General features: G+C 65.2%; 74 protein-coding genes (1 of these 74 running past the window's edge). 41 read left to right on the top strand and 33 right to left on the bottom strand.

Annotation, left to right across the window (positions count from 1 at the left end):
* Positions 1 to 378 (top strand): RcnB family protein (locus SCA01S_RS22755; protein ID WP_245652401.1); only part of this gene is annotated, 378 nt, incomplete at its 5' end.
* A 79-nt stretch (positions 379 to 457) separates the two neighbouring features.
* Here SCA01S_RS22755 and SCA01S_RS01020 read toward each other — a convergent pair.
* Positions 458 to 892 (bottom strand): MarR family transcriptional regulator, encoded by a 435-nt coding sequence (locus SCA01S_RS01020; RefSeq protein WP_245652400.1) that lies wholly within the window; start codon positions 890 to 892, stop codon positions 458 to 460.
* Between the two features lie 240 nt (positions 893 to 1,132).
* On the opposite strand from SCA01S_RS01020, the gene SCA01S_RS01015 reads away from it, so the two are divergent.
* Both SCA01S_RS01015 and SCA01S_RS01010 read left to right on the top strand, forming a co-directional pair.
* A complete protein-coding gene (locus tag SCA01S_RS01015) occupies positions 1,133 to 1,798 on the top strand; it encodes a prolyl hydroxylase family protein (RefSeq protein WP_107715755.1) in 666 nt (221 codons plus the stop codon).
* 17 nt (positions 1,799 to 1,815) lie between these two features.
* Positions 1,816 to 3,651 (top strand): DUF885 domain-containing protein, encoded by a 1,836-nt coding sequence (locus SCA01S_RS01010; RefSeq protein WP_062781966.1) that lies wholly within the window; start codon positions 1,816 to 1,818, stop codon positions 3,649 to 3,651.
* An 815-nt stretch (positions 3,652 to 4,466) separates the two neighbouring features.
* Here SCA01S_RS01010 and SCA01S_RS01005 read toward each other — a convergent pair.
* Together SCA01S_RS01005 and SCA01S_RS01000 are read right to left on the bottom strand one after the other, a co-directional pair.
* Positions 4,467 to 5,012: a SixA phosphatase family protein gene (locus SCA01S_RS01005; protein WP_062781963.1), complete on the bottom strand. Its 546-nt coding sequence runs from the start codon at positions 5,010 to 5,012 to the stop codon at positions 4,467 to 4,469.
* On the bottom strand, positions 5,009 to 7,789 hold the full coding sequence (locus SCA01S_RS01000) for an ATP-dependent DNA helicase (RefSeq protein WP_062781960.1): 2,781 nt from the start codon (positions 7,787 to 7,789) through the stop codon (positions 5,009 to 5,011). Before SCA01S_RS01000 ends, SCA01S_RS01005 begins: the two co-directional genes overlap by 4 nt.
* Before the next feature lie 152 nt (positions 7,790 to 7,941).
* Between SCA01S_RS01000 and SCA01S_RS00995 the strand changes: the two genes are divergently transcribed.
* Together SCA01S_RS00995 and SCA01S_RS00990 are read left to right on the top strand one after the other, a co-directional pair.
* Positions 7,942 to 8,823, top strand: a complete 882-nt coding sequence (locus tag SCA01S_RS00995; protein ID WP_054131988.1) for a flagellin N-terminal helical domain-containing protein — start codon at positions 7,942 to 7,944, stop codon at positions 8,821 to 8,823.
* A gap of 148 nt (positions 8,824 to 8,971) precedes the next feature.
* Positions 8,972 to 10,585: a lysine--tRNA ligase gene (locus SCA01S_RS00990; RefSeq protein ID WP_062781957.1), complete on the top strand. Its 1,614-nt coding sequence runs from the start codon at positions 8,972 to 8,974 to the stop codon at positions 10,583 to 10,585.
* Positions 10,586 to 10,694: 109 nt separating this feature from the next.
* Here the strand turns inward: SCA01S_RS00990 and SCA01S_RS00985 are convergent, their stop codons facing one another.
* The 6 genes from SCA01S_RS00985 to rpmF form a co-directional block, all read right to left on the bottom strand.
* Positions 10,695 to 11,252: a fasciclin domain-containing protein gene (locus tag SCA01S_RS00985; protein ID WP_022676836.1), complete on the bottom strand. Its 558-nt coding sequence runs from the start codon at positions 11,250 to 11,252 to the stop codon at positions 10,695 to 10,697.
* 193 nt (positions 11,253 to 11,445) lie between these two features.
* Entirely contained in the window at positions 11,446 to 11,928 is a 483-nt protein-coding gene (locus SCA01S_RS21605) for a MerR family transcriptional regulator (protein WP_082350127.1), read from the bottom strand.
* 12 nt (positions 11,929 to 11,940) lie between these two features.
* Positions 11,941 to 12,240: an integration host factor subunit alpha gene (locus SCA01S_RS00975; RefSeq protein WP_022676834.1), complete on the bottom strand. Its 300-nt coding sequence runs from the start codon at positions 12,238 to 12,240 to the stop codon at positions 11,941 to 11,943.
* 208 nt (positions 12,241 to 12,448) lie between these two features.
* A complete protein-coding gene (locus SCA01S_RS00970; protein WP_062781954.1) occupies positions 12,449 to 13,426 on the bottom strand; it encodes a beta-ketoacyl-ACP synthase III in 978 nt (325 codons plus the stop codon).
* The gene (gene plsX, locus SCA01S_RS00965; RefSeq protein WP_054131985.1) at positions 13,423 to 14,505 is read right to left on the bottom strand and encodes a phosphate acyltransferase PlsX; all 1,083 of its coding nucleotides are present in this window, start codon (positions 14,503 to 14,505) and stop codon (positions 13,423 to 13,425) included. The genes SCA01S_RS00970 and plsX overlap by 4 nt, the downstream gene beginning before the upstream one ends.
* 28 nt (positions 14,506 to 14,533) lie before the next feature.
* Positions 14,534 to 14,713 carry a 50S ribosomal protein L32 gene (gene rpmF / locus SCA01S_RS00960; protein ID WP_022676831.1) on the bottom strand — a complete coding sequence of 60 codons (180 nt, stop codon included), beginning with the start codon at positions 14,711 to 14,713 and terminating at the stop codon, positions 14,534 to 14,536.
* 269 nt (positions 14,714 to 14,982) lie between these two features.
* Here rpmF and SCA01S_RS00955 point away from each other — a divergent pair, with 269 nt between their 5' ends.
* The gene (locus SCA01S_RS00955; protein WP_054131984.1) at positions 14,983 to 15,378 is read left to right on the top strand and encodes an MAPEG family protein; all 396 of its coding nucleotides are present in this window, start codon (positions 14,983 to 14,985) and stop codon (positions 15,376 to 15,378) included.
* Positions 15,379 to 15,422: 44 nt separating this feature from the next.
* On the opposite strand, the gene SCA01S_RS00950 is transcribed toward SCA01S_RS00955, so the two are convergent.
* Complete coding sequence (locus tag SCA01S_RS00950) at positions 15,423 to 16,097, bottom strand: MBL fold metallo-hydrolase (protein ID WP_062781951.1); 675 nt, start codon at positions 16,095 to 16,097, stop codon at positions 15,423 to 15,425.
* Between the two features lie 55 nt (positions 16,098 to 16,152).
* Positions 16,153 to 16,890 (bottom strand): S24 family peptidase, encoded by a 738-nt coding sequence (locus SCA01S_RS00945; protein ID WP_062781948.1) that lies wholly within the window; start codon positions 16,888 to 16,890, stop codon positions 16,153 to 16,155.
* Positions 16,891 to 17,122: 232 nt separating this feature from the next.
* Here SCA01S_RS00945 and SCA01S_RS00940 point away from each other — a divergent pair, with 232 nt between their 5' ends.
* Positions 17,123 to 17,494 carry a hypothetical protein gene (locus SCA01S_RS00940; RefSeq protein WP_084390701.1) on the top strand — a complete coding sequence of 124 codons (372 nt, stop codon included), beginning with the start codon at positions 17,123 to 17,125 and terminating at the stop codon, positions 17,492 to 17,494.
* A 162-nt stretch (positions 17,495 to 17,656) separates the two neighbouring features.
* Here the strand turns inward: SCA01S_RS00940 and cysS are convergent, their stop codons facing one another.
* The 3 genes from cysS to fsa all read right to left on the bottom strand — a co-directional run bounded on the left by cysS (position 17,657) and on the right by fsa (position 21,878).
* On the bottom strand, positions 17,657 to 19,129 hold the full coding sequence (cysS, locus tag SCA01S_RS00935; RefSeq protein WP_062781945.1) for a cysteine--tRNA ligase: 1,473 nt from the start codon (positions 19,127 to 19,129) through the stop codon (positions 17,657 to 17,659).
* A 215-nt stretch (positions 19,130 to 19,344) separates the two neighbouring features.
* Entirely contained in the window at positions 19,345 to 21,165 is a 1,821-nt protein-coding gene (cobT, locus tag SCA01S_RS00930) for a cobaltochelatase subunit CobT (protein ID WP_062781942.1), read from the bottom strand.
* Between the two features lie 59 nt (positions 21,166 to 21,224).
* On the bottom strand, positions 21,225 to 21,878 hold the full coding sequence (gene fsa / locus SCA01S_RS00925) for a fructose-6-phosphate aldolase (protein WP_022676824.1): 654 nt from the start codon (positions 21,876 to 21,878) through the stop codon (positions 21,225 to 21,227).
* Between the two features lie 457 nt (positions 21,879 to 22,335).
* Here fsa and SCA01S_RS00920 point away from each other — a divergent pair, with 457 nt between their 5' ends.
* The 3 genes from SCA01S_RS00920 to SCA01S_RS00910 all read left to right on the top strand — a co-directional run bounded on the left by SCA01S_RS00920 (position 22,336) and on the right by SCA01S_RS00910 (position 27,171).
* Complete coding sequence (locus tag SCA01S_RS00920) at positions 22,336 to 24,528, top strand: primosomal protein N' (RefSeq protein WP_062781939.1); 2,193 nt, start codon at positions 22,336 to 22,338, stop codon at positions 24,526 to 24,528.
* A gap of 6 nt (positions 24,529 to 24,534) precedes the next feature.
* A complete protein-coding gene (locus SCA01S_RS00915; RefSeq protein ID WP_062781936.1) occupies positions 24,535 to 26,094 on the top strand; it encodes a cryptochrome/photolyase family protein in 1,560 nt (519 codons plus the stop codon).
* 105 nt (positions 26,095 to 26,199) lie between these two features.
* A complete protein-coding gene (locus SCA01S_RS00910; RefSeq protein ID WP_062781933.1) occupies positions 26,200 to 27,171 on the top strand; it encodes a cupin domain-containing protein in 972 nt (323 codons plus the stop codon).
* Here the strand turns inward: SCA01S_RS00910 and SCA01S_RS00905 are convergent.
* Entirely contained in the window at positions 27,168 to 28,199 is a 1,032-nt protein-coding gene (locus tag SCA01S_RS00905) for a bifunctional transcriptional activator/DNA repair enzyme AdaA (RefSeq protein WP_062782025.1), read from the bottom strand. The genes SCA01S_RS00910 and SCA01S_RS00905 overlap by 4 nt on opposite strands.
* A gap of 101 nt (positions 28,200 to 28,300) precedes the next feature.
* Here SCA01S_RS00905 and SCA01S_RS00900 point away from each other — a divergent pair, with 101 nt between their 5' ends.
* The 6 genes from SCA01S_RS00900 to SCA01S_RS00875 all read left to right on the top strand — a co-directional run bounded on the left by SCA01S_RS00900 (position 28,301) and on the right by SCA01S_RS00875 (position 35,183).
* Entirely contained in the window at positions 28,301 to 29,857 is a 1,557-nt protein-coding gene (locus SCA01S_RS00900) for a S1C family serine protease (RefSeq protein ID WP_245652399.1), read from the top strand.
* Positions 29,858 to 30,252: 395 nt separating this feature from the next.
* Positions 30,253 to 30,807: a F0F1 ATP synthase subunit delta gene (locus tag SCA01S_RS00895; RefSeq protein WP_022676819.1), complete on the top strand. Its 555-nt coding sequence runs from the start codon at positions 30,253 to 30,255 to the stop codon at positions 30,805 to 30,807.
* A 30-nt stretch (positions 30,808 to 30,837) separates the two neighbouring features.
* A complete protein-coding gene (gene atpA, locus SCA01S_RS00890) occupies positions 30,838 to 32,367 on the top strand; it encodes a F0F1 ATP synthase subunit alpha (RefSeq protein WP_062781927.1) in 1,530 nt (509 codons plus the stop codon).
* Between the two features lie 68 nt (positions 32,368 to 32,435).
* A complete protein-coding gene (locus SCA01S_RS00885) occupies positions 32,436 to 33,314 on the top strand; it encodes a F0F1 ATP synthase subunit gamma (protein ID WP_062781924.1) in 879 nt (292 codons plus the stop codon).
* 30 nt (positions 33,315 to 33,344) lie between these two features.
* Complete coding sequence (atpD, locus tag SCA01S_RS00880) at positions 33,345 to 34,796, top strand: F0F1 ATP synthase subunit beta (protein WP_062781921.1); 1,452 nt, start codon at positions 33,345 to 33,347, stop codon at positions 34,794 to 34,796.
* Positions 34,797 to 34,928: 132 nt separating this feature from the next.
* Positions 34,929 to 35,183 (top strand): ATP synthase F1 subunit epsilon, encoded by a 255-nt coding sequence (locus SCA01S_RS00875; RefSeq protein ID WP_022676815.1) that lies wholly within the window; start codon positions 34,929 to 34,931, stop codon positions 35,181 to 35,183.
* Positions 35,184 to 35,246: 63 nt separating this feature from the next.
* Here SCA01S_RS00875 and SCA01S_RS00870 read toward each other — a convergent pair whose 3' ends face one another.
* Positions 35,247 to 36,257, bottom strand: a complete 1,011-nt coding sequence (locus SCA01S_RS00870) for a nucleoside hydrolase (protein WP_218016378.1) — start codon at positions 36,255 to 36,257, stop codon at positions 35,247 to 35,249.
* A gap of 162 nt (positions 36,258 to 36,419) precedes the next feature.
* Here SCA01S_RS00870 and desA point away from each other — a divergent pair, with 162 nt between their 5' ends.
* The gene (gene desA, locus SCA01S_RS00865; protein WP_062781918.1) at positions 36,420 to 37,808 is read left to right on the top strand and encodes a syringate O-demethylase; all 1,389 of its coding nucleotides are present in this window, start codon (positions 36,420 to 36,422) and stop codon (positions 37,806 to 37,808) included.
* A 136-nt stretch (positions 37,809 to 37,944) separates the two neighbouring features.
* A complete protein-coding gene (locus SCA01S_RS00860; protein ID WP_062781915.1) occupies positions 37,945 to 38,790 on the top strand; it encodes a beta-etherase in 846 nt (281 codons plus the stop codon).
* Here SCA01S_RS00860 and SCA01S_RS00855 read toward each other — a convergent pair.
* Entirely contained in the window at positions 38,787 to 39,062 is a 276-nt protein-coding gene (locus tag SCA01S_RS00855; protein ID WP_062782019.1) for a UvrB/UvrC motif-containing protein, read from the bottom strand. The two genes, SCA01S_RS00860 and SCA01S_RS00855, sit on opposite strands and share 4 nt — an antisense overlap.
* A 240-nt stretch (positions 39,063 to 39,302) precedes the next feature.
* Between SCA01S_RS00855 and SCA01S_RS00850 the strand changes: the two genes are divergently transcribed.
* Together SCA01S_RS00850 and SCA01S_RS00845 are read left to right on the top strand one after the other, a co-directional pair.
* A complete protein-coding gene (locus tag SCA01S_RS00850; RefSeq protein WP_084390700.1) occupies positions 39,303 to 40,847 on the top strand; it encodes an amidase in 1,545 nt (514 codons plus the stop codon).
* A 50-nt stretch (positions 40,848 to 40,897) separates the two neighbouring features.
* Positions 40,898 to 41,746: a transporter gene (locus SCA01S_RS00845; RefSeq protein WP_062781909.1), complete on the top strand. Its 849-nt coding sequence runs from the start codon at positions 40,898 to 40,900 to the stop codon at positions 41,744 to 41,746.
* 526 nt (positions 41,747 to 42,272) lie between these two features.
* Here SCA01S_RS00845 and SCA01S_RS22030 read toward each other — a convergent pair.
* From SCA01S_RS22030 to SCA01S_RS00825, 5 genes are all read right to left on the bottom strand, one after another.
* Positions 42,273 to 43,010: a hypothetical protein gene (locus SCA01S_RS22030; RefSeq protein ID WP_157088812.1), complete on the bottom strand. Its 738-nt coding sequence runs from the start codon at positions 43,008 to 43,010 to the stop codon at positions 42,273 to 42,275.
* 480 nt (positions 43,011 to 43,490) lie between these two features.
* Positions 43,491 to 44,252: an IclR family transcriptional regulator gene (locus tag SCA01S_RS00840; RefSeq protein ID WP_062781906.1), complete on the bottom strand. Its 762-nt coding sequence runs from the start codon at positions 44,250 to 44,252 to the stop codon at positions 43,491 to 43,493.
* 102 nt (positions 44,253 to 44,354) lie between these two features.
* Positions 44,355 to 44,762, bottom strand: coding sequence for a nuclear transport factor 2 family protein (locus SCA01S_RS00835; RefSeq protein WP_062781903.1), 408 nt, complete (start codon positions 44,760 to 44,762; stop codon positions 44,355 to 44,357).
* Positions 44,759 to 45,892 carry a cobalamin-independent methionine synthase II family protein gene (locus SCA01S_RS00830; protein WP_062781900.1) on the bottom strand — a complete coding sequence of 378 codons (1,134 nt, stop codon included), beginning with the start codon at positions 45,890 to 45,892 and terminating at the stop codon, positions 44,759 to 44,761. The genes SCA01S_RS00835 and SCA01S_RS00830 overlap by 4 nt, the downstream gene beginning before the upstream one ends.
* Positions 45,893 to 45,931: 39 nt before the next feature.
* Positions 45,932 to 46,825, bottom strand: coding sequence for a helix-turn-helix domain-containing protein (locus SCA01S_RS00825; RefSeq protein ID WP_062781897.1), 894 nt, complete (start codon positions 46,823 to 46,825; stop codon positions 45,932 to 45,934).
* A gap of 121 nt (positions 46,826 to 46,946) precedes the next feature.
* On the opposite strand from SCA01S_RS00825, the gene pobA reads away from it, so the two are divergent.
* On the top strand, positions 46,947 to 48,116 hold the full coding sequence (gene pobA / locus SCA01S_RS00820) for a 4-hydroxybenzoate 3-monooxygenase (RefSeq protein ID WP_062781894.1): 1,170 nt from the start codon (positions 46,947 to 46,949) through the stop codon (positions 48,114 to 48,116).
* A 172-nt stretch (positions 48,117 to 48,288) separates the two neighbouring features.
* Positions 48,289 to 48,960 (top strand): response regulator transcription factor, encoded by a 672-nt coding sequence (locus tag SCA01S_RS00815; RefSeq protein WP_062781891.1) that lies wholly within the window; start codon positions 48,289 to 48,291, stop codon positions 48,958 to 48,960.
* Between the two features lie 160 nt (positions 48,961 to 49,120).
* Here SCA01S_RS00815 and SCA01S_RS00810 read toward each other — a convergent pair whose 3' ends face one another.
* Both SCA01S_RS00810 and SCA01S_RS00805 read right to left on the bottom strand, forming a co-directional pair.
* Entirely contained in the window at positions 49,121 to 51,628 is a 2,508-nt protein-coding gene (locus SCA01S_RS00810) for a TonB-dependent receptor (RefSeq protein ID WP_245652398.1), read from the bottom strand.
* Between the two features lie 167 nt (positions 51,629 to 51,795).
* Entirely contained in the window at positions 51,796 to 53,397 is a 1,602-nt protein-coding gene (locus SCA01S_RS00805) for a tetratricopeptide repeat-containing sulfotransferase family protein (RefSeq protein ID WP_062781886.1), read from the bottom strand.
* Positions 53,398 to 53,478: 81 nt separating this feature from the next.
* Here SCA01S_RS00805 and SCA01S_RS00800 point away from each other — a divergent pair, with 81 nt between their 5' ends.
* A complete protein-coding gene (locus SCA01S_RS00800) occupies positions 53,479 to 54,780 on the top strand; it encodes an APC family permease (RefSeq protein WP_245652397.1) in 1,302 nt (433 codons plus the stop codon).
* A 91-nt stretch (positions 54,781 to 54,871) separates the two neighbouring features.
* Here SCA01S_RS00800 and SCA01S_RS00795 read toward each other — a convergent pair whose 3' ends face one another.
* Positions 54,872 to 56,482 carry a phytoene desaturase family protein gene (locus tag SCA01S_RS00795; RefSeq protein WP_022677385.1) on the bottom strand — a complete coding sequence of 537 codons (1,611 nt, stop codon included), beginning with the start codon at positions 56,480 to 56,482 and terminating at the stop codon, positions 54,872 to 54,874.
* Positions 56,483 to 56,628: 146 nt separating this feature from the next.
* Entirely contained in the window at positions 56,629 to 57,813 is a 1,185-nt protein-coding gene (locus SCA01S_RS00790; RefSeq protein ID WP_062782016.1) for an aromatic ring-hydroxylating oxygenase subunit alpha, read from the bottom strand.
* A 100-nt stretch (positions 57,814 to 57,913) separates the two neighbouring features.
* Between SCA01S_RS00790 and betI the strand changes: the two genes are divergently transcribed.
* Positions 57,914 to 58,585 (top strand): transcriptional regulator BetI, encoded by a 672-nt coding sequence (betI, locus tag SCA01S_RS00785; protein WP_084390697.1) that lies wholly within the window; start codon positions 57,914 to 57,916, stop codon positions 58,583 to 58,585.
* 218 nt (positions 58,586 to 58,803) lie between these two features.
* On the opposite strand, the gene SCA01S_RS00780 is transcribed toward betI, so the two are convergent.
* The 3 genes from SCA01S_RS00780 to SCA01S_RS00770 all read right to left on the bottom strand — a co-directional run bounded on the left by SCA01S_RS00780 (position 58,804) and on the right by SCA01S_RS00770 (position 62,762).
* On the bottom strand, positions 58,804 to 60,222 hold the full coding sequence (locus tag SCA01S_RS00780) for a M20/M25/M40 family metallo-hydrolase (RefSeq protein WP_062781880.1): 1,419 nt from the start codon (positions 60,220 to 60,222) through the stop codon (positions 58,804 to 58,806).
* 135 nt (positions 60,223 to 60,357) lie between these two features.
* A complete protein-coding gene (locus tag SCA01S_RS00775; protein WP_054131968.1) occupies positions 60,358 to 61,209 on the bottom strand; it encodes a p-hydroxycinnamoyl CoA hydratase/lyase in 852 nt (283 codons plus the stop codon).
* 152 nt (positions 61,210 to 61,361) lie between these two features.
* On the bottom strand, positions 61,362 to 62,762 hold the full coding sequence (locus tag SCA01S_RS00770) for an aldehyde dehydrogenase (RefSeq protein ID WP_054131967.1): 1,401 nt from the start codon (positions 62,760 to 62,762) through the stop codon (positions 61,362 to 61,364).
* Positions 62,763 to 63,421: 659 nt separating this feature from the next.
* On the opposite strand from SCA01S_RS00770, the gene SCA01S_RS00765 reads away from it, so the two are divergent.
* The 7 genes from SCA01S_RS00765 to glgX all read left to right on the top strand — a co-directional run bounded on the left by SCA01S_RS00765 (position 63,422) and on the right by glgX (position 76,975).
* Entirely contained in the window at positions 63,422 to 65,500 is a 2,079-nt protein-coding gene (locus tag SCA01S_RS00765) for a TonB-dependent receptor plug domain-containing protein (protein WP_245652396.1), read from the top strand.
* Positions 65,501 to 66,064: 564 nt separating this feature from the next.
* Positions 66,065 to 68,476, top strand: a complete 2,412-nt coding sequence (locus tag SCA01S_RS00760; protein WP_022677378.1) for a glycogen/starch/alpha-glucan phosphorylase — start codon at positions 66,065 to 66,067, stop codon at positions 68,474 to 68,476.
* Between the two features lie 10 nt (positions 68,477 to 68,486).
* Positions 68,487 to 70,667: a 1,4-alpha-glucan branching protein GlgB gene (gene glgB, locus SCA01S_RS00755; RefSeq protein WP_062782010.1), complete on the top strand. Its 2,181-nt coding sequence runs from the start codon at positions 68,487 to 68,489 to the stop codon at positions 70,665 to 70,667.
* Between the two features lie 17 nt (positions 70,668 to 70,684).
* Positions 70,685 to 71,944 (top strand): glucose-1-phosphate adenylyltransferase, encoded by a 1,260-nt coding sequence (glgC, locus tag SCA01S_RS00750; protein ID WP_084390706.1) that lies wholly within the window; start codon positions 70,685 to 70,687, stop codon positions 71,942 to 71,944.
* A 170-nt stretch (positions 71,945 to 72,114) separates the two neighbouring features.
* Positions 72,115 to 73,563 (top strand): glycogen synthase GlgA, encoded by a 1,449-nt coding sequence (gene glgA / locus SCA01S_RS00745; RefSeq protein WP_062781874.1) that lies wholly within the window; start codon positions 72,115 to 72,117, stop codon positions 73,561 to 73,563.
* The gene (locus tag SCA01S_RS00740) at positions 73,560 to 75,191 is read left to right on the top strand and encodes an alpha-D-glucose phosphate-specific phosphoglucomutase (RefSeq protein ID WP_062781871.1); all 1,632 of its coding nucleotides are present in this window, start codon (positions 73,560 to 73,562) and stop codon (positions 75,189 to 75,191) included. Before glgA ends, SCA01S_RS00740 begins: the two co-directional genes overlap by 4 nt.
* Complete coding sequence (gene glgX / locus SCA01S_RS00735; protein ID WP_062781867.1) at positions 75,191 to 76,975, top strand: glycogen debranching protein GlgX; 1,785 nt, start codon at positions 75,191 to 75,193, stop codon at positions 76,973 to 76,975. The genes SCA01S_RS00740 and glgX overlap by 1 nt, the downstream gene beginning before the upstream one ends.
* A gap of 155 nt (positions 76,976 to 77,130) precedes the next feature.
* On the opposite strand, the gene SCA01S_RS00730 is transcribed toward glgX, so the two are convergent.
* Positions 77,131 to 77,811, bottom strand: coding sequence for an RBBP9/YdeN family alpha/beta hydrolase (locus tag SCA01S_RS00730; RefSeq protein WP_062781864.1), 681 nt, complete (start codon positions 77,809 to 77,811; stop codon positions 77,131 to 77,133).
* A gap of 234 nt (positions 77,812 to 78,045) precedes the next feature.
* Here SCA01S_RS00730 and SCA01S_RS00725 point away from each other — a divergent pair, with 234 nt between their 5' ends.
* The 5 genes from SCA01S_RS00725 to SCA01S_RS00705 all read left to right on the top strand — a co-directional run bounded on the left by SCA01S_RS00725 (position 78,046) and on the right by SCA01S_RS00705 (position 82,686).
* Complete coding sequence (locus tag SCA01S_RS00725) at positions 78,046 to 78,825, top strand: DUF2334 domain-containing protein (RefSeq protein ID WP_062781862.1); 780 nt, start codon at positions 78,046 to 78,048, stop codon at positions 78,823 to 78,825.
* A gap of 20 nt (positions 78,826 to 78,845) precedes the next feature.
* Complete coding sequence (locus SCA01S_RS00720) at positions 78,846 to 79,958, top strand: glycosyltransferase (RefSeq protein ID WP_167542853.1); 1,113 nt, start codon at positions 78,846 to 78,848, stop codon at positions 79,956 to 79,958.
* A gap of 111 nt (positions 79,959 to 80,069) precedes the next feature.
* Positions 80,070 to 80,969 carry a hypothetical protein gene (locus tag SCA01S_RS00715; RefSeq protein WP_062781859.1) on the top strand — a complete coding sequence of 300 codons (900 nt, stop codon included), beginning with the start codon at positions 80,070 to 80,072 and terminating at the stop codon, positions 80,967 to 80,969.
* Positions 80,966 to 81,514 (top strand): DUF2141 domain-containing protein, encoded by a 549-nt coding sequence (locus tag SCA01S_RS00710; RefSeq protein ID WP_022677370.1) that lies wholly within the window; start codon positions 80,966 to 80,968, stop codon positions 81,512 to 81,514. The genes SCA01S_RS00715 and SCA01S_RS00710 overlap by 4 nt, the downstream gene beginning before the upstream one ends.
* Positions 81,514 to 82,686 (top strand): glycosyltransferase, encoded by a 1,173-nt coding sequence (locus SCA01S_RS00705; RefSeq protein WP_022677369.1) that lies wholly within the window; start codon positions 81,514 to 81,516, stop codon positions 82,684 to 82,686. The genes SCA01S_RS00710 and SCA01S_RS00705 overlap by 1 nt, the downstream gene beginning before the upstream one ends.
* A gap of 202 nt (positions 82,687 to 82,888) precedes the next feature.
* Here the strand turns inward: SCA01S_RS00705 and SCA01S_RS00700 are convergent, their stop codons facing one another.
* The 3 genes from SCA01S_RS00700 to SCA01S_RS00690 form a co-directional block, all read right to left on the bottom strand.
* Positions 82,889 to 85,297 carry a TonB-dependent receptor gene (locus tag SCA01S_RS00700; RefSeq protein ID WP_062781856.1) on the bottom strand — a complete coding sequence of 803 codons (2,409 nt, stop codon included), beginning with the start codon at positions 85,295 to 85,297 and terminating at the stop codon, positions 82,889 to 82,891.
* Positions 85,298 to 85,566: 269 nt separating this feature from the next.
* Positions 85,567 to 87,870 carry a TonB-dependent receptor gene (locus tag SCA01S_RS00695; RefSeq protein ID WP_022677367.1) on the bottom strand — a complete coding sequence of 768 codons (2,304 nt, stop codon included), beginning with the start codon at positions 87,868 to 87,870 and terminating at the stop codon, positions 85,567 to 85,569.
* 109 nt (positions 87,871 to 87,979) lie between these two features.
* On the bottom strand, positions 87,980 to 88,924 hold the full coding sequence (locus SCA01S_RS00690) for a LysR family transcriptional regulator (protein ID WP_084390694.1): 945 nt from the start codon (positions 88,922 to 88,924) through the stop codon (positions 87,980 to 87,982).
* Between the two features lie 130 nt (positions 88,925 to 89,054).
* Here SCA01S_RS00690 and SCA01S_RS00685 point away from each other — a divergent pair, with 130 nt between their 5' ends.
* The 5 genes from SCA01S_RS00685 to SCA01S_RS00665 form a co-directional block, all read left to right on the top strand.
* Complete coding sequence (locus tag SCA01S_RS00685; RefSeq protein ID WP_062781851.1) at positions 89,055 to 89,648, top strand: nitroreductase family protein; 594 nt, start codon at positions 89,055 to 89,057, stop codon at positions 89,646 to 89,648.
* A 158-nt stretch (positions 89,649 to 89,806) separates the two neighbouring features.
* Positions 89,807 to 90,484, top strand: coding sequence for a murein L,D-transpeptidase catalytic domain-containing protein (locus tag SCA01S_RS00680; protein ID WP_022677364.1), 678 nt, complete (start codon positions 89,807 to 89,809; stop codon positions 90,482 to 90,484).
* 280 nt (positions 90,485 to 90,764) lie between these two features.
* Positions 90,765 to 92,012 carry an efflux RND transporter periplasmic adaptor subunit gene (locus SCA01S_RS00675; protein ID WP_062781848.1) on the top strand — a complete coding sequence of 416 codons (1,248 nt, stop codon included), beginning with the start codon at positions 90,765 to 90,767 and terminating at the stop codon, positions 92,010 to 92,012.
* 6 nt (positions 92,013 to 92,018) lie between these two features.
* Positions 92,019 to 95,174: an efflux RND transporter permease subunit gene (locus SCA01S_RS00670; RefSeq protein ID WP_062781845.1), complete on the top strand. Its 3,156-nt coding sequence runs from the start codon at positions 92,019 to 92,021 to the stop codon at positions 95,172 to 95,174.
* A protein-coding gene (locus tag SCA01S_RS00665; protein WP_062781843.1) for an efflux transporter outer membrane subunit crosses the window boundary here: on the top strand, positions 95,171 to 96,350 show its 5' portion. Its footprint extends 224 nt past the window's final position; only the first 1,180 of its 1,404 coding nucleotides appear in the window; it begins with the start codon at positions 95,171 to 95,173; its stop codon lies off the right edge, out of view. Before SCA01S_RS00670 ends, SCA01S_RS00665 begins: the two co-directional genes overlap by 4 nt.

The following is a 96,350-nucleotide window of genomic DNA, read 5'->3' as shown; positions in this document are numbered from 1 at the left end:
AACTATGGCCGTCCCGGCTGGAACAACGATCGTGGCCCCGGCCGTCCTGGTTGGGGTGACAACCGTGGCCCCTGGCGCAACGATTGGCGGCAGGATCGCCGCTATGACTGGCAGGGCTGGCGCAGCGACCATCGCGATCTGTTCCGCGGGCCGCGCTATTTCGCGCCGATGCCCAACTATCGCTACAGCCGCCTGAACATCGGCATCTATCTGGGCGCACCATTCTTTGCCCAGCAATACTGGATCGCCGATCCGTGGGCCTATCGCCTGCCGCCGGCCTATCCGCCCTATCGCTGGGTGCGCTATTATGACGATGTCGTGCTGATCGACACCTACACCGGCCAGGTGGTGGACGTGATCTACGACTTCTTCTGGTAAGAACGATGACACGGGAAGGCCGGCCTTGCGCCGGCCTTCTTGTATGCGATGAACATCCCCGCGGCGCGGAACGCCCCGTTCAGATCGTGCCGATCGCCCCCAGAATGTTGCGCATCATCGCCAGCCCATCGTCGGTCAGGCGCACATAGCGCCGGCGCAGATCGCCCGTGTCGGCCTGGCGGTAAAGCAGCCCTTCGCGTTCAAGCCGCGCGATCCAGCGCAAAATCGTGGTGGAAGGCACGCCGGCTTCCAGGCACACGCTCGACACCTGCAATTCGGTGCCGCGCTTGTGAGCGATATAGAGATCCAGCAGGATGTCCCACGCCGGTTCGCCAAACAGGCCCTTCACCGGTGTCACCCCGTCGCGACGCCGGCGTAATGCATACAAGGCCTTGGCAATGCGGAAGGATTCCGCTTCGGCATCGACTAGGGCATCCAACGGAACGCGACCTCCCACAACTGGAGCAGTTTTGCTGCCTAAGGGAACTGCAGGCGCGAATGGCTTGGTCGTCACAGTGGTTCCCGTTACTTTCGCGAGGCCTTCGGTCGGACACAATGCCCAAACCGCTGGACAGCTTCAGGTTAACCGCACCTTGCAATAGCCCCATATCGACAATATTTCGCGAGAATTATCAACGATTTCGGTCCACATCGGACCAAAACCTACCAGAATTTACATTTGCGCCCGCTTTCCCAAGGGTTCCTGCCGAGCCGGCTTGCAGCCAGCGACACGTTCTTGCATGACGTCCCTATCATGGTTTTGTTCCGTTCCGAGCCCCATCCCGACAGTGCCGATCTCAAGCGCATCGGTAACCAGGTGCGCACGCGCCTCGATGCCGATCCGGCCGCCTATCGCATCCCGGTCGAGGATTTCGAGATCTATGCCGTGGGCGAATTCTTCACCCGGCCCGAGTGCGAGCGGCTGATCGGCGTGGTCGATGCCGTGGCCCGCCCATCAGACACCTACAGCACCGATGGCGGACGCACGAGCTATAGCGGCGACGTCAATCCCCACGATCCGTTCATCCGCATGCTGCAGCGGCGGATCGACGATCTCATGGGGCTGGACCCTGCCTTTGGCGAAACCATCCAGGGCCAGCGCTATCAACCCGGCCAGGAATTCAAGGCGCATTTCGATCATTTCCGCCCGTCAGACCCGATGTGGACCGAAGAAATGCGCAACGGCGGCCAGCGCAGCTGGACCGCTATGGCCTATCTCAACACCGTGGAAGAAGGCGGCTCGACCGACTTTCCCAAGGTCAACCTGTCGGTTCCGCCCCAGCCCGGCGCGCTGCTGATCTGGAACAACATGAACCGCGACGGGCGGCCCAATCCCAAGAGCATGCATGCCGGGCGGCCGGTGATCCGCGGCGTCAAATACGTGCTGACCAAGTGGTATCGGTCCCGCCCGTGGAATTGAGGCCTGGCACCAGGCTGGTGCGCGCCTTCCTCCTTTCCCTGCTAGCGGCATCGGCCCTGACCACCCACCCGGCCGGCGCGCAGGCCCTGCCCGCCACCGCCACAACAACCATACCCGATCAACGCCAGCGGAGCGATGCGGCACTGGCCGTGTTCCTGGCGCAGGATGACGCCGCCCGCCGCGCGCTCGATCCGCTCGACACCCTGGAACGGGGCGAGCCACTGACGGCCGAGCAGTTCCGCCTGATCTTCGATCCGGCGCTGACCACGATGCAGCGCGCGCGCAATGCCGCCGCGCGCGATGCCCTGGCGCGGATCAACCCCGACACGCTCGATCCGGCGCAGCGCATTTCGGCCAAGGCCTATGCCGCCGTGCTTGATGACGAGCAGGTGATGCTCAGCCCCCCGGTAGCCGACATGCTGGCGATGATGCCGCTCAATCCTGTCGGCGGATTGCAGGTGGAATATCCCGGCCTCGCCTCAGCCGGCGGGCCGATGGAGCTTGCTACCGGCGCAGACCATGCCGCCAACCTGGCGCGCGATCGTGCCCTGCCGGCGGTATTCGATGCGGCCATCGCCCGCTATCGCGAAGGGCTGGCGCGCGGCGTGACCAGCCCGCGCCCGGTGGTGGAAACCCTGATCGGGCAGATCGACGCGCTGCTGGCACGCCCGCCCGAGCATTCCCTGTTCATGACCCCGGCGCAGCAGGCACAAGGCCTGAACGGCAAGTCTGCCATGGTTGCGCGCCGCCGCCTGCTGGCGGAATATCGCGCCGCCACGGTCGAGGCAGTCTATCCCGCCTATCGCACCCTGCGCGCGTTCCTTGCCAACGAATATCTGCCCGCCACGCGCGAGAGCGTCGGCCTCGATGCCCTGCCCGGCGGCGCGGCGCTCTATCGCGCGCTCTTGCACCACCACACCACGCTCGATCTCGATCCCGCGCAGGTCCACACCCTGGGCCTCGCCGAAGTGGCGCGCATCCAGGCCGAGATGGACGTGGTCAAGACCCAGCTTGGCTTTACCGGCTCGCTCCATGCGTTCTTCGACGAAATCCGCGTCGATCCGCGCTATCACCCGCGCAAGACCGAGGATCTGGCCGCCGGCTATCGCCGCGTGGCGCAAGTCGTGGCAGCGCAGGCCCCCCGCTTCTTCATCACCATGCCGCGCACTCCGCTGCTGATCATGCCCCACCCGGCCTATCGCGCGCGGTTCGAGGCGGGCGGCAGCTATAGCCCCGGCACTGCCGATGGCAGCCGGCCGGGCGTGTTCTATTTCAATACCTTCGATCTCAAGAGCCGGTTCATGACCGGGATCGCCACGCTCTATCTGCACGAAGGCGCGCCGGGCCACCATTTCCAGATCAGCCTGGCCCAGGAAAACCCGCGCCTCCCCGATTTCCAGCGCTATGGCGGCAACACCGCCTATGTCGAAGGCTGGGCGCTCTACGCCGAAACCCTGGGTTATGCGATGGGGCTGTACGATGATCCCATGCAGCACTGGGGCACGCTGGACGACGAGATGCTGCGCGCCATGCGGCTGGTCGTCGACACCGGGCTGCACAGCCAGGGCTGGAGCCGCGCCCAGGCGCTGGACTACATGCTCGCCAATTCAGGGATGGGCCGCAGCGATGCGCAGGCCGAAGTCGATCGCTATATCGCCGATCCCGGCCAGGCCGTGGCCTACAAGATCGGCGCCCTGACGATCCAGCGCCTGCGCAGCGAAGCCGAACGCCGCCTGGGCCCACGCTTCGACTTGCGCGCCTTTCATGCCCAAGTGCTGGGCAGCGGCGCGCTGCCGCTGCCGGTGCTGGAAGACAAAATCCACGATTGGATCGAGGAACAGGCGGCGCGGTAGTTGGCCAAGAAGAAGCTGGACCCCGGATCAAGTCCGGGGTGACGAAGAATATGAGGTATTTTAAACACCTCAAATCAAATACCTAACGTCACCCCGGACTTGATCCGGGGTCCAGCTTTATCCCTCAATACCCCGCCCAAACCAGGCGCGCGTGATTCTCAAAATGATTCCACACTAAGCCACGAAGCCACGAAGACGCCCCTTCTCTTCGTGTCTTCGTGGCTTAGTGTGGAAATTTGAAAAAAGAGCGACGCAGTGTGAGTGGATTTCACCACCATTGCCGGGATTGCCCATATTCATCGCCAAGTGCCGTTGCTTCCACGCAGACGGGAATCCAGCCAAGAGATCAACTCAACAACCAGACGCCTGCCCTTTTTGCACCCTAGTCAATGGATTCCCGCCTGCGCGGGAATGACGAAGGAATAGCAGTGCAAATCGCCGAAAGCTCACACCCCTTATTCATCCCACTCTGGCGAGCGGAAGCGGAAGGAGCATTTCGTGCACATTTCAGGCTGATGCCAGACTTGTTTCGAAAAAAGCGGAGCCAGCATCTGATCTTTGGCGTGCTTAGTGGCTGTTCCATAGCGTCTATAAACGAGCCAGCCACAAGACGGGCATCTTAAGTTGAATATCCAAGCCCCGGGCATGAAAATGACCCCGCCGGCGAGCGCGAGTAAAAAGCAATCGGTGATCCCGGCTAAAATTATGAGGCCCATGCCGCAAAAACACAGCCAGCGGCATGCTGTCTCGTGTTTTTTAGCAAATCGAAGCCGCCGAACGGTTGCAGCGTCCAACATCGACAACGCCCCCAGCCCTCACGCGTGCGGCTGCGGCCCCAGTGCCGGATCGAGATCGCGTGGTCGCGTCAGGTCAACCAACCGCGCGCAACCCGCGTCCACATCCGCCCAGCGCGCCGCGTCCAGTTCCAGCACGGCGAAAGTGGCGGTAGGGAACTTGGCCTCCACCACATCGCGCAAGGGGCTTGATCCATCATCGGGCACCAGATCGAAGATCAGGTCTTCCAGGCCCGGATTGTGGCCGATCATCAGCACGCTGCCGGGATCGCCGGGCAATTCGCGCAGCAAGTCCATCAGCGTGGCCGAGCTGGCGAGGTAGATGCGGCGGTCCCATTCCACCGGAAACACGCGGTTCCACGCCTTGCTGGCCCATTCGATGGTCTCGGCCACGCGCACCGCCGGCGAGGCGATCACGCGGTCAAAGCGGCGGCCGCTGTCGCGCACATGCTCGCCCATGGCGAGCGCGCCGCGCTGGCCGCGTTCGTTGAGCGGACGGTCGAAATCGCGGGCGCGGGCATCGCTCCAGTCAGACTTGGCATGGCGGAACAGGGCGAGCGTCTTCACGGCGAACTTTCGACTTTCGATGCCAACACCGCCTCATCAACACGGCCGGCGATGGATTGTAAAGCCTGCTCCAGGCTGACCCGGCGCACTGGCGTGCCTTCGGGGAAGGCAGACAGCAGGCGCGATGGGAAGGCAGAGGAGAGGACCACGAAATGCCCCTTATCCTCGGCCGAGCGGATCAGCCGTCCGAAAGCCTGCGCCAGGCGCGCGCGAATGATGCGGTCATCATGCCCCTGTGCGCCGCCCTCTTCGCGCGGGGCGGCCATGCGCCGGGCGCGATGCAGGATCGATGGCTTGGGCCAGGGCACCTGCTCCATCACCACCAGGCGCAGCGACTGCCCCGGCACATCGACCCCGTCGCGCAGCGCGTCCGTGCCCAGCAGCGAGGCACGCGGATCATCGCGGAAGATATCCACCAGCGTGCCGGTATCGATGGGGTCGACATGCTGGGCATAGAGCGGCAGCCCGGCGCGCGCCAGGCGATCGGCAATGCGCCCGTGCACCGCCCGCAAACGGCGGATCGCGGTGAACAGGCCCAGCACGCCGCCGCCGCTCGTCTCGATCAGGCGGGCATAGGCGCCCGCCAGCGCGGCAATATCGCCACGTGGTACATCGGTGACGATCAGAACCTGCGCCTGGTTGGGATAGTCGAACGGGCTTTTGGCGGCAAACAGCTCGGGCTGCACCTCCAGCCGCGCGGCACCGCTGCGGGTGATCGCCCCGCTCCAGTCGCCGCCATCGGTGAGCGTGGCCGAGGTCATCAGCACGCCATGGGCCGGGGCCAGTACGACTTCGGCAAAGGGCTTCATCGGATCGAGATGGTGGCGGTGCAGCCCCATGTCCCATTCCCGGCCATCAGACCGATCCAGCGCCAGCCAATCGACGTAATCGGGATCGGCCGGCCCGCCCAGCCGCCCGAGCAGCGCGATCCAACCCGCAAGCAGGTCGGTGCGCCACTGGATGGCGCTGCGTGCGCCCTCAATCCGCGCGCGGGCCTGGCCGTCGAGCCAGTCGGGCCCTTCCTCCACGATCGCTTCCAGGCGCAGGGTCAGGCGCAGCAGCGGCTGGCGCAGGTCTTCCAGCGCTTCGAGCGCGCCCGCGGCAGCTTCCAGCATCGGGCCATCGAGCTGTGCCGCTTCGGTTTCCAGGCCATAGCCGGCCTCGGTGCCGCCGCTTTCATCGCGGGCCAGCACGGTGGCGCGTACCGCCGCCAGCAGGCGCTCCACCGGGCCATCGGGCGTGCCCTCGCCGATCCGCGCCAGCCAGCCGTCACCGGGCAAAAGCTCGGCGGCCTCGCGCGCCTGGGTGATCGCCGTGGCGCCACCTTCGTCATAGCTGGCGACATCGGCCAGCCGCGCCGAAAGCCCGCGCCGCCGCCCACGTGACTTGCCTTCGGGGCCGATCACCCAGCGGCGCAGCTCGATCGCTTCGGCCCCGGTCAGCGCGGCGCCAAACGTACTGTCGGCCGCATCGAACACGTGGTGTCCTTCGTCGAACACGATGCGCGTGGGGCGCTGCGCGACATCGCGGCCGCGCGCGGCGTTGACCATGACCAGCGCGTGGTTGGCCACCACCAGCTCTGCCTCGGCACTGGCGCGCGCGGCGCGTTCGATGAAGCATTTGCGATAATGCGGGCAGCCGGCATAGACGCATTCGCCGCGCTGGTCGGTCAGGGCGGCGATGCCCCGCTTACGAAACAGCGTGCCCAGCCAGCCGGGCAAATCGCCGCCGATCATGTCGCCATCCTGGCTATAGGCCGCCCAGCGCGCCACGAGATGCGCGAGGATCGCCGGCCGCCCGGTAAAGCCGCCCTGCAAGGCGTCTTCCAGGTTGAGCAGGCACAGATAGTTTTCGCGCCCCTTGCGCACCACCACCGGCGGCGGCGCCTTGCTGCCCGGCGGCGGCATGGCAAAGGCGCGCGCACTTTCGCGACGCAGCTGCCGTTGCAGCGCCTTGGTATAGGTGGAAACCCAGACCGTGCCGCCCGATTGCTGGGTCCACAGCGATGCCGGCGCCAGATAGCCCAGCGTCTTGCCGGTGCCGGTGCCGGCCTGGGCCAGCACCACGTGCGGCTGCCGCGCACCCCGGCGCGGCGCGAACATCTGCGCCGCCTCGCGCGCAAAGGCGCGCTGGCCTGGCCGGTCTTCCGCCCCGGCGCCGGTCAGCGTGGCGAGCCGCGTCTCCACCGCTTGCGGATCGAGCACGACTTGCGCCGGCTGTGGCCGCTCGCCCGCCTCGTCCCATTCGGGCAGGCGCGAAAACAGCCAGCGCTCGGCGCGTTCGGGCCGGGCGATCTGCCCGGTGAGCAACGTGGCCCAGGGCCAGCGCAGCTTGATCATGGATTGCAGCGCGCTCCACGCCCCTTCCCGCTCTGGCCAATCGGGCGCAGCAGTGGTGGCCAGCAAGGCCTGCGCCGCCTGCTGCAACAGCAGCGGCACGTCCGCGTCTCCGGCCGGTTGCGGCAGGCCCAGCGCATTGGCCAGCCCCTTGGGCGTGGGCACCACGAAACGCGCAGGATGGACGAAGGCGTAGAGCTCGAGCAGATCGAGGCCCGACAGATCGGGATAGCCCAGCCGGCTTGCCACCAGCGGCGCATTGAGCATCAGCAGTGGCGTATCGGCCGCCGCCACGATCGCCTCACCCTTGCCAACCGTGCGGGTGGAGGGGAACAGATCAACCCCGCGCAGCCAGCAGCCGCTGTGGCTGGCATGGACTGCGGGCAGATCGAGCGCCGGCGGGGCGGGATTGCCCGGGTCTGAATCAGCGGGGACAGCCATGCCCGAACCTGTGAACGAAAATGGAACGAGGGGCAAGCATACACCCGTGCCCCGCCCCCTCCACTTAAACAATCCGCGCCGGCGCCGTTTTTGCTGGCGAACCGGATGGGAACCGCCGGATCGTCACTCAACCCATAGTGGAGAATGGGAAAATGGCAGTCATCAACACCAATATCGCGGCGCTTCGTGCCGCCAACGCCTCTATCACCGCGTCGCAACAGACCGGCGTTGCGATGCAGCGCCTCTCGACCGGCAAGCGCATCAACAGCGCCAAGGACGATGCCGCGGGCCTGGCCATCACCACCACCATGACCGCGCAGATCCAGGGCATGCAGCAGGGCGTACGCAACGCCAACGACGGCATCTCGATGGCGCAGACCGCCGATGGCGCACTCAACGAAGTGACGGCGATGCTCCAGCGCATCCGCGAACTGGCGGTCCAGTCCAAGTCGGCCACCTACCAGGATTCCGATCGCACCGCGATGCAGTCGGAAGTGGGCAACCTTACCGCCCAGATTTCAGACGTGCTCAACAACACCCTGTTCAACGGCAACAACGTGTTCAAGGTGATGACCAGCACGCCCGCCACCGATGGCAGCGACGATCTCACGCTCGATATCCAGGCCGGCGCCAACACCACCAACGTGGTCACGCTGCGCTCCAAGGCGTTCGACGGCCAGATCCTGTTCGGCTCGGGCGCCTCGACCTATGATGCTACGTCCACCACCCAGGCGCTGGACGTGAGCGATTCCGCCAAGGCTTCGACCACGATGGACAACATCGACTCCGCCCTGGCGCAGGTGACGGCCGTGCGTGCCGAATTCGGTGCCGGCCAGAACCGCCTGCAATCGGTGGTCAACAACCTGACCGACAACGTCACCAACCTTTCCGATGCGCGCAGCCGCATTCTGGATACTGATTATTCTGCTGAAACCACCGCCATGGCCAAGGCGCAGATCCTCGCCCAGGCATCGACCGCGATGATCTCGCAGGCCAACCAGAACCAGCAGAATGTCCTGACGCTCCTGAAGTAAGTCCCCCATCCACACCCGCTTCGGGAGCCTCCACGGAAATGCGGTACAGCCCACCCCCGGGCTGTGCCGCATTTTCGCATGGAACCGCCGCATCAACCGCCCCAAATGCCTTGCCTTCGCGCGCGGCAGGCGCGAAAGGGCGGGAACCATGACCCAAACCGAACTCACCACCGCCGCCCAAGTGTCGAAGTCCTGGCCGTTCGAGGAAGCGCGCAAGCTGGTCAAGCGCTATCCCGGCGGGAAACGCGACGGCGCGGGTGAGCTGGTGCCGGTGCTGTTCGAAACCGGCTATGGCCCCTCGGGCCTGCCGCATATCGGCACGTTCCAGGAAGTGTTGCGCACCACGCTGGTGCGGCGCGCCTATGAAGTGCTGACCGGCGGCCACCCCACGCGCCTGGTTGCGTTTTCCGACGACATGGACGGGCTGCGCAAGGTGCCCGACAACGTGCCCAACAAGGACCTGCTCACTGCGCACCTGCAGGAGCCGTTGAGCCGCATCCCCGATCCGTTCGGTAAGTACGAAAGCTTTGCCCACCACAACAACGCGATGCTGCGCGAATTCCTCGATCGCTTCAGCTTCGACTATGAATTCGTCTCGGGCGCCGAACGCTACAATTCGGGCGCTTTCGACGAAGCGCTCAAGAACGTGCTGCGCCATTTCGACGCGATCATGGGCATCATGTTGCCCACCCTGCGCGAGGAACGCCGCAAGACCTATTCGCCGGTGCTGCCGATCTCGCCCAGCAATGGCCAGGTGCTCCAGGTGCCGGTGGAAGTGGTCGACGCGGAAAGCGGCATGATCCGCTTTACCGACGTGACCGGCGAGGTGGTCGAGCAATCGATCCTGGGCGGCAAGTCCAAGCTGCAGTGGAAGGTCGATTGGGCGATGCGCTGGGTGGCGCTGGGCGTCGATTACGAGATGTGCGGCAAGGACCTGACCGACAGCGTGACGCAATCGGGCCGTATCGCCCAGGTGCTCGGCGGCCGCCGCCCCGAAGGCCTGATCTACGAACTGTTCCTGGACGAGAAGGGCGAAAAGATCTCGAAGTCCAAGGGCAACGGCCTGACCATCGAGCAATGGCTCGATTACGGCAGCGAGGAAAGCCTCGGCTTCTACCTGTTCCGCGAACCCAAGAGCGCCAAGTCGCTGCACGTGGGCATCATCCCCCGCGCCGTCGATGAATACTGGCAGTTCCGTGAAAAGCTGGCCAGCCAGCCGGTGGAGCAGCAACTGGGCAACCCGGTGTGGCACCTGCTGCGCACCAATGGCGAACAGCCTGGCGCGGGCGACAAGCTGCCGGTCACCTATGGGCTGCTGCTCAACCTCGTCGGCGTGCTGGGCGCCCATGCCACGCGCGAACAGGTGTGGTCATACCTTGCCAACTATGTCGACAATGCCGATCCGGCCGCCCATCCCGCGCTCGATGCACTGGTGACACGGGCGCTGGCCTACAACCGGGATTTCATCGCGCCCACGCTGGTGCGGCGCAAGCCCGAGGCTGGCGAGGCAGCGGCGCTGGCCGCCCTCGACGAAGAACTCGCTGCGACCAGCGACGATGCCACGGCCGAGGAATTGCAGAACATCGTCTATGAAATCGGCAAGGACCCACACTACGGCTTCGAAACCCTGCGTGACTGGTTCAAGGCGCTGTATGAGACGCTGCTGGGCTCTGCCCAGGGCCCGCGCATGGGCAGCTTTATCGCGCTGTATGGCGTAGGCAATACGCGCAAGTTGATTGCTGAGGCGCTGGCAGAGGGCTGACACCCCCTCCCCCAGCCCCTCCCGCAAGCGGGAGGGGAGATAGCTGTTTCCCCCTCCCGCTTGCGGGAGGGGGCCAGGGGGAGGGAATGTTATCCCGCCCCCAACAGCATTACGGCATCAGCACGGCATTGATCACGTGCACCACGCCGTTGGACTGCGGCACGTCGGCGATCGTCACCGTGGCCTTGCCGCCCTTGGCATCGGTCAGCACGACATTGCTGCCATCGAGCATGGCGGTCAGTGGTTCGCCTTCCACCGTGGTCAGCGTGGCAGTGCCGCCGCCGGCCTTGATCTTGGCGATCAGGTCAGCCGCCGTCACCTTCCCGGCCACCACGTGGTAGGTGAGGATCTGGGTCAGCTGCGCCTTGTTTTCAGGCTTGAGCAGCGTGTCCACCGTGCCTGCCGGCAGCGCGGCAAAGGCTTCGTTGGTCGGCGCGAACACGGTGAACGGGCCCTTGCCGTTCAGCGTGTCGACCAGGCCAGCGGCCTTGACGGCGGCGACCAGCGTGGTGTGATCGGACGACTTCGACGCGTTTTCGACGATCGTCTTGGTGCCAACCATCGCGGCGCCACCGACCATCTTCGACGCGGCGGCCTGGGCGGCGGGGGTGAGCGCAAGCGCCAGGCCGGCAGCGGCCAGCGACGCATAGAACTTGCCTTTCAGCATGGGAAACTCTCCACTCGGCATCATTGCCGCCGTTCGAACCAGATCAAACAGGCAGAGTTCCAGCACATGCCCCTGCCCACAAGGGCAACGCGGCGCAAACAAATGAAACGAAGCGGATTTTTAGGGAAAGGCCGCCTTTCCCTTTTGGGCGAAGCACGGCAGGCGGCACGGACGCAGCAGCTGCCCGGCCGGGTCAATCGTCTTCGAGCGCCGCCGCCAGACCGCTGCGAATCTGTTCCAGATGCACGCGCAGCCGCGCCACCGCGGCAACCAGCTCGGTTTCCAACGCGGGGCTGGCCTTGCCCATGGGCGCGGTTTCCCGATCCGCTGCCAGCGGTGCAGAGACCGGGCCCTGGTCGGCCTTGTCCAACGCCACAGGCGCGTTGACGCGCAGGTCACCGTCCAGTGCCTGGCGCGCGCCGCGAATGGTATAGCCTTCGTGATTGAGCAGGCGGTCGATCGTGGCCACGAGCGCCACGTCTTCGGCCCGGTAATAGCGCCGGTTACCGGCGCGCGTCAGCGGGCGCAGCATCGGAAACTGCTCTTCCCAATAGCGCAGGACATGCGGCTTCACGCCCAGGAGCCGGGCCACCTCTCCGATCGTGCGCAAGGCATCGGGCGCCTTGCCATCATCAATCACACTTTCGGGAGAAACGAGATGGCCCTTATCCGTCATGTATCCATTCTATCAGGAACCGTCGCTGATGCGATCCTTCAGCATCTGGCTGGCGCGGAAGGTGAGCACGCGCCGTGGCGTGATCGGCACTTCCACCCCGGTCTTGGGGTTACGCCCGATGCGTTCGGCCTTGTCCCGCAACAGGAACGTACCGAAACCGGAAATCTTAACATTCTCGCCTTCGGACAGTGCACCACTCATGTGCTGCAATATGGCCTCGACCATTTCGAGCGAATCCGCCCGCGAAAGACCGACCCGACGATTGATGCTCTCGGCCAGATCGGCCCGTGTCAGCGTACCAACAGAACGCATGGTTGTTTTACCCCCCGGTAAAAAAATCCCTTCCCGTCCCATACAATAGCGCGTTTTGCAGGACAGGCAATGCACTCCATTCCGTCAAAGCCCTGATGGATTTTCTGCGCAGCAAAAATCCAGCGATGATCGGACTGTTTCAGATCGTTTCAGGCATCCCCATGCTCCAAAACGGTCGTGAAATCGCTTGGCGCCACGATGGCGCGAATCACATGCGTGCGATGCACGCCCCCCAAGTGAAGCCGCCGCCCATCGCTTCGAACACCACCAGGTGCCCCTTGGTGATGCGCCCGTCGCGCACGGCGGTGTCAAACGCCAGCGGCACCGAAGCGGCGCTGGTATTGGCGTGCTGGTCCACCGTCACCACCACCTTTTCCGCCGGCAACCCCAGCTTGCGCGCGGTGGCATCGAGAATGCGGTAATTGGCCTGATGCGGCACCACCCAATCGATATCGGCAGAAACATGGCCGGTGTCGGCCAGCACTTCCTGCAGTACCGAGGCGAGATTGGTGACGGCGTGGCGGAACACCTCGCGCCCCTTCATCCGCAGCTTGCCCACCGTGCCCGTGGTAGAGGCGCCACCATCGACATAGAGCAGCTGGTTATGCGCGCCATCGGCATGAAGGCGGGTGGCCAGAACGCCCGGCGCCGCCGCGTCAGCCGGATCGACTTCGCGGGCTTCAAGCACCATCGCCCCCGCGCCATCACCAAACAGCACGCAAGTGGTGCGGTCTTCCCAATCGAGAATGCGGCTAAACGTTTCCGCGCCGATCACCAGGGCGCGGCGCGCCATGCCGGTGCGCAGCATGGCATCGGCCGTACCCATCGCATAGAGAAAGCCCGAGCAGACCGCCGCGACATCGAAAGCCATGCCGCCATTGCAGCCCAGCGCCTGCTGCACGATCGTCGCCGTGGCGGGAAAGGTCTGATCCGGCGTTGCCGTGGCCAGCACGATCAGGTCGATGCTGGCAGGTTCGATCCCCGCTGCCTCGATCGCGCGGCGGGCGGCGAGGATGGCGAGCGAGGACGTGGTTTCGCCCTCCCCCGCGATATAGCGATTGCGAATGCCCGTGCGCTCCACGATCCATTCGTCGGTGGTATCCACCATCTGCGCCATTTCAGCATTGGAAACGGCACGTTGCGGCAGAGCGGAACCGCTGCCGGTAATAACCGAGCGCAGAGTCACAGCGCGGTTTCACCTTCCGTGTTGGCCGCGCGGCGTCGGGCCGGCTGGCGAATCGTATCGGGGTCCACCGCAGCCACGTCGGCCGCGATGCGCTCGATGAGGTTTTCCTCCAGGAGGCGCGCGGTCACGGCGACGGCATTGGCCACCCCCATGGCCGATGCGCTGCCATGGCTTTTCACCACCACGCCATTAAGGCCGAGGAACACCGCCCCATTGTGGTTGTTGGGATCGAGATGATGCTTGAGCGTTTCGGTCGCCGGGCGCGAGATCAGGAAGCCTAGCTTGGACCGCAGCGACGAGGCGAAGCTGCGACGCAGCAGATCGCCCACGAAGCGGGCGGCGCCTTCCATCGCTTTCAACGCGATATTGCCGGAGAACCCATCGGTGACGACCACGTCGAAATCGCCGCGCGAGACCTTGTCCGCCTCGGCAAAGCCATCGAACGTCAGCGCGAGCGAGGCAGCGGCCTGCTTGAGCAGGGCGGCGGCATCGCGCAGGTTTTCGGTGCCCTTGGTTTCTTCGGTGCCGATGTTGAGCAGGCGCACGCGCGGACTGTCGAGCCCGTGGACGATGCGCGCATAGGCTGCGCCCATGATGGCGAACTGGAACAGATTGCGGGCATCGCAATCGGTGTTCGCGCCCAGGTCGAGCATGATGACATCGTGCGTGCCCAGCGTGGGCAGGAGGGCAGCCAGTGCCGGGCGATCGATGCCAGGCATGGTGCGCAGCGCCAGCTTGGCCATGGCCATAAGCGCGCCGGTATTGCCGCTGCTCACCGCAGCGCCAGCCTCGCCACGCTTCACCGCATCGATGGCCAATCCCATCGACGTGGTGCGTGCGCGGCGCAGGGCTTGGGTGGGCCGTTCATCGCCGGCCACCGCTTCGGGCGCGTGGAGGATTTCCGACGCGCTGCGAAGGTTGGGATGATGGTCAAGGGCTTGAGCGATCTTCGCCTCGTCCCCGACCAGCAGGAACTTGAAGCGATCGTGACGCCGACGCGCAAGCGCGGCGCCTTCGATCATCACGCGCACGCCTTCGTCGCCGCCCATCGCATCGACGGCGATTCTGGGCAGGCTCATGATCCGATCATCCCTCCGTCAGATCGGCTCAGGCGCCGACGGCGATGATTTCGCGACCGTTGTAGTGACCGCAAGCGTTGCACAGCATGTGCGGGCGCTTGAGTTCACCGCAGTTCGAGCATTCGTGGAATGCTTCTGCCTTCAGCGCATCGTGGCTGCGGCGCATGCCCCGGCGGGACGGGGAGGTCTTTCTTTTTGGGACGGCCATTTCGGCACCTGTTCCTGAAAATTACAACGATTGCGGGCGCGATAGGGAAAACCGTGCCACCGCACAACCCCGCATCTCACGACGAAGGGTTCATACGGCTTCCGTTCTGGATTAGAGCGGGTGGACCGGCATCGCCTATCACGGGCGAAGGCCGCGCCTATACGGATTTTCTGGTGCTTTGCAAGCATGGCCTCGTCGCAAAGGCGGCATTTGGCCCATGCACCGGCGCAGAAAACCTGGGCAGAACATGCGAGAGGGGAAAATACGCGATGCCGATCATCCTGCCCATCACCCTGGTTTCCGCCGGGGCGGCGGCGATTCTCAATTTCTGGCTGATGGTGCGCATCGGCATGGTGCGGCGCGAAGCCAAGATCGCGCTGGGCGATGGCGGCCATCCGCCGCTGGTCGCGCGCATGCGCGCCCAGGCCAACTTCATCGAAAGCGCCCCGATCGTGCTGGTCCTGTCGGGCCTGGTGGAACTGGCGCGACCGGGCAGCCCATGGCTGCTGGGCGTCATGGGTATCTATATGCTGGGCCGCGTTGCCCATGGCGTGGGCATGGATGGCAAGCAGCCCTCGCGCCTGCGCATGATCGGCGCGCTGACCACGATTCTCGCGCTGCTTGGCCTGGCCGTCTGGGCGATTTCCATCGCGGCCGACGCCTGAGAAAACACGCGGGCCTGATTCGCTACGAATCAGGCCCGCTTCGTTCAGGCGAGCGCAGCATCCCCCACCCAGGGATTGGTCGCGCGTTCATGGCCAAACGTGCTGCGCGGGCCGTGCCCTGGATTGAACATCACGTCTTCGCCCAGCGGCCACAGGCGCCCGGTGATCGAGGCGACCAGATCGTCAAAGTTGCCGAGCGGGAAATCCCAGCGGCCAATGCCGCCCTGGAACAGCACGTCGCCCACCACGGCAAAGCGCGAGGGCTGGTGGAAAAACACCACGTGGCCAGGCGTGTGCCCCGGGCAATGCAGCACATCGAGCGTCAGATTGCCCACCGTGACCGTATCGCCCTGGTCGAGCCAGCGCGTCGGCGTGAAGATTTCCGCCGGCACGCCCCAGCGGCCGCTATCCTCGGCCAGCTTGGCAATCCAGAACAGGTCCGCCTCGTGCGGCCCTTCGATCGGCACGCCGAGGTCACGCGCCAGCTGCGCCGCGCCGCCGCAGTGATCGAGGTGGCCATGGGTGATCAGCAGCTTCTCCACCGTCACGCCGGCCTTGGCCACCAGGGCCTTGATCCGGTCGAGATCGCCACCCGGATCGATCACCGCCGCCTTCATCGTGGCCGTGCACCACAGCAGCGTGCAGTTCTGCTGCAACGGCGTAACAGGCAGGATCGCCACTTGCATGGGCGGCAGGGTGCTGGATGGGGTCTGGTTCATGCCCCTGAAATGGCCAGCGCGCCGGCAAATGGCAAGCCATTGGCGCGCCGCACCTTCAGATCTTGCCGCCCTTCCACACCACGCGGCCGACCACGTCCACATCGGCCATGGGTCGTTCCATACGAGGATAGGCGGGGTTGTCGCTGATCACGCGGATCATGCCCGCCGCGCCCGCTTCCAATCGCTTGACCAGCAGCACATCGTCCACGCGGATCACGTGGATGCCGGCCCGCAACGGGCGCGGGGTGCGGTCGACCAGGATTTCGTCGCTGTCGCGCAGCGTCGGCTCCATCGAATCGCCTTCCACCTCAATCACGCTGAGCATGGCCGGATCGAGGCCCTGCGCCTTGAGCCAGCGGCTGGAAAAGCGCAGTCGGCCGACCGGCACTTCATCGGCCGTCAGCGCGCCCGGCCCGGCCGAAGCGCCCAGCGCCAGGCGGGGAATGTCGGCCCATTCGGCCTGGGTTCGCGGCGTGGAAAGACCGCCGCCATCCTGGCGCAGCGCCACAGGCACATGCACCGCCGGATCGGGCGCGCCCAATTCCGCCTCGTCCACGCCGAAGAACCGCGCCAGGGTGCCGCGATCGATCTCTTCCAGCTTGCGCGGCGAACCCTTGCGCACGAATTGCTGGAGATAGCTGGCATTGCGCCCGATCAGCCCGGACAGCGCCGAGAGCGAAACCCCCCGCGCGGCAGCCAGTTCGACCAGCCGCGCCCGCGCCGGATCGAGCGGTTCGCCGCCACCTTTGCCTATCGCGCCAGCGCTTTCGACAGATTCCAGAGACTTCGCCATGGTGCGTCCAAACTCGAAGGATTTTTCCTAGACACTAGGCCTATCCAGCAGTTTATAGGATTTTTATCGGGATTTGTCCACAGGACTGCACCGGAATCCGAGGAAATTTCATGTCGCGATTCAACCCATGTCCTTAACCATCCAGACCAGCCGGCATGGCCGCCACAGCGATCAAAACGCCAAAGAACATTTCATGAACATACCGCATTTTCAACACAAAGGATTGCTTCCCATGCTGCGCAATCACGATGCTTTCAGCCCCAGCAATGCCCCTCACCCGCGCCGAGTCGCGCCAGGGCTGGCGCCCCGCGTGGTGCGCAGCGTGCTGGCGCTGGCCGGGCGCAGCGCGCAACTGATCGACCACCGCGAACGCCCCTGGACCAGCGTCACGTTCTCGGGCGCGCGCCACACCGTGATCCTGCGCTACACCGGCTGGGAAGCGTGCGACGATGGCGAGGCGCTGATCGCTGCCCTGCCCGACCACGAATTCACCGTGCCCGGCGCCGTGGTGGCCGATGTGACCGTGGTGCGCACCGACGAGGCCGTGCTGCCGCAGCGCACGCTGGAGGTGGAGCTGGAACTGCTGCTGCTCGATCAGGGGTGATTGGTGTGGCGCGCGCGGGCTTCGACAGGCTCAGCCCGAACGGGGTGGAAACACGGGATTTTCTCCCCTCCTCTTCAGAGGAGGGGTTGGGGGTGGTGCGAAGCCTTGCGCTGGGCATCCACCACCCCCCAACCCCCTCCTCTAAAGAGGAGGGGAGAAAAATCAGCCCAGGCGCCAGTCCCAGCCGAGTGGGTCGCCATCCATCGCGTCCACGCCTTGGGCGGCGAGTTCGTCGCGCAGCGTGTCGCTGCGGGCAAAGTCCTTGGCGGCGCGGGCTTCGTGGCGGGCAGCGATGCGCTGGGCGATCTCGTCCTCGGTGATCGTGGCCGCCTTGGGCCGCAGGCGCAGGGCGGTGCGATCGAGCGTGAGCAGGTTGAGGCCCAACACGCTGTCGAACGCCGCAATCGCCGCCAGCTTGAGCGCCGGATCAATCTTCTTGAGTGCCACCGCCTCGTCCAGCACGGTAAGCGCCACGGCGGTGTTGAGATCGTCGCTAATCGCGGCGTCGAAACGCTCCACCAGCGGCGCGAGCTTGGCATGGCTGCGCCAGGCGCTGGTATCGATACCTTGCTCCGCGCGCTCTTTGAGCTGGACCACGGCCATGACCATGCGCTTCAACCGGGTGAGCGCCGCGCCCAGCCCTTCCCAGGAAAACTCCAGCTCGCTGCGATAGTGCGCCGACAGGCACATCAGGCGATAGGCGAGCGGGTGATAGCCCTTGTCGATCAAGAGTTGCAGGCGCAGGAACTCGCCCGAAGACTTGCTCATCTTGCCCGAGCGTTCGACCAGGAAATTGTTGTGCATCCACATGCGCGCGCCCGAATTGGCCGGGTCAGCCAGGCTGCCGGCGCAGCAGAACGCCTGGTTTTGCGCGATTTCGTTGGGATGGTGGATCTCGCGGTGGTCGATCCCGCCGGTGTGGATGTCGAACGGAAAGCCCAGCAGCTTGCCCGACATGACCGAGCATTCCAGGTGCCAGCCCGGCGCACCGCGGCCCCAGGGGCTGTCCCACTCCATCTGGCGCGTCTCGCCCGGCGGGGTCTTGCGCCAGATCGCGAAGTCGGCCTGGTGGCGCTTGCCCTCCACCTGCTCGATCCGCCCTTCGCCCTCGTCGGTCGCGGCGCGGGCGAGCTTGCCATAGTCGGCCACGGTGGAGACATCAAAATAGAGGCCGCCGGGCAACTCGTAGCAGTGCTTGTCGGCAATGCTCTGGGCGAACTCGATCATCGCCGGCACATAATCGGTGGCGATCGACCAGTGCGCCGGCTGGCGAATGCCCAGCGCGTCGATATCCGCCCAATAGGCCTGGGTATAGTGGCGCGCGATGTCCCAGATCGATTGCGCATTGGCCCGCGCGGCCTTTTCCAGCTTGTCTTCGCCGGCGTCGGCATCGTCGGTCAGGTGGCCCACGTCGGTGATGTTGATGACGTGGGTGAGCGCATAGCCCTTCCACGACAGCGTGCGGCCCAGCACATCGGCAAAGACATAGGCGCGCATGTTGCCGATGTGGGGATAGTTATAGACCGTCGGCCCGCAGGAATAGACCCGCGCTTCGCCAGGATGGACCGGCACGAACGGTTCGAGCGCGCGGGTAAGGCTGTTGAACAGCATGAGCGGGGCGGATTGGTCGGTCATGCCGCGCGCTTTGCCCCGCGTGGGGGTGTGCGGTCAAGGTTGGGGGTGGGCCATTCCTCTCCCCATCCTCTTCAGAGGAGGGGAGCGGGGGGTGGTGGATGCCCGGCGCCAGGGTTCGCACCACCCCCAACCCCCTCCTCTAAAGAGGATGGGGCTTTACACCCTGCTAAACCCGTTCGGGCTGAGCCTGTCGAAGCCCCGTTCCTACCGAACGCTCAATCCACCTCGAACAGGTCGGCCAGCTGTTCCACGATCGTGCCGCCCAGTTGCTCCACGTCCATGATCGTCACGGCGCGGCGGTAATAGCGGGTCACGTCATGGCCGATGCCGATGGCGACCAGTTGTACCGGGCTCTGCTTTTCGATCCAGTCGATCACCCGGCGCAGGTGCTGTTCCAGATAGCCGGCGTGGTTGACCGACAGCGTGCTGTCATCCACCGGCGCGCCATCGGAAATCACCATCAGGATGCGGCGATCCTCCTGCCGGGCGAGCATGCGGGTGTGCGCCCAGAGCAGCGCCTCGCCGTCGATGTTTTCCTTGAGCAGGCCTTCGCGCATCATCAGGCCCAGGTTCTTGCGCGCGCGGCGCCAGGGCTCGTCAGCCTTCTTGTAAACAATGTGGCGCAAGTCGTTGAGACGACCAGGATGCGCCGGCTTGCCACCAGCCAGCCATGCCTCGCGCGATTGGCCGCCCTTCCACGCGCGGGTGGTAAAGCCGAGCACTTCGGTCTTGACCCCGCAGCGTTCCAGCGTGCGCGCCAGGATATCGGCGCTGATCGCCGCGATGGAGATCGGCCGCCCGCGCATCGAACCCGAATTGTCGATCAGCAAGGTCACGACGGTGTCCTTGAACTCGACTTCGCGCTCGATCTTGTACGACAGCGAATGGCCCGGCGCGATCACCACGCGGGCCAGCCGCGCGGCATCGAGCAGGCCTTCCTCCTGGTCGAAATCCCAGCTGCGGTTCTGCGCGGCCATCAGGCGCCGTTGCAGGCGGTTGGCCAGCCGCGTCACCACGCTTTGCAGCCCCTTCATCTGGTTGTCGAGATAGGCGCGCAGGCGCGTCAGCTCTTCCTCGTCGCACAGGTCGGTGGCCGCGATCACCTCGTCGAAACGGGTGGTATAGGTCTTGTAGTCGAAATCCTCGGGCAGGTCGGTCCACGGACGGTTGGGCCGGGTGGGCAGCATGCCCTCCTCGCCCTCGTCGGCCATGTCGGCATCGGCGGCATCATCGGGGCGATCGGCCTCTTCCTGCTGATCGCCATCGCCCTCCCCGTCAGAGGTATCGCCGGCCTGCTCAACCGGTTGCTGGTCATCCGCGCTGGACTCGGACTCTTCGGGCTTTTCGGTGCCGTCGTCCTGTTCGTCCTCGCTGTCTTCGTCGTCGTTCTCGTTCTGCTCGGGCGCAGAGGCCTGGGTGAGATCGAGATGGCCGAGCATCGAGAGCGCCAGCTTCTGGAACGCCTTCTGGTCTTCCAGGCTGCCGGCAAGGCCTGCCATGTCGTCGCCGGCCTTGGCCTCGATCCAGCTGCGCACCATGTCGGTGCCAAGCTTGGCCAGCGCCGGGATCGGCGCGCCGGTGAGCTTTTCGCGCAGCAGCAGCGAAAGGGCGGTGGGCAGCGGCACTTCTTCGGGCTTGGTCGCGCGGCTGATCGGATCGGCGCTGACCCGCTGCGCGGTCACGGCATCGAGATTGCCGCGCATGCCCTGATATCCGTCAGAGCCGAGCACTTCGTAGCGCACCCGCTCCACCGCGTCATAACAGGCGCGGGCGAGCATTTCCGCCGGCGCGCCGGCATTGTGCAGCGCATCGTTGTGATAGCGCAGGCGCAGCGCCATGGAATCGGCGGCGCCACGCGCCTGGGCCACCTGCTCTGCCGGCAAGGCGCGGCCGGGCATGGGCACGCGCATCAGCTTGCCGGTCTGGCTGGCCTGGTCCGATGTCCATGCCACTTCCACTTCGGGCTGTTCCGCCAAGGCGCGGGACGTGCCGGTGAGAACGGAGCGGAAGGTATCGAGCGGGGATTCGGCAGCCAAGAATCAATCCAGTTTTGCAAATCGCGCCCCGGCCACAGAAACCGGGGCGCGTGTGTTCATCAACCGATAGATTGGCCGGTCTTGGCCCAATCCGCAAGGAACCCTTCGATGCCCTTTTCGGTCAGGACATGCTTGAACAGGCCCTTGATCACCGCCGGCGGTGCGGTGATCACGTCGGCGCCGATGCGCGCGCTTTCCAGAATGTGGATGCCATGGCGGATCGAGGCGACGAGGATTTCGGTCTCGTAGGCATAGTTGTCATAGATCAGGCGGATGTCGCGGATCAGGTCCATGCCGTCAAAGCCGTTGTCATCGTGGCGGCCGACGAAGGGCGAGACGAACGTGGCGCCGGCCTTGGCCGCCAGCAGCGCCTGGTTGGCCGAGAAGCACAGCGTGACGTTGACCATGGTGCCATCGGCGGTCAGCTTCTTGCAGGTCTTGAGGCCGTCGATCGTCAGCGGCACCTTGATGCACACGTTGTCGGCGATCTTGCGCAGGATTTCGGCCTCGCGCATCATCCCGGCGTGATCGAGCGCGACCACTTCGGCCGAAACCGGCCCGTGCGTGAGGTGGCAGATTTCCTTGGTCACCTCGATGAAGTCGCGGCCCGACTTGGCGATCAGGCTGGGGTTGGTGGTCACGCCATCGAGAAGCCCGGTGGCGGCCAGATCGGCGATTTCGGCGGTATCGGCCGTGTCGACAAAGAACTTCATGAGGGATTGTCCTGCGCAAGGGTTATGATTTGATAATGGCGTTAACACCATAACGGCGAATCTGGCGCGGGCTATAGGGCAGCCCCATCGCGCTGTCAGGCCTGCTTGTGCGCCATCCCCCGATCAACGTTGGCGCAAAGGCCGCGTTCCCCATTTGCCCCATGCGTTAGGCGGCGTGGACAAATTCCACAACGCCACGGTTGCCCTATAAAAGGCCCTGGCGAGGCGTGAGGACGAAGCCAGAGTGGGCCTCTTGCAAGGCCGAGCAACGCTGCCAGGGCCTTTTATAGGGCAACCCCTGCGGGGCTGGACCAAAAACCGCCATTTCCGCGTCGGCTCGTCGCGCAATATTCCCGATATTACGCTTCCTCGCCTCCTCGAACTGGCGGTTTTTGCCTCCAGCCGTGGCGATGTGGAATTTGTCCACGCCGCCTAAGCTGCCTATATGCACGGGGTGATGAGCCAGCCCCCGCCGCGCAGCCAATCCCGCCGCATCCGATGCGTGGTGTTCAACGCCGCGCTGGGGCCGCTCGACTACAAGGTGCCCGCGCATCTCGATGTGGTGCCGGGCCAGGTGGTGGTCTGCCCGCTGGGGCCGCGTCAGATCCTGGGCGTGGTGTGGGAGGAAGAGCGCCTGCCCAGCGCCGACGTGCCGGAACACAAGCTGCGCCCGATCCTGGGCGTGGTGCCGGTGCCGCCGCTCGGCGCGCCCCTGCGCCGCCTGATCGAATGGTGCGCCGATTACTACATGGCCCCGCTTTCCGCCGTGGCGCGCATGGCGCTGTCGAGCACGGCGGCGCTGCAAGGCGGCAGCACGGTGACCGAATACCGCCTGTCCGGGCGCGAGCCGGGCCGGCTGACACCGCAGCGCGCGCAGGCGATGGACCTGCTGATCGACCAGCAGGCGACGATCCGCGAACTGGCCGAAATTGCCGAGGTTTCCGACGGGGTGCTGCGCGGCATGGTCAATGCCGGCTTGCTCGAACCCGTCACGGTCGATGCCGACCGGCCCTACCCCGCCGCCGATCCGCGACATGCCGTGCCGGAATTGACCCCCACCCAAGCGCAGGTCGCCGGGCGGCTGGTAGAGGCCGTGTCGGCGCGGCGCTTTGTCACGTTCCTGCTCGACGGGGTGACCGGATCGGGCAAGACCGAGACTTATGCCGAGGCAATTGCCGCCGCGCTGGAACAGGGGCGCCAGGTGCTGGTGCTGCTGCCCGAAATCGCCCTGACGCAAAGTTTCCTGGCCCGGTTCGAGGCGCGTTTCGGCGTGGAGCCGGTCACCTGGCATTCCTCGCTCAAATCGTCGGAACGGCGCCGCGCCTGGCGCGCGGTGGCGCAGGGCCACGCCCAGGTGGTGGTGGGCGCGCGCTCGGCGCTGTTCTTGCCCTTTGCCGCGCTGGGCCTGATCGTGGTGGACGAAGCCCACGAGGTTTCGTTCAAGCAGGACGATGGCGTGCGTTACAACGCGCGTGACGTGGCGGTGATGCGCGGACATTTCGAAAGCATCCCGGTGGTGCTGGCCAGCGCCACCCCCGCGCTGGAAAGCCTGCATATGGCCGCGAGCGGGCGTTATGAACGGCTGGTGCTGCCCAGCCGGTTCGGCGGCGCCGGCCTGCCCGATATCCGCATTCTCGACTTGCGCGAACAAGCGCCGGAACGCGGCCACTGGCTCGCCCCACCGCTGGTGGAGGGCCTGCGCGAGCGCCTGGCCAAAGGCGAGCAGAGCCTGCTGTTTCTCAACCGGCGCGGCTATGCCCCGCTGACGCTGTGCCGCACCTGCGGCTATCGCTTCCAGTGCCCCAATTGCTCGGCCTGGCTGGTCGAACACCGCCTGTCGCAGCGCCTCGCCTGCCATCACTGTGGGCACGAGGTGCCAACGCCCCGCGCCTGCCCCGAATGTGGCGAGCCCGATTGCCTGGTCGCCTGCGGCCCGGGGGTGGAGCGCATTGCCGATGAAGTGGCGACGATCCTGCCCGAGGCACGCGTGGCGCTTGTCACTTCGGACACGTTGACGAGTGCGGCCAAGGCGGCCGAATTCGTGGCCCAGGCAGAGAACAAGGCCATCGACGTGATCGTGGGAACGCAACTGGTAACAAAGGGCTATCACTTCCCCGACCTGACCCTGGTGGGCGTGGTCGATGCCGACATGGGCCTGGAAGGGGGCGACTTGCGCGCCGCCGAGCGCACCTATCAACAGGTGGCGCAGGTTGCCGGGCGCGCCGGACGCGGGGAAAAGCCTGGCGAAGTGCTGATCCAGACGCGCCATCCCGATGCCCCGGTGATCGCCGCGCTGGCCAGTGGCGATCGCGACGCGTTCTATGCCGCCGAAACCGAGGCCAGGCGCGAGGCCCATGCCCCGCCGTTCGGCCGCTGGGCTGCGATCATCGTGTCGAGCGAGGACGAGGCCGAAGCGCGCGACGCGGCCCGCGCCATCGGTGGCACCGCGCCGCGCCTCGACGATGTGATGATCCTAGGGCCCGCGCCCGCCCCGCTATCGCTGCTGCGTGGGCGCTATCGCTATCGCCTGCTGGTCAATGCTCGCCGGTCGAGCGAGGTGCAAAAGGTGATCCGCCAGTGGCTGGAGCCATTCCGCTTTCCCCAAGGGGTAAGGGTGGCGGTGGATATCGATCCCTACAGCTTCGTTTGAGCGGTCATGAGCAACGGCCCCGTCCTTGTCCCCGTGCTGGGGGACCAGCTTTCCCATGGCCTGTCGAGCCTGGCGGATCGCACGCCCCAAGACACCGTGGTGCTGATGATGGAGGTGTGGGACGAGACGCAATATGTGCGCCACCACAAGGCCAAGATCGCGATGATCTTTTCGGCGATGCGCCATTTCGCCCAGGAACTGCGCGATAACGGCTTCACCGTCGATTACGTGAAACTGGATGATCCGGGCAACAGCGGCAGCTTCACCGCCGAGGTGCTGCGCGCGATCCGGCGCCATGCCCCGCGCGGCGTGCAGATCACCGAGCCGGGCGAATGGCGCGTGCGCGAGATGATCACCGCCTGGCGCGATACGCTGGGCGTGCGGCTGCGCGTGCTGCCCGATACCCGCTTTGTCTGCCCGCTACCTGATTTCTTCCAGTGGGCCGCCGGGCGCAAGCAATGGCGCATGGAGTATTTCTATCGCGAGATGCGCCGCAAAACCGGCCTGTTGATGGACGGCGACAAGCCGGTGGGCGGCAAATGGAACTTCGACGCGGAAAACCGCGGCGGCCCCGACGCGGAGTGCCGCCCGCCGGCCGTCTCGCACTTTGCCCCCGATGCTATCACGCAAGAGGTGATCGCCCTGATCGAGGCGCGCTTTGCCGGGCATTTCGGCAGCCTCGATCACTTTGCCTGGCCGGTTACGGCGGCGCAGGCCGCCCATGCCTTTGATCGCTTCCTGAAAACGCGGCTGCCGCTGTTCGGCCGCTATCAGGATGCGATGGTAGCCGGCACCGACACGATGTATCACGCGGTGATCAGCCCGGCGCTCAACATCGGGCTGATCGATCCGGTGGAGATGTGCCGCCGGGCCGAGGCCGAATGGCGCGAAGGCCGCGCCCCGATCGAGGCGGTGGAAGGCTTCATCCGCCAGGTCATCGGCTGGCGCGAATATGTGCGCGGCATCTATTGGCTGACCATGCCCGATCTGAGCAAAGCCAACCAGCTGGGCGCCACGCGGCCCCTGCCCGAATTCTGGTGGACCGGCGAAACCGACATGGCCTGCGTGGCCGATTGCGTGCGCGCCACGCACAAGAATGCCTATGCCCACCATATCCAGCGGCTGATGGTCATGGGCAATTTCGCACTGCTTGCCGGGCTGTCTCCGCAAGACGTGGCCGACTGGTTCCTGGTGGTTTACGCCGATGCCTTTGAATGGGTGGAACTGCCCAACGTGGCCGGCATGGCGCTGTTTGCCGATGGCGGCAAGCTGGCGTCGAAACCCTATGCCGCCAGCGGCGCCTATATCGACCGGATGAGCAACTATTGTGGCGATTGCCGCTATGACGTGAAGCGCAAGGTGGGCGAAGGCGCCTGCCCGTTCAACGCGCTCTACTGGGATTTCCTCGCCCGCAACGAGGAACGCCTGGCCGGCAACCCGCGCCTCGCCAACCCCTACGCCACCTGGCGACGCATGAGCGCCGACAAGCAGGCCGAATACCGCGACAGCGCCGCTGCCTTCCTCGAAACGCTGGAACCGGCAAAGAAAGGCTGGGCACGCGCGTAAGGCGCAGCGCCGAACAATTCCTGCGCGACGTGCCCGGTTGTCATGCCTAAGATCGCGCTGCTGCGCTGGCATGGGGGCCAGGTTGCCGCGTGAGGGAGTACAGGCATGACAAAAGCGCTGTTGCTGGGCGGTGCGCTACTGCTGCTGGGATGTGGCAGCACGGGGGTTATGGCGCGCCCGGCAAATGCCGATGGTGTTCCACCCGGCGCGCAGGCGCTGATCCGCCATTTCCACATGGAAAACATCCCGCACGAAGGGCCCTGGTTCATCCAGACCTTCAAAAGCAAGGATGAAGTCGGCGGCGCCCTGGCGGCTCGCTATCCCAGCACGCGCTGGGCCTATACCGCAACCTACCTGATCCTCACCCAGCGCGACTTTTCCGCCATGCACCGGCTCGCCACCGACGAGATGTGGCACTTCTACGGCGGCAATCCGGCCCAATTGCTGCTGCTCTACCCCGATGGCCATGGCGAGGTCAAAATCTGGGGCAGCAACGTTCTGGCGGGCGAGGAGCCACAGATCCTGGTGCCGCGCGGCACCTGGATGGGGGCGATCCCGATCGGCGCGCCCCGCAGCGCCTACAGTTTTGGCGCCAACACCCTGGCGCCCGGCTTTGAATATGCCGATTATGAGGCCGGAAAGCGGGCCGATCTCTTGGTGCGATACCCGGCATTTGCCAAACAGATCAGAAAACTGACGCGCGACGATGCCCCTGGCAAAAGCGCAGCCGAAGCGCCGGCGCCCGCCACCCCCGCCGCAAATCCGGTATCGTTGCAGGAACTGGTCGGCCGCACCGCGCCGCAGCACGCAGACCAGATCAGCGCGGCCCGCTTTGTCATAGCCGCTGGACGCGCCATGCCCAGCATGATGACCAAGGAAGGGCACGAAGTGATGTTCGTCACCAGTGGCGAAGGCAGCGTCCAGATCGGCAGTGCCGTGCAACCTCTCAAAACCGGCTCGGTGGTCTATCTACCGCCACAGGTGCCGCACCGCATTACGGCCACCTCGCGCCTCACGTTCTATGTGGCGGCCACGCCGGCCTGGCGCCCCGCCGATACGGTGATCCTCGCCCCTTAAGACCGCTCCCGCTCCAGCAGCTGGCGCTTGATCTCCAGGCCATAGGCATAGCCGCCGAGGGTGCCGTCCGATCGCACCACGCGGTGGCAGGGGATCAGCACGGCCACGTTGTTGGCGCCGTTGGCACTGCCCGTGGCGCGCACCGCGCCGGGCTTGCCCACGGCGGCGGCGATCTGGGCATAGCTGCGGGTTTCGCCCGGCGGGATCGCCTGCAACTGCCGCCACACCGCCTCTTGAAAGGCGGTGCCAGCCACGTCGAGCGGGATGTGGTCGGCCCGCCCCGGCACTTCCACGGCATCGACCACGGCATCGAGCAGCGCGGCAAAATCCGCCCCGCCCGCGATCAGCGTCGCCTTGGGAAAGCGCGCGCGCAGGGCTTCCTCCTCTTCGCCAAACGACAGCCGGCACACGCCCTTGTCGGTGGCGGCCACCAGCATCGGCCCAAGCGAGGTGCTCACTTGCGCCCACCGGATCGTCACACCCGCCCCGCCATTGCGCCAGGCCGATGGCGCCATGCCCAGGCGATCGCTTTCAGCGTAAAAGCGCGAGGGCGCGCCATAGCCGGCCTCGTGGATCGCCTCGGTCACGCTATCGGCACCGGCCAAGACATCGCCCATGCGCCGCTGGCGCAGCGCGCGGGCATAGGCGGCCGGGGAAAGCCCGGTGTGGCGGGTGAACAGCTTCTGGAAATGGGCGGGGGAATAGCCGGCCTGCGCCGCCAGGGCAGCGAGCGTGGGCGCGGCCTCGGTCGCCTTGATCGCGGCGATCGCCCCGGCCACGGCAGCCGCATCGCGCGCCAGGTCATCAGGCCGGCAGCGCAGGCAGGCGCGCAGGCCCGCCGCGCGTGCTTGGGCGCCATCGACAAAGAAGCGCACATTGCCCCGCGCCGGATGGCGCGCCGCACACGATGGCCGGCAATAGATCCCGGTGGTCAGCACGCCGGTGACAAACACCCCGTCCCACGCCCGGTCGCGCGCCAGCACGGCCTGCCAGCAGGCCTGGGGATCGAGTGTCTGGGTGGTGGTCATGGCCAATCCTGTGATTTTTCCTGTGCCCTTCATGCCATCCTTGCCGCCCGCGCGCATCCCGCGCCTTGCGATCAAAGCAAATCCCGGCAATGACCTGCGCCATGTTGCGCCGCCTCATCGCCTCGCTCATCGTTGCCCTCGTCCTGGTGCCGGCCCTGCCGGCGCTGGCCGATCCGGCCGACATCGCCGCCGCCAGCCGTGGCGTCGTCCGCGTCGTGATCGTCCAGACCGAAGGGCGCAGTTCCACCATGATTGGCCATGGCAGCGGTTTTGCCGTCACGCCCGAATATGTCGTCACCAATGCCCACGTGGTAGAGGCGCTGCGCCAGGACGACACCCTGATCGCCGGCATCGTGCCGCCACAGGGCCGCGGCGGCTATGAAGCGCGCGTGGTCGCCTATTCCCCGCGTAATGACCTGGCCTTGCTCAAGATCCAGGGCGGCGGCCGGCTCGCGCCGCTTTCGCTCTATGCCGGGCAAGTGAGCGATGGCGCCGATGTCAGCGCGGTGGGCTATCCCGGCAACGTCGATCTGGCGCAGGGCCTGTCGCTGTCGGATCTGGTCAGCCCCCAGGCGGCGGTAAAGACGCGCGGATATGTCTCGGCGGGGCGCAGTTCCAAGGAATTCGACACGATCCTGCACACCGCGCCGATCGGTGCGGGCAATTCGGGCGGCCCGCTCCTCGATGCCTGCGGCCGCGTCGTCGGGGTCAACTCGTTCGGCACGGTCAGCGACAACAGCACCGATTCGGCGTTCTACTTCGCCATCTCGATGCGCGAGCTGTCGCGCTTTTTGCAGCAGAACAATGTCCAGGCCCACGCCAGCGACCTGCCCTGCACCTCCATCGCCGATCTCGATCGGGCCGATAGCGAACGCGCCGCCAGCGACCAGGCGCGCCAGGCCGCGCAGAACGAAGCGCGCCAGAATGCCCACGCCCGCGCCCTGGAAACCGCGCGCCGCCAGGCCGAGATCGAGATCTTGACCCAGCGCGACAACGGCATGGCGATTGCCGTGCTGCTGCTGGTGGCAACGCTGGGCGCAGGCGGCGCGGCGTTCATCTATGCCCAGCGCGACAACGCCAATGCCACGCGCATCGCCGGCGGCAGCGCCCTGGTGCTGCTGCTGGGCACCGTGGCGGCCTGGGCACTGCGGCCCAGCCTGCTGTCGATCGACAACCGCGCGCAGGATATCGTGGCCGCCGCCAGCGGCACGCCCGATGCCCTGGCGAGCACGGCGGCCGGCGGCAAAGCCGCTACCGGCAAGTTCATCTGCGTGCTCGATCCCCAGCGCAGCCGCGTGACCGTGTCAGACATCACCGATGTGCCGATCACCTGGAGCCAGGACGGCTGCATGAACCAGCGCAGCCAATATGGCCTGGCCGCCGATGGCTGGTCGCGCGTGCTGGTGCCCAATGGCGAAGATACCATCGCCGTCACCCACTTCGATCCCGACAGCCGCAGCTATACCGTCGAACGCTTCCTGATGGGCCTCGATGCCATGAACCAGGCGCGCGATGCCCGGCAAAAGGTGGTGGCCCCGGCCTGCGGCGCCGGAGAGGCCGAAGCCCGCCGCTTTGGCGACGCCCAACAGGCGATCCGCGCGCTGCTGCCCGCAGAACCCAACGAACGCATGCGCTACAACTGCCAGCCGGTGCCCTGATCGTTGGGCATCTCTCCCCCTCCTCTTCAGAGGAGGGGGTCGGGGGGTGGTGGAAAGGTAGTGCATGGCTCCGCACCACCCCCAGCTCCTCCTCTGAAGAGGAGGGGAGCCATTCTCGTTGGCCCAACCTCGGCTCAATCGTCAAAACTTTCCCGCGAAGGCCGAATCACCCTCCCCGGCTCAGCCCGCCTTTCCCCGCATCGCCGTCCCACGCTTGAGACGTTTCGACACGCTGATACGCATACGTTTGCGCCTCCATTAACAGAGGCTGCCAACTGGTGACTTGTCATATGGCGGTGACGTTGCTAGGCGCGCCGGGACTGCGGGCCGTCACGTGCATTTTTTGCGCGTCATGCGCCTTGCTTGAAATCCTTGGACGAAGGGGACTGAGGCGCGTGGAGATTTCCAGCGGCATCACGGCCAGCCTGGCGGGGCGTTATGCTTCCGCACTTTATGAGCTGGCAAATGAACAGGGCCTGGTTGCGGCCGTGGAAGGCGATCTTGAGCGCCTGGCTGACGCCCTGCGCGAATCGGCTGATTTCGCCGCGCTGATCCGCAATCCGCAGGTCGCCCGCGAAGACGCCGCCCGTGCGATCGCCGCCGTTGGCCAGGTGCTGGGCGTTTCGCCCCTCACCGCCAACTTCCTGGGCGTGATCGCTGGCAACCGCCGCCTGTCCGCCCTGCCCGATGTGGCGCGCGCCTATGCCGCGATTGCTGCAGCTGCCCGCAACGAAGTGACTGCCCATGTCACCAGCGCGCATCCGCTCGACGACGGCCAGATCGCTGCGCTGTCGGAAAAGCTCGCTGCCCGCGCCGGCAAGTCGATCAAGCTCAAGACTGCGGTCGATCCCGAGATTCTCGGCGGGCTGGTCGTCAAGATCGGCAGCCAGATGATCGACAGCTCGATCCGCACCCGTCTCAATTCGCTCGCCCAGGCCATGAAGGGCTGAAGCCAAAAAGTTTGCACGAAAGGCTGAACGATGGAAATCCGCGCCGCTGAAATCTCTAAGGTCATCAAGGACCAGATCGCCAGCTTCGGCACCGAGGCCCAGGTCTCGGAAGTCGGCTCCGTGCTGTCGGTCGGCGACGGCATCGCCCGCATCCACGGGCTGGATCAGGTCCAGGCCGGCGAAATGGTCGAATTCGCCAACGGCATCAAGGGCATGGCCCTCAACCTCGAAGCCGACAACGTCGGCGTCGTGATCTTCGGCTCTGACGCCGAGATCAAGGAAGGTGACACCGCCAAGCGCACCGGCACGATCGTGGACGTTCCGATAGGCAAGGGCCTGCTGGGCCGCGTGGTCGACGCGCTGGGCAATCCGATCGATGGCAAGGGCCCGATCGAATACACCGAGCGCCGCCGCGTCGAAGTCAAGGCTCCCGGCATCATCCCGCGCAAGTCGGTGCACGAACCCGTGCAGACCGGCCTCAAGGCGATCGACGCCCTGGTGCCCGTGGGCCGTGGCCAGCGCGAGCTGATCATCGGTGACCGCCAGACCGGCAAGACCGCCGTCGCGATCGACACCTTCATCAACCAGAAGGCCGTCAACGCCGGTTCGGACGAAGGCAAGAAGCTCTACTGCATCTACGTCGCGATCGGTCAGAAGCGCTCGACCGTGGCCCAGATCGTGCGCCAGCTCGAAGAAAACGGCGCGATGGAATACACCATCGTCGTGGCCGCCACCGCTTCGGAACCGGCCCCGCTGCAGTACCTGGCGCCCTACACCGGCTGCACCATGGGTGAATTCTTCCGCGACAACGGCATGCACGCCGTGATCGTGTACGATGACCTTTCCAAGCAGGCCGTGGCCTATCGCCAGATGTCGCTGCTGCTGCGTCGCCCGCCGGGCCGCGAAGCCTATCCGGGTGACGTGTTCTACCTGCACAGCCGCCTGCTCGAACGCGCCGCCAAGATGAACGACGACAACGGCGCCGGTTCGCTGACCGCCCTGCCGATCATCGAAACCCAGGCCGGTGACGTGTCTGCCTACATCCCGACCAACGTGATCTCGATCACCGACGGCCAGATCTTCCTGGAAACCGGGCTGTTCTACCAGGGCATCCGTCCGGCCATCAACGTCGGCCTCTCGGTGTCGCGCGTGGGCTCCTCGGCCCAGACCAAGGCGATGAAGAAGGTGGCCGGCTCGATCAAGCTGGAGCTGGCGCAGTATCGCGAAATGGCGGCTTTCGCCCAGTTCGGGTCTGACCTCGATGCCTCGACGCAGAAGCTGCTCAACCGCGGTGCGCGCCTGACCGAGCTGCTCAAGCAGCCGCAGTTCTCGCCGCAGGGCTTTGAAGAGCAGACCTGCGTGATCTTTGCCGGTACCCAGGGCTACCTCGACGCCGTGCCGGTCGACCAGGTCACCGAATACGAAGCCGAACTCTTGAGCTTCCTGCGCACGCAGAAGGCCGACCTGCTCGCCGAAATCCGCGACACCAAGGATCTGGGCGACGGCGCCAAGGCCAAGCTCAAGGAAGCGCTCGACGCTTTCGCCAAGCAGTTCGCCTGATAACGCATGATTCATCCCCCCGGTGGGCCAGCACGGCCAGCCGGGGGAGATGAAGTGGAGATAGACGAGTGGCCTCGCTCAAGGAACTCAAGCTGCGGATCAACTCGGTCAAGTCGACCCAGAAGATCACCAAGGCCAAGCAGATGGTCGCCGCGGCCAAGCTGCGCAAGGCGCAGGCCGCTGCCGAGGCCGCGCGCCCCTATGCCGGCCGCCTCGCCGGTGTCATGGCCAGCCTCGCCAGCAAGGTGCAGGTTGGTGAAGGCAGCCCCAAGCTGCTGGCCGGCAATGGCAAGGACCAGGTTCACCTGCTGGTCGTCGCCAATTCCGATCGCGGCCTGTGCGGCGCGTTCAACGCCAACATCGTCAAGGCCGCCAAGGCCAAGGCGCAGGAACTGCTTGCCCAGGGCAAGACGGTGAAGTTCTACCTCGTCGGCCGCAAGGGCCGCGCCCCGATCCGGCGCGATTATCCCAGCGCGATTGCCGGTGGGTTCGACACCACCGTGGTGCGCGAGGCCGGCTTTGCCGAAGCGGAAAAGATCGCCAACGAACTGCTGGCCATGTACGAAGCCGGCCAGTTCGACGTGGCGCACCTGATCTATTCCAAGTTCCGCAGCGCGCTGGTGCAGATCCCCACCACCCAGCAGATCATCCCCGTGCCGGCCCCGACCGTGCCCGTTGCCAACGATGGCGGCGCCGTGGTCGATTATGAACCCGACGAGGAAGCGATCCTCGCTGACCTGCTGCCGCGCTATCTGCGTGTCCAGCTGTTCGGGGCGCTGATCGAGAACATGGCCAGCGAACAGGGCGCCTCGATGACCGCGATGGACAATGCCACGCGCAACGCCGGCGAGCTGATCAAGAAGCTGACCATCCAATACAACCGCAGCCGCCAGGCCGCGATCACCACCGAACTCATCGAAATCATCGCCGGCGCCGAAGCGCTTTGACGACGACCCAGCAGGCAAGGAAAGACTAGAATGGCAACCGCACCTGTCATCACATCGACCGGCAAGATCAGCCAGGTCATCGGCGCCGTCGTCGACGTTCAATTCGACGGCGAACTGCCGGCCATCCTCTCGGCTCTCGAAACCAGCAACAACGGCAACCGCCTGGTGCTGGAAGTGGCGCAGCACCTGGGTGAAAACACCGTGCGCACCATCGCCATGGACTCGACCGAAGGCCTCACCCGTGGCCAGGCCGTGACCAGCACCGGCGCGCAGATCTCGGTGCCGGTTGGCCCCAAGACGCTGGGCCGCATTCTCAACGTGGTGGGCGATCCCATCGACGAACGTGGCCCGGTTGGCGCCACCCAGTTCGCCCCGATCCACGCCAAGGCTCCCGAATTCGTCGACCAGTCGACCGAAGCGGCGATCCTGGTCACCGGCATCAAGGTGATCGACCTGCTCGCGCCTTATGCCAAGGGCGGCAAGATCGGCCTGTTCGGCGGCGCCGGCGTGGGCAAGACCGTGCTGATCCAGGAACTGATCAACAACATCGCCAAGGGCCACGGCGGCGTGTCGGTCTTTGCCGGCGTGGGTGAACGCACCCGCGAAGGCAACGACCTCTATCACGAATTCCTCGACGCCGGCGTTATCGCCAAGGACGCCGATGGCAACGCCACCTCGGAAGGCTCCAAGGTTGCGCTCGTCTACGGCCAGATGAACGAACCGCCGGGCGCCCGCGCTCGCGTCGCGCTCTCGGGCCTGACCATGGCCGAATACTTCCGCGACCAGGAAGGCCAGGACGTGCTGTTCTTCGTGGACAACATCTTCCGCTTCACCCAGGCCGGTTCGGAAGTGTCGGCGCTGCTTGGCCGCATTCCCTCGGCCGTGGGTTATCAGCCCACCCTGTCGACCGACATGGGCCAGTTGCAGGAACGCATTACCTCGACCAACAAGGGTTCGATCACCTCGGTCCAGGCGATCTACGTGCCGGCCGACGACTTGACCGACCCCGCGCCGGCCACCTCGTTCGCCCACTTGGACGCCACCACCACGCTCAACCGCGCGATCTCGGAACTCGGCATCTATCCGGCGGTGGACCCGCTCGACTCGACCAGCCGCGTGCTCGAACCGCGCATCGTTGGTGCCGAGCACTACGAAACCGCACGCCGCGTCCAGGAAACCCTGCAGAAGTACAAGTCGCTGCAGGACATCATCGCCATCCTGGGCATGGACGAACTGTCGGAAGAAGATAAGCTGACCGTGGCCCGCGCCCGCAAGATCCAGCGCTTCCTTTCGCAGCCGTTCCACGTGGCCGAAGTGTTCACCGGCATCCCGGGCAAGTTCGTCCAGCTCGAAGACACCGTCCGCTCGTTCAAGGCGGTGGTTGACGGCGAATACGATCACCTGCCCGAAGCCGCGTTCTACATGGTCGGCGGCATCGACGAAGCCGTTGAAAAGGCCAAGAAGCTGGCTGCCGAAGCCTGATCTTGACCATCCTCCCCTCCCGCACACGGGAGGGGTCGGAGGAGGGCCTGTAGGGGCGCCCTCCTTCGGAACCGGCAAACAGCCCCTCCCCCAGCCCCTCCCGCCCGCGGTAGGGGCGTGTAGAGACGGCCCATGCTCCACTTTGAACTCGTCACCCCGGCTCGCCTCGTCCGCTCGGAAGCGGTGTGGCAGGTTGTCGTTCCCGGCACCGAAGGCGAATTCGGCGTTCTCGAAGGCCACGCGCCGTTCATGTCCACGGTCAAGGACGGCACGATCAAGGTCTATCGCACGCAGGGCGGCCAGCCGGAAGAAATCCGCGTGCAAGGCGGCTTTGCCGAAGTGAACGCCAAGGGCCTCACGGTTCTGGCCGAACACGTCGAAGGCTGACGCACGCATCCCACGGATGTGCAAACGGGCCGGTGCCTTTGGGGCGCCGGCCCGTTTTGCGTTTCAGGCGTGCAGCTTGGCAAACATGTCGGCAAAGGTCAGCCGGGTGTCGATCCAGTCATAGACGCGCATGGGCCGCCCATCCGGCCGGGGCAGGTAGGCACCCTGGCCATCCAGCCGCGGCGTGGGCGCCAGGTGATAGCGGCACGATGCACTGTCGGGCTCGAACGCGCTTTGCAGGGCTGTCAGCGTCACCAGCGGGCTATCGCCCAGGGCATAGGTCTCGCCAAGATTGAGCCCCATTGGCACGACGGCCCGGCGCGTCCGCGCCAGCTGTGCCACCAGCCACGCGCCGACCGGGCCGCTTTGCCCCAGCAGGCGCAGTTCGGCCAGACTGACCAGCATCTGGCGATAGGCATTGCGCGGCACCTGCCAGATGGGAATGGCGCTTTCGCCAAACACGTACTGCGCCGCTGCCGGATCGATGGTGAAGTTGTATTCCGCCTGCGCTCCGCCCGGCGGCGGCGCGACGCCTGCGTGCTCGCTGCCCCCGATCCAGACCAGCGTCATACGCGGCGCAATGCGCGGCTCAGCCCGCAACGCGGCGGTCAGATCGGTCAGCCCGGCGCCGGCCGTGTAGAACAACGGAGTCTTGGTATCGCTGCGCATTGCTTCCGCCACGATGGCGGCAACCGCCTGCGCCGAATCACGCCGATCGGCCCGTCCCAGAGCCCCTTCGGCACCGCGCACTACGGGCACGCGCCCGGTGATGCCCATCACGTCGAGCAGTTCACGCGCCTTGGCCGCAGCCTTGTCGGCCTGATGCCCATCGTCGGGCTCGGCGTCCCGGGGCGAATGCAGGTGCGACCCGACGATGAGGCGCACGTCGGCCGAAGGGCTGCGCAGCGCATGGGCCAGCGCGAACAGGCCGTCGGGATCGCCCGCGAGGTCGTTGTCCACAATCACCCGCATGCGCGGCGGCGAATCGGGCAAGATTTCCTCGGCGCGAGCCACAAGCGGGAACATCGGTAGGGCGGAGAGGCCCAACAGGGCGGCGCGGCGTGACAGGTCCATCGAACAATCACAGCACTTTGGGCAGCCCTGTCAACCGAGCGCGGCACAGGCTTTTTTGATAGGCACGCGAACTTTTTTGCAAATTCACGTTTGTGAACTTTTCAACAGAGTGAATTTAAGGCATGGAATGTGCCGACAAAGCCCGAGGGAGAGATACCTGTCATGACCCAAAACCTGGCCAACGTGATTGGCGCGCAAGCCAACCTGGTCGATTTCCTGCGTAACCAGCAGGTCGGCCCCAACGTCTATCCCGGCGTGCCTGCCGAATATTCCAACTGGCGGGCGGAGCAGTGGGCATGGGGCCACACCGCTGTGCTGTATAACCAGTCGTACCACATGGTGGACCTGGCCGTGCGCGGGCCCGACGCGTTCAAGATGCTGGAATACCTGGGCATCAACACTTTCAAGAACTTCCAGCCCGATCGCGCCAAGCAGTTCGTGCCGGTCACCCCCGATGGCTATGTCATCGGCGACGTGATCCTGTTCTACCTGGACGAGAACGAGTTCAACCTGGTTGGCCGCGCCCCCACGATCGAGTGGGTGGAATACCATGCCGCCACCGGCAACTGGAACGTGACGGTGGAGCGCGACGAGCGCTGGGCGATGCGCAACGATGGCAAGCGCAACAGCTATCGCTTCCAGATCCAGGGCCCCAACGCGATGAAGATCATCGAGAAGGCCACGGGCAAGACCCCGCCCGAACTCAAGTTCTTCCACATGACGCGCATGACCATCGGCGGCAAGGACGTGCGCGCGCTGCGCCATGGCATGGCCGGCCAGCCGGGATTTGAACTGTTCGGCCCCTGGGAAGACTATGGCGCGGTGCACGCTGCGCTGGTCGAAGCCGGCAAGGAATTCGGCATGGCCCTGGTCGGCGGCCGCGCCTATTCGTCCAACACGCTGGAATCGGGCTGGATCCCCTCCCCGCTGCCGGCGATCTACACCGGCGAGGCGCTGGCGCCCTATCGCGAGTGGCTCTCGGCCAATTCCTATGAAGCCAAGTGCTCGGTCGGCGGCAGCTATGTGCCTGAAACGGTTGAAGGCTATTACACCACGCCGTGGGACCTGGGCTATGGTCCGTTCGTCAAGTTCGACCACGATTTCATCGGCCGCGCCGCGCTGGAAAAGATGCACGCTGCCGGCAACCATCGCACCAAGGTGACCCTGGCGCTCGACAACGAAGACGTGATGCGCGTGCAGTCTTCGGCGCTGAGCAAGGGCGATCGCGCCAAGTTCATGGAATATCCCAGCGCGGTCTATGCCATGCATCCGTTCGACCAGGTGCTCAAGGACGGGCAGCGGGTCGGCCTGTCGACCTGGATCGGCTATTCGGCCAACGAGGGCAAGTTCCTGACGCTGGCGATGATGGACAAGGGCCACGAAACCATCGGCGGCGAAGTCAGCCTGCTGTGGGGCGAGCCCCATGGCGGCACCACCAAGCCCACCGTAGAGCCGCACGTGCAGACCGAAATCAAGGCCGTGGTCAGCCCCGTGCCCTATTCCGAAGTGGCGCGCGACGCCTATGCCGAGGGCTGGCGCACGCAAAAGTAAGCGCGAGGGAGCGATCCCTGGTGCGGGCGCCGGCCTCCTCCCGACGGAGGCCGGCGCTTTCTTTTTGGGCGGATATTTTGTTTGCCTTGCTAACAATTCATGGCATGATCGTGGCAACCAAGGAGAGGATGCCGCCATGGCACAAGACAACAAGATCACGTTCTACGACCTGGCCATATCCACCGGCGCCACGATCAGTCCGTTCGTCTGGGCCACCAAATATGCCCTGAAACACAAGGGCTTTGATCTTGATGTCGTGCCCGGCGGGTTCACTGGCATCCTCGAGCGCACCGGCGGCAAGACCGAGCGCCTGCCCGCGATCGTCGACGATGGCACCTGGGTGCTCGATAGCTGGGGCATCGTCGAATACCTCGATGCGACTTATCCCGATCGGCCGCTGCTGATCCCGCATGAAAGCGTGGCGGCCACGCTCAAGGCGCTGGACCACTGGTTCTGGGGTGCTGCCGTCGGCCCGTGGATGCGCTGCTTCTGCGCCGACTACCGCGACCTGTCGCTGCCGCAGGATCACGAATACATCACCCATTCGCGCGAAAAGATGCTGGGCCGCAAGCTGGAAGAAATCCAGGCCGGCCGGGAAGACCGCCTGGCCGGCATTTCCGCCGCGCTGGAGCCGCTGCGCTCTGCCCTCGGCCAGCACGCCTGGCTGGGCGGGAGCAGCCCCAACTATGCCGATTACCGCATCCTGGGCGGCTTCCTGTTCACCGCTTCGGTGTGCAAGACGCCGGTGCTGGCCAGCGATGATCCGCTGCGCGACTGGCTCGATCGCTGCCTCGATCTCTATGGTGGCCTGGGCCGCCACCCCGGCCTGTTCCCGCTGTTCGGCCTGGTGGAGCGCGAGGGCGATGTGCCGGCGTTCACCCGCCAGGGCGGGCTTGGCGGCATCTACAAGCGCAACACCGGCCCTGCTTCCACCCAGGCCGAAACGCAGAAGATCACGCAAGGGATGAAGCAGCCGGCCTAACGCCTGCGCTTCGTCCCCCGGGTCATCAGGTCTGGCTTGGGGGGCGGGCGCCAGCCGGGCGGCGGGGTCATGGCTTGCTGGCTGGTGCCCAGCCCCATCGCGCCGGGCGCCTGGCGGTTGATCCCGGTGGTGTCAGACCGGGCCGCTTCATCGGCACTGGCACCGCCCCGCATCAGAATGATGATATCGCGCAGCCGCCGCGCTTCCTCGAAATCGAGCGCGGCCACGGCGGCCTCCATCTGCGCGGTCAGGGTCTGAATCGTTTCGGCCATGATGCGATAATGCGCGAGCGGCGCGGAAAGTGCCATCCCGGCTGTGCGCACCGGCCAAAGGGCAACTGGCCGGGGTTGGTGGGGTGTGCCAGTGTGGGTTGTGTTAGGTTTCGCACCACCCCCAACCCCCTCCTCTGAAGAGGAGGGGGCTTTGACGGGCTTCTCCCCCCTCATCTTGAGAGGAGGGGGTCGGGGGGTGGTGCTGGGCCTGACACAACGCCCCAAGGGAAACCGCCCGCCATGCGCCTGCCATTGCTCCTCGCCACTGCCATGCTCTTCGCCACCCCGGCCCATGCCTATGACGTGGCGGAAAAATCGCTCGACGTGCTGCGGGCCGATCTCGATGCCGGGCGCGTCACCTCGGCCGAACTGGTCACGGCCTATGAGGCGCGCATTGCCCGGTTCGATCCCACGCTGCATGCGGTGATCGCGCTCAATCCCCAGGCGCTGGAGCAGGCGCGCCAGGCCGATGCCGCGCGGCGGGCGCATGCCACGCATCTGCCGCTCGAAGGCATTCCCATCCTGATCAAGGACAATATCGAAAGCGCCGATCCCGTGGCGACCACGGCGGGCAGCCTGGCGCTGGCCGGCAATGTGACCGACCGCGATGCGCCGCTGGTGGCGCGGCTGCGCGCGGCGGGCGCGATCATCCTGGGCAAGACCAACCTTTCCGAATGGGCCAATATCCGCTCCAACCATTCGATCAGCGGCTGGAGCGCCACGGGCGGCCAGGCGCGCAATCCCTACGATCCGCGCCGCAGCACCTGCGGATCGAGCGCCGGTTCGGGCGCGGCGGCAGCGGCCAGCTTTGCCGCGGCGACGGTGGGCACCGAAACCGATGGCTCGATCACCTGCCCTTCGGCGATCAATGGCCTGGTTGGATTCAAGCCCACGGTGGGCCTGGTCTCGCGCACGCATGTCGTGCCGATCAGCCACAGCCAGGATACCCCCGGCCCGATGGCGCGCAGCGTGCGCGACGCGGCGCTGCTGCTGGGCGGCATGGCCGGCAGCGACCCGGCCGATCCCGCCACGGCGCGGGCCGACAGCCTGGGCCACGATTTCACCCGTGGCCTCACGCCCGATGGCCTGAAAGGCGCGCGCATCGGCGTGATGCGCTTTGCCGCCGGGTTCCATCCCGAAACCGATGCCCTGTTCGAACGCGCGCTGGCCACGCTGCGCGCCGCTGGCGCCACGCTGGTGGAGATCAAGGCGCCGCCGCCCGCCACCGATGGCGTGGGGGAGCGCGAACAGCTGGTGCTGTCCACCGAACTCAAGGCCGACATGGCCACCTACCTCGCCTCCACCGATCCGGCCAAGGTGCCCAGCCGCACCCTGGCTGATCTGATCGCGTTCAACACCGCCCACTCCGCGCAGGAACTGGCGCTGTTCGGCCAGGACTATTTCGAAGAGGCGGACAAGACCAAGGGCCTGGCCGATCCCGCCTATATCAAGGCGGCGGCCGAGGCGAAGGCCAAGGCCGGCCCCGAAGGGATCGACCGCATGCTGGCCGACAACCACGTGACCGCGCTGGTCGCCCCCACCCTCGGCCCAGCCTGGCTGATCGACCCGGTGCTGAAAGACAATTTCGTCGGTGGCGGCGCGGGCGGGCTGGCGGCGGTGGCCGGCTATCCCCACCTGACCGTGCCGATGGGCGCAGTGTCCGGGCTGCCCGTGGGCCTCTCGTTCGTGGGCACGGCGTGGGACGATGCGCGGCTGCTCGCCTATGGCTATGCCTTTGAACAGGCAGCCCATGCCCGCCAGGCGCCGGTGCTGCCGCCGCGCTGAGGAACGGCGCCGACCCAGGCACGTTGCCCCCGTAACAACAGGGGCACAGCATGAGAGCATGGATCATTGCCGCCGTGGCGCTCGCCGCCACGCCGGCCGCCGCACAGGATACCGGCACGCCCGATGAAGTGGCGCAGGACAGCACGCACCACCCCACCCTGCGCGATCTGTGCAGCGATCGGCCAGGCCTCAACACCCCGGCCTGCACGGTCGATCCCGGCCGGCTGCAGGTGGAAGTGGGCCTGGGCGACTGGACGCTGGACCGTCAGGCCGACCAGCGCAGCGACACGATCACCAGCGGCGACGTGCTGCTGCGCTATGGGGTAACCCCCACCACCGAACTGCGGCTGGGCTGGACCGCCTTCGGCCACGTGCGCACCCGCGACATCCCCACCGGCAGCATCGACACCGCGCAGGGCGTGGGCGACGTGACGCTGGGCGTGAAGCAGAACCTGCGCCACCCCGCCGAAGGCAAGACCGGCCTCGCCATCGCGGCGCTGCCGTTCGTCACGCTCCCCACCGGCCATGCCGAAGTGGGCGCTGGCGACTGGAGCGCCGGGCTGATCGTGCCGACCAGCTACAAGATCAACGACACCGTCTCGCTGGAACTCTCCCCCGAAGTGGACGCGGCGGTGAACGAAAGCGGCCAGGGCCGCCACCTCGCCTATGGCACGGCGATGGGCGTGCAGGTGCACCTGTCCAAGACCATGCGCCTGACCCCGGAACTGCAATTCCTGCGAGACCAGGACCCGGAACACCACGCGACGATGAGCCGCGCGGCGCTGTCGTTCGACGTCCAGCCGGCGAAGATGCTGCAACTGGACGTGCAGGCAGTGGCGGGGTTGAACAGGGATACGCCGGATGTGGAACTGGCGTTTGGGGTTACGCGGAAGTTTTGAGGGGGTGACCAATTTACCCATGCTTAGGCCCGTGGCCGAGTGGGTGGTTTCGTTATTATTCACCGCATGCGTTGAGCAATACTTTAGACAATAACCACGTATTTTTATTACTTTCCGAAAACGCACCTATAAAGCTACAAATACATTAATTTCTTCATCGATATTGCGAGCCAAATTCGAGAATAAAAGTCGAGGAAAAAACTATTTTATCCCAATTCTAAATGAGATGCGGTTTCCAGTGCGCCGACACACCTATAGGCCCCGACAAACTCTAAGTGATAGCTCGGCAACCTCGAAGCTCACTAGCCGACGACAGTGCTCGGTGTACATCTTGCCCACAAAAGATCATTATTTCCAAATCAACATGGGGCGTCTCACTTCCATACACATACTATCAGAAACAAGAAATTCACCTTCCTAACGCTTTACTGAATCGTATATATAGTTTCCTAAAATTCCCAGCAATATTGATAAAATAACTGATATAAAAGTAAATTTTATAACTCCAATTTTGAAATTATAAGATTTAACTCGGTCCCCCCCAATAGAACGTATAAGTTGGAAACCATCGCAAAATTGGATTGAATATGTATTCCGACAAAAGTGACATTATAAAAATTGGCGTCATCAATAACGGTACAAATGCAAAATTATTATCTAACGATTTCATAGTGTCTACACGATACATATATTCCCACATATCCCTCGATGTATCCCGAATTTGTTTTATTTTATCAATTTTATCATCTCCAATTCTAGCAACACCAAATATAACGTATGCCATAACACCCATAGCTATGATCATTGGCGCTGTATGATACAACTTCGGATTAGCGAAAAATCGGGCGATTTTGCTTGTCCGTATTTTGTTGACTCGCTCCTCCAGCGTAGATGCTGTCACAAAGGTCCAGTCCTGATCATCAGATACGACGGAATACGAAATCGGCGCGCTATCTGAGTTTTCTTCATGAGAGTGATCACTGAGACGCAGCTCAACGGAAGCACGCGGAGCAGCCACTGAGGAGGCTCTAATCACCAGCCTGATCACTCGTTTTGATCCATCGTTTTCCTCCGAAATAATGTCTCCTATTGACAAGAAATCTGTAATTCCACCATTTATATATTTAACCTCAAATTTAAAATCTGCATCAGCACCACCATTTATTTTGCGAAACTGGTCATTGACTGAATCTTTTATTCTAGCCAACTCCGTCTCATTGACAAAAAAACCGGAATTTATCTTTGGCGTAATCTCAGTTTTCATTATACCCCCAATTTTTATGTTGCCCTTTAAGACAGTAAATACGCCCCAGAGAGATTAATAAACGCCAAAGCGCTCAGTGCCTACCAAACCTATAATTCTCTAACGCACATTTTCAGAAAAAAATAATACGGATAATTTTAATTATTAAATTTAGCGCTTAGCCTTTTCATTTTCAAATATAATCGTCGCTACTATTTGCATCGAGCTTATGATCACATTTCAAAGCTCCACCAAGCTGCCAATTCCACTGTGCTAAATCCAGTCATAACCCTTGCCTAACTCGCCTAGCTTATTCGCAGTGCAGACTTTGTGATTTTCTTGAGCACGTCCTCCTACCAGCACTATGGCGCTCACTGCCTAGGAAGCCATAAGTGCCGCCGACGGCCGTTCCGAACAAGGGCATTTACTCCCGCTCGCCGATCGGAACGGCGGATTTTGGTCGGAAGCTGCCGATTTTGATTTCTCTGCACTCCTCACACCTCACCCAACCGCCCCCGCCGCCCGCCTAAGCGCACTCCGCACCCGCGCCGCCAGTGCTTCATCAAACCGCACTTCCGGCACGGCCACGCTCAGCACACCGACCATCTGGCCGTTGCTCAGCACCGGCACGGCGGTGCCGCAGATGCCCAGGGTGGCTTCGTGGCAGGCGGTGCTGATGCCCTCCTCGCGGATGCGGGCGAGGTCGGCGCGCAGGTCTTCGTCGCGGACGCGGGTGTGTTCGGTCATGGCCAGGCGCGTGCTTTCGGCGAAGTAGCGGTGCAGGTCTGCGTCTGACAGCCAGGCGAGGATCACTTTGCCCGCCGCCAGGCAGTGCAGCGGGCGGCGCGCACCCGGTTCGATGGCATAGCGCAGGGTCTGGTCGCTCGCTTCGGTGACCACGGCTTCCACTTCCCAGCCAACGCGGACCATGAAGCTGGCGGTTTCGTTGAGTTCCACCTTGAGCGCGCGGACCAGCGGGGCCATGCGGTCGGCCAGGGGCAGCGCCGCCGGGGCGACGCGCAGCCGCTCCAGCCCGGGGCCGGGCAGATAGCGCCGCCCTTCCCGCGCCAGGTATTGCCGCTCCACCAGCGTGGCGAGCAGGTAGGACAGGCTCGACACCGGAATGCCCAGCGCCAGGGCCACATCCTGCGCCACCACGCCGCCGGCATGGGCCACGACGAATTCGATCACGTCGAGCGTGCGCAGCGCCGATTTGACCGGGCCCATCTTGGCCGAAGTGGGGGTGGACGGGGCAGAGGCCATGGGTGGGGTGGTCCTTTTTTCGGGGCGGAGTTGGCGTTTGCGCTTGGCTTCGCACCACCCCCAACCCCCTCCTCTGAAGAGGAGGGGGCTTTTTGTTTGTGGTTAGGGTTGGAAGAGGAGGGTGCCGCGTCTTTCGGAAAAGCGCCAGCCTTCGGGCGTGCGCACGAAGCGATCGTGGAACGAGCCGACCAGCGGCGCCGGCGCGCCGGTGAACAGCAGCATGGCACTGGTGCCGCGCGCGCTGTCGGCGCTTTCCACGTCAATCACCACGTTGCTGCACACGTGCCGGGTGGTGCGCGGCGGGCGGGCGCGGAAGGCGGCGAGGATCGCGTCTTGCCCCACAATCGGCGCATCGGGCGCGGTCGGCCGCGTCATCAGGCCATCGGAGGCATAGAGCGCGGCCGCTTCCTCCCAGCGCGCTTCGTCGTTGAGATTGGCGTAGAGCGCGATGAGGCGGGCGCAATCGGCCTCGATCGCGCGGCGCTCGTCCTCGGTCACTGGGCCACTCACAGGCGGGCTCCGGCGATATCGGCGCCCTCGCGCAGGGACTTGAGCTTGCGCCAGGTGACGATCGGATCGATCTTGCCATAGCCGGCAAAGGTGCCGAAGCCGCAATCGGTGCTGGCCACCACGCGATCGGGGCCGACGATGGCGGCAAAGCGCTCAATGCGCTGGGCCACCAGTTCGGGATGCTCGATATAGTTGGAGCAGGTGTCGATCAGGCCGGGCGCCAGCACCTTGGTATCGGGCACCTTGGCATCGGCCCAGACTTTCCATTCATGCTCGTGGCGGGGATTGGCCGCCTCGAACAGCACGGTGGAGGGCCGCGCCTTGAGGACGATATCGATCACCCGTTCAAGCGGGATATCGTGATCGTGCGGGCCTTCGTAATTGCCCCAGCACACGTGCATGCGCATCTTTTCGGGCGGGATATTGGCGGTGGCGGCGTTGAGCGCCTCGACATTGGCGGCCGCGACTTTCAGGAAGTCCGCCTCGCTCATGTCCTGATAGCCGGTGTGGCGCGACATGGCGAGATCGGGACAGTCGAGTTGCAGGAAGAAGCCGGCGTTGACGATCGTCTCGTATTCCTCGCGCATGGCATCGGCGAGGTCGGCCAGATAGGCTTCGTGGCTGGGATAGTGGCGGTTGACCTGGAACGCGGTGATCAGGCCCGGCGAGGCCGCGTTCATGAAGCCCTGCGTATCGGGCGCACCATGGGCGTCGAGCGCTGCGCGGAAGCGGCGGATATCGTCGTGCAGCGGTTCGAGCGTGACCAGCTTGACCGGCCCGATGCACGAGGCGCGGACGAACTCCTGGGAACCCATGATGGCCGAAAGCTTCTTGGCCAGGCCCGGCACTTCGGCAAGGTCCGCCGCCGGCTTGCGATCGATATGCCCGCCAAAGCCCGACAGCCGCTCGATCATGTAGGTGGAATAGCCCACCTTGCCCAGTTCGCCATCGCTGACGATCGACACGCCCGCGTCCACCTGGTGGCGCACGGCATCCTTCACCGCCGCGCCGACCTTGGTATCGAAATCGGCGGCGTCATAAGGCTTGCCGGCATCGCGGGCGAGCAGCAGCGGCGTGAGTTCCTCGCCCCGCGGCAGGCTGCCGACATGGGTGGTCTTGATATGGGCCACGGGGCCTCTCCCTTGCGCTATTTCACGGTTGTGAAGATTTCATAGCGGCTCACCCACGCCTTGCAAGGCCGATTGCGTGGCGCCGGCGCGATCCTGCGCCGGGCGGCGGCCGGTGAGGCGCAAGTAGAAGCGCGAGAAATAGGATGGATCTTCAAAGCCTAGCTCGGCGGCCACCTGGGCGGCGGTGGCGTTGGTATAGCGCAGCAGGCGATGCGCCTCGCGCGCCAGGCGGCGGTGGACCACGTCCATCGGCGAACAGCCCAGCCGCGCGGCGGTGAGGCGCGAGAGCGTGCGCGGCGTGGTGCCGAGCGCGCTGGCATAGAACGCCAGATCGCGATGGCTGCGAAAGTGCACCTCTACCAGTTGGGCAAAGCGATCGAGCCGCGTGTCGGGCGCCGGGCCGGCATCGGGCGCGCCTTGCGCCACGCAGCGCGCCAGGGTTTCGGCCATGGCCAAAAGCAGCGGATCGCCGGTGGTGTGATCGGCTTGAAGGGCGAGCATTTCGGCCGCGAGCCAGGCCGCGCGGCGCGCCGGCGCCCCCTCGAGCGGGGCGGCCTGCCCCTGGGTCAGCGCGCGGCGCAGCGGATCGGCCGGCGCCGGCGCGCGGGCGAGAAAATCGGCACCGAGCGTGACGACATGGCCCACCACATCGGCGGCAAAGCCGAAGCCGTGCACCACGCCGGCCGGCACGATTACCGCCAGGGGACCGGCCAGCGCCTGTTCCACCCCATCAAACGTGATCCGCGCCTGTCCGCTGTGCACCAGCAGCACTTGCACGAAATCGGCATGGCGATGGGGCCTGATTTCCCAATCGTGCAAGGAAGAGCGCGCGGCAATGGTTTCGATATGGGCAAATCCGGCGGCGATCCCACCCTGCTGCCCGCCATGCTGCTCACCGTAGAGGGCATAGCTGGGAATGCGCAGGCTGATCATCGCTTGTCCTGAAAGTGCCATCTTATGTCAGCCCCATGCATTCCCGCATGGCCCTGCCGATGTCAAGAAAGCAGGGCATGGCAGCCCCGCCCGATGGGCCGCCACGGGAGAGACACGCGCGATGAAAACCCAAGTTGCGATCATTGGTGCCGGCCCCGCCGGGCTGTTGCTGGGCCACCTGCTGCGTGCCGAAGGCATCGAATGCGTGGTGGTGGAACGCCAGACCGGTGACTATGTGCTGGGCCGCATTCGCGCCGGCGTGCTGGAAGCAATCACCGTCAACCTGATGGAGCGGCTGGGCCTGGATGCCCGGCTCAAGGCCGAGGGCCTGGTGGAAGAAGGCTTCAACCTGGCCGATGGTGAGCGCCTGATCCGCATCGACGTGGCCAACCTCACGGGCCAGACCGTGACCGTCTATGGCCAGACCGAAGTGACGCGCGACCTGATGGATGCCGCGCCCGAACGCGGGTTGCCGGTGCTCTATGGCGCCAGCGACGTGGCGCTGCACGCGATCGAGAGCGACGCGCCCTACCTCACCTTCACCCACGACGGCCGCGAACAGCGCCTGGACGCACGCTTCATCGTTGGCTGCGATGGTTTCCATGGCCCCTCGCGCAAGGCCATTCCCGCCAGCGTGGCGCGCGAATACGAGCGGGTCTATCCGTTCGGCTGGCTGGGCATCCTGGCCGACGTGCCGCCGTGCAACCACGAGCTGATCTATGCCAACCACGAGCGCGGCTTTGCCCTGGCCTCGATGCGCAGCCACACCCGCAGCCGCTATTACGTGGACGTGCCGCTGACCGAAAAGATCGAGGACTGGAGCGACGCGCGCATCTGGGACGAACTCGCCATTCGCCTGGGCCCCGATGCCGCCGCGCAGATGACGCGCGGCCCTTCGATCGAAAAGTCGATCGCGCCGCTGCGCTCCTATGTGTTCGAACCCATGCGCCATGGCAACCTGCTGTTGTGCGGCGATGCCGCGCACATCGTGCCACCCACCGGCGCCAAGGGCCTGAACCTGGCGGCGAGCGACGTGCACTATGCCGCCCAGGCCCTGAGCGGCTTTTTCAAGCACAACGATGCCGATGCGATCGCCGGCTATTCGGCCAAGGCGCTGGCGCGGGTGTGGAAATCGGAACGCTTCAGCTGGTCTTTGACCAAGCTGATGCACCGCTTCCCCGAAGACGGCCCGTTCGAGCGGGCGATGCAGGTGGCCGAGCTGGACTATATCTCCACCAGCCGCGCCGCGCAGACCAGCATTGCCGAAAACTATGTAGGCCTGCCGGTCTGACCGAGGTTCCGACGCGGGGTGGCTGGCCTCTCTCCGCCACCCCGCGCCGGACAAACATGACCATCGCGACACGAATTTTCCCCGGAATGTGACAGATCGCCGCCTATCGTCACAAGGCCGTCACATACCATAGACACAAGGCCACTGTTGTTTCCCCCCAACAGGCAGGCCCATGCGCCAGATCGACATTCTGCTGACCAACCCGCTGGACGGCGGCCTTGACCCCTTTGCACACGGCGATCTCAAGGTGGTGTTTCACCCCTGGCATGGCTCGGGGCCCCTGCCCCTGCTCGACGGGCGGCCCTGGGCGTTCGTCGACTGGCTGCTGCCCGAGCTTTCCGGCCTGGAACTGTGCCGCCGCTTGCGCGCCGACATGCAGACCGAAGCGGCGCATGTGACCATGGTGTTGGAAGATGATGACGCCGAGGCCAAGCGCCGCGCGCTACGTGCCGGGGCGGATGACTATATCCTCGGCCCGATCGACCGCGGCACCGTGCTGGATCGCGTGCTGTCGGTGCAGTTGCCCGAACGCGAGGCCGTGGCCCGCACGCTGCGCCTGGGCGAGCTGAGCCTGGACCTGACAGCCCTGCAGGCGCGGTGGAAGGACAAGGCGATTGCCCTGATGCCCAATGAACTGCGCCTGTTGCGCTATCTGATGGAGCAGCCGGGCCAGGTGTTTTCGCGCCAGCAGCTGATCGCCGCGCTGGGCAAGCAGGGCCAACCGATCGACGAGCGCACCGTGGATGCCTGGGTCAGCCGCCTGCGCCGGGCGCTGCGCGATGCCGGCGCGGGCTATCCGCTGCGCACCGTGCGCGCATTGGGATATGTGCTGGACAAGCCGTGATGGTCGGGGGCTTTGCCGCCGGTGAGCGGGGGCGGATTATCTGATCACGCTTCCGTTCGGGCTGAGCTTGTCGAAGCCGCCCGGCACCGCTGTGCAAGGCTTCGCACCACCCCCAAACCCCCTCCTTGCGAAGAGGAGGGGGCTTTTTGCGGGGCTTGGCTTAGAACTTCGCGCCGGCGCGGATGCCGATCGTGCGCGGCTGGTTCGGCACGATGTAGACGCGGTTGTAGCACGAACCGCAGGCGACATAGCGTGACAGCTGGCCGCGTTCGTCGAACACGTTGGTCGCGAACAGTTCGAGCGAGTACTTGTCCCACTCGCTGCCGATGGCCAGGTTGAACTGCGTGAACGCATCGAGGCGGCCAAGCAGCTGCGCAGGATTGATGGTTTTGCCTGTGCCAGCCTGGATCACCGCCGTGCGCAGATCGGACGCGGCCGAGCTTTGATAGGTGGCGTTGATCTGGCCATAGACCTTGGCTGCACCGACCGGAACGCTGTAGCGCGCCGTGCTGGCCAGCTTCCACTGCGGGGTGATCGGCAGGCGCGTGCCAGCCGGGGCAGCAATCATGTTGCCATCGCCGGTGCAGGTGTAGGTGGGGTCATCGATCGCGCACAGGTTCTTGCGCATCTTGGCGTCGGTGTAAGCACCGCCGAAGTTGAACGAGAAGCCGCCCTTGACCACGTTAGCATCGAATTCCACGCCGCGAATGCGGGCATCGGGGCCGTTGTGGATTTCAGTGAAGCTGTTGGCGCCAAGGTACGAGAACTGGAAGTTCTTCCAGTTCTGCTGATAGACCGCCACGTTGAAGCGCAGCAGGCCATCGAACAGCGTGGTCTTGAGGCCCAGCTCGAAGTTGGTCAGGTAATCGGGCTTGTAGGCTGCCACGTCGGCGCGGCGGTTGATGCCGCCCGGGCGGAACCCGCGCGAAACCGTGGCATAGGCGGTGATGTCGCGATTGGGCTTCCACGTCAGGTTAAAGCGGTAGGTGCCGCCATCGCCCTTGGCGCGCTTGGGCACGACCGAGCCGTTCACGTAATCACCCAGGTTGGTGCACGGGCTGTCACCCACGGCGGGCGGCAGCAGGGTGATGTTGGTTTCGCCCGCCAGCTGCGCATTGCGCAGGGTGAGACCATCGGACGTGTAGCAGCCCGCCACGCCAGTGCGGGTGGAGCCGGCAGCGTTGGGCGGCGGATTGCCGTCAGCACCCTGGTAGAACGCCGGATTGCGGCCGAAACCGAAGAAGCCGATCAGCGAGTTGTCATACTTGAAATAACGGCCGCCGGCCGTTGCCGTCAGGTTGGGCAGAATGTCGTAGCTGACTTCCCCGAACGCGGCATAGTCCTTGTCCACGCGATGCTGCTGCGTCAGCCACAGCGTGCCGGGCTTGCCATTGACCGAGAGCAGGTCTGCCAGACCGGCGACCTGGTAATCCTGGTGGATCAGGTTCGACTGGCGCTGATAGAACAGGCCGCCCACGAACCGCAGCGGCTCGCTGCTGGGCGAGGCAATGCGCAGTTCCTGGCTCATCTTCTTGAAGTGATCCTGGCCAATCACCTGCTGGATCGGCTTGATCTGGTTGCCGGCATTGTCCTTGTAATAGAAATAGCCGGCTAGGCCGCCGACGCCGGAATAGAGCGAGTCATAGGCTTCGGCGTAGTCGGTGTAGTCGCTGGACGAGAAGGTCTTGCGATCGAGATAGGCACCGGCATAGGTAAGATCCCAGCTGCCGATCTTGCCTTCGATGGTAAGCGAGGCCTGGGCAAAGATATCGCGGCGGTATTCGGGCAGGAAATGCTGCACCTGAAGATCGCCCAGCGAGGTATCATAGCCATAGGAACCATGGCTGCGCGTGTCCTGGTACATGATCCCGGGCGTCACGGTCCAGTTGTCGTCAAGATCGACCTTGAGCAGGGCGCGGCCGCCCGAAATCTCGGTGTCGTTGTAGTTCTTCTTGACGAACTGGTTGTTGTTGATGGTGATGCCGCCGGGCTGCGGCAGGAAGCTGCGCGTGCCGGGCACGTTGTCGATATAGCCGGCATCCTTTTCGTAGAAGCCGACGATGCGCAGCGCCGCCTTCTGCGACAGCGGGATGTTGACCATCCCTTCCACCTTGCCGCCGGTGCCGCCCTTGTGGACCTTGTTCAGTTCCACATCCATGCGGCCGTAATAGCCCGAGGTATCGGGCTTGTTGGTGATGATGCGGATCGTGCCGGCTTCCGACGAAGCGCCATAGAGCGTGCCCTGCGGGCCGGCGAGGCTTTCGATGCGGGCGATATCGTAGACATGCACGTCAAGGTTGCCGCCGATCGTGGTGACCGGCTGCTCATCGAGATAGACGCCGACCGAGGGCAGCGAGCCCGAGTGGTTGCCATCCCCGCCCGAGGCAACGCCGCGCATGTAGATGATGTTGGTGCCCGGTGTGCCCGAGCTTTGCGCGACGACAGTCGGCAGCTGCTGGGTATAGCCGTTGAAGTTCGAGACGTTGAGCTGGTCAAGCTTTTGCGTGCCGAGCGCCTGGATCGAAATCGGCACGTTCTGCAGGTTTTCCGAACGCTTTTGCGCGGTCACGATGATGACGTTGCCACCGCCTTGATCGGCCGATGCCTGGGGCGCGGCATCCTGCGCCATCGCGATGCTGGCCGGAGCCAGGAGCGCGGTGCTGGTCATCAGCAGAAAACGCGGGAGACCCGCCGTGGCAATACGCATGCTTAACCCACCCTGTTGCAATTCTTGTGCGTTGGGTGTGCGCTGCGACACGATCGTGCGTCAAGCGGTTACAAACTCCACCAATCGATCACAGATGACCGTGGCAGTTTTGCAACGCATTGCCGGTTTCAGACATAAGTTTGCGGTGCGTCAGGATAGGCATCGAGCACCGGTCCCAGCGCCGCTTTCAGCGGATCGAGCCACGGCTCGAACGGCTGCCAGGCCTGGGTGCCTTCGCGGAAAATCGGCTGTCGCACCTGTTCGGAACTGGCGGTGCGCACGGCGCGCTCGGTCTGGTAGAAGGCCAGGCACGCCGGCTCGAACGGCAGGTCGCAGGCATCGAGCAGCGCGCGCACCTGCGCCTCGGTATCATCGACCATGCGTTCATAGATCACGCGGTGCACCGCGCCGGGCTGCACCGCATCGACATGGGCCATGAGCCGCACGTAATCGGCGTAATAGCGGCCCATGTCCGCCAGATCGTACGAGAAGCCCTGCCCCCGCGCGAAATGCTGCTTGAAGTTGGAAAAGCAGCAACCGAGCGGATGGCGGCGCGCATCGATGATCCGCGCGCGCGGCAGGATCAGGCGGATCAACGGCACATGCACCCAGTTGTTGGGCATCTTGTCGATGAACAGGGGCCGGTCGGTGTGGCGCTGGATGCGCGTGGTGTGCAGATAGCTTTCGCCCATCGCGCGCAGCTCTTCGGGCGCCAGCGCGGCAAGCCCGGCAGGATAATCGGGCACCTTGCGCGCCAGCTGCGCGATATCGGGCAATTCGCTGGTGCCCTCGACCTGGCTGTGGCTGGCCAGGATCTGTTCGACCAGGGTAGAGCCGGCGCGCGGCATGCCCAGGATGAAGATCGGATCGGGCGCATCGCACCCGGCCCCGGCGCGCGCGGCAAACAGGTCTGGCGTGGCCGTGGCGATCATCGCATCGACGGTCGCGGTGGTTTCATCGGCCTTGTAGGGAATGCGGCGGCGGCGCAGCGCATTGCCCGCAGCATAGTGGGCAAAGGCATCGGCCGCCTGCTTGCGATCTTCGAACGCCTTGCCCAGCGCGAAATCGAGGTGCCAGCGATCTTCGGCATCGAGCGCGGGATCGGCGAGCGCCTGCTGCATCGCGGCAATATCAGCGTCATCAAACCGCACGGTCTTGAGATTGGCCAAGCTCCACCACGCCTCCCCCAGCCCCGGCATCAGCGCCAGGGCACGGCGATAGGCGGCGATGCCATCGGCCTGGCGGCCAACGGTCTTGAGCATGTGGCCATAGCTCATCCACACGCGCGGCTGGTCGGGCGCTTCGGCCAGCACGCGTTCGTAGAGCGCGAGCGCGGCATCGAACGCGCCGATGCGGCCATTGGCGGCGGCAGCGAGATTGGCATGGCCGAGGTTTTCCGGATCTTCCTGCGTCACTTGCGCCAGCTGATCCAGCGCCTCTGCCGCGCGGTTGGTGCGATAGAGCACCAGCGCCAGGTTGGCGCGCGCCGGGGTGAACGCCGGGTCCAGCTCGATCGCGCGGCGCAGCAGATTTTCCGCATCGGCATAGCGGCCGATGCGACCAGCCAGTTCGGCAAACAGCCGGATTGCGCGCACATCGAATGGATCATCCTTGAGCAGCGCGCGCAGCAGCGGTTCTGCCCGGGGCAGGTCATTGGCGTTCATCGCTGCGGCGGCAGCGACAAGGCGCGGATCATAGGCGGGGCGCGGGGCCAGGGTCACGGTGCTCATCAGACCGCACAACAAACATGGTGACGCCGCGCGATCAAGCGTTAGTCTCTGTTGCTACCAGACCCCGGAGGATTTTACGGCGTGAACGAGAAAGCAAAACGTGGTCTTGGTTTCTGGATGACGCTGGCCCTGGTGGTGGGCAACCTGATTGGTTCGGGGATTTACCTGCTGCCGGCAACGCTGGCCCCGCTGGGCGCCAACCAGCTGGCTGGATGGATGGTGACGATCGGCGGATCGCTGTGCATGGCCACGGTCTTTGCCCGCCTTTCTGCACGCCAGCCGCTGCCGGGCGGCCCGTTTGCCTATGTCATGCAGCAATTCGGGCCGGGCGCGGGTTTTGCCGCAGCCTGGGCCTATTGGACGATGCTGTGGGCGGGCAATGGCGCGGTGGCCGTGGCCGTTGTGTCGAACCTCAGCCTGCTGGTGCCGTGGTTGAGCCACACCCCCGGCGCGCCGGCGGCCGTCGCAGTGGGCGCGGTATGGCTGCTGACGGCGGTCAATATTCGCGGCGTGCGCGGCGCTGGCGATGTGCAGGTGATCACCACGGTGCTCAAGCTCGTGCCGCTGGTCGGGCTGATCGGCCTGGCGCTATGGTTGTTCGCCACCGGCACGCCGCATGTGGCGCAGCCGCCCGTGCCGCTATCCCCCACGCTTATCGCCAGTGCGGCGGGCCTCACCTTCTGGGGATTTCTCGGGCTGGAATCGGCCACCGTGCCATCGGACAAGGTGGAGAACGCCGGCAGCGTGGTGCCGCGCGCCACCTTGTGGGGCGTGGCGCTGGCCGGCGCGGTGTACCTGGGCATCGCACTGGCATTCCAGGCCTATATGCCACAGGGCGCGGCGGCTGCCTCCCCTTCGCCGGTGGCAGAATTCCTGGGCCAGCGGCTGGGCGGCGATATTTCGGGCGTGGTGGCGATCTTTGCCGCGATCAGCGCGTTCGGCACGCTCAACGGCTTTATCCTGGTCCAGGGCGAAGTGCCCTGGGCGATGGCGCGCGACGGGCTGTTTCCCGCCTGGTTCGGCAAGGAAACCAAGGCCGGGACGCCGATCAACGCGCATCTGGTGTCGTCGGGCCTGCTGACGGTGATCACGCTGCTCAACTATGGCCGTGACATGGGCAACCTGTTCACCTTCATCGCCTCGATCAGCCTGGCGGCGGGCATGCTGACCTATATCGCCACAATGGCCTCGGCGATGCGCCTGCTGCGCGATGAACCCTGGGTGGTAGTGCTGGCCGTGCTGGCCGCAGCGTTCAACGTCTGGGCGCTGTGGGGCCTGGGGCTGGAAGCGATTGCCTATGGCCTGGTGCTGGTTGCGCTGGGGCTGCCGGTCTACCTGGCGGTGCGGTGGCGGAAGGGTAAGATGGCGTCAGCCGGGGCTTGATGAGGGGTCCTACTTTTCAATGATTTGCGCGAGACATCTCACCACCCCCAACCCCCTCCTCTGAAGAGGAGGGGGCCTTTTTGTTGCGCGCTTACCGGTGCAGCATTTTCCACAGCAGCGAGCGGTCGCGGATGATTTCGGCCGCAGCATTGTGGCCCGGTGCGCCGGTCACGCCGCCGCCCGGGTGCGTGCCCGATCCGCACATGTAGAGGCCCTTGATCGGGGCGCGATAATCGCCGTGGCCCAGCACCGGGCGCGCGGCCCACAGCTGTTCCAGGCTCATGCGGCCGTGGAAGATATCGCCGCCGATCAGGCCGAACTTGCGTTCCAGGTCGAGCGGCGAGTGAATCTGGCGGGCGATCACCGCGTTCTTGAAGTTGGGCGCGTGTTCGGTGATCGTGTTGATCACGTGGTCGGCCACATCCTCGCGCACATCGTCCCAGCTGCGGCCATCGGGCAGCTGCGGGCTGAACTGCTGGCAGAACAGGCTGGCGACATGGGCCCCTTCGGGCGCCAAGGTCTTGTCCACCGTGCTGGGGATCTTGATTTCGACGATCGGCTTTTTCGACCAGCCATGCACGCGCGCATCGTCATAGGCCTGGTCCATATAGTCCATGCCCGGCGCGATGATGATGCCGGCGGTGTGGTGTTCGGCCTGCTGCTTGCCCGGCAGCACGGTGAAATCGGGCAGTTCCGACAGCGCCACGTTCATGCGGAACGTGCCCGAGCCGGTCTTGTACCCGTCCATGGCGCGGGCAAAATCGGGCGCCAGGTCGCTGCGATCGACCAACTGGCGATAGAGCAGCGCGGGGCCGACGTTGGCGGCCACGATCGGGGCATAAAGCTCCTCGCCGCCCGCCAGCTTGACCCCGGCGGCCTTGCCGTTGTTGATCAGAACCTTGTCGACCGGGCTTTCCAGGCTGATTTCCACCCCGGCGAGCGCGCAGGCCTTGGCCATGGCCTGGGTAATCGCGCCCATGCCGCCGACCGCGTGGCCCCAGGCGCCCAGCTTGCCGTTAACCTCGCCAAACACGTGGTGGAGCAGGACATAGGCCGAGCCGGGCGTGGACACGCCGGCAAAATTGCCGACCACGGCATCGAATCCGAAGGCGGACTTGACGTGGTCATCCTCAAACCAGCTATCGAGGAAATCGCGCGCGGAACGGGTGAAGATGTTGAGCAGGTCGCGCTGCGCCACCACGTCCATCTTGGCCAGCGGCCAGCCCTGCTTGGCAGCGGCGGCCAAGGCATGCAGCCCGCCACCCACGTTGGGAGGGCATTGCAGCGAGAGATCGCGCAGCACCTGTGCGACCTTTTCCAGCGCGGCGTCATAGTGCGGGTAGGCCGCCGCATCCTTTTGCGAAAAGCGCGCAAATTCGGCCTGCGTACGCTCCGCGCCGCCACCCAGCTTGAGATAGGTATCGGCAAACGGGAAGAAGTTGCTGATCTGGCGTTCGAGCACGCGATAGCCATGATCGGCCAGCTTCATGTCGGCAATCACCTGCGGGCGCAGCAGGCTGACGGTGTAGCTGGCGGTGGAATTGCGGAAGCCGGGATGAAATTCCTCGGTCACGCAGGCGCCGCCAACGATGTCGCGGCGTTCCAGCACGCGCACTTTCATGCCGGCCTTGGCGAGGTAGAATGCACAGACCAGGCCGTTGTGGCCGCCGCCGATGATCAGGGCGTCGTAGCGGTTGCTCATCGTGTGGGTTCCTTCGTGGGATCAAAAGATACTGTTGTTGATGGCATCGTCACCCCGGACTTGATCCGGGGTCCAGCTGGAATGCTGGCACAGCGCCGGAAAAGAAGCGGGACCCCGGATCAAGTCCGGGGTGACGACGAAAAGATTTAGCGCCTGCTCCACCCTTCGGCAGGCTGATGATGCAGCCGTGCCTCGGGAATCAAGGTGCGGATCTTGCGGGCAAAGCTGCGCAGACACACTTCGCTGCGGCCGATCGGACCGGCGCCATAGCGGGCCGATTGCATGCCCTGCTGCACGTTGGTGATCAGCCAGGTATCCTCGGCATTGACGACGCGGTTGATCCGCCAGTTGGCATAGCGCACCAGCTTCATCGTGCGCCGCTGTTCGGGCGGGGTTTCGCTGTCGGGCAAGGCAAAGACCATTTCGCGCAAGGTGCAGGTGGTCGGCGATGTGGGCAGCCACTGCATGAAATCGATCTGATCGGCATAGATGTCGAACGCCATGTTGGGCCACAGCTTGTAATAGAGCCAGCGCCGCTGCGCCACATCGGGCAGATGCGGCACGCGCGGCAGGTGCGTCTGGTAGAACCGCTCCCAGAAATGCGGACTCGGCGCATCGACCAGATCGCCCTTCATGCGATCGACCCAGGGCTCTGCCGAAATCTCGTAGGACTTGCCAAAGATGCGCGAGAGACCGTCGTGCGCCACGGGAATGTGCAGGTTGTCGGAATAGTTATCGCCCACGTTCTTCCAGTTCACCGCGCGGCTGCGTTCGCGCACATCGCCCATGCGGCGCATGTCGGCCAGGCGATAGGGTGCCACTTCGGCTTCATAGGGCGCCATCATCTCGGCCACCGTGGGAAAGCCGTGATCCTCAAGCCGCACGAAGACAAAGCCGTGCCACACTTCCAGATCGACCGGCACCAGCCCGTTCTGCGCCAGATCGAGCGCGGGATAATCGCGCTTCATCGGCACGCCGGTCAGCCGCCCATCGGTTTCATAGGTCCAGGCGTGATAGGGGCACACCAGCTTGCGCGCGCAACCCGCCACGCCATCGACCAGGCGCATGGCGCGGTGGCGGCACAGGTTGTGGAACGCGCGGATGGCACCGTCCTCGCCGCGCACGACGATGACGTTCTCGCCGCAATAGGCCAGGCTGCGCCAGGCGCCGGGCTGGTCCAGATCGCTGGCGTGGCACACGATCTGCCACGAGGGGCGGATGATCCGTTCCATCTCCAGCGCGGCAAATTCGGGATCGCGATAGATCCAGCCCGGCAGGCTCCAATCGGCATCGGGATCGGGCGCGGCGCCGTCACCGGCGCGTTGCGCCATGGTCAAATGGCGGTGTTCATCAAGGGCAAGATCGGCCATGGGTGACTCCCCGCGTGATTTCTTATTGAACGATCGTACAACAACCATCGGGAAGTGCAAGATGCAAGGTGTCGATCCCCGGCCTGGGCGCGTTCCGCGTGCCGCCACCCCCGCCCGTGCCGCCGCCACAGATCGCGCGCTGCCACGCCGGGCCGAACCCGATGCGCGCCGCCACAGCCTGATAGAGGCGGCGATGCGCGTGCTGGCCCGCGCCGGTGCCAATGGCGCCAGCGTGCGCGCGATTGCCCAGGAGGCCGGCGTATCGCCTGGCCTGGTCGGCCACTATTTCAGCGGGATCGATGCGCTGATCGCCGAAACCTATACCCACGTCGATGCCATGGTGACGCAGGCACTCAATGCGGCGGTGGCAGCCGCGCCCAGCGAACCGCGCGCGCAGCTTGAGGCATTCGTCACCGCCAGCTTTACCGCACCGATTGCCCAGCCGGCCTTGCTGGCCACGTGGATCGCGTTCTGGAGCCTGGTGACCAGCCAGCCGCAGATCGCCCGCCAGCACGACGAGCAATATGCCGGCTATCGCGCCCGGCTGGAGCAGTTGCTGCGCGAGGCCGGCGTGGCCGAGGGTGACTTGCGCCACGCCGCCATTGCGGTGACGGCGTTGGTGGACGGGTTGTGGCTGGAACTGTGCCTGTCGCCGCAGTGCTTTTCCAGCGAGGAAGCCGGGGCGATTGCGCGGCGGTTTCTGGGGACGGTGTGTGGGCCGGTGAAGGAATAATTTCACACGAAGGCACGAAGTCACGAAGATACGTGACGCTTCGTGGCTTCGTGGCTTCGTGGCTTCGTGTGGGAATTTTTGAATAACAACGGCCGGGATTTACAAACATTCCCGTCACCCCGGACTTGATCCGGGGTCCAGCTTTATGGCTACGCAGCGCTCCGCTTCCACCACCCCCAACCCCCTCCTCTGAAGAGGAGGGGGCTTTTGCTTCAGCTTTACTTCGATAGGTCGGTGAACAGGCTGGTGAAGTAGACGATGCCCGGCGCGACGTTGGACAGGGGCACGCGCTCATTCAGGCCGTGGGCGAATTCTTCGCTGTCCTTGATCAGCACGGGGCTGGCGCCATAGGCATCGATACCGTTGACGCGATACCACATCGAGTCCGAGGCGCCCGAGGCCTGGGCCGGGATCACGGCAATGCCGGGATAGGCAAGGTGAATGGCCTTGTTCGCCGCATTGACGAAATCGGGGCGCATCGGGCTGGCCGGTGACGGGGTGGAGCCTTCGGTCACGTCGCTGAACTTGACCACGGGCATGTTCGCCACCTTGGCCAGTTCGGCCATGATGTCTTCGCGCTTGTGGCCGGGGAAGATGCGGCAGTTGATGTTGGCCGTGGCGCGCTGCGGCAGCGCGTTCAAGGCGTGGCCGCCGTTGACCATGGTGGGCACGCAGGTGGTTTCGATGCGGCCAATGAATTCGGGCAAGGACCGCAGCGTGGCGATGGCATCGGCATCGGTGGGGTCGGCCGCGAACGAACGCATCGCGCCGGCAACCTTGGGATCAGGCGTGATCTTGGCGGCGCTTTCGAAGAACGCCTTGGTCAGCGGGCTCTGTTCCGGGGTGAAGTGATAGGCGCCGATATTGACCAGCGCCTGGCTGAGCTGGACAATCGCATTGTCCTTGCGCGGGGCGGAACTGTGGCCGCCGGGGTTGGTCACTTCCAGCTGGAAATCGGCATAGTTCTTTTCCGCGCCGTCCCAGGTCCAGGCCAGCGGCTTGCCGGTATCTTCGGCCAGCATGCCGCCACCACCATCGACGTTGATGACCAGGCCCGCCTGGCCCTTGAGCCGTTCGGCAATCAGGCGGCTGGTCTTCATCGTGGTTTCTTCATCGCCAGAAAAGGCGATGATGATCGTGCGCTTGGGCTTGTAGCCCTTGTGGCGCATCTCGATGAGCGTGGAGACCGCGAGCGCGGCGTTGAACTTCATGTCGAGCGCGCCGCGCCCGAACAGATAGCCGTGTTCGACCACCGGCACGAAGGGATCGCGCTGCCAATCGGCGCGCTTGGCCTCGACCACGTCCATGTGGCCCGACAGCACCAGCGGCTTGAGGCTGGGATCGCTGCCCTTCCAGGTGGCGATCAGATAGGCGGTATCGTCAACGGGCACGATGTCGATGTCGGACGCCGCCCAGCCGGCCTTGACCAGCGCGTCGCGATAGAGTGCCGCCACCTTGGGCGTTTCGTTGCCCGGCCCCTGGACCGAGCGCATGGCGATGCTCTGCTTGGACAGCTCGAGAGTCTGGGCTTCGGCCTCGGCATGGGAATTGCCGGCGGCAAGCGCGGGCGTGCTGGCAAGCGCCACGGCGGCAACGCTCAGAATGGCAGGCGAAACCAGGTGCAACGTCAGTTTCATGTGGGGGGCACTCCTTCTGGGCGCGGAACCTGATACCGATCGGTTTCGCACACAACCTTTTTTGCGATGCCAGATGTGCAAAACCCCGGCGCCCATGGGGCACCGGGGCTTGCGCCTGCCGCAGCAGAGTGTGGATCAGCCCTTGACCTTGGACGTATCGAACGTGCCGAGACCGGGCTTGAAGCTCTTTTCATCGAGGAACTGGCGCGTGGCTTCCTTGCGGGCGGCCACGCCACCATAGCTGTGCAGCGCTTCCTGGGCGCGGATCAGATAGTCTTCGGCGTTTTCATAGGTCATGTCGATCATGCGACGCACGGCCCACTTGGTGGCGCGCAGGGCATGGCCGTCCTTCTTGAGCAGCGCCTCGGCAATCTCGGTCACGCGGGCCTTGAGCTGGGCGTGGGGCACGGATTCGGTAACCAGCCCTTGCGCCGCCGCCTGCGGACCGGTGAGGTTTTCACCCATCATGGCGTGATAGATCGCCTTGCGCAGCGGCATGAGATCGGCCGCCACCTTGGACGCGCCGCCGCCCGGCAGGATGCCCCAGTTGATTTCCGACAGGCCGAACTGCGCATCGTCGGAAGCGACGGCGATATCGCACGCATAGAGCGGGCCATAGCCGCCGCCAAAGCACCAGCCGTTGACCATGGCGATCGTTGGCTTTTCATACCAGCGCAGGCGGTTCCACCAGCGATAGGCTTCGCGCTGCGACTTGCGGATCGCCCACAGGCCCTGCGCTTCGGTTTCGCGGAAGTATTCCTTGAGATCCATGCCGGCCGACCAGGCATCGCCCTCGCCCGACAGCACCAGCACGCCCACGTCATCGCGGAATTCGAGTTCCTCGATCACCTTGAGCATCTGGCGGTTGAGCTTGGGGCTCATGCAGTTGCGCTTTTCCGGGCGATTGAAACGCACCCAGGCGATGCGGTTCTCGATCGTGACGGCAACGGTATCCTCTTCCGCGCGAACGGCCTGTTCGTCTGCCATGCTCTTGTCCTTTCTGGTTATGTTTCGGAAATATGGGAAATTTGAATTTCTCACTTCGTCACCCCGGACTTGATCCGGGGTCCCACTTTGGTGGTCGCAAAGAAAGAAGCGGGATCCCGGGTCAAGCCCGGGATGACGAGGGGATGGAACTGTTAAATCGGGAAGTGACCGGGCTGGGTTTCCATGGTGATCCAGCGCAGTTCGGTGAAGCTGTCGATGCCGGCCTTGCCGCCAAAGCGGCCGTAGCCCGAGGCGCCGACGCCGCCGAAGGGCATCTGTGCTTCATCGTGCACGGTGGGGCCGTTGACGTGGCAGATGCCCGAATGGATCTGGCGCGCCACGCGCAGGCCGCGCGCGGTATCGCGGGTAAAGACCGCGGCCGAGAGGCCATATTCGCTGTCGTTGGCCAGTTCGATGGCATGCGCTTCATCGCGGGCATGGATCACGCCAACCACCGGGCCAAAGCTTTCATCGCGGAACAGCTTCATGTCCTGCGTCACGCCATCGACGACATGGGCGGGCATCAGCACGTTGTGCGTGGTGTCGCCACCGGCCAGCAGCGTGGCGCCATGGTCGAGCGCATCCTGCACCAGGCTTTGGCAGTGGGCCACGGTCTTGGCATCGACCACCGCGCCCAGCGGGGTCTTGCCCTCGCGCGGGTCACCCACGGCCAGGGTTTCGACCTTGGCCTTGAACCGCTTGGCAAATTCGGCGGCGACGGCCTCGACCACGATGATCCGCTCGGTGCTCATGCAGATCTGGCCCTGGTTCATGAAGGCGCCGAACGCAGCGGCCTTGACCGCTTCATCCAGATCAGCATCTTCCAGCACGATCAGGGGCGCCTTGCCGCCCAGTTCGAGCAGGCAGGGCTTGAGATGGCCGGCCGCGCGCGTGGCGATGATCTTGCCCACGGCGGTGGAGCCGGTGAAGTTGATACGCTTGACCTGCGGCGCATCGATCAGCGCGCCAACCACGGCGCCGGCATCGGCCGGGGCATTGGTGACGACCTGCACCACGCCTTCGGGGAAGCCGGCCTCGGCAAAGGCCTCGATGATCAGGGCGTGGGTGCGCGGGCACTGTTCCGATGCCTTGAGGATCACGGCGTTGCCACAGGCCAGCGGCACGGCGATGGCGCGCACGCCCAGGATGATCGGCGCGTTCCACGGGGCGATGCCCAGGATCGTGCCGACCGGTTCGCGCAGCGCCATGGCCAGGCAGCCGGGCTTGTCGGACGGGATCACTTCGCCAGCGATCTGCGTGGTAAGGGCCGCCGCTTCGCGCACCATGCTGGCCGCCAGGCCCAGGTTGAACAGCGCCCAGCCCTTGGTCGCGCCGATTTCGCCCATCATCGCCTCGACAAAGGCATCGGCGCGCGCTTCGAGCGCGCTGGCCGCCTTCATCAGCACGGCGCGGCGGGCATTGGGGCCCAGCGCAGCCCACGCGGGAAAGGCAGCGGCCGCCTTCGCCGTGATCGCGGGAATGTCGGCCGCCTGCATGGCCTGCGCCGAGGAGGCCACCGTACCATCAAGGGGATTGCGCCGTTCGAACTGCATCGTGAGTCTCCCAATTATGTTATGGTTTATAGCAATCATCCCGGGAGCCTGCAACACGGGACTGTCAGCAGTGGCCAAGTCGTGCCCGAAAGGGTAAGCCCCCACCCTGTCATTTCGCCTAGGCGAACGGGCTTAGCAGTTTGCAAATTGCGCATCGCCGCCAACCGGTTGCGGATGTTTCAATCGGCTTTTTCTGTTTATTTCCATAATTTTAACCCTAATCCATGGTTCCATGGGGGAAACAGCGTTTCCTGCAAGCGTGTTAACAATTGCATTCTATGCAACTGTATACCAAATTTTCGCACTTGCGCTTTTGCGCTGCGGCAGACAAAAGGGACGGGCCTTTCAGGCATCCTCTCCCAAACTATCCAAGGGCCGCCCATCTGGTGCGGCCTTTTTTTTCGTCTGGTTTTGCCGAGCAAGGAGCCGCGTATTGTTCCTAGGATCAATGGCGCGCGGGCGGGCAAACGACCATCGTGGCGAGGCCGAGCCGGGGGGCATGTGGCAGCAAAGCCGCATGGTTCAGACCCAAGCCGAAAAAGATAACGAACGCGGATGACGGCGCCATACGGCCCGATCATAAGGGCGACCGGCCCTGGACCGTCACGAGAGGATAAAGCCAAGTGCACGTGAGAGTTGCAAAATCCCGTTCCGTTCTGTTGGCGTCGCTTGCGCCTGCCGCGCTGGTTTCGGCCGCACTCGTGCAGGCCCTGCCGAGTGCAGCCTGGGCGGCCGAGGCACCTGATGCGGGTGATGGCGGCGCGACCATCGTGGTGACGGGTGAAGGCCTGGGGCAAAGCCCGGCGGCTCCGGCCTATGACACCCAGACGATTTCCGCCGCGCAGCTTCAGGCTACGGCATCGGGGCGAATCGATGATGCGCTGCTCTCGGCCGCCGGCGTGCAACAGTTTCGCCGGTCAGACAGCCGCGCGTCCAACCCTTCGGCGCAGGGCATCACGCTGCGCGCGCTGGGTGGCAATGCCACCAGCCGCACGCTGGTGCTGCTCGATGGCGTACCGATGGCCGACCCGTTCTTTGGCTATATCCCGATGACCGCGATCGATCCCGAACGGTTGGCCAGCGTGCGCGTGCAGCGCGGCGGCGGCTCGGGCGCGTTCGGCGCCGGCGCGGTGGCCGGTACCGTGGACATGACCAGTGCGGGGGCGCAGAGCCTGGGCCTGCTCAATGCGCAGGGCATGGTCGATGATCGGGGTGAGACGTCGCTTTCGGCAGCGCTTGCCCCCACGCTCGGCCAGGGCTTTGCCGTCGTCACCGGCCGGTGGGACCGGGGCCAGGGGTTCTGGACCACGCCGGAAAGCCAGCGCGTGCCGGCCAGCGTGCGGGCGCGCTATGACAGTTGGTCAACCGGCGTGCGCGCCGTGGCGCCCTTGACGCCGGACGTCGAATTGCAGGCCCGCGTCGCTGCATTCGAGGACAACCGCACGCTGCGCTTTGCCGGCGCCGACAATGGTATCAGCGGGCAGGACGCCAGCCTGCGCCTGGTGGGCCGTGGGGCGTGGCAGTTCGATGCGCTGGCCTATGTCCAGACGCGCGGTTTCCACGCCGTGACGGTCAGCTCCACCAGCTTCAAGAAGACGCTGGACCAATATGCCACGCCATCCACTGGCCTGGGCGGCAAGCTCGAACTGCGGCCGCCGGTCGGTGGTGGCCACGTGCTCAAGCTCGGCACCGACTGGCGCCGGGCCGAGGGCGAGACCAAGGAAAATGCGCTGTCGGCGGCAACCGGCCTGGTCACCGCGCGGCGCCGCGCCGGCGGGCACACCGACGACGTGGGCTTTTTCATCGAGGACGACTGGACGCTGGGGCCGCTGGTGCTGACCGCCGGCGGGCGCGCCGATCGCTGGGCGATCACCCAGGGCCATTACGAAGAACGCAACGCTGCCGGCACGGTGACCAGCACATCGGCAGCCGATCCGGCCGTTGCCGCGCGCAGCGGCTGGCAGGGCAGCTGGCGCGCTGGCGCGGTGCTCAATGCTGCATCATGGGCGGCGCTGCGCGGCGCGGCCTATACCGGGCTGCGCCTGCCCACGCTCAACGAACTGTATCGTTCGTTCACGCTGGCCGCCCCCAATGGCAATGGCGGCGTGTCGCTGACCACCACCCAGCGCAATCCGACGCTCAGGAACGAGCGCCTGCTGGGCTTTGAAGCAGGCATCGACCTGACCCCGGCCAAGGGCGTGATGCTGTCGGTCACCGCGTTCGACAACAAGGTGAAGGATGCGATCGCCAACGTGACGCTGTCGTCCACCGGCAATACCACGGTGCGCCAGCGCCAGAACGTGGCGGCCGTGCATGCGCGCGGCGTGGAACTGGGCGCCGAGGTGACTGCAGGCACGGTGTCATTCAACGGCAGCCTGGCATGGACCGACGCCAAGGTTGAGGCGCCGGGCACCGCGCTCGATGGCATGCGCCCGGCGCAGACGCCGCGCATTGCCGCCAGCGGCACGCTCGCCTGGCACCCCGCCCCGCACTGGACCGGGGCGCTGACCCTGCGGCACGTGGGCCTGGCCTATGAAGACGATCTGCAAACCGCGCCGCTGCGCGCGGCCACCACGCTCGATGCCTTTGCCCAGGTCCCGCTGACCGGCTGGGCCAGCCTGGTGCTGCGCGGCGAAAACCTGTTCGATACCACGATCGTCACGCGCAATTCGGGCGGCACGATCGATATCGGCACGCCGCGCACGCTGTGGGCCGGCCTGCGAATTGGGATGCGGTAAGCGCGCCGGGCCAGCGCTTTCACGAAAGGCCCTTCGACAGGCTCGGGGCGAACGGGGTTCTGGACTATCAGACCGTTCAGGCTGAGCCTGTCGCAGCCCGGCTGCTGCACATCCAGCCTGCAATCGTATTCTATCCTGCGACGGGCAGACACATGCAGGATTTGCGCCTAGCGTTCCAGCCGTGGGCAGACGCGCAAGGGCAGCGCGCACGGCCTTGGGGGATGGGCTTTTGCACCGGGCGATCATACGCAAGACCAGGGCCGCAGGCGGCCATGACGAAGGCCAGCGGGCCGGCGCGATTTCCACCAATCTGGTGATGGGCAAAACTCTGCGCTTGTCGGCGGGGGCAAGGCTGGCTTACCCCTGGCAACGGGAGGTCGCAGCCGGTGCATGCCAGGCTGCGGCAACAAGCCGCTGGCCGGGGGCCGCGTGTCGCAAGGGGGCGACACCCGATCCACGCGATACGGGGGCAGGAGCCACAGGAAGGCCGGGATAACCGGCCCGGTTGATGGTGCGCCCGCAAGGGCGCAGCATGACAAGGCCCAAGCAGGTGGAGCTATAGCCATGAGCCTCGAAATCACGTCCAAGGTTGCCGAGATCGACGCCCACATCATCGATGTGCTGCGGCACCGCGTGGGCAAGGATGAACGGGCCGCCAAGCCCCACGACTGGTACACCGCCACCTGCCTGGCGCTGCGCGACGTGATCATCGATCGCTGGATGGAATCCACCCGCAAGACCTATGACCAGGGCGGCAAGCGGGTTTACTATCTCAGCCTGGAATTCCTCATCGGCCGGCTGCTGCGCGACGCGCTGTCGAACCTGGGCCTGACGCGCGAGATGGAAAAGGCGCTGGCCAGCCATGGCTTCGACCTGGCCGCGCTGGAAGAGCTGGAGCCCGATGCGGCGCTGGGCAACGGCGGCCTTGGCCGCCTGGCGGCCTGCTTCATGGAAAGCCTGGCGAGCCTGGACATTGCCGCCTACGGCTATGGCATCCGCTATGTGAACGGCATGTTCCGCCAGCGCATCGACGATGGCTGGCAGGTGGAACTGCCTGAAACCTGGCTGAGCCACGGCAACCCGTGGGAGTTCGATCGCCGCGAAAGCGCCTATATGATCGGCTTTGGCGGCGAGGTCATCGACAACGGCGATGGCGTGGAATGGCGCCCGCATGAAAAGGTCGAGGCAAGCGCCGTCGATACGCCGGTGGTGGGCTACAAGGGCAAGCGGGTGAACACCCTGCGCCTGTGGACGGCCAACCCGCTCGATCCCATCCGCCTGGATGCGTTCAACGCCGGTGACCACGCCGGCGCGCTGGCCGAGCAGGTGCGCGCCGATGCCCTGGTGCGCGTGCTCTATCCGGCCGACAGCACGCCGGCGGGCCAGGAACTGCGCCTGCGCCAGGAATACTTCTTCACCTCCGCCTCCATCCAGGACATCGTGCGCCGCCACGCGCAATACCATGGCGACGTGCGCACCCTGCCCGACAAGGCCGCGATCCAGCTCAACGACACGCACCCCAGCGTGGCCGTGGCTGAACTGATGCGCATCCTGGTCGATATGTACGGGCTTGAGTTCAACGAGGCCTGGGACGTGACCAAGCGCACGGTGGGCTATACCAACCACACCCTGCTGCCCGAAGCGCTGGAAAGCTGGCCGCTGCCGCTGTTCGAACGCCTGCTGCCGCGCCACATGCAGATCATCTATGCGATCAACAGCCGCGTGCTGCGCGAGGCGCGCAAGGCCGGACTGGACGACCGCGCGATCGCCGCGATCAGCCTGATCGACGAGGGCGGCGAGCGGCGCGTGCGCATGGCCAACCTGGCCTTCGTGGGCGCGCATTCGATCAACGGCGTGGCCGCGCTGCATACCGAGCTGATGAAGACCACGGTGTTTGCCGATCTTCACGCCCTTTATCCCACGCGCATCAACAACAAGACCAACGGCGTCACCCCGCGCCGCTGGTTGCAGCAGTGCAACCCGCGGCTGGTGGGCGTGATCAAGGACGCAATCGGCGATGCGTTCCTCGACGATGCCGAAAAGCTGTCCGATCTCAACGCGATGGCCGATGACGCGCAGCTTGGCGAACGCATTGCCGAGGTAAAGCGCGCCAACAAGGTGGCGCTGGCCGGGCATATCAAGCAGCTGACCGGCGTTCGGCTCGATCCAGATGCGCTGTTCGACGTGCAGATCAAGCGCATCCACGAATACAAGCGCCAGCTGCTCAACCTGATCGAGACGGTGGCGCTCTATGATCAAATTCGCAGCCACCCGGAACGCGACTGGACCCCGCGCGTAAAGATCTTTGGGGGCAAGGCGGCGTCGAGCTATCACAACGCCAAGCTGGTCATCAAACTGGCCAACGACATTGCCCGCCGCGTCAACTCCGATCCCTCGGTCGGGGGCCTGCTCAAGGTGGTGTTCGTGCCCAACTACAACGTGACCCTGGCCGAACGCATCATCCCTGCCGCCGATCTGTCGGAACAGATTTCCACGGCCGGGATGGAAGCATCGGGCACCGGCAACATGAAGTTCGCGCTTAACGGCGCGCTGACGATCGGCACGCTCGATGGCGCCAACATCGAGATCAAGGACCGGGTCGGCGATGACAACATCGTGATCTTCGGCAAGACCGCCGAGGAAGTGGCGGCGATCCGCGCGGATGGCTATAACCCGCGCGCCGTGATCGAGGGCAGCCGCGAGTTGCAGCAGGCGATCTCGGCCATTGCCAGCGGCGTGTTCTCGCCCGACGATCCGCACCGGTATGCCGGGCTGATGGGCGGGCTCTATGACAGCGACTGGTTCCTGGTTGCGGCCGATTTCGATGCCTATCACGCCGCGCAGCGCGGGGTTGACGCACGCTGGGCCAACCAGCCGGCGTGGCGCGCCAGCGCCATCCGCAACATTGCCAACGTGGGCTGGTTCTCGTCGGATCGCACGATCGGCGAATATGCCCGCGACATCTGGGGAGTGTGACATCCTGAGCCTGCACCCCCCGGCCGAGGCAATCACGGCGCTGCTTGACGGCACCCATGCCGATCCGTTTTCCCTGCTGGGGGTGCATCCCGGCCCGCAAGGTGCCTTTGCCCGCGCCATTTTGCCCGGAGCGGAACGGGCAGAAGCGTTCGCCCTTGACGGCACGTCGCTGGGCGTTTTGAAACGCGTCGATCCGCGCGGCCTGTTCGAAGGTCCAGTGGCCGGGCCGCGCCAGCCAGTGCGCTATGCCTGCCAGGCCGGCCAACACAGCTGGGACGTGACCGACCCTTATTCGTTCGGGCCGGTGCTGGGCCCGGTCGATGACTTTCTCATCGGCCAGGGCACCCACCACCGCCTGTTCGACAAGCTGGGCGCCCACGTGATCGATCACGAAGGCGCACGCGGCGTGCACTTTGCCGTCTGGGCGCCCAACGCCCGGCTGGTGAGCGTGGTGGGCGATTTCAACGATTGGGATGGCGCCCGCCACCCCATGCGCCGCCGCAGCGACACGGGGATCTGGGAACTGTTCCTGCCCGACATCGGCGGCGGGCGGCCCTACAAGTATCGCATCGTGGCGAGTGATGGCACGGTGCAGCCGTACAAGGCCGATCCCTATGCCCTGGCGGCAGAACTGCGACCGCACACTGCCTCGATCACGCTCGACGCCCCGCCCCACGCCTGGGGCGATGCTGAACACCGCGCGTTCTGGGAGAAGGCCGATCCGCGCCGCCAGCCAATCTCGATCTATGAGGTCCATGCCGGATCGTGGCGCAAGCCCGGTGACGGGCGCGAGTTCTACAGCTGGGACGAACTGGCTGACCAGTTGATCCCCTATGCCGTCGACATGGGCTTTACCCATATCGAGTTCCTGCCGGTGTCAGAGCATCCCTATGACCCGAGCTGGGGCTATCAGACCACCGGGCTCTATGCCCCGTCGGCCCGGTTTGGCGAGCCGATGGGCTTTGCCCGCTTTGTCGATGGCGCGCACCGCGCCGGGCTGGGCGTGCTGATCGATTGGGTGCCGGCGCATTTTCCCACCGACGCGCATGGCCTGTCGCGGTTCGATGGCACGGCGCTCTATGAACATGAAGACCCGCGCCAGGGGTTCCACCCCGATTGGAACACCGCGATCTACAATTTCGGCCGGCGCGAGGTGCGCGATTTCCTGATCAACAACGCGCTGTTCTGGGCCGAGCGCTATCACGTCGATGGGCTGCGCGTGGATGCGGTCGCCTCGATGCTGTACCGCGATTATTCGCGCAAGAGCGGCGAATGGATTCCCAATGCCCAGGGCGGGCGCGAGAACTGGGAAGCGGTCGATTTCCTGCGGGCGATGAACCAGGCGGTCTATGGCACCTGCCCCGGCGTGATGACCATGGCCGAGGAATCGACCAGTTGGCCCGGCGTCACCCAGCCCGCGCTGGACGAAGGCGAGCGACCCAGCAGCCTGGGCTTCGGCTTCAAGTGGAACATGGGGTTCATGAACGATACCCTGCGCTATATGGCGCGCGACCCGGTGCATCGCCGCTATCACCACAACGAGATCACGTTCGGGCTGGTCTATGCCTTCACCGAAAATTTCGTGCTGCCGATCAGCCACGATGAAGTGGTACACGGCAAGGGCAGCATGCTGGGCAAGATGGCCGGCGATGACTGGCACAAGTTTGCCAACCTGCGCGCCTATTACGGGATGATGTGGGGCTATCCCGGCAAGAAGCTGTTGTTCATGGGCCAGGAATTTGCCCAGCGCCGCGAATGGAGCGAGGCGCGCGCGCTCGATTGGGACATGCTCGACCATGCTCCCCACGCCGGCATGCAGGCCTGGGTGCGCGATCTGAACCGTGCCTATGCCGCCCTGCCCGCGCTGCACGCGCGCGATTGCGAGGGCGAAGGGTTCGAATGGCTGGTGGTGGACGATGCACTGGCCAGCGTCTTTGCCTGGGTGCGCCGCGCGCCCGGCCATGCCCCAGTGGTGGTGGTGTGCAACATGACGCCCGCCTTGCACGACCATTATCGCCTGCCCCTGCCACACGACGGGGAATGGCGCGAAGTGCTCAACTCTGACGCGGCGCACTATGGCGGCAGCGGCCAGGGCAATGCCGGAAAGATCGTGGCGGAAGACGGGGCGGCGTTTGTCATCCTGCCGCCGCTTTCAACGATGATGTTTGAATGTCAGATCAAGGCCGAATGAACGGCCAGGAGGAACGGATGCGCAAAACCTATGGGCAACCCCTGGCTCGCGATGCCATGGCCTATGTCCTGGCTGGCGGACGCGGCAGCCGGTTGAAGGAACTGACCGACAACCGCGCCAAGCCGGCCGTCTATTTCGGCGGGGTCAGCCGGATCATCGACTTTGCCCTGTCGAACGCGATCAATTCGGGCATTCGCCGCATCGGCGTGGCGACGCAATACAAGGCGCACTCGCTGATCCGGCATATGAACCGCGCGTGGAACTTCATGCGCCCGGAACGCAACGAAAGCTTTGACATCCTGCCCGCCTCGCAGCGCATTTCCGAGCTGTTGTGGTATGAAGGCACGGCCGATGCGGTCTATCAGAACATCGACATCATCCAGGCCCATGCGCCCAAGCACATGGTGATCCTGGCGGGCGACCACATCTACAAGATGGACTACGAATTGATGCTGCAGCAGCACGTCAATTCGGGGGCCGATGTGACCGTGGGCTGCCTGGTGGTGCCCAAGGCCGAGGCGACCGGCTTTGGCGTGATGGGCGTGGACGAAGACAGCGTGATCACCAGCTTTGTCGAAAAGCCGGCCAATCCGCCGACCATCCCCGGCGACCCGGACCATGCCCTGGCATCGATGGGCATCTATGTATTCGAAACCGAGTTCCTGTTCGACCAGTTGCGCCGCGATGCGGCAACGCCGGGATCGAACCGCGATTTCGGCGGCGATATCATCCCCTACATCGTCAAGCACGGCAAGGCGGTGGCCCACCGCTTCAGCAACAGCTGCATCCGCGCGGCCGACGAGATCGAGGAATACTGGCGCGACGTGGGCACGCTCGACGCCTATTTCGAGGCCAACCTCGACCTGACCGACACGGTGCCCAAGCTCAACATGTACGATCGCGAGTGGCCGATCTGGACCGACCAGATCATCGCTGCCCCGGCCAAGTTCGTGCACGACGAGGAAGGCCGGCGCGGCATGGCGATTTCATCGCTGATCAGCCAGGATTGCATTGTTTCGGGCGCGCTGGCCAAGCGCAGCCTGCTGTTCACTGGCGTCAAGATGGGGTCATTCTCCAGCGTGGAGGAAGGCGTGATCCTGCCCTATTGCAACATCGGCCGGGGTGCCAAGCTCAGCCGGGTGATCCTGGATTCGGGCGTGCGCATTCCCGAAGGGCTGGTAGTGGGCGAAGATCCCGAACTGGACGCGCGGCGGTTTCGCCGCACCGACAACGGTGTCTGCCTCATCACCAAGGCGATGATCGACAAGCTGGTTTAGCGCCAACCACGGTAACACAACCTGTCGTCGCCCAGGACTTGATCCGGGGCCCCGCTTCTTTCCGCTTGTTCCGGCAAAGGCCGCAAGCTGGACCTCGGAACAGGTCCGGGGGTGACGAAGGACAGGACCAAAGATGCCTTAAGACCGGCTAGCTGGCCGGGGAGACTGGAATGACCTTGCGCGTTCTTTCCATCGCATCAGAAGCGGTGCCACTGATCAAGACCGGCGGGCTGGCCGATGTGGCCGGCGCCCTGCCCGATGCCGTGGCGCCGCACGGCGTGGCGATGACCACGATCCTGCCGGGCTATCCCGCCGTGACCAAGGCGCTGGGCAAGGCCAAAGCGATCCACCAGTGGGACAGCCTGCTGGGCGAGCCGGCCCGGCTGCTGGCGGGCAAGCTGGGCAGCCATCCGCTGCTGGTGGTCGACAGTCCCAACCTGTTTTCCCGCGACGGAGGCCCCTATGCCGATCTCGCCGGGCGCGACTGGGGCGACAACTGGCGCCGCTTTGCCGCGTTTGGCCGCGCGGCCGCCGATGTGGCGGGCGGCGCGGTGAAAGGCCTGGTCTTCGATCTGGCCCACGCGCACGATTGGCAGGCGGCGATGGCGCCGGCCTATATGCGCTTTGCCCCGGCGGGCACGGCGATCCCCTCGGTCATGACCATCCACAACATGGCGTTCCAGGGCTATTATGGCGCCGATATCTTTGCCCTGCTGGGGCTGCCCTCGTGGGCCTGGGCGATCGACGGCGTGGAATACCACGGCGGCGTGGGCTTTTTGAAAGCCGGGCTGGAAAGCGCCAGCGCGATCACCACGGTGAGCCCGACCTATGCCCGCGAGATCCGCGATCCTGCCTTTGGCATGGGGCTGGAAGGCCTGATCACCACCAAGGGCGATCGCGTGCACGGCATAGTCAACGGCATCGATCCGGCGGTGTGGAACCCTGAAACTGACCAGCACCTGCTGCAGACCTATTCCTGGCGCTCGCTCGCCCGGCGTGCCGCCAACAAGCGCGCGCTGGAGCGGGAGTTCCATCTGGAACAGGGCGATGGGCCGCTGTTCGTGTGCGTCACCCGGCTGACCTGGCAGAAGGGCATCGACGTGCTGCTGGAAGTGATCGACCATCTGGTCGGCCTGGGCGGGCGGCTGGCGCTGCTCGGCGCGGGCGACCCCGCGCTCGAGGCCGGCCTGCATGCCGCCGCCGCGCGCCATCCCGGGCGCGTCAGCTTGCGGATTGGCTATGATGAGGCGCTGTCGCACCGCATGCAGGGCGGCGGCGATGCCATTCTGGTGCCCAGCCGGTTCGAACCTTGCGGCCTCACGCAGCTTTATGGCCTGGCCTATGGCTGCGTGCCGGTGGTGGCGCATACCGGGGGCCTGGCCGATACCGTGGTGGATGCCAACCTGGCTGCCATCAACGGCCAGGCGGCCACCGGGGTGACGTTCCACGGTGTCACCTATCCTTCTTTCGCAGCTGCGATAACGCGCACGATTGCCCTTTATGGGCAGTGCGATGTCTGGACGCAGATGCAGCGAACAGGCATGAAGACGGACTTTTCATGGAAGCGCAGCGGGCAGGCCTATGCCGCGCTCTATCGCCAACTTGCGGGGGCAGAATGACGATCACCACCCACCAGACCACGCCCTATGCCGGGCAGAAGCCGGGCACATCGGGCCTGCGCAAGAAAGTGCGCGTGTTTGCCCAGCCAGGCTATGCCGAAAACTTCATCCAGGCCGTGTTCGATGTGGTGGAGCGCGAGGCCGGCAGCACCTTGGTTATCGGTGGCGACGGGCGCTATCACAACCGCACGGTGATCCAGCAGGCGATCCGCATGGCGGCGGCCAATGGCTATGGCCAGGTGCTGGTCGGCCAGGGCGGCATCCTCTCCACCCCGGCGGCAAGCAACGTGATCCGCCGCTACAAGGCAAGCGGCGGCCTGATCCTCTCGGCCAGCCACAACCCCGGCGGGCCGGACGAGGATTTCGGCATCAAGTACAACATCGCCAATGGCGGCCCGGCGCCCGAAGGCGTGACCGAGGCGATCTATGCCCGCACGCAGACGATCGACCGCTGGCTGGCAGTGGATGCCGCTGACATCGACCTTGATACCTGCGGCAGCGTGGACGTGGGCGGGTGCCAGGTCTCGGTGATTGATCCGGTGGCTGACTATGCCGACCTGATGGAGACGCTGTTCGATTTTGCCGCGATCCGCGCTGCCGTGGCCGATGGCCTGACCATGGCATTCGATGCCATGCATGCCGTGACCGGCCCCTACGCCACGGAAATCCTGGAAAAGCGGCTGGGCTTTGCGCCCGGCACGGTGCGCCACGGCGTGCCGCTGGAGGATTTCGGCGGGCATCACCCCGATCCCAACATGGTCCATGCCAAGGCGCTGTTCGATACGATGTTCGACCCCGATGCGCCCGATTTCGGCGCGGCATCCGATGGCGACGGCGATCGCAACCTGATCGTCGGCAAGGGCCGTTTCATCACCCCGTCGGACAGCCTGGCCATGCTGGCGGCCAATGCCCACCTGGCGCCCGGCTATGCCCGGGGCCTGGCCGGGATCGCCCGCTCGATGCCGACCAGCGCGGCGGCCGATCGCGTGGCCGAGGCGCTGGGCATCCCCTATTACGAGACGCCTACCGGCTGGAAGTTCTTCGGCAACCTACTCGACGCGGGCATGGCAACGATCTGCGGCGAGGAAAGCGCCGGCACCGGATCGGACCATGTGCGCGAAAAGGACGGCCTGTGGGCGGTGCTGCTGTGGCTCAACATTCTGGCCGTGCGCAAGATCAGCGTGGACGAACTGGCGCGCGAACACTGGGCCAAGTATGGCCGCAACTATTACGCGCGGCACGATTATGAAGGGCTGCCCACCGAGCAGGCCGATGCCCTGATGGCCGCGCTGAACGGCAAGCTCGCCAGCCTGCCGGGGCAGAGCTTTGGCCCGCTGACTGTCGCCACGGCAGACAGCTTTTCCTATCTCGATCCCGTCGATGGCAGCACCAGCGCCAACCAGGGCCTGCGCGTGCTGTTCGAAGGCGGATCGCGCATCGTCTTCCGCCTGTCTGGCACCGGCACCGAAGGGGCGACGCTGCGCGTCTATCTCGAACGCTATGAGCCGGCAGACGGCTATCTCGACCGTGACACCGGCGAGATGCTGGCCGACCTGATTGCCGCGGCCGATGCCGTGGCCGGCATCGTGGCCCACACCGGCCGCACCGCACCCGACGTGATCACCTGATCGTGGCCCATGGCGCGCATACCGGCCCCGGTGGCACCACCTGGCAGGTACGCGCGCCGCTGGCCGATGCGGTGTGGCTGTGCCTGTTCGATGCGCACGGCGCGGAAACGCGCCACGCCATGGTGCGCCATGGCCACGATTGGACACTGACCCTGCCGGGCGACCACGCCGGCGCGCGCTATGGCTATCGTGCCGATGGGGAATGGGCGCCCGAACGCGGGCTGTGGTTAGATCCGGCCAAGCTGCTGGTTGATCCCCATGCCGTCGAACTGGACCAGCGCTTTGTCTATGATCCGGCCCTTTCCACCTTTGGCGCCGATACCGCCGCGCTGGTGCCAAAGGCGATCGTGACGGGAGACCTGCCTACCGTGCCCCCTGCCCCGCCGCTGTTTGCGCCGGGCGGGCTGATCTATGAACTGAACGTGCGCGCCTTTACCATGCTGCACCCCGATGTGCCGGCGCATCTGCGCGGCACGGTGGCCGCGCTGGCGCATCCCGCCGTGCTGGCGCACCTCGTCAAGCTGGGCATCAACGCGGTGGAACTGATGCCGATCGTGGCATGGATAGACGAGCGCCACCTGCCCCCACTCGGCCTGCGCAATGCCTGGGGCTATAACCCGGTGGCGTTCATGGCGCTCGATCCGGGGCTGTGCCCGGGCGGGATCGCCGAACTGCGCGACACCGTGGCCACCCTGCGCGCGGCGGGCATCGGCACGATCCTTGATCTGGTGTTCAACCACACCGGCGAAAGCGACGTGGCCGGGCCGATCGTCAGCCTGCGCGGGCTGGACAATGCCGCCTATGGCCATGCTGCGGATGGCAGCCTGATCAACGATACCGGCTGCGGCAACACGCTCGATTTCGCGAAGCCTCACTTCCGCCAGTTGACGATTGATGCGCTGCGCCATTTCGTGGCCCATGCCGGGGTCGATGGCTTCCGCTTCGATCTGGCGCCGGTCATGGCGCGCGGGCCGGGCTTTGCCGCCGCTGCCCCGATCTTTGCCGAGATCGCCGCCGATCCGCTGCTGGCAGACCGCGTGCTGATTGCCGAACCGTGGGACATCGGGCCGGGCGGCTATCAACTCGGCCAGTTTCCGGCCAACTGGCTGGAATGGAACGACCGCTTTCGCGATGACGTGCGGCGGTTCTGGCGCGGCGATGGAACATTGGGCCAGCTGGCTACGCGCCTGGCCGGCTCGGCCGATGTGTTTGGCCCGTGTGACAGCGCGCCGTGCCGCAGCGTCAATTTCCTGGCGGCGCACGATGGCTTTACCCTGGCCGATTGCGTGGCCTTTGCCCACAAACACAACGAGGCCAACGGCGAAAACAACCGCGACGGGCACGACGACAACTATTCGTGGAACAACGGCGCCGAAGGGCCAAGCGACGATCCCGCCGTGCTGGCGCGGCGGCGGGCGGCCCAGCGCGCGCTGCTGGGCACGCTGTTTGCATCAACCGGCACGATCATGCTGACCGCCGGTGACGAGTTTGGCCGCAGCCAGCAAGGCAACAACAATGCCTATTCCCAGGACAATCCGCTGTCATGGATCGACTGGCAGGCGCGCGATCGGGATCTTGAGGATTTCGTAGCGCGGCTTTCTGCCGCCAGGCAGGGCGACATGGCGCGCTTTCCCGAAGACGGGCAATGGCTGGCGCTCGACGGCGCGGCGATGGACGGCGGGCGATGGGAAGACCCCGCAACGCCGGGCGTGGCATGGCGTGCGCCCGATCAGGCGCGGCCCGGTTTTCGGGTGAGCCGGGCCGATGGAGTAGCGCTGGGCTGAGGGGCCCTTCGACAAGCTCAGGGCGAACGGATCATAGAAATTTGTCCTCCCCATCCTCTTTAGAGGAGGGGGTCGGGGGGTGGTGGACACCTTGCACAAGGCTTCGCACCACCCCCAACCCCTCCTCTGAAGAGGAGGGGAGATTGAACGCCTTGTCAGGCCCCCAGGCGGCGCAAGGCCGGATCGACGAAGCGGCGCGGCGCGGGCACATAGGTGGCCTGACCATCATCGAGCGACAGCGCGCGCGGCAGCAGCCGGTTGAGCAGCAGGCGGCCGAACGCCCACTCACCCAGGCCCGATTGCGCGTTGATGTGCCCGGCGGCGCCAGCATCGGCAAATCGCGCGCCCCAGCGTTGGGCCAGGCGGCGCGTGGCCCCGGGCGTGGCATAGCGATCATCGCGGCTGCCCACCACGATCGCGGGGAACGGCAGTTCGGTTTCGGGCACCGGGGCAAAGCGGGTCAGGCGGCGGTCTTTCACCCCGTCTTCCACATCGGGCGGCGCCACCAGCAAAGCGCCAATCACCGGCATCTGGCGCGGGCCATTGGCCAAGCGTTCATATTCCGCCCACCAGGCCACGGCCAGGCAGCCTAGGCTGTGCGCCACCAGCACGACGGGGCGCCCGGCCCCTTCGTGGGCACGCTGGATCGCCAGGGCCAGCTTGTTGACCCAGGTGTTGCGGTGCGGATCATTCCACAGCCCGAGGTCAACCCGGTGGCAATCGGGAAGTGTCTGTTCCCAAATGGTTTGCCAGTGGTCAGGGCCGGAATTGTCCAGCCCCGGCACGGTCAGGATGATCGGATCGGCAGTGCGGCTAAAGGCATGTTCATGGGCCATACAAGTTCTCCCACCAAGGAAGCGGCCGGTCGACTCGGTTTACGTCCCGACATGAACAAGAGATAACTCAATCTTTGCGATAGACAATCATCTGGCGATGAAGCGACAGCGTTTTGCGCCCGGTGGCAAAGCACCGGAACCCGGTTGCATTTTCCCGCCATTTGCGACAGGCCCATGGGCCGGTGCAAGGGGGGCCTTGGCGCCGAGACAAAAGGGATCACGAGCGTTTCCGGCATGACAGCACCAGCGATTCCCGATGCGCCGCGCAAGCGCCTGCTGGCCTCGATCCACGATGTCAGCCCGCGTTTCGAACGGCAGGTCGACGCCCTGGCAGAGCGCCTGTCCGGCCATCTGGGCACGGGCAAGTTTGCCATGCTGGTGATCCCGGATCACTGGCGCAGCGCGCCACTGGCGGGCAATGCCGCGTTCCAGGCACGGCTGCGGCAATGGGCCGACATGGGCATCGAGATGTTCCTGCACGGCTGGTGCCACAAGGACGAAACCCCCGCGGAGCAAGGTCTGGCCGGCTTCAAGGGCAAGCACATGACCGCCGGCGAGGGTGAATTCCTCAACCTGTCCCATGCCGAGGCGCTGGCCCGCATGGCGCAGGGCAAGGCTCTGGTCGAAGACATTCTCGGCCGCCCGGTGACCGGCTTCATCGCGCCGGCCTGGCTCTATGGCCCCGGCGCGCACCAGGCCATGGCTGAGCTGGGCTTTGCCCTGGCCGAAGACCACATGAAAGTGTGGCGCCCGCAAAGCGGCGAAGTGCTGGCCAAGGGGCCGGTGATCACCTGGGCCAGCCGCAGCAAGGCGCGCATCCGCTCTTCGCTGTGGTTTTCCGCCCTGGCCCGCCAGGCGCTGCCGCTGACGCGGACGGTGCGCGTGGCGGTGCATCCCGGCGATACCACGGTGCCTGCCCTGCTGCGCTCGATCGATGCCACGCTGGCACGCTTTGCCAAGAGCCACGAACCCGCGCGCTATGCCAGTCTGACCGGCCCGACGAGCCTGTTTTGACCGCGATCACGCACCGACCCTTGCGCGTTCTGACCTTCCTGCACAGCTTCGAGCCGGGCGGGGTGGAGCGCGTGGCGCTGCGCCTGCACCGCGCCTGGCTGGCGCAGGGCGTCGATGCGCGTCTGGTGCTGGGGCGCACTCAGGGCGCGATGCGCGGCGAATGGCCGGGGCTTGCGGCCGATGTGTTCGATAGCCATGGCGTGCCCACCGCAGCGTGGGAAACGCTGTGGATGATGCTGCGCCTGCCGGGTGCGATCCGCCGCCACCGCCCCGATGTGCTGTTTTGCGCGGGCAATTCCTATACCGTGGTGGCCGTGACCATGCGGCTGCTGCTGGGCAAGCGCTGCCCGCCGATCCTGGCCAAGATCAGCAACGATCTGGCGCGGGCCGATCTGCCCGCCCCGGCGCGGCCGTTCTATCGCCAGTGGCTAAAAATCCAGGGCCGCCTGCTCGATCGCCTGGTCGGCATGGCTGCGCCGATGCGGGCCGAACTGGAAACGCTGATGCACGCGCCGCCCGAACGCGTCGCGATCATCGATGACCCCGCGCTGGACGAGGCGCAGATCGCCCACCTCGAAGCCCTGCCCCGCCCGCCGCGCGATGCGGCCGGCGGGCGCCGCTTCCTGGCGATCGGCCGGCTGGCGGCGCAAAAGAACTTTCCGCTGCTGCTGCGCGCCTTTGCCCAGATCGCGCGGGGCGATGATCGGTTGACCATCCTGGGCGAAGGATCGGCACGCAAGGGCCTGGAAGCCCTCGCCCGCAGCCTGGGCATTGCCGATCGGGTCGATCTGCCCGGCCATGTCAATCCGGTGTCCGCCGCGCTGCTTGGCGCCGATGCGCTGGTCATGTCATCCGATTATGAAGGTGTGCCCGCCGTGGTGCCCGAGGCGCTGGCCGCCGGGCTGCCGGTGGTAGCCACGACATGCAGCGTGAGCATGGGCGATCTGCTCGGCCAGGGCCGCTTTGGCCTGCTCGTGCCGGTGCGCGACGCGCCGGCGCTGGCCGCGGCGATGGATCGCATCACCAGCCTGCCGTTCGATTCGGCCGCCGCCCGCGCCCAGGCGCGCCGTTTTACTGTGGAAATTGCCGCCCAAAGCTATGTCGTTGAAATGCAGCGACTGGCCCATGGCTGATCACCCGCTGCCCGGCACGGGCGAACCCGTCGCACACGCCAACCCGCAGAAAGCGGATAGCGCGGCGACCATGTTCGCTGTAACGCCGCGCCCGGGCCTGAACGAGAAACGATGACGACACCCGCGATTCCCGAGACCGCTCCCCAAGCCAGCGGCCTGCGCAAATGGAGCGCCTATCTGGGCCCCGCCGTTTCGGTGGCGATCCTGTGCGCCGTGCTGTGGCAGCTGCGCCAGCTCAACTGGCTGATGGTGGTATCGATCATCCCGCGCTCCCCGCTGATCTGGCTGGTGCTGGCTGCCAGCTATTTCGCTGGGCCGGTGGCCGACTGGGTGATCTTCCGCAAGCTGTGGGGCATCCCGTTTTCGGGCTTGGCGCCGCTGCTCAAGAAGCTGGTCGGCAACGAACTGCTGCTGGGCTATGTCGGGGAAGTCTATTTCTACGACTGGGCGCGCCGCCATGTGAAGATGGAGGGTTCGCCCTTTGGCGCGGTGAAGGACGTGGCGATCCTTTCGGCGCTGGCCGGCAACATCATCACGATCCTGATGATGGGCATTACCTGGTATGTCAGCGGGCGGGTCGATTTCGGCCAGAACACCTGGCTGATCGTTTCGGCCATCGCCTTTGCCCTGGCGACGTCGCTGGTCATCACGTTCCTGCGCAAGGGCATTTTCAGCCTTTCGGGCCGCGCGCTGTGGTTCGTCTTCATGGTCCACTGCCTGCGCATCGCCGCCGGCATGGGCTTTACCGCCTTGTCCTGGCACCTGATCCTGCCCGAGGTGTCGATCGGCACCTGGATCCTCTTTTCCACCATCCGCCTGCTGGTGGCACGCCTTCCCTTCATCCCCAATAAGGATATCGCGTTTGCCGGCATCACGCCGCTGATCGTGGGCAAGGGAGTTCAGACTGATGTCATGATCGCGATGATATCGATGCTGATCGTTGCCACACACGTGATCCTGTTCATCGGTCTGATGCTGCTGGATCTCGTGCAGAAGGAGAAGAACGCGTGAAGAAGCTGGCCCTGCTGGCACCTGTCGCAGTCATTCCCGCCGCCCTGCTGCTGGGGGGCGCCGGCCCGCTGCCGCCGTCCACCCCCGATCTCGGCAAGGCCGAAGGGCAGTGCCGCCCTGGCGAGCATGGCCCCTCGTTCATGGTCGATATCCTGGGCCTCAAGGACCACACCGGCAAGCTCAAGCTGGAAGTCTATCCGGCCAACGACAGCGATTTCCTGGCCGATGACAACGTGCTGGTCGGCGCGGGCAAGACGTTTCGCCGCGTGGAGGTCAACACCCCGGCCGAACCCACGCCACGCCTGTGCGTGCGCCTGCCCGGCCCTGGCCAATACACCGTTTCGGTGCTGCATGACCGCGACGGCAACCGCAAGTTCAACTGGCAGCGCGACGGCATCGGCTTTTCCGGCAACCCCCGCCTGGGCTGGTCCAAGCCCAAGGCGGCCAGCGCCACCGTTTCGGCTGGAAACGGACCGACCACGTTGCGGATCGTGATGAACTACCGTAACGGTCTGATGTCGGTGGGGCCACTCAAGGGCGCGTGATGAAGCTTGTCGATGTTAGCGCATTCTACGCCCCCAAGGGCGGCGGGGTGCGCACCTATGTCGATCGCAAGCTCAAGGCAGCGGCGGCGCTGGGGCATGACATTACCGTCATCGCCCCTGGCCAGCGCGACCATGTCGAGGAGCGTGGGCCCAATGGCCGCATCCGCTGGCTGAAGAGCCAGCTGTTCCCGCTCGATTTCAACTATCGCTGGTTTTCCGACATCCCCGCCCTCTATGCCGCGCTGGACGAGGAAAAGCCCGATTTCGTCGAGGCATCGTCGCCCTGGCGCAGCGCCAGCGTGATTGCCGATTGGCCCGGCCACGCGCCGCGTGCGCTGATCATGCATGCCGATCCGCTCTCGGCCTATGCCTATCGCTGGTTCGATCCGGTGGCCACGCGGCCCACGATCGACAAGGCTTTCGAGCGCTATTGGCGGCACCTGCGCCGCCTGGACGAGCGCTATGACATGATCGTCAGCGCCAGTGCCAGCCTGTCTGACCGGCTCACTGCCGGTGGCCTGACTCGGGTGGTGACCAACCCCATGGGCGTCGATCCCGGCATTTTCTCGCCCGAATTCCGCGATCTGGCGCTGCGCAAGGGCATGCTCGAGCTGTGCGAGCTGCCAGAGGATGCCACGCTGCTGCTGGGCGTCGGGCGCTTTGCCCCGGAAAAGCGCTGGCCGATGCTGGTCGATGCCGTCACCGCCGCGGGAAACCGCCGCCCGGTGGGCATGGTGCTGGCCGGCCAGGGGCGCGAGCGCAAGGCGATCGAGCGGCGCATTGGCGGCAACCCGCATATCCGCGTGCTGGCCCCGATCACCAAGCGCCACGAACTGGCCCGCGTGATGGCCAGCACCGATGCCCTGCTGCATGGCTGCGAGGCCGAGACATTCTGCATGGTCGCCGCCGAAGCCCGGGCCAGCGGCCTGCCGCTGATCGCGCCCGACCAGGGCGGCGCGAGCGACCAGGCGCGCGCGTCGAACGGCTGGATATATGAATCCGCCAACGCCGCCGCCGCCACTGAAGCCGTGGCGCAATATGCCCTGGCGCGCGAAAGCGGGCTGGATGGCCCCCGCGCCGACCTGCCGCCGCCGCGCACGATGGACGATCATTTCCGCGAGCTGTTCGCCAGCTATGAAGCGGTGCTGGCAGGCGCGCGCCAGGCGGCTTGATCTGGCGCTTGCGCTTGGTTTGCGCAAGGTTTCCACCACCCCCAACCCCCTCCTCTGAAGAGGAGGGGGCTTTTGTTTTGGCGCTTTAACTCCCCCTCCTCTTCAGAGGAGGGGGTCGGGGGGTGGTGGAAACCAAGCGCGATACCAACGAAAAAGGGCGGCAGGTTTCCCCGCCACCCCTTTGTTTTGTGCGCTGGTGCGATCAGAAGTTGATCGTGGCGTCCAGGCCATAGGTGCGCGGCGCGTTGAAGTTGCCGTAATCACCCAGGACATTGTTGATATTGCCATTGGCCGAGGTCGAGAACGCCGGGATCGAATTCGACGGATCGCGGCGATAGACATAGGCGGTGTTGAACAGGTTGCGGCCCCACAGACCCACCGTCAGCTTCTGGCCAGTGTTCGACACCGGAATGTCGGCCAGGGCCAGGCGGCCGTTGAACACCACCGAAGCGTCGTTCTTGGTAGCATACTGGTCAAACGTCTGGGTGGCCTGCGAATAGTTGCCATCCAGGTGCAAGCGCACTTCCGTGCCATTGGTGCCAATCGGGTGGGCATAGTCGATCGAGCCCGACGCCGCGTTGCGCGGGGTGAACACCACGTAGACGTTCTGGGTGATGCCGGTGAACGGGTTCGTCACCTGCGGCAGCTTGGTGTAGGTGTAGGCGTAGGAGGCGTTCAGCGTCAGACCTTCCACCGGCTTGACCGTCAGATCGGCTTCGATGCCGCGGATCTTGGTCACGCCAGGAACGTTGACCGTTTCCAGCACGTTGACGTTGGACGAGCCCGACACGTAGATCGCGTTGAAGTCAACCTGGCTGTTCTTGCGGTCCATGATGTAGCCGGCAATGTTGAACCGGGCACGATGATCCCAGAAGTCGCTCTTGAGGCCGACTTCATAGGACTTCACGTTTTCCGGATCGAACCCGCGATACGTGGGCGAGCGCGAGGATGCACCGCCAGCGCGATAGCCGGTGGCATACTTGGCATAGACATGCAGGCCATCGTTCACGTCATAGGCGATGGTCGCCATCGGGTTGAACTTGTTCCAGGTCTTGTCCAGCGTGTTGCCGTTGGCGGCATTGCGGAACGTGACCAGCGTGCCCTTCTTTTCGTCGTGGGTGTAGCGGCCGCCCACGGTGATGTGCAGTGCCTCGGTCGGGTTAACGGTTGCCTGGGCATAGCCAGCCAGGCTCTTGGAATTGGCCACCGACGCGCGGTCGATCGACGCGAACGGATTTTGCAGCGCGGCGGTGTTGATGGTGTAGCCGGTGCCGTCAGCATTCCAGATGTTGGAGTTGGGCGTGGCGGCGTTATCCGACACGTGCTCGTTGAAGTAGAACACGCCGGCGACATAATCGACGATGCCGACCGAGCCGACAGCCTGGAGTTCCTGGCTGAACTGGTGCTGCCACAGGTTGGCCAGCGAATAGCGGCTGAACGGTGCGTTGGCGGCATAGACCGGCACACGGTGCGCACCGCCCGAGTTGTCCCACTGTTCGCTGGTCACGCCGCGCCATGCGGTGATCGAGCGCAGTTCGAGTTCGGGCGCGACCTTCCACTTCAGGGTGTTGGTAAAGCCGTGGGTGCGGTCGATGCTGGGCTGCTGCGGCACGCCGATGTCGGCCACCTTCATGCGCGTCTGGCCGTTGACGACGACCAGGCCAGGCAGCGCCTTGACGGTGCCGGTCAGCGCGGTGAACTTGGTGCCCGGGGTGTTGCAGGCCTGGGTCACGGGGCCAGCGACGCACTTGTTGGGGTTGTAGTTCAGCAGCTGGCTGTAGAACGGCGAGTTGCTGTCCCAGCCGTTGTCATAGCTGAAATCGTTGGTGATATCGCTCGTGGGCTTCCAGCGCACGGCGATGCGGCCACCGCGACGGTCGAAGTAGTTCCAGCCGGTCTGGCCTGCGAGCGGGTTCTTAACCGTGGCGCCCTGGTACTGGGCGACGCCATCGAGCTTGACCGAGAAGTTGTGGTATTCGGGCAGGTCGAGGTGGATTTCGCCGTTGTACGAACCATAGTTGCCAAAGCCACCGCTGATGCGGCCGCCGAACTGGCCCGAGGGCGCCTTGGACACGAGGCTGAGCGCGCCACCTTCGGTGTTGCGGCCGAACAGGGTGCCCTGCGGGCCCTTGAGCACTTCGACGCGTTCCATGTCGAACAGCGCGGCGTTGAGGCCATGCTGGCGGCCCATGTAGACGCCATCGATATAGACGCCCACGCCCTGCTCGCGCGCCGGCTGGTTGGCGTCGAGCGGCACGATGCCGCGAATACCGATGGTCAGCGCGGTCTGGCGCGCTTCGAAGGTGGCGACGCGCAGCGACGGCACCGCGCCATCGGCGAGGTCGAGCAGGCTCTGGACGTGGCGGTCCTTGATCGTTTCAGCCGAAACGACGTTGATCGAGATCGGCGTCTTCTGAAGGTTGGTTTCGCGCTTGGTGGCGGTGACCACGATTTCGGTCAGGCCCTTTTCCCCCGCAGAAGCATCGCTTGCCGGTGCTTCTGCCGCAGCATCGGCAGCCGGTGCAGTCTCGGCCGCGAAAGCCGGCATGGCGTTCAGCGCAAGCGCGCCCGCCCCGGCCAGAAGGCCGGCACGAACAGTGTTCTTCAACATCGGATTTCCCTCACTGGTGAGGCTCAAACGCCCCTTCGCGCCACCCCCTAGGTGGGCATGGCTGCACTTTTGTGACGCGCGCATGTCAGGAATTGTCACATTTGACCGAAACCTGACATTTTCTGCAGCAAAATCGGCGGATTACCGCGATTTCCTGCAGTTCATGGCAAAATGTGTCCGCACAAAAAAAGCCCCGCTCCGGGCAAACCGAAGCGGGGCCGATCAGGCGAATCGCGCGGGGGCACATGGCCCCCCTCGCGCAGGGTGGATCAGAAGCCGGCCTTGAGCGTCACGAAGACCTGGCGCGGCGCACCGGCCAGCAGGGTCTGGTTGTCGCCCGAGAAGCCAAAGCCGTTGGAACCGATCGTGGCAATGTAGCTCTTGTCGAACAGGTTGGTGCCATTGACCTGGATTTCCAGCGGCGTGCGCTGGCCCACGTCGATGCGATAGCCCAGCGTGGCATCGACCAGGGCGCGGCCCGGCACCGACTGGTCGTTGAGGTAGGTGAAATAGCGCTTGGACATATAGTTGACCGCAACGCGCCCGAAGAACGAATTGCTGTCATACGAGATTTCGCCGCGCGCCAGGTGCTTGGGCGTATCGACCACGGTCTTGCCGGCGGTGAGCGCCGTACCGTTGGCAGTCACCACGTTGTCGCGATAGGTGTTGTTGTTGTAGCTATACGAAGCGAACAGCGCGAAGCCGTAGGGCAGCTTGTAGTTGACCACCGCTTCCAGGCCATAGGCGCGCACGTTGCCCACGTTCTGCACCAGGTTGGCCGCCCCGACGATGCCGACCGAGGTGGGGATCGTCAGCAGGCGATTGCGGAAGTTGACGAGGTAACCGCCGAGCACGGCGTTGAGCGGCCCGTTGTTGACGCGCAGGCCGCCTTCATAGGTATCAGACTGTTCGGGCTTGAGACCATTGGCGGCGATCTGGTTGAAGCCGGCCTGGGTGGTGGAGAACGGGCTGGAGGTGGCGTCAGCCGTGAAGGCGCGCGTCACCTGGGTGAAGCCGGCAAAGACTTCGGCGCCGCCACCCAGCTTGTAGGTCAGGCCCGCGTGCGGCTGGAACCAGTCGCGCGCTTCGAGGCGGCCCACCGCTAGGTTGCTCTGCGCCGCCAGCTTGGACGCGCGATTGATCACGTCAAAGCCCTTCCAGCCGAGATTGATCTTGAGCGCGCCCAGATCGATATCGTCCATCACGTAGTACTGCACCGTGGTGGTGTTGTACGCCATGTACCACTGCGTGGCGAACGGATCGGTCAGGAAGTGGTGGAAGTCGATGCCGGGAACGGTGCGGCTGGTCAGCCCATAAAACCGGCGTGCCTGGTTGAAATCGTTGTTTTCGGCCCAGCCACCCACGGTGAGCTTGTTCTTGTTCAGATCGACCACGAAATCGCCGAACACGCCTTCGCGCTTGATGTCGTATTCGGTGGTGCGCACCGACATCGGCACGCCGCTGGGGCTGGCGAGATAGGGCGTGCCCCACAGGCCCTGGCCGCGGTTGTGGTGGTAGTAGGACTTGATGTTGAACGAGATCGTATCGTTCAGCGGGCCGCTGGCGCCAAAGGCATAGACCCAGTCACGGCGCAGGCCGGCCGCGTCGTAATAGGCATCGTCGGCGTTGATCATGTTGTCGGGATAGGTGGTGCCGGCGGCCGGGTTGGTCGGCTTGACGCCGGTATAGCCGGTGTTGGCGCCCACATCGGCGGCGAGCACGGCCGTGGCATACTGGTGCGGGCCGAAGTTGTCCCAGTTGTAGCCATGGCGCGCGATCAGCGCGAGCGAGAGATCCTGATAGTCCTGCTCGACGCGGTCGGAATAGCTGTACCAGCCTTCCAGGTTGATGCGGCCGGCAGGCGCAATGAACTTGAAGTTGGTCATCAGCGTGCGCTGCTGGCCATCACCCTTCCACTTGTTGCCGTTCTGGTACTGCAAAGAGCCGAACGCACGCACGCCATCGGGGGTGCCCACGGCCAGGCGGCCAAACCCGCGCCAGGTTTCCGACGAACCATAGGAACCGCTGGCATCGATGGCGACGTGGTGATCACGCAGCAGTTCGGCCGGATCGATCGACTTGAATTCCAGCGTGCCGCCCAGGTTGCTGGTCGACTGCGTGTCGATCGCGCCCGAACCCTGGCTGACGGCGGTGACGCCGATGTTTTCCGGGCTGATCGCGCGGCTGACATGCAGGCCGTTGTTGTTGCCATAGCTCATGTTGCCGAGCGGGATGCCGTCGAGCGTGAAGCCCAGCTGGTTCTGGTTGAAACCGCGAATGGTGACGCGGGTGGACCATTCATAGTTGCCGAACGCGTCAGCCGACTGGAAGTTGACGCTGGGCAGCTTTTCAATGGCCTTGAGCGGGCTGGTGCCCGAGGCCAGGATCGCCAGATCGGCGGCCTTGATTTCCTGCGTCTGGCGGGTTTGACCAGTGCCCAGCACGACGATTTCCGGGCCATTGGCGGCGGCATCGGGCGCGGATTCAGGCGCGGGCGCAGCGGCATCGGCCGCAAAGGCGGGGCAGGAGAAAAGCACGGCGCAGCCGGCAAGCAGGGCAGAAACGCGACGCATGGTAATCCCTCATGGATTTTGCCCCCGTGCAAAAGGGGGAATGGTGCGACGCGCCGGCTAGCCCCGTGCGGTTTCAGATTGATGCCGTTTTGATGACAGTTTGGCGGCACTAGGCCGGATTATGCGTCACCAAACCGTCATGGATGGCGCCGGCCTGCCGGGCGCAGTCAAGCGCCAGCAGCCGTTCCAGCAGCCAGCTGCGCGCCGGCCCGGCCGGGCTGTCACGCCGCCATTGCGCGTGGATCGGATAGGTGATGCAGTCGCCTTCCGGCATGGCCAGGTGGACCAGGCGGCCACTGGCCAGGTCATCGGCCACGACATGGCGGGGCATGTTGCCCCAGCCGATGCCCTGGCGCAGCAGGGCGTGCTTGGCGCCCAGATCGCCCAGCCGCCAGGTGCGCGCCGCCAGGACCGAGAAATCGCGTCCCTGGGTCAGCGCGGAACGATCGGTGAGGACGAGCTGGAGATATTGCCGCCCCGCGCCCGGCGCCACCGCGCTCATCCTTGCCAGCGCATGGCCGGGAGCGGCCACCGGCACCAGCTCGACCGCGCCGATGGCGATGCGATCGAGTGCGGGATCATCGACCAGCACCGCGCCGGTGATCGCCAGGTCTGCCTGACCATCGAGCAGTTGCCCGGGCACGGCCCCGAGTGCCTCGACGTGCAGGCGCAGATCGACGGTGGGGAACGCCACCAGGAATTCCTGCAACAGATGGGCCAAGGCCTCGGTCGGGAACATGACGTCCACCGCCAGGGTCAATTCGGCCTCGAGCCCCTGGTTGTGCCCGCGTACGCGGGCCATCAGCGCATCGACATCGTCGGCCACGGCGCGCGCGCTGGCCAGCACGGCCCGGCCGGCATCGGTCAGCTGCGGCTTGCGCGATCCCTCGCGGTCGAACAACACGACGCCCAGCTGCGCCTCGAGATTGGCAATGCCATAGCTGACTACCGAGATTGCCCGGCCCAGCCGGCGCGCGGCGCCGTTGAACGTCCCCTCATCGACCACCGCCAGAAAGATGCGGATCTGGTCAATGCTGGGCTGGCCCACATCCATGCCGCGCTACTCCATTCAACGAAACTGAACATTCTTATCCGAAATATGGGGATTTTAGAAAAGGACAAAAGCCGCCAGACAGCACGCGACGCATTCCACCACCGCTTTTGCCCCAGAAGGATTCGATCCCATGACCAACCGCACTGCCGATCCCCGCGTACTGCCCCTGATCGTGGACCGCTGGTCGCCGCGCGCGTTTGACGGCGCCGCCGTTCCGGCTGAAGACCTTGCGGTGATCTTCGAGGCAGCGGGCCTGGCGCCTTCGGCATTCAACTATCAGCCCTGGCGGTTTCTCTATGCCGTGCCCGGCGATGCCAACTGGGCCGCGTTCCTCGACATCCTGATCCCGTTCAACCAGGGCTGGGCCAAGGATGCCGGCGCACTGGTGTTCATCGTGTCGGACGAATCGATGCGCAAGGACGATGGTACCGCCAATCCCAACCACAGCCACAGCTTTGACGCTGGCGCGGCCTGGGCCATGCTGGCGTTGCAGGCCACCGCGCTGGGCTATCACACCCATGGCATGACCGGGATCGATTTTGCCAAGGCACGCGACGTGCTGGGCGTGCCCGAAGGCTGGCGCGTGGAAGCGGCCGTGGCCATCGGCCGTCAGGATAGCCCGGAAAAGCTGCCCGATTTCCTCAAGGAACGCGAAGCGCCGAGCGGGCGCAAGCCGGTGGCCGAAGTGGCCGTTGCCGGAACCTTCGCCAGCCTGCCCGCCTGATACGCCAAGGCGAAACGGTTCCCGCTGTCGCAACGGCCAGTGGGATGTAGAGCACATTTCGTCGCATTGGCCGGGGCGCGCCCTTGGCAGCGGCGGGAACCGACGCCACGTTGGCCCCCATAGCATAACGCAATTGTTTGTTTCGGGGTCTCGCAATCATGACATTTGGCAGGCGCCAGTTCCTTGGCGCACTTGCCGGATCGGCGGCCTCGGCGCTGTTTCCGCGCGCGGCGGCAGAAGCGATTGCGCCTATCCAGGGTTCGAACGGTGCCTGGGCACCCGGCCTTGGCCCCGGCGCAGCCACGCTTCCTCCCCCCTCGCCCGCGGCAGACAGCCCGGCTCTGCTGACCCGCGCTCTTGGTGCACTGCGCGAACATGGCAACCATGTTGCCGCGCAAGACGTAATCGGCATCGTCGATTTCTCCGCCCCCTCGCGGGAGGCGCGCTTCCAACTGGTCGATGTGGCCAGCGGCCGGGTCTTGTCCTCCCACCTCGTGGCCCATGGCCGGGGTTCCGATCCGGCCAACAAAGGCTGGGTGGAACGGCTTTCGAACGAATACGGTTCGGAAGCATCGTGCAGCGGCAGCTTCCTGACCGGCGACACCTATTACGGGCGGCATGGTCGTTCGCGCCGGCTGATCGGCCTCGATCCGGAAAACAATCTCGCGCAGATGCGCGGCATCGTGATCCACGCCGCCAGCTATGTTGGCCCCGACATTGCCAACATGCAGGGCCGAGTCGGCCGCAGCCAGGGCTGCTTTGCCGTGTCGAACACCGATATCGATCGTGTGCTGGGGCTGCTCGGCCCTGGCCGGCTGCTCTACGCCGCGCGCTGAGCCAGCGCGTGGCGGTGCCGCGAATTGCCGCCTGCGCCACGACCAGAACAACCCACCAAAACGCGGCACACGCGCATCGGTTCCCATGATCACCCGAAAGGGCTCTAACGTGGGTTAATGCTTGCCTCGCAAGCCTTTCTGTGATCCCGACAGACATTCTCCCGCGGGTTGCTGCTACTTGTCACAAAGTGTCGCAGGGCGTTGCCAAATCGGCTTTCGTCCACTTTGGCCGACAAGGCTGTGCTACGCGGCCCTGCGAATCATACATGTCGGTGAAATAATGTTGCACAGTCTTCCGGTTGCTCCCTCCTTCCGGTTCCCGGCCCTTCGCCTGGCGGCCACACGCGCGCTCACGCCCCTCGCCCTGGCTGCCTTGCCCCTGGGTGCCACGCTGATGCTGGGTGGTTGCGGCAAGGGCCAGGAAGGCCCGCCCAAGCAAGACGCGCAGGTTGGCTATATCGTGGCCACGCCCACGGCCGTGCCGGTGTTCACCGAACTGTCCGGCCGCACCGTGGCCAGCCAGATCGCCGAGGTGCGCCCGCAGGTGACCGGCATCATCATGGACCGCCTGTTCACCGAAGGCAGCATGGTGCGCGCCGGCCAGCCGCTCTACCAGATCGACTCCCGCAGCTATGCCGCCACGGCAAGCCAGGCCGCCGGCAACCTCGCTGCCACCCGCGCGACGGTGGAATCGCTGCGCCTCAAGGCCGAACGCTATAAAGTGCTGGCTGACCAGGGCGGCATTTCCCGCCAGGACGCCGCCGATGCCCTGGCTGCCTACAACCAGGCGCGCGGCCAGGTCATGGCCTATCAAGGCGCGTTGCAGGCCGCCAAGGTCAACCTGGGCTTTACCCGCATTCTCGCGCCGATCAGCGGCCGCATCGGTGTGTCCAGCGTGACCAAGGGCGCGCTCGTCACCTCCAGCCAGACCGATGCGCTGGCCAAGATTCAAAAGCTGGACCCGATGTGGGTCAACATCCAGCAATCGAGCAACGATTACATGGCGCTGCGCCGCGCGCTGCAGTCGGGCAAGCTGTCGGCCGATGGATCGGCCCCGGTCAAGGTGATCCTGGCCGATGGAACCGAGTGGCCGGTGGAAGGCCGCCTCAACTTTGCCGACGTCGATGTCAACAGCCAGACCGGCACGGTGATTCTGCGCGTGACGGTGCCCAATCCCAAGGGTGACCTGCTGCCCGGCCTTTTCGTCAAGGCGCGGCTGGTCCAGGGCATCGTGCCCAACGGCATTCTGGTGCCGCAGGGCGCGGTCAGCCGCACCCCGCGTGGCACGGCCACGGTTCTGGTGATCAACGCCAAGGGCCAGGCGGAAACCCGCGACGTGACCGCCGAAACGCCGGTGGGGAACAACTGGCTGGTGACCAGCGGCCTGGCCGCCGGTGACAAGGTGATCACCGAAGGGCTGATCAAGGCCAAGCCAGGCGCCAAGGTCAAGGGCACGCCTGCGACGGCTCCTGCCGCTGCGCCTGCTGCTGATGCCACCCCCGCCCCGGCCAGCGCGGGGGCAAAGTAACGCTCCATGCTGTCGCGCTTCTTTGCCAATCGCCCGATCTTTGCCTGGGTCATCGCTATTGTGGTGATGGCTGCGGGCGCCTTTTCCATCACCACCATGGGGGTGGAACAATACCCCGACATTGCCCCGCCAACCGTTTCGATCAGCGCCACCTACAACGGGGCTGATGCGCAGGCGGTGGAAAACAGCGTGACGCAGGTGCTTGAGCAGCAGCTCAAGGGCATCGACGGCATGCTCTATTTCACCTCGACCAGCAGCAATGGCTCGGCCAACATCACCACCACGTTCGAGAAGGGCACCAACCCCGATACGGCGCAGGTGCAGGTGCAGAACGCCATTTCGCGCGCGACCAGCCGCCTGCCCACCGTGGTGCAGCAGCAGGGCGTGACGGTGACCAAGGCGCAGAATGACCAGCTCTTGGTCATGGCGCTTTATGACACCACCGGCCGCAGCACCAATGCCGACATCGCCGACTATCTGACCACGCGCATCCAGGACCCGCTCTCGCGCGTCGAAGGCGTGGGCTCGGCCGACGTCTATGGTTCGTCCTATGCCATGCGCATCTGGCTCGATCCGGCCAAGCTTGCCGCGGTCAACCTGATGCCGTCCGACGTGAACGCCGCGCTGACCGCGCAGAACACCCAGGTCGCCGCCGGCGAAGTGGGCGCCCTGCCCGCGCCGCAAGGCCAGCGCCTCGATGCCACGGTCACCGCGCGTTCTCGCCTGCAGACGGTGGATGATTTCAAGAAGGTCATTCTCAAGACCAGCGCCGATGGCGGTGAAGTGCGCCTGTCCGATGTGGCGCGCGTGGAGATGGGCCAGGAAAGCTATTCCTCGATCAACACGCTCAACGGCAGTGCGGCCACCGGTATCGCGGTCAGCCTTGCCTCGGGCGCGAACGCGATGAAGACGGCGCAGCTGGTCAAGGCCAAGATCGACGAGCTGGCCAAGTCTATGCCCGAAGGCTACCAGATCTCGTATCCGCGCGATTCCAGCACCTTCGTCAAGATCTCGATCGAGGAAGTGGTCAAGGCCCTGCTCGAAGCGATCGCGCTGGTCGTGGTGGTGATGTTCCTGTTCCTGCAGAACTGGCGCGCCACGCTGATCCCGGCGATCGCGGTTCCGGTGGTGCTGCTCGGCACCTTCGGCATCCTGGCGCTGCTGGGCTATACCATCAATACGCTGACCATGTTCGGCCTGGTGCTGGCCATCGGCCTGCTGGTCGACGATGCCATCGTCGTGGTCGAAAACGTCGAGCGCGTGATGCACGAGGAGCATCTTTCGCCGCTCGATGCCACGGTCAAGTCGATGGGCGAGATCACTTCGGCGCTGATCGGCATCACCCTGGTGCTGACCGCCGTGTTCATCCCCATGGCCTTCTTTGGCGGATCGACTGGTGCGATCTATCGCCAGTTCTCGATTACCATCGTTTCGGCGATGGGGCTTTCCGTGCTGGTCGCTTTGATCCTGACCCCGGCACTGTGCGCCACGCTGCTCAAGGCGGAGGAAAAGCCGCACGGCCGCTTCTTCACCGGCTTCAACCGTCGCTATGACCGGTTGCAGGAAGGCTATCAGAACCGTCTGGGCGGGATCGTGGGCCGCCCCTTGCCGTGGATGCTCGCCTTCGTGGCGATCATCGGCGCGATGGTGTTCCTCTATACCCGCCTGCCCACCAGCTTCCTGCCCGATGAGGACCAGGGCCAGTTGATGATGAGCTATACCCTGCCGGTCGGCTCCACCATGGAGCAGACCCAGGCCGTGGCCAAGCAGGCACAGGATATTATCCAGCAGACCGAAGGCAACAATATCCGCGCGGTGTTCATCATCGCCGGGCGTGGCCAGGGTGGCTCAGGCCAGAATACCGGCCAGGGCTTCATCCTGCTCAAGGACTGGGACGAGCGCGCCGGCAGCGACAACAGCGCTGCGGGCATTTCCGCCCGCCTCAACAAGCTGTTCGCCCAGAAGCTAGGCAACAAGGCGCAGATCTTCGTGCTGTCGCCGCCGGCCATTCGCGGCTTGGGCAATTCGGCCGGGTTTGACATGTATCTGCAGGACAGCGCCGGCCAGGGCCGCACCGCGCTGACCGCCGCACGCAAGCAGCTGGTCGATGATGCCAATGGCAGTGGCCGCGTCGCGCAAGCCCGCCTGCAGGGCCTGGAAGATACGCCGCAGCTCAATGTGGCGCTCAACGACGAGGCGATCACCGCCTTCCAGATCGCGCCGGCAGACGTGAACTCCACGCTGTCGACCGCCTGGGGCGGCACCTATGTCAACGACTTCGTCGACCGTGGCCGCGTGAAGAAGGTCTTCGTCCAGGGCGATGCGCCCTATCGCAGCAAGCCGCAGGACCTGGGCCAGTGGTATGTGCGCGGCTCTGACGGGCAGATGGCGCCGTTTGCCGCCTTTGCCCAGACCAACTGGACCGTCGGCGCCCCGGTGCTGCCGCGCTTCAACGGCATCGCGGCGCAGGAAGTGGTGGGCAATCCGGCCAATGGCATCAGTTCGGGCCAGGCCATGCAGACCATGGAAGACCTCGCCGGCAAGCTCAATGGCGGCTACAGCGTGGCGTGGGCGGGCCTGTCGTATCAGGAACGCGCCGCCAGCAGCCAGACCGGCCTGCTCTATGGCGCGTCGATCTTCTTCATCTTCCTGTGCCTGGCGGCGCTTTATGAAAGCTGGTCGGTGCCGGTATCGGTGCTGCTGGTCATTCCGCTCGGCGTGATCGGCGCCGTGCTCGCCGTGACGCTGCGCGGGTTCAACAACGACATCTATTTCCAGGTGGCGCTGCTCACCACCATCGGGCTTTCGGCCAAGAACGCGATCCTGATCGTGGAATTTGCCGAGGCGGCGCTGCATCGCGGTGTTGCCCCTATGGAAGCCGCACTGGAAGCGGCGCGGCTGCGCTTCCGCCCGATCATCATGACGTCGGTGGCGTTCATCGCCGGTGTCATTCCGCTCGCGGTGGCGAGCGGGGCCGGCGCCAACGGCCGCCGCGCGATCGGCACCGGTGTGCTGGGCGGGATGCTGTCGGCCACGCTGCTGGCGATCTTCCTGGTGCCGCTGTTCTTCGTGCTGGTGAAGCGCGTCTTCGCTCGCGGCAAGAACGGCAAGGACACGCCCCCGGCCGATAGCCACGCCATGGACAAGGAGCCGCAGGCATGACCGCGCCCATCGTGAAAACCGCCCGGGCCGCGCTGTGCGGCGCGGCCGTGATGGCGCTTGGCGCCTGCAACCTGGCGCCGAAGTATGTGCGCCCCGAACTGCCGGTGGCGCCCAACCTGCCGCAGGGCGCCAGCTATCCGACGCTGGCCGATGGCGCCGGCGGCGTCGATGCGATCGGCTGGCAGGCGTTCTTCACCGACCAGCAGTTGCGCGACACGATTGCCCTGGCGCTGTCGAGCAACCGCGACCTGCGCAGCGCGGTAGCTGCCGTGGCGCAGGCGCGCGCGACCTATCGCGTGGACCGTGCCGCGCTGGTGCCCACGGTCACTGCCGGCCCCAGCGCCTCGATCTCGCGCAACAGCACGATCCGCAGCGAAACCTACGAGGTGAGCGGCAACGTTTCGGCCTATCAGGTCGATCTGTTCGGCAAGCTGCGCAACACCAGCAAGGCCGCGTTCGAGGCCTATCTGGCCAGCGACGAAGGGCGCAAGGCCACCCAGATCACCGTGGTTTCGGAAACCGCCACGGCCTGGCTGACCCTGGCCGCCGATCGCGACGCGCTCGCCGTGGCCCAGGCCACGTTCGCCTCGCGCAGCAAGACCCTGCAGTTGACCCAGCAACTGGAAGCCAATGGCGTGGGCACCAAGCTGGCCATAGCCCAGGCGCAGACCGCGCTGGACACCGCGCGCGCCGATGTGGCGGACTATACCACCTATGTGGCGCAGGATCGCAACGCACTGGAACTGCTGGTGGGCGCGCCGGTGCCCGAAACGCTGTTGCCCAAGACCCTGGGTGACGGGCGCCAGACCCTGGCGAGCCTGCCAGTGGGCCTGGGTTCTGACGTGCTGCTGCGCCGGCCAGACGTGCTTCAGGCAGAGCATACCCTGAAAGCCGCCAACGCGCGCATCGGCGCCGCCCGGGCGGCGTTCTTCCCGTCGATCTCGCTGACCGGCCTGCTTGGCCTCGCCAGTTCCAGCCTGTCGGGGCTGTTCAACGGCGGCACATTTGCCTGGTCGGCCAGCGGCAGCGCCACGCAGACGCTGTTCGATGGCGGCGCCAATGCCGGCAACCTCGCCTATGCCAAGGCGAGCCGCGATGCGGCGGTGGCGGCCTATGAAAAGTCGATCCAGACCGCGTTTCGCGAAGTGGCCGATGCCCTGGCCCGGCGCGGCACGA

The sequence above is a fragment of the Novosphingobium capsulatum NBRC 12533 genome (assembly GCF_001598375.1).
GTDB lineage: Bacteria > Pseudomonadota > Alphaproteobacteria > Sphingomonadales > Sphingomonadaceae > Novosphingobium > Novosphingobium capsulatum.
This window is presented reverse-complemented; position numbering and strand designations above follow the sequence as displayed.

Excerpts from the sequence above, each read along its gene's own strand:
- SCA01S_RS01015 (WP_107715755.1), top strand. The coding sequence starts at position 1,133 with ATGGTTTTGTTCCGTTCCGAGCCCCATCCCGACAGTGCCGATCTCAAG.
- SCA01S_RS01000 (WP_062781960.1), bottom strand. The coding sequence starts at position 7,789 with ATGGCTGTCCCCGCTGATTCAGACCCGGGCAATCCCGCCCCGCCGGCG.
- SCA01S_RS00995 (WP_054131988.1), top strand. The coding sequence starts at position 7,942 with ATGGCAGTCATCAACACCAATATCGCGGCGCTTCGTGCCGCCAACGCC.
- SCA01S_RS00990 (WP_062781957.1), top strand. The coding sequence starts at position 8,972 with ATGACCCAAACCGAACTCACCACCGCCGCCCAAGTGTCGAAGTCCTGG.
- SCA01S_RS00985 (WP_022676836.1), bottom strand. The coding sequence starts at position 11,252 with ATGCTGAAAGGCAAGTTCTATGCGTCGCTGGCCGCTGCCGGCCTGGCG.
- SCA01S_RS21605 (WP_082350127.1), bottom strand. The coding sequence starts at position 11,928 with ATGACGGATAAGGGCCATCTCGTTTCTCCCGAAAGTGTGATTGATGAT.
- SCA01S_RS00975 (WP_022676834.1), bottom strand. The coding sequence starts at position 12,240 with ATGCGTTCTGTTGGTACGCTGACACGGGCCGATCTGGCCGAGAGCATC.
- plsX (WP_054131985.1), bottom strand. The coding sequence starts at position 14,505 with ATGAGCCTGCCCAGAATCGCCGTCGATGCGATGGGCGGCGACGAAGGC.
- rpmF (WP_022676831.1), bottom strand. The coding sequence starts at position 14,713 with ATGGCCGTCCCAAAAAGAAAGACCTCCCCGTCCCGCCGGGGCATGCGC.
- SCA01S_RS00955 (WP_054131984.1), top strand. The coding sequence starts at position 14,983 with ATGCCGATCATCCTGCCCATCACCCTGGTTTCCGCCGGGGCGGCGGCG.
- SCA01S_RS00950 (WP_062781951.1), bottom strand. The coding sequence starts at position 16,097 with ATGAACCAGACCCCATCCAGCACCCTGCCGCCCATGCAAGTGGCGATC.
- SCA01S_RS00945 (WP_062781948.1), bottom strand. The coding sequence starts at position 16,890 with ATGGCGAAGTCTCTGGAATCTGTCGAAAGCGCTGGCGCGATAGGCAAA.
- SCA01S_RS00940 (WP_084390701.1), top strand. The coding sequence starts at position 17,123 with ATGCTGCGCAATCACGATGCTTTCAGCCCCAGCAATGCCCCTCACCCG.
- cysS (WP_062781945.1), bottom strand. The coding sequence starts at position 19,129 with ATGACCGACCAATCCGCCCCGCTCATGCTGTTCAACAGCCTTACCCGC.
- fsa (WP_022676824.1), bottom strand. The coding sequence starts at position 21,878 with ATGAAGTTCTTTGTCGACACGGCCGATACCGCCGAAATCGCCGATCTG.
- SCA01S_RS00920 (WP_062781939.1), top strand. The coding sequence starts at position 22,336 with ATGAGCCAGCCCCCGCCGCGCAGCCAATCCCGCCGCATCCGATGCGTG.
- SCA01S_RS00915 (WP_062781936.1), top strand. The coding sequence starts at position 24,535 with ATGAGCAACGGCCCCGTCCTTGTCCCCGTGCTGGGGGACCAGCTTTCC.
- SCA01S_RS00910 (WP_062781933.1), top strand. The coding sequence starts at position 26,200 with ATGACAAAAGCGCTGTTGCTGGGCGGTGCGCTACTGCTGCTGGGATGT.
- SCA01S_RS00905 (WP_062782025.1), bottom strand. The coding sequence starts at position 28,199 with ATGACCACCACCCAGACACTCGATCCCCAGGCCTGCTGGCAGGCCGTG.
- SCA01S_RS00900 (WP_245652399.1), top strand. The coding sequence starts at position 28,301 with ATGTTGCGCCGCCTCATCGCCTCGCTCATCGTTGCCCTCGTCCTGGTG.
- atpA (WP_062781927.1), top strand. The coding sequence starts at position 30,838 with ATGGAAATCCGCGCCGCTGAAATCTCTAAGGTCATCAAGGACCAGATC.
- atpD (WP_062781921.1), top strand. The coding sequence starts at position 33,345 with ATGGCAACCGCACCTGTCATCACATCGACCGGCAAGATCAGCCAGGTC.
- SCA01S_RS00875 (WP_022676815.1), top strand. The coding sequence starts at position 34,929 with ATGCTCCACTTTGAACTCGTCACCCCGGCTCGCCTCGTCCGCTCGGAA.
- SCA01S_RS00870 (WP_218016378.1), bottom strand. The coding sequence starts at position 36,257 with ATGGACCTGTCACGCCGCGCCGCCCTGTTGGGCCTCTCCGCCCTACCG.
- desA (WP_062781918.1), top strand. The coding sequence starts at position 36,420 with ATGACCCAAAACCTGGCCAACGTGATTGGCGCGCAAGCCAACCTGGTC.
- SCA01S_RS00860 (WP_062781915.1), top strand. The coding sequence starts at position 37,945 with ATGGCACAAGACAACAAGATCACGTTCTACGACCTGGCCATATCCACC.
- SCA01S_RS00855 (WP_062782019.1), bottom strand. The coding sequence starts at position 39,062 with ATGGCCGAAACGATTCAGACCCTGACCGCGCAGATGGAGGCCGCCGTG.
- SCA01S_RS00850 (WP_084390700.1), top strand. The coding sequence starts at position 39,303 with ATGCGCCTGCCATTGCTCCTCGCCACTGCCATGCTCTTCGCCACCCCG.
- SCA01S_RS00845 (WP_062781909.1), top strand. The coding sequence starts at position 40,898 with ATGAGAGCATGGATCATTGCCGCCGTGGCGCTCGCCGCCACGCCGGCC.
- SCA01S_RS22030 (WP_157088812.1), bottom strand. The coding sequence starts at position 43,010 with ATGAAAACTGAGATTACGCCAAAGATAAATTCCGGTTTTTTTGTCAAT.
- SCA01S_RS00840 (WP_062781906.1), bottom strand. The coding sequence starts at position 44,252 with ATGGCCTCTGCCCCGTCCACCCCCACTTCGGCCAAGATGGGCCCGGTC.
- SCA01S_RS00825 (WP_062781897.1), bottom strand. The coding sequence starts at position 46,825 with ATGATCAGCCTGCGCATTCCCAGCTATGCCCTCTACGGTGAGCAGCAT.
- pobA (WP_062781894.1), top strand. The coding sequence starts at position 46,947 with ATGAAAACCCAAGTTGCGATCATTGGTGCCGGCCCCGCCGGGCTGTTG.
- SCA01S_RS00815 (WP_062781891.1), top strand. The coding sequence starts at position 48,289 with ATGCGCCAGATCGACATTCTGCTGACCAACCCGCTGGACGGCGGCCTT.
- SCA01S_RS00810 (WP_245652398.1), bottom strand. The coding sequence starts at position 51,628 with ATGACCAGCACCGCGCTCCTGGCTCCGGCCAGCATCGCGATGGCGCAG.
- SCA01S_RS00805 (WP_062781886.1), bottom strand. The coding sequence starts at position 53,397 with ATGAGCACCGTGACCCTGGCCCCGCGCCCCGCCTATGATCCGCGCCTT.
- SCA01S_RS00795 (WP_022677385.1), bottom strand. The coding sequence starts at position 56,482 with ATGAGCAACCGCTACGACGCCCTGATCATCGGCGGCGGCCACAACGGC.
- SCA01S_RS00790 (WP_062782016.1), bottom strand. The coding sequence starts at position 57,813 with ATGGCGCAACGCGCCGGTGACGGCGCCGCGCCCGATCCCGATGCCGAT.
- betI (WP_084390697.1), top strand. The coding sequence starts at position 57,914 with ATGCAAGGTGTCGATCCCCGGCCTGGGCGCGTTCCGCGTGCCGCCACC.
- SCA01S_RS00780 (WP_062781880.1), bottom strand. The coding sequence starts at position 60,222 with ATGAAACTGACGTTGCACCTGGTTTCGCCTGCCATTCTGAGCGTTGCC.
- SCA01S_RS00775 (WP_054131968.1), bottom strand. The coding sequence starts at position 61,209 with ATGGCAGACGAACAGGCCGTTCGCGCGGAAGAGGATACCGTTGCCGTC.
- SCA01S_RS00770 (WP_054131967.1), bottom strand. The coding sequence starts at position 62,762 with ATGCAGTTCGAACGGCGCAATCCCCTTGATGGTACGGTGGCCTCCTCG.
- SCA01S_RS00760 (WP_022677378.1), top strand. The coding sequence starts at position 66,065 with ATGAGCCTCGAAATCACGTCCAAGGTTGCCGAGATCGACGCCCACATC.
- glgC (WP_084390706.1), top strand. The coding sequence starts at position 70,685 with ATGCGCAAAACCTATGGGCAACCCCTGGCTCGCGATGCCATGGCCTAT.
- glgA (WP_062781874.1), top strand. The coding sequence starts at position 72,115 with ATGACCTTGCGCGTTCTTTCCATCGCATCAGAAGCGGTGCCACTGATC.
- SCA01S_RS00740 (WP_062781871.1), top strand. The coding sequence starts at position 73,560 with ATGACGATCACCACCCACCAGACCACGCCCTATGCCGGGCAGAAGCCG.
- SCA01S_RS00730 (WP_062781864.1), bottom strand. The coding sequence starts at position 77,811 with ATGGCCCATGAACATGCCTTTAGCCGCACTGCCGATCCGATCATCCTG.
- SCA01S_RS00725 (WP_062781862.1), top strand. The coding sequence starts at position 78,046 with ATGACAGCACCAGCGATTCCCGATGCGCCGCGCAAGCGCCTGCTGGCC.
- SCA01S_RS00715 (WP_062781859.1), top strand. The coding sequence starts at position 80,070 with ATGACGACACCCGCGATTCCCGAGACCGCTCCCCAAGCCAGCGGCCTG.
- SCA01S_RS00705 (WP_022677369.1), top strand. The coding sequence starts at position 81,514 with ATGAAGCTTGTCGATGTTAGCGCATTCTACGCCCCCAAGGGCGGCGGG.
- SCA01S_RS00700 (WP_062781856.1), bottom strand. The coding sequence starts at position 85,297 with ATGTTGAAGAACACTGTTCGTGCCGGCCTTCTGGCCGGGGCGGGCGCG.
- SCA01S_RS00695 (WP_022677367.1), bottom strand. The coding sequence starts at position 87,870 with ATGCGTCGCGTTTCTGCCCTGCTTGCCGGCTGCGCCGTGCTTTTCTCC.
- SCA01S_RS00690 (WP_084390694.1), bottom strand. The coding sequence starts at position 88,924 with ATGGATGTGGGCCAGCCCAGCATTGACCAGATCCGCATCTTTCTGGCG.
- SCA01S_RS00685 (WP_062781851.1), top strand. The coding sequence starts at position 89,055 with ATGACCAACCGCACTGCCGATCCCCGCGTACTGCCCCTGATCGTGGAC.
- SCA01S_RS00680 (WP_022677364.1), top strand. The coding sequence starts at position 89,807 with ATGACATTTGGCAGGCGCCAGTTCCTTGGCGCACTTGCCGGATCGGCG.
- SCA01S_RS00675 (WP_062781848.1), top strand. The coding sequence starts at position 90,765 with ATGTTGCACAGTCTTCCGGTTGCTCCCTCCTTCCGGTTCCCGGCCCTT.
- SCA01S_RS00670 (WP_062781845.1), top strand. The coding sequence starts at position 92,019 with ATGCTGTCGCGCTTCTTTGCCAATCGCCCGATCTTTGCCTGGGTCATC.